The 113,107-nt window shown below is 66.1% G+C and carries 108 protein-coding genes and 2 tRNA genes (2 of these 110 running past the window's edge); 73 read left to right on the forward strand and 37 right to left on the reverse strand.

Going from position 1 to position 113,107, the window contains the following annotated elements:
* From IEY43_RS01300 to hisF, 6 genes are all read left to right on the forward strand, one after another.
* A protein-coding gene (locus IEY43_RS01300) for a riboflavin synthase (RefSeq protein WP_188946766.1) crosses the window boundary here: on the forward strand, positions 1-96 show its final stretch. 531 nt of this gene lie to the left of the window's left edge; 96 of the gene's 627 nt are visible here — the last part of the coding sequence; its start codon lies off the left edge, out of view; it ends in the stop codon at positions 94-96.
* The gene (gene ribB / locus IEY43_RS01305; protein ID WP_188946767.1) at positions 96-1,349 is read left to right on the forward strand and encodes a 3,4-dihydroxy-2-butanone-4-phosphate synthase; all 1,254 of its coding nucleotides are present in this window, start codon (positions 96-98) and stop codon (positions 1,347-1,349) included. The genes IEY43_RS01300 and ribB overlap by 1 nt, the downstream gene beginning before the upstream one ends.
* A 35-nt stretch (positions 1,350-1,384) precedes the next feature.
* The gene (gene ribH, locus IEY43_RS01310) at positions 1,385-1,876 is read left to right on the forward strand and encodes a 6,7-dimethyl-8-ribityllumazine synthase (RefSeq protein ID WP_188946768.1); all 492 of its coding nucleotides are present in this window, start codon (positions 1,385-1,387) and stop codon (positions 1,874-1,876) included.
* Between the two features lie 109 nt (positions 1,877-1,985).
* Positions 1,986-2,249, forward strand: coding sequence for a phosphoribosyl-ATP diphosphatase (locus IEY43_RS01315; RefSeq protein WP_188946769.1), 264 nt, complete (start codon positions 1,986-1,988; stop codon positions 2,247-2,249).
* A 147-nt stretch (positions 2,250-2,396) separates the two neighbouring features.
* Positions 2,397-3,245: an ATP phosphoribosyltransferase gene (gene hisG / locus IEY43_RS01320; protein WP_188946770.1), complete on the forward strand. Its 849-nt coding sequence runs from the start codon at positions 2,397-2,399 to the stop codon at positions 3,243-3,245.
* 27 nt (positions 3,246-3,272) lie between these two features.
* Positions 3,273-4,043: an imidazole glycerol phosphate synthase subunit HisF gene (gene hisF / locus IEY43_RS01325; protein WP_188946771.1), complete on the forward strand. Its 771-nt coding sequence runs from the start codon at positions 3,273-3,275 to the stop codon at positions 4,041-4,043.
* A 91-nt stretch (positions 4,044-4,134) separates the two neighbouring features.
* Here hisF and IEY43_RS01330 read toward each other — a convergent pair whose 3' ends face one another.
* Entirely contained in the window at positions 4,135-4,776 is a 642-nt protein-coding gene (locus tag IEY43_RS01330; RefSeq protein WP_239464210.1) for a TIGR03085 family metal-binding protein, read from the reverse strand.
* 133 nt (positions 4,777-4,909) lie between these two features.
* Between IEY43_RS01330 and hisI the strand changes: the two genes are divergently transcribed.
* The 11 genes from hisI (at position 4,910) to pyk (ending at position 20,317) form a co-directional block, all read left to right on the forward strand.
* Positions 4,910-5,311 (forward strand): phosphoribosyl-AMP cyclohydrolase, encoded by a 402-nt coding sequence (gene hisI / locus IEY43_RS01335; RefSeq protein ID WP_188946773.1) that lies wholly within the window; start codon positions 4,910-4,912, stop codon positions 5,309-5,311.
* Between the two features lie 102 nt (positions 5,312-5,413).
* On the forward strand, positions 5,414-6,982 hold the full coding sequence (locus IEY43_RS01340) for an anthranilate synthase component I (protein ID WP_188946774.1): 1,569 nt from the start codon (positions 5,414-5,416) through the stop codon (positions 6,980-6,982).
* On the forward strand, positions 6,979-7,569 hold the full coding sequence (locus IEY43_RS01345) for a Trp biosynthesis-associated membrane protein (RefSeq protein ID WP_188946775.1): 591 nt from the start codon (positions 6,979-6,981) through the stop codon (positions 7,567-7,569). Before IEY43_RS01340 ends, IEY43_RS01345 begins: the two co-directional genes overlap by 4 nt.
* A gap of 147 nt (positions 7,570-7,716) precedes the next feature.
* Positions 7,717-7,965: an HGxxPAAW family protein gene (locus IEY43_RS01350; protein ID WP_188946776.1), complete on the forward strand. Its 249-nt coding sequence runs from the start codon at positions 7,717-7,719 to the stop codon at positions 7,963-7,965.
* A gap of 1 nt (position 7,966) precedes the next feature.
* Positions 7,967-8,791, forward strand: coding sequence for an indole-3-glycerol phosphate synthase TrpC (trpC, locus tag IEY43_RS01355; RefSeq protein WP_188946777.1), 825 nt, complete (start codon positions 7,967-7,969; stop codon positions 8,789-8,791).
* A 114-nt stretch (positions 8,792-8,905) separates the two neighbouring features.
* The gene (trpB, locus tag IEY43_RS01360; RefSeq protein ID WP_188946778.1) at positions 8,906-10,240 is read left to right on the forward strand and encodes a tryptophan synthase subunit beta; all 1,335 of its coding nucleotides are present in this window, start codon (positions 8,906-8,908) and stop codon (positions 10,238-10,240) included.
* Positions 10,241-11,038 carry a tryptophan synthase subunit alpha gene (gene trpA / locus IEY43_RS01365; protein WP_188946779.1) on the forward strand — a complete coding sequence of 266 codons (798 nt, stop codon included), beginning with the start codon at positions 10,241-10,243 and terminating at the stop codon, positions 11,036-11,038.
* 1 nt (position 11,039) lies between these two features.
* On the forward strand, positions 11,040-12,083 hold the full coding sequence (gene lgt, locus IEY43_RS01370) for a prolipoprotein diacylglyceryl transferase (protein WP_188946780.1): 1,044 nt from the start codon (positions 11,040-11,042) through the stop codon (positions 12,081-12,083).
* Positions 12,084-12,646: 563 nt separating this feature from the next.
* Positions 12,647-17,257 (forward strand): glutamate synthase large subunit, encoded by a 4,611-nt coding sequence (gltB, locus tag IEY43_RS01375; RefSeq protein ID WP_188946781.1) that lies wholly within the window; start codon positions 12,647-12,649, stop codon positions 17,255-17,257.
* A complete protein-coding gene (locus IEY43_RS01380; RefSeq protein WP_188946782.1) occupies positions 17,250-18,719 on the forward strand; it encodes a glutamate synthase subunit beta in 1,470 nt (489 codons plus the stop codon). The genes gltB and IEY43_RS01380 overlap by 8 nt, the downstream gene beginning before the upstream one ends.
* Positions 18,720-18,805: 86 nt before the next feature.
* On the forward strand, positions 18,806-20,317 hold the full coding sequence (pyk, locus tag IEY43_RS01385) for a pyruvate kinase (RefSeq protein WP_188946783.1): 1,512 nt from the start codon (positions 18,806-18,808) through the stop codon (positions 20,315-20,317).
* A 166-nt stretch (positions 20,318-20,483) separates the two neighbouring features.
* Here pyk and IEY43_RS01390 read toward each other — a convergent pair.
* Positions 20,484-20,568: transfer RNA gene (locus IEY43_RS01390), tRNA-Leu, on the reverse strand.
* A 190-nt stretch (positions 20,569-20,758) separates the two neighbouring features.
* Here IEY43_RS01390 and IEY43_RS01395 point away from each other — a divergent pair.
* The 4 genes from IEY43_RS01395 (at position 20,759) to IEY43_RS01410 (ending at position 23,796) form a co-directional block, all read left to right on the forward strand.
* Positions 20,759-21,376, forward strand: a complete 618-nt coding sequence (locus IEY43_RS01395; protein ID WP_188946784.1) for an ANTAR domain-containing response regulator — start codon at positions 20,759-20,761, stop codon at positions 21,374-21,376.
* 301 nt (positions 21,377-21,677) lie between these two features.
* A complete protein-coding gene (locus IEY43_RS01400; protein WP_188946785.1) occupies positions 21,678-22,937 on the forward strand; it encodes an inorganic phosphate transporter in 1,260 nt (419 codons plus the stop codon).
* Positions 22,934-23,173 (forward strand): hypothetical protein, encoded by a 240-nt coding sequence (locus IEY43_RS01405; protein ID WP_188946786.1) that lies wholly within the window; start codon positions 22,934-22,936, stop codon positions 23,171-23,173. Before IEY43_RS01400 ends, IEY43_RS01405 begins: the two co-directional genes overlap by 4 nt.
* A gap of 77 nt (positions 23,174-23,250) precedes the next feature.
* Complete coding sequence (locus tag IEY43_RS01410; protein WP_188946787.1) at positions 23,251-23,796, forward strand: dihydrofolate reductase family protein; 546 nt, start codon at positions 23,251-23,253, stop codon at positions 23,794-23,796.
* Positions 23,797-23,888: 92 nt separating this feature from the next.
* Here IEY43_RS01410 and IEY43_RS01415 read toward each other — a convergent pair whose 3' ends face one another.
* The gene (locus IEY43_RS01415; protein WP_188946788.1) at positions 23,889-24,374 is read right to left on the reverse strand and encodes a hotdog fold thioesterase; all 486 of its coding nucleotides are present in this window, start codon (positions 24,372-24,374) and stop codon (positions 23,889-23,891) included.
* 85 nt (positions 24,375-24,459) lie between these two features.
* Here IEY43_RS01415 and polA point away from each other — a divergent pair, with 85 nt between their 5' ends.
* The 6 genes from polA (at position 24,460) to IEY43_RS01445 (ending at position 33,506) form a co-directional block, all read left to right on the forward strand.
* A complete protein-coding gene (polA, locus tag IEY43_RS01420) occupies positions 24,460-27,072 on the forward strand; it encodes a DNA polymerase I (protein WP_229777230.1) in 2,613 nt (870 codons plus the stop codon).
* An 84-nt stretch (positions 27,073-27,156) separates the two neighbouring features.
* A complete protein-coding gene (locus tag IEY43_RS01425) occupies positions 27,157-28,455 on the forward strand; it encodes a GNAT family N-acetyltransferase (protein WP_188946790.1) in 1,299 nt (432 codons plus the stop codon).
* Between the two features lie 5 nt (positions 28,456-28,460).
* Positions 28,461-29,387, forward strand: a complete 927-nt coding sequence (locus IEY43_RS01430) for a polysaccharide deacetylase family protein (protein ID WP_229777214.1) — start codon at positions 28,461-28,463, stop codon at positions 29,385-29,387.
* A gap of 222 nt (positions 29,388-29,609) precedes the next feature.
* Positions 29,610-31,079 (forward strand): 30S ribosomal protein S1, encoded by a 1,470-nt coding sequence (gene rpsA, locus IEY43_RS01435; protein ID WP_188946791.1) that lies wholly within the window; start codon positions 29,610-29,612, stop codon positions 31,077-31,079.
* 270 nt (positions 31,080-31,349) lie between these two features.
* Complete coding sequence (locus IEY43_RS01440; RefSeq protein ID WP_188946792.1) at positions 31,350-32,684, forward strand: hypothetical protein; 1,335 nt, start codon at positions 31,350-31,352, stop codon at positions 32,682-32,684.
* 33 nt (positions 32,685-32,717) lie between these two features.
* Positions 32,718-33,506 carry a PIG-L deacetylase family protein gene (locus tag IEY43_RS01445; protein ID WP_188946793.1) on the forward strand — a complete coding sequence of 263 codons (789 nt, stop codon included), beginning with the start codon at positions 32,718-32,720 and terminating at the stop codon, positions 33,504-33,506.
* A gap of 31 nt (positions 33,507-33,537) precedes the next feature.
* On the opposite strand, the gene IEY43_RS01450 is transcribed toward IEY43_RS01445, so the two are convergent.
* From IEY43_RS01450 to IEY43_RS01460, 3 genes are all read right to left on the reverse strand, one after another.
* Complete coding sequence (locus IEY43_RS01450; protein ID WP_188946794.1) at positions 33,538-35,178, reverse strand: HNH endonuclease signature motif containing protein; 1,641 nt, start codon at positions 35,176-35,178, stop codon at positions 33,538-33,540.
* Between the two features lie 70 nt (positions 35,179-35,248).
* On the reverse strand, positions 35,249-36,454 hold the full coding sequence (locus tag IEY43_RS01455; RefSeq protein WP_229777215.1) for a class I SAM-dependent methyltransferase: 1,206 nt from the start codon (positions 36,452-36,454) through the stop codon (positions 35,249-35,251).
* On the reverse strand, positions 36,451-37,125 hold the full coding sequence (locus tag IEY43_RS01460; RefSeq protein WP_188946795.1) for an IMPACT family protein: 675 nt from the start codon (positions 37,123-37,125) through the stop codon (positions 36,451-36,453). The genes IEY43_RS01455 and IEY43_RS01460 overlap by 4 nt, the downstream gene beginning before the upstream one ends.
* 217 nt (positions 37,126-37,342) lie before the next feature.
* Here IEY43_RS01460 and IEY43_RS01465 point away from each other — a divergent pair, with 217 nt between their 5' ends.
* From IEY43_RS01465 to IEY43_RS01475, 3 genes are all read left to right on the forward strand, one after another.
* Positions 37,343-38,041 carry an AfsR/SARP family transcriptional regulator gene (locus IEY43_RS01465; RefSeq protein WP_188946796.1) on the forward strand — a complete coding sequence of 233 codons (699 nt, stop codon included), beginning with the start codon at positions 37,343-37,345 and terminating at the stop codon, positions 38,039-38,041.
* A gap of 99 nt (positions 38,042-38,140) precedes the next feature.
* Positions 38,141-38,731 carry a dephospho-CoA kinase gene (coaE, locus tag IEY43_RS01470; protein WP_188946797.1) on the forward strand — a complete coding sequence of 197 codons (591 nt, stop codon included), beginning with the start codon at positions 38,141-38,143 and terminating at the stop codon, positions 38,729-38,731.
* Positions 38,731-38,982: a hypothetical protein gene (locus tag IEY43_RS01475; protein WP_188946798.1), complete on the forward strand. Its 252-nt coding sequence runs from the start codon at positions 38,731-38,733 to the stop codon at positions 38,980-38,982. Before coaE ends, IEY43_RS01475 begins: the two co-directional genes overlap by 1 nt.
* Before the next feature lie 85 nt (positions 38,983-39,067).
* On the opposite strand, the gene IEY43_RS01480 is transcribed toward IEY43_RS01475, so the two are convergent.
* The 3 genes from IEY43_RS01480 to IEY43_RS01490 are packed head-to-tail and all read right to left on the reverse strand — an operon-like array spanning position 39,068 to position 41,312.
* Positions 39,068-39,310, reverse strand: a complete 243-nt coding sequence (locus IEY43_RS01480; RefSeq protein WP_188946799.1) for a hypothetical protein — start codon at positions 39,308-39,310, stop codon at positions 39,068-39,070.
* Between the two features lie 32 nt (positions 39,311-39,342).
* Positions 39,343-39,555 carry a hypothetical protein gene (locus IEY43_RS01485; protein WP_188946800.1) on the reverse strand — a complete coding sequence of 71 codons (213 nt, stop codon included), beginning with the start codon at positions 39,553-39,555 and terminating at the stop codon, positions 39,343-39,345.
* Between the two features lie 35 nt (positions 39,556-39,590).
* A complete protein-coding gene (locus IEY43_RS01490; protein ID WP_188946801.1) occupies positions 39,591-41,312 on the reverse strand; it encodes a M6 family metalloprotease domain-containing protein in 1,722 nt (573 codons plus the stop codon).
* Between the two features lie 233 nt (positions 41,313-41,545).
* Between IEY43_RS01490 and IEY43_RS01495 the strand changes: the two genes are divergently transcribed.
* The 5 genes from IEY43_RS01495 to IEY43_RS01515 all read left to right on the forward strand — a co-directional run bounded on the left by IEY43_RS01495 (position 41,546) and on the right by IEY43_RS01515 (position 47,290).
* Positions 41,546-42,706 carry a hypothetical protein gene (locus IEY43_RS01495; protein ID WP_188946802.1) on the forward strand — a complete coding sequence of 387 codons (1,161 nt, stop codon included), beginning with the start codon at positions 41,546-41,548 and terminating at the stop codon, positions 42,704-42,706.
* On the forward strand, positions 42,703-43,281 hold the full coding sequence (locus tag IEY43_RS01500; RefSeq protein ID WP_188946803.1) for a hypothetical protein: 579 nt from the start codon (positions 42,703-42,705) through the stop codon (positions 43,279-43,281). The genes IEY43_RS01495 and IEY43_RS01500 overlap by 4 nt, the downstream gene beginning before the upstream one ends.
* Positions 43,282-43,290: 9 nt before the next feature.
* The gene (gene uvrB / locus IEY43_RS01505) at positions 43,291-45,378 is read left to right on the forward strand and encodes an excinuclease ABC subunit UvrB (protein WP_188946804.1); all 2,088 of its coding nucleotides are present in this window, start codon (positions 43,291-43,293) and stop codon (positions 45,376-45,378) included.
* 282 nt (positions 45,379-45,660) lie between these two features.
* The gene (locus IEY43_RS01510) at positions 45,661-46,731 is read left to right on the forward strand and encodes a TerC/Alx family metal homeostasis membrane protein (protein ID WP_188946805.1); all 1,071 of its coding nucleotides are present in this window, start codon (positions 45,661-45,663) and stop codon (positions 46,729-46,731) included.
* Between the two features lie 106 nt (positions 46,732-46,837).
* Complete coding sequence (locus IEY43_RS01515; protein ID WP_188946806.1) at positions 46,838-47,290, forward strand: MarR family winged helix-turn-helix transcriptional regulator; 453 nt, start codon at positions 46,838-46,840, stop codon at positions 47,288-47,290.
* A 24-nt stretch (positions 47,291-47,314) separates the two neighbouring features.
* On the opposite strand, the gene IEY43_RS01520 is transcribed toward IEY43_RS01515, so the two are convergent.
* Positions 47,315-48,610: an alpha/beta fold hydrolase gene (locus tag IEY43_RS01520; RefSeq protein WP_188946807.1), complete on the reverse strand. Its 1,296-nt coding sequence runs from the start codon at positions 48,608-48,610 to the stop codon at positions 47,315-47,317.
* Positions 48,607-49,098 carry a GNAT family N-acetyltransferase gene (locus IEY43_RS01525; RefSeq protein ID WP_188946808.1) on the reverse strand — a complete coding sequence of 164 codons (492 nt, stop codon included), beginning with the start codon at positions 49,096-49,098 and terminating at the stop codon, positions 48,607-48,609. The genes IEY43_RS01520 and IEY43_RS01525 overlap by 4 nt, the downstream gene beginning before the upstream one ends.
* Positions 49,099-49,136: 38 nt before the next feature.
* Between IEY43_RS01525 and IEY43_RS01530 the strand changes: the two genes are divergently transcribed.
* The 3 genes from IEY43_RS01530 (at position 49,137) to IEY43_RS01540 (ending at position 51,994) form a co-directional block, all read left to right on the forward strand.
* Entirely contained in the window at positions 49,137-49,913 is a 777-nt protein-coding gene (locus IEY43_RS01530; RefSeq protein ID WP_229777216.1) for a metal-dependent hydrolase, read from the forward strand.
* 241 nt (positions 49,914-50,154) lie between these two features.
* Positions 50,155-51,309, forward strand: coding sequence for a hypothetical protein (locus IEY43_RS01535; RefSeq protein ID WP_188946809.1), 1,155 nt, complete (start codon positions 50,155-50,157; stop codon positions 51,307-51,309).
* Between the two features lie 25 nt (positions 51,310-51,334).
* Positions 51,335-51,994, forward strand: coding sequence for a DUF2278 family protein (locus tag IEY43_RS01540; RefSeq protein WP_188946810.1), 660 nt, complete (start codon positions 51,335-51,337; stop codon positions 51,992-51,994).
* A gap of 61 nt (positions 51,995-52,055) precedes the next feature.
* Here the strand turns inward: IEY43_RS01540 and IEY43_RS01545 are convergent, their stop codons facing one another.
* The 5 genes from IEY43_RS01545 to IEY43_RS01565 form a co-directional block, all read right to left on the reverse strand.
* Positions 52,056-53,081, reverse strand: a complete 1,026-nt coding sequence (locus tag IEY43_RS01545; protein WP_188946811.1) for a M12 family metallopeptidase — start codon at positions 53,079-53,081, stop codon at positions 52,056-52,058.
* A gap of 78 nt (positions 53,082-53,159) precedes the next feature.
* The gene (locus tag IEY43_RS01550) at positions 53,160-54,032 is read right to left on the reverse strand and encodes a hypothetical protein (protein ID WP_188946812.1); all 873 of its coding nucleotides are present in this window, start codon (positions 54,030-54,032) and stop codon (positions 53,160-53,162) included.
* A 149-nt stretch (positions 54,033-54,181) separates the two neighbouring features.
* Positions 54,182-55,264 carry a hypothetical protein gene (locus IEY43_RS01555; RefSeq protein ID WP_188946813.1) on the reverse strand — a complete coding sequence of 361 codons (1,083 nt, stop codon included), beginning with the start codon at positions 55,262-55,264 and terminating at the stop codon, positions 54,182-54,184.
* 85 nt (positions 55,265-55,349) lie between these two features.
* Positions 55,350-55,541 (reverse strand): hypothetical protein, encoded by a 192-nt coding sequence (locus IEY43_RS01560; RefSeq protein WP_188946814.1) that lies wholly within the window; start codon positions 55,539-55,541, stop codon positions 55,350-55,352.
* An 84-nt stretch (positions 55,542-55,625) separates the two neighbouring features.
* The gene (locus IEY43_RS01565; protein ID WP_188946815.1) at positions 55,626-58,160 is read right to left on the reverse strand and encodes a DEAD/DEAH box helicase; all 2,535 of its coding nucleotides are present in this window, start codon (positions 58,158-58,160) and stop codon (positions 55,626-55,628) included.
* A gap of 76 nt (positions 58,161-58,236) precedes the next feature.
* On the opposite strand from IEY43_RS01565, the gene IEY43_RS01570 reads away from it, so the two are divergent.
* Together IEY43_RS01570 and IEY43_RS01575 are read left to right on the forward strand one after the other, a co-directional pair.
* Complete coding sequence (locus IEY43_RS01570; RefSeq protein WP_188946816.1) at positions 58,237-59,028, forward strand: trans-aconitate 2-methyltransferase; 792 nt, start codon at positions 58,237-58,239, stop codon at positions 59,026-59,028.
* Between the two features lie 70 nt (positions 59,029-59,098).
* Entirely contained in the window at positions 59,099-59,578 is a 480-nt protein-coding gene (locus tag IEY43_RS01575; RefSeq protein WP_188946817.1) for a GNAT family N-acetyltransferase, read from the forward strand.
* A gap of 18 nt (positions 59,579-59,596) precedes the next feature.
* Here IEY43_RS01575 and IEY43_RS01580 read toward each other — a convergent pair whose 3' ends face one another.
* The gene (locus IEY43_RS01580) at positions 59,597-60,250 is read right to left on the reverse strand and encodes an MBL fold metallo-hydrolase (protein ID WP_188946818.1); all 654 of its coding nucleotides are present in this window, start codon (positions 60,248-60,250) and stop codon (positions 59,597-59,599) included.
* Positions 60,251-60,328: 78 nt separating this feature from the next.
* Between IEY43_RS01580 and IEY43_RS01585 the strand changes: the two genes are divergently transcribed.
* The 17 genes from IEY43_RS01585 to IEY43_RS01665 all read left to right on the forward strand — a co-directional run bounded on the left by IEY43_RS01585 (position 60,329) and on the right by IEY43_RS01665 (position 77,432).
* Positions 60,329-60,706: a GntR family transcriptional regulator gene (locus IEY43_RS01585; RefSeq protein WP_188946819.1), complete on the forward strand. Its 378-nt coding sequence runs from the start codon at positions 60,329-60,331 to the stop codon at positions 60,704-60,706.
* Positions 60,707-60,817: 111 nt separating this feature from the next.
* Positions 60,818-62,326 carry a PQQ-binding-like beta-propeller repeat protein gene (locus tag IEY43_RS01590; protein ID WP_188946820.1) on the forward strand — a complete coding sequence of 503 codons (1,509 nt, stop codon included), beginning with the start codon at positions 60,818-60,820 and terminating at the stop codon, positions 62,324-62,326.
* 60 nt (positions 62,327-62,386) lie between these two features.
* The gene (locus tag IEY43_RS01595) at positions 62,387-63,085 is read left to right on the forward strand and encodes a phosphatase PAP2 family protein (protein WP_188946821.1); all 699 of its coding nucleotides are present in this window, start codon (positions 62,387-62,389) and stop codon (positions 63,083-63,085) included.
* A 123-nt stretch (positions 63,086-63,208) separates the two neighbouring features.
* Entirely contained in the window at positions 63,209-66,079 is a 2,871-nt protein-coding gene (gene uvrA, locus IEY43_RS01600; protein ID WP_188946822.1) for an excinuclease ABC subunit UvrA, read from the forward strand.
* 108 nt (positions 66,080-66,187) lie between these two features.
* Entirely contained in the window at positions 66,188-66,889 is a 702-nt protein-coding gene (locus IEY43_RS01605) for an HAD hydrolase-like protein (protein ID WP_229777231.1), read from the forward strand.
* A complete protein-coding gene (locus tag IEY43_RS01610; RefSeq protein ID WP_188946823.1) occupies positions 66,890-67,561 on the forward strand; it encodes a lysophospholipid acyltransferase family protein in 672 nt (223 codons plus the stop codon).
* 3 nt (positions 67,562-67,564) lie between these two features.
* Positions 67,565-69,502, forward strand: a complete 1,938-nt coding sequence (uvrC, locus tag IEY43_RS01615; protein WP_188946824.1) for an excinuclease ABC subunit UvrC — start codon at positions 67,565-67,567, stop codon at positions 69,500-69,502.
* 9 nt (positions 69,503-69,511) lie between these two features.
* On the forward strand, positions 69,512-70,405 hold the full coding sequence (rapZ, locus tag IEY43_RS01620) for an RNase adapter RapZ (RefSeq protein ID WP_188946825.1): 894 nt from the start codon (positions 69,512-69,514) through the stop codon (positions 70,403-70,405).
* Positions 70,406-70,410: 5 nt separating this feature from the next.
* Entirely contained in the window at positions 70,411-71,436 is a 1,026-nt protein-coding gene (locus IEY43_RS01625; RefSeq protein ID WP_188946826.1) for a gluconeogenesis factor YvcK family protein, read from the forward strand.
* 28 nt (positions 71,437-71,464) lie between these two features.
* A complete protein-coding gene (gene whiA, locus IEY43_RS01630) occupies positions 71,465-72,445 on the forward strand; it encodes a DNA-binding protein WhiA (RefSeq protein ID WP_047119348.1) in 981 nt (326 codons plus the stop codon).
* A 61-nt stretch (positions 72,446-72,506) separates the two neighbouring features.
* Positions 72,507-73,136, forward strand: coding sequence for a superoxide dismutase (locus IEY43_RS01635; RefSeq protein ID WP_188946827.1), 630 nt, complete (start codon positions 72,507-72,509; stop codon positions 73,134-73,136).
* A gap of 186 nt (positions 73,137-73,322) precedes the next feature.
* Positions 73,323-74,330: a type I glyceraldehyde-3-phosphate dehydrogenase gene (gene gap / locus IEY43_RS01640; RefSeq protein WP_188946828.1), complete on the forward strand. Its 1,008-nt coding sequence runs from the start codon at positions 73,323-73,325 to the stop codon at positions 74,328-74,330.
* A gap of 16 nt (positions 74,331-74,346) precedes the next feature.
* On the forward strand, positions 74,347-75,576 hold the full coding sequence (locus IEY43_RS01645) for a phosphoglycerate kinase (protein WP_188946829.1): 1,230 nt from the start codon (positions 74,347-74,349) through the stop codon (positions 75,574-75,576).
* Between the two features lie 3 nt (positions 75,577-75,579).
* Positions 75,580-76,395 carry a triose-phosphate isomerase gene (gene tpiA / locus IEY43_RS01650; protein ID WP_188946830.1) on the forward strand — a complete coding sequence of 272 codons (816 nt, stop codon included), beginning with the start codon at positions 75,580-75,582 and terminating at the stop codon, positions 76,393-76,395.
* 22 nt (positions 76,396-76,417) lie between these two features.
* Positions 76,418-76,669, forward strand: a complete 252-nt coding sequence (gene secG, locus IEY43_RS01655; protein WP_188946831.1) for a preprotein translocase subunit SecG — start codon at positions 76,418-76,420, stop codon at positions 76,667-76,669.
* Between the two features lie 95 nt (positions 76,670-76,764).
* Positions 76,765-77,052 carry a hypothetical protein gene (locus tag IEY43_RS01660; RefSeq protein ID WP_188946832.1) on the forward strand — a complete coding sequence of 96 codons (288 nt, stop codon included), beginning with the start codon at positions 76,765-76,767 and terminating at the stop codon, positions 77,050-77,052.
* A gap of 8 nt (positions 77,053-77,060) precedes the next feature.
* Positions 77,061-77,432 (forward strand): SdpI family protein, encoded by a 372-nt coding sequence (locus tag IEY43_RS01665; RefSeq protein WP_188946833.1) that lies wholly within the window; start codon positions 77,061-77,063, stop codon positions 77,430-77,432.
* Here IEY43_RS01665 and IEY43_RS01670 read toward each other — a convergent pair.
* The 7 genes from IEY43_RS01670 to tkt form a co-directional block, all read right to left on the reverse strand.
* The gene (locus IEY43_RS01670; protein ID WP_188946834.1) at positions 77,429-78,409 is read right to left on the reverse strand and encodes an FAD-dependent oxidoreductase; all 981 of its coding nucleotides are present in this window, start codon (positions 78,407-78,409) and stop codon (positions 77,429-77,431) included. The genes IEY43_RS01665 and IEY43_RS01670 overlap by 4 nt on opposite strands.
* Before the next feature lie 76 nt (positions 78,410-78,485).
* A complete protein-coding gene (gene pgl / locus IEY43_RS01675) occupies positions 78,486-79,226 on the reverse strand; it encodes a 6-phosphogluconolactonase (protein ID WP_188946835.1) in 741 nt (246 codons plus the stop codon).
* Positions 79,216-80,157: a glucose-6-phosphate dehydrogenase assembly protein OpcA gene (locus IEY43_RS01680; protein ID WP_188946836.1), complete on the reverse strand. Its 942-nt coding sequence runs from the start codon at positions 80,155-80,157 to the stop codon at positions 79,216-79,218. The genes pgl and IEY43_RS01680 overlap by 11 nt, the downstream gene beginning before the upstream one ends.
* Entirely contained in the window at positions 80,154-81,674 is a 1,521-nt protein-coding gene (gene zwf, locus IEY43_RS01685; RefSeq protein WP_188946837.1) for a glucose-6-phosphate dehydrogenase, read from the reverse strand. The genes IEY43_RS01680 and zwf overlap by 4 nt, the downstream gene beginning before the upstream one ends.
* 6 nt (positions 81,675-81,680) lie before the next feature.
* A complete protein-coding gene (locus IEY43_RS01690) occupies positions 81,681-83,255 on the reverse strand; it encodes a phosphoglucose isomerase-related protein (protein WP_188946838.1) in 1,575 nt (524 codons plus the stop codon).
* A complete protein-coding gene (gene tal / locus IEY43_RS01695) occupies positions 83,256-84,359 on the reverse strand; it encodes a transaldolase (RefSeq protein WP_188946839.1) in 1,104 nt (367 codons plus the stop codon).
* 18 nt (positions 84,360-84,377) lie between these two features.
* Entirely contained in the window at positions 84,378-86,492 is a 2,115-nt protein-coding gene (gene tkt / locus IEY43_RS01700) for a transketolase (protein ID WP_188946840.1), read from the reverse strand.
* Between the two features lie 839 nt (positions 86,493-87,331).
* On the opposite strand from tkt, the gene IEY43_RS01705 reads away from it, so the two are divergent.
* From IEY43_RS01705 to IEY43_RS01715, 3 genes are all read left to right on the forward strand, one after another.
* Positions 87,332-88,285: a heme o synthase gene (locus tag IEY43_RS01705; protein ID WP_374189838.1), complete on the forward strand. Its 954-nt coding sequence runs from the start codon at positions 87,332-87,334 to the stop codon at positions 88,283-88,285.
* A 133-nt stretch (positions 88,286-88,418) separates the two neighbouring features.
* Positions 88,419-88,766, forward strand: coding sequence for a PadR family transcriptional regulator (locus IEY43_RS01710; protein ID WP_188946841.1), 348 nt, complete (start codon positions 88,419-88,421; stop codon positions 88,764-88,766).
* Complete coding sequence (locus tag IEY43_RS01715) at positions 88,753-89,691, forward strand: DUF1700 domain-containing protein (RefSeq protein ID WP_188946842.1); 939 nt, start codon at positions 88,753-88,755, stop codon at positions 89,689-89,691. Before IEY43_RS01710 ends, IEY43_RS01715 begins: the two co-directional genes overlap by 14 nt.
* Positions 89,692-89,765: 74 nt before the next feature.
* On the opposite strand, the gene IEY43_RS01720 is transcribed toward IEY43_RS01715, so the two are convergent.
* From IEY43_RS01720 to IEY43_RS01730, 3 genes are read right to left on the reverse strand one after another with little or no spacing between them, the layout of a single operon-like run.
* Positions 89,766-90,707, reverse strand: a complete 942-nt coding sequence (locus IEY43_RS01720; RefSeq protein WP_188946843.1) for a COX15/CtaA family protein — start codon at positions 90,705-90,707, stop codon at positions 89,766-89,768.
* Between the two features lie 31 nt (positions 90,708-90,738).
* Positions 90,739-91,500, reverse strand: coding sequence for an ABC transporter permease (locus IEY43_RS01725; RefSeq protein WP_188946844.1), 762 nt, complete (start codon positions 91,498-91,500; stop codon positions 90,739-90,741).
* Positions 91,497-92,372 (reverse strand): ABC transporter ATP-binding protein, encoded by an 876-nt coding sequence (locus tag IEY43_RS01730; protein ID WP_245353570.1) that lies wholly within the window; start codon positions 92,370-92,372, stop codon positions 91,497-91,499. The genes IEY43_RS01725 and IEY43_RS01730 overlap by 4 nt, the downstream gene beginning before the upstream one ends.
* 297 nt (positions 92,373-92,669) lie before the next feature.
* Between IEY43_RS01730 and IEY43_RS01735 the strand changes: the two genes are divergently transcribed.
* The 6 genes from IEY43_RS01735 to IEY43_RS01760 all read left to right on the forward strand — a co-directional run bounded on the left by IEY43_RS01735 (position 92,670) and on the right by IEY43_RS01760 (position 97,896).
* On the forward strand, positions 92,670-93,431 hold the full coding sequence (locus IEY43_RS01735) for a helix-turn-helix transcriptional regulator (protein ID WP_229777217.1): 762 nt from the start codon (positions 92,670-92,672) through the stop codon (positions 93,429-93,431).
* The gene (sufB, locus tag IEY43_RS01740; protein WP_188946847.1) at positions 93,428-94,888 is read left to right on the forward strand and encodes a Fe-S cluster assembly protein SufB; all 1,461 of its coding nucleotides are present in this window, start codon (positions 93,428-93,430) and stop codon (positions 94,886-94,888) included. The genes IEY43_RS01735 and sufB overlap by 4 nt, the downstream gene beginning before the upstream one ends.
* Positions 94,889-94,890: 2 nt before the next feature.
* Positions 94,891-96,171, forward strand: coding sequence for a Fe-S cluster assembly protein SufD (gene sufD, locus IEY43_RS01745; RefSeq protein ID WP_188946848.1), 1,281 nt, complete (start codon positions 94,891-94,893; stop codon positions 96,169-96,171).
* A 46-nt stretch (positions 96,172-96,217) separates the two neighbouring features.
* Positions 96,218-96,976, forward strand: a complete 759-nt coding sequence (gene sufC, locus IEY43_RS01750; protein WP_188946849.1) for a Fe-S cluster assembly ATPase SufC — start codon at positions 96,218-96,220, stop codon at positions 96,974-96,976.
* A 14-nt stretch (positions 96,977-96,990) separates the two neighbouring features.
* Positions 96,991-97,335 carry a metal-sulfur cluster assembly factor gene (locus tag IEY43_RS01755; protein WP_188946850.1) on the forward strand — a complete coding sequence of 115 codons (345 nt, stop codon included), beginning with the start codon at positions 96,991-96,993 and terminating at the stop codon, positions 97,333-97,335.
* Positions 97,336-97,551: 216 nt separating this feature from the next.
* Positions 97,552-97,896 (forward strand): metal-sulfur cluster assembly factor, encoded by a 345-nt coding sequence (locus IEY43_RS01760; RefSeq protein ID WP_188946851.1) that lies wholly within the window; start codon positions 97,552-97,554, stop codon positions 97,894-97,896.
* Here IEY43_RS01760 and IEY43_RS01765 read toward each other — a convergent pair.
* The 6 genes from IEY43_RS01765 to IEY43_RS01790 form a co-directional block, all read right to left on the reverse strand.
* Positions 97,893-99,065 carry a thiolase family protein gene (locus IEY43_RS01765; protein WP_188946852.1) on the reverse strand — a complete coding sequence of 391 codons (1,173 nt, stop codon included), beginning with the start codon at positions 99,063-99,065 and terminating at the stop codon, positions 97,893-97,895. The genes IEY43_RS01760 and IEY43_RS01765 overlap by 4 nt on opposite strands.
* Positions 99,062-100,501 carry a class I adenylate-forming enzyme family protein gene (locus tag IEY43_RS01770; RefSeq protein WP_188946853.1) on the reverse strand — a complete coding sequence of 480 codons (1,440 nt, stop codon included), beginning with the start codon at positions 100,499-100,501 and terminating at the stop codon, positions 99,062-99,064. The genes IEY43_RS01765 and IEY43_RS01770 overlap by 4 nt, the downstream gene beginning before the upstream one ends.
* Positions 100,502-100,505: 4 nt before the next feature.
* Positions 100,506-101,084 carry a biotin transporter BioY gene (locus IEY43_RS01775; protein WP_188946854.1) on the reverse strand — a complete coding sequence of 193 codons (579 nt, stop codon included), beginning with the start codon at positions 101,082-101,084 and terminating at the stop codon, positions 100,506-100,508.
* A 54-nt stretch (positions 101,085-101,138) separates the two neighbouring features.
* Positions 101,139-101,753 carry an energy-coupling factor transporter transmembrane component T family protein gene (locus IEY43_RS01780; RefSeq protein WP_188946855.1) on the reverse strand — a complete coding sequence of 205 codons (615 nt, stop codon included), beginning with the start codon at positions 101,751-101,753 and terminating at the stop codon, positions 101,139-101,141.
* Positions 101,750-102,439: an energy-coupling factor ABC transporter ATP-binding protein gene (locus IEY43_RS01785; protein ID WP_188946856.1), complete on the reverse strand. Its 690-nt coding sequence runs from the start codon at positions 102,437-102,439 to the stop codon at positions 101,750-101,752. Before IEY43_RS01785 ends, IEY43_RS01780 begins: the two co-directional genes overlap by 4 nt.
* A gap of 149 nt (positions 102,440-102,588) precedes the next feature.
* Positions 102,589-103,311 (reverse strand): LysE family translocator, encoded by a 723-nt coding sequence (locus IEY43_RS01790; protein WP_188946857.1) that lies wholly within the window; start codon positions 103,309-103,311, stop codon positions 102,589-102,591.
* Between the two features lie 155 nt (positions 103,312-103,466).
* On the opposite strand from IEY43_RS01790, the gene IEY43_RS01795 reads away from it, so the two are divergent.
* Positions 103,467-103,913, forward strand: a complete 447-nt coding sequence (locus IEY43_RS01795) for an Lrp/AsnC family transcriptional regulator (RefSeq protein WP_188946858.1) — start codon at positions 103,467-103,469, stop codon at positions 103,911-103,913.
* Here the strand turns inward: IEY43_RS01795 and IEY43_RS01800 are convergent.
* The gene (locus tag IEY43_RS01800; protein WP_188946859.1) at positions 103,910-105,127 is read right to left on the reverse strand and encodes an MFS transporter; all 1,218 of its coding nucleotides are present in this window, start codon (positions 105,125-105,127) and stop codon (positions 103,910-103,912) included. The two genes, IEY43_RS01795 and IEY43_RS01800, sit on opposite strands and share 4 nt — an antisense overlap.
* A 296-nt stretch (positions 105,128-105,423) precedes the next feature.
* Here IEY43_RS01800 and IEY43_RS01805 point away from each other — a divergent pair, with 296 nt between their 5' ends.
* Positions 105,424-107,112 (forward strand): FAD-binding dehydrogenase, encoded by a 1,689-nt coding sequence (locus IEY43_RS01805; protein ID WP_229777218.1) that lies wholly within the window; start codon positions 105,424-105,426, stop codon positions 107,110-107,112.
* 178 nt (positions 107,113-107,290) lie between these two features.
* Here the strand turns inward: IEY43_RS01805 and IEY43_RS01810 are convergent.
* Positions 107,291-107,364 (reverse strand) — tRNA-Arg (locus tag IEY43_RS01810).
* Positions 107,365-107,467: 103 nt separating this feature from the next.
* Here IEY43_RS01810 and IEY43_RS01815 point away from each other — a divergent pair.
* From IEY43_RS01815 to ettA, 3 genes are all read left to right on the forward strand, one after another.
* Entirely contained in the window at positions 107,468-108,379 is a 912-nt protein-coding gene (locus IEY43_RS01815) for a CPBP family intramembrane glutamic endopeptidase (RefSeq protein WP_188946860.1), read from the forward strand.
* Between the two features lie 72 nt (positions 108,380-108,451).
* A complete protein-coding gene (locus IEY43_RS01820) occupies positions 108,452-108,925 on the forward strand; it encodes a single-stranded DNA-binding protein (RefSeq protein WP_188946861.1) in 474 nt (157 codons plus the stop codon).
* Between the two features lie 113 nt (positions 108,926-109,038).
* Positions 109,039-110,721 carry an energy-dependent translational throttle protein EttA gene (gene ettA, locus IEY43_RS01825; protein WP_188946862.1) on the forward strand — a complete coding sequence of 561 codons (1,683 nt, stop codon included), beginning with the start codon at positions 109,039-109,041 and terminating at the stop codon, positions 110,719-110,721.
* Positions 110,722-110,795: 74 nt separating this feature from the next.
* Here the strand turns inward: ettA and IEY43_RS01830 are convergent, their stop codons facing one another.
* A complete protein-coding gene (locus IEY43_RS01830; protein ID WP_188946977.1) occupies positions 110,796-111,299 on the reverse strand; it encodes a flavin reductase family protein in 504 nt (167 codons plus the stop codon).
* Positions 111,300-111,437: 138 nt separating this feature from the next.
* Between IEY43_RS01830 and soxR the strand changes: the two genes are divergently transcribed.
* Entirely contained in the window at positions 111,438-111,941 is a 504-nt protein-coding gene (soxR, locus tag IEY43_RS01835) for a redox-sensitive transcriptional activator SoxR (protein WP_188946863.1), read from the forward strand.
* A gap of 21 nt (positions 111,942-111,962) precedes the next feature.
* On the opposite strand, the gene IEY43_RS01840 is transcribed toward soxR, so the two are convergent.
* Positions 111,963-112,850 (reverse strand): acyl-CoA thioesterase, encoded by an 888-nt coding sequence (locus tag IEY43_RS01840; protein WP_229777219.1) that lies wholly within the window; start codon positions 112,848-112,850, stop codon positions 111,963-111,965.
* Between the two features lie 174 nt (positions 112,851-113,024).
* Between IEY43_RS01840 and IEY43_RS01845 the strand changes: the two genes are divergently transcribed.
* Positions 113,025-113,107, forward strand: the start of a protein-coding gene (locus IEY43_RS01845) for a DUF8185 domain-containing protein (protein WP_188946864.1). 577 nt of this gene lie beyond the right edge of the window; 83 of the gene's 660 nt are visible here — the first part of the coding sequence; it begins with the start codon at positions 113,025-113,027; the stop codon falls past the right edge of the window.

The raw sequence follows: 113,107 nt of genomic DNA on the forward strand, positions 1-113,107 counted from the left end.
ATGGGATCCCGCCGGGTCGGGGACCGCATCAACATCGAGGTCGACGTCCTGGCCAAGTACGTCGCCCGCCTGAACGCCTTTGGAGGTCGAAACTAATGGCTGCCGCATCCTTTGATTCAATTCCCGCCGCCCTGGCCGCGCTGGCCGCCGGCCGCGCCGTGGTGGTCGTCGACGACGAAGACCGCGAGAACGAGGGCGACATCATCTTCGCCGCCGAGCACGCCACCGCGCAGCTCATGGCCTTCACCGTCCGGTACACCTCCGGGGTGATCTGCGTGCCGCTGGACGCCGCCCGCGCCGACGCGCTGCGCCTGGCCCCGATGGTCGGCATCAACCAGGACTCCAAGGGCACTGCCTTCACCGTCAGCTGCGACGCGGCCAGCGGCATCAGCACCGGCATCTCGGCGGCGGACCGCGCGCTGACCAGCCGGCTGCTGGCCGACCCGGAGACCACCGCGGAGCAGCTGGTCCGCCCCGGGCACATTTTCCCGCTGCGCGCCGCCGCGGGGGGAGTGCTCGAACGCCGCGGCCACACCGAAGCCGCGGTGGACCTGTGCCGCGCCGCCGGTCTGTCCCCGGTCGGAGTGATCGGGGAAATCACCCACGACAACGGCGAGATGATGCGGCTTGACGCGCTGCGCGTCTTCGCCGCGGAACACAGCCTGCCGCTGATCACCATCGACGACCTGGCCCGCTGGCGCCGCATCAACGACCGGATCGAGCTGACCGACCCGGTCGCGCTGCCCACGGCCTTCGGCGACTTCACCGCCCGCGCCGCGCTCGTCGAGGGGCACGAGCACCTGGTGCTCAGCCATCGGGGCCCCGAGGGGTCCGACCCCGGCAACCTGGTGCGGATCCACTCCGAATGCCTCACCGGCGACGTGCTGGGTTCCTACCGCTGCGACTGCGGCGAGCAGCTGCACGCCGCCATGGCCCGCATCGCCGCCGAGGGCGGGCACGTGGTCTACATCCGCGGCCACGAGGGCCGCGGCATCGGCCTGGTCAACAAGCTGCGTGCCTACGCGCTGCAGGAGCACGGGCTGGACACGCTGGATGCGAACCTGCACCTGGGCTTCCCGGCCGACGCGCGCGAGTACTTCGCGGTCGCCGCGATCCTGGCCAAGCTGGGCCTGCATTCCATCCGGCTGCTGAGCAACAACCCGGACAAGCGGGACAAGCTCATCGAGGCCGGCATCCAGGTCACCGAGCTGGTGCCCAGCCTGGTGCCGCCGCGCCGCGAGAACGAGGCCTACCTGCGGACCAAACAGGCCCGCTTCGGCCACCAGCTGGGCCTGCCGCAGGACTCTGCGCAGGACGAAGCCCAGGCCCAGGCCTACCACGGCGCCTGAGCGCCGCCACCGACACAAGCAAAGGACACATCACCATGAGCAAACACGGAGCGCCGACCAACGTCGCCGAGGAACTGAAGACGCTGGCCGCCGGCGACGCCTTCTCCCAGCTGAAGGTCGCCATTGTCGCGGCCAGCTGGCACGAGGTCATCATGAAAGGGCTGATCGACGGCGCCCAGCGCGCCGCCAAGGACGCCGGGCTGGCAGAGGCCACCACGCTGATCCGCGTCCCGGGCACCTTCGAGCTGCCGGTCGCCGCCGCCACACTGGCCCGGGACTACGACGCGGTGATCGCGCTGGGCGTGGTCATCCGCGGCGGCACCCCGCACTTCGACTACGTCTGCCTTGCCGCGACCAACGGCTTAACCAATGTGAGCGTGGACACCAAGACGCCGATCGGGTTCGGCGTGTTGACCTGCGACACCGAGCAGCAGGGGCTGGACCGCGCGGGACTGGAGAACTCCAGCGAAGACAAGGGCTACGAGGCCTACAGCGCGGCGGTCATGACCGTCGCCGCGCTGGCCTGAGCAGGCCTCCAGCGCACCGCCGCGCTGCCGGCACCGGACCCGGTCCCATGCCGTCACAAAGCATGCCCCGAGTTCGGCCCGGCAGGCGGGAAACGCTAGACTGGTGGATGTGAAAACTTTTGACGAGCTCTTCAGCGAACTGTCGCTCAAGGCCCAAACCCGCCCGGAAGGCTCTCGTACCGTCACCGAACTCGACTCCGGTGTCCACGGCATCGGCAAGAAAATCGTCGAGGAGGCCGCCGAAGTCTGGATGGCCGCAGAGTACGAATCGGACCAGGAAACCGCCGAGGAAATTTCGCAGCTGCTCTACCATGTGCAGGTTCTCATGATCGCCAAGGGACTGTCCCTGGCCGACGTTTACAAGCATCTCTAGCCGTCGCGCGGCCGCGGCGCGGATCCTTTTTCAGCGATCCGCGCCGCGCCAACGCACGGCGGCAGTAACAACGGCCAACGAAACCACTCCTTGGCGCTTGTTTTTGGCACCACGCCGCAGCGCCACACTCCCGAAAAGAGTCACTCCATGCTCCGCGTAGCCCTGCCCAACAAGGGTGCCCTGTCCGACATCGCCTCCACCATGTTCAAGGAGGCCGGCTACCTCCAGCGCCGCGATTCCCGCGAACTGGTCATGGTCGACGAGGACAACAACGTTGAATTCTTCTACCTGCGTCCCCGCGACATCGCCGTCTACGTCGGCCGCGGCATCCTGGACGTGGGCATCACCGGCCGCGACCTGTACCTGGACGCGGATGTCGACGACGACGTCGAAGAGCTGATCCCGCTGGGCATCGGCAAATCGGCCTTCCGCTTCGCCGCCCCGGTCGGCGCCTATACCGAGGCCAGCCAGCTGAACGGCAAGCGCATCGCCACCAGCTACGACGTGCTGCTGCGCCACTATCTGGAAAAGTCGGGCATCCAGGCCTCCGTCGTCCGCCTGGACGGCGCCGTGGAATCCTCGGTCCGCCTGGGCGTGGCCGACGCGATCGCCGATGTCGTGGAAACCGGCAACACCATCAAGGCCGCCGGCATGGAGATCTTCGGCGAGACCCTGCTGGCCTCCGAGGCCGTGCTGATCGGCCGCATCGGCCACCAGCCCGCCGGGCTGGACGTGCTCACCCGCCGCCTGAGCGGCGTGCTCGTCGCCCGCCAGTACGTGATGCTGGACTACGACGTGCGTCGCGACCTGGTGGAACAGGCCTGCGCGCTGACCCCCGGCCTGGAATCGCCGACCGTTTCCGACCTGGCGAACTCCGACTGGTGCGCGGTGCGCGCTATGGTCAAGAAGTCGCAGACCAACAACATCATGGACGAGCTGTACGACGTGGGCGCCCGCGCCATCCTGGTCAGCCAGATCCACGCCTGCCGCATCTAGCCGGCCCCACCCAAGGAGCACAACGCGATGAGTGTTGCAATTCGAGTGATTCCCTGCCTCGACGTCGATGCCGGGCGCGTGGTCAAGGGCGTGAACTTCGAAGGCCTGCGCGACGCCGGGGACCCGGTGGAGCTCGCCCGCCGCTACAACCTGGCCGGCGCCGACGAACTGACCTTCCTGGACGTCACCGCCTCCAGCTCGGACCGCGAGACCACCTACGAGGTGGTCCGCCAGACCGCCGAGGAGGTCTTCATCCCGCTGACCGTCGGCGGCGGAGTGCGCGCCGTGGAAGACGTCGACCGGCTGCTGCGCAACGGCGCGGACAAGGCGTCGATCAACACCGCCGCGGTTTCCCGGCCCGAGGTCATCAACGAGATCACCGAGCGCTTCGGCTCGCAGGTGCTGGTGCTGTCGCTGGATGCGCGCCGCACCACCGACCCGGCGATCGCCTCCGGGTTCGAGGTGACCACCCACGGCGGCCGCCAGGGCACCGGGATGTGCGCGGTGGCCTGGGCCAAGGAAGCCGCCGAGCGCGGCGTGGGGGAGATCCTGCTGAACTCCATCGACGCCGACGGCACCAAGGACGGGTTCGACCTGGAGATGATCCGCGCCGTGCGCAAGGAGGTCAGCGTCCCGCTGATCGCCTCCGGCGGCGCCGGGCGCCCGGAGGACTTCCCGCCGGCCATCGAGGCCGGGGCCGACGCGGTGCTCGCGGCCTCGATCTTCCACTTCGGCCCGACCGACATGATCGCCCGCGTCAAACAGCAGATCCGCGAGGCCGGCTACCCGGTCCGCTAGCGGCGCCCACGCAAAAGGTGCCGGCCCCCTCGAAGGGGCCGGCACCTTTTGCGTTGGCCTCAGGTCTGCGGGATCGCGTCGGCCCCGGAAGCTAGAGCGATGGCCTGTAGCTCTTGATGATGTCCAGCGCGGTGTCCCCGCCCTCGAAGGTCACCAGGCAGTGGTCGGTGCGCCCGAAGGCGTAGAGCATGAGCTCGGCGACCGGGCCGCTGATCGACACCGCGTTGCGGGCCTTCTTGGCCACGTGGCGCTGGCCGTCCGGGCGGGTGAGGATGATGCCGACCGGGGCCTTGCGGAACAGCAGCCGGGACATCCGGGTCAGCGACTGCCAGAGCAGCTCGGTGTACTCCTTGTCCAGCACGCGCGGCGCCCACTGCCCGCGGGCGCGGCGCACGTCCTCGGTATGGACGAAGTATTCGCTCAGGTTCGCGGCCTGGTCCACCTTGTCGATGGAGAACGGCGAGTACTTCGCCGGTCCCGAGCGGAAGCGGCGCACCAGCGCGGCGTAGCGTTCGGGGGACTGCGCCTCGTCGGCGGTCTGCCGCAGCTTCTCCTCCAGTTTCCCGGACAGCGGCTTGAAGAGCGTGCCGGCGGAGAGCAGCGAATTCTCGCGCAGGACGAGGTGCGCGGCCAGGTGGCGGGTCTGCCAGCCGGCGCACAGGGTTTCGGCGGTGGGACCTGCTGCCAGCAGCGTCTCGGCCAATGCCAATCGGGAAGCGTGAACTAAGTGCATCACCTCTGAAACTAGCACGCTTCGCCGCGCCGTGCGCGCAACACGACTCGGGTGTCGGGACCTGGGGCCAGGAGGCCGTCGGCCGCAGGTCACGGGGCGCGCAATCGGGCGTGCACCCAGTATGCTGTAGGGGATGGCTACTTCTCATGGGGGTCCGCGGCCGGACCCCGAATTCCCGGAACTCGACCCTGCGATTGCGCGGCGTCTCAAGCGCGATGACAACGGCCTGTTCGCCGCGATCGTGCAGCAGCACGACACCGGCAGGGTGCTCATGCTCGGCTGGATGGACGACGAGGCCCTGCGCCGCACGCTGTCCACCGGCCGGGTGACCTTCTTCTCCCGCTCCCGCCAGGAGTACTGGCGCAAGGGCGATACCTCCGGACACTTCCAGTTCCTGAAGTCCGCGGCGCTGGACTGCGACGGCGATGCGCTGCTGCTGCAGGTCGACCAGGTGGGCGCGGCCTGCCACACCGGCACCGAATCCTGCTTCACGGGACGCGAGCTGCCGGCAGTCGTCGGCCACCGCCCGGCCTAGGCCGCCCCGGAACCGTCCGCACTGACCAGGCATCGCCCGCACCAAGGCCCGCGCACGGGCCGGACGACCAGAGCATCGACCAGCGCCTAGAAGAAGAAACAGATGAAAACCCTCGGCACCATTTCACCCACCCGCGAGGCATTCCTCGCCATGGCGGCCACCCGCCGCGTCATCCCGGTCACCCTGTCGGTGCTGGCCGACTCGCTGACCCCGATCGGCCTGTACCGCACCCTGGCCGGCGGCCGCCCGGGCACGTTCCTGATGGAGTCGGCCGCCGCCGGCGGCGTCTGGAGCCGCTACTCCTTCATCGGCGTGAACTCGCCGGCCACCCTGAGCACCCGCAGCGGCGAGGCCTACTGGCAGGGCACCGCCCCGGCCGGCCTGCCCTCCGGCGGCGTCGGCGTCGAGGTGCTGCGCGACACCGTGCGCGCCCTGCACACCGCGCCGATCCCCGGCATGCCTCCGCTGACCGGCGGCATGGTCGGCTTCATCGGCTGGGACTGCGTGCGCCACTGGGAGAAGCTGCCCAACCCGCCGGCGGACGACCTGGACCTGCCCGAGCTGAGCATGAACCTGGTCGGGGACATGGCGGTGCACGACGCCACCGAGGGCACCGTGACGCTGATCGCCAACGCCATCAACTTCGATGACAGCGATGAGCGCGCCGAGGCGGCCTACGACGCCGCCGTCGCGCGCCTGCAGGCCATGCTCGACCAGCTGGCCGTCCCGGTGCAGGGCGCGGCCGCCGTGCTGACCGGCACCGACGTGCCCCGCGAGCAGCTGATGGATTCGGTCACGCATTCCTGGGCTGAAAACGAGTACCTGCAGGCGCTGGCCAAGTCCAAGACGGCCATCGTGGACGGGGAGGTCTTCCAGATCGTGGTCTCCCGCCGCTTCGAGCTGGAGACCCGGGTCGACGCGCTGGATGTCTACCGGGTGCTGCGCGCCACCAACCCCAGCCCCTACATGTACCTGTTCAACTTCGTCAACGAGCACGGCGAGCCGTTCCAGATCGTCGGCTCCTCCCCGGAAGCGCTGGTCACCGTCAACGACGGCCACGTCGTCACCCACCCGATCGCCGGCTCCCGGCCGCGCGGGGCGAACTACGAGGAAGACCAGCTGCATGAGAAGTCGCTGGTCAACGACCAGAAGGAACGCGCCGAGCACCTGATGCTGGTGGACCTCTCGCGCAACGACCTTTCGCGGGTCTGCCAGGCCGGCAGCGTGGAGGTCACCCAGTTCATGGAGGTCGAGCGCTTCAGCCACATCATGCACCTGGTCTCCAACGTCGTGGGCAAGGCGCGCGAGGACGTGGACGCGTACGACGTGCTCGCCGCGACCTTCCCCGCCGGCACCCTTTCCGGGGCGCCGAAGCCGCGCGCCCTGCAGCTGCTCGACCAGTACGAGCCCTACCGCCGCGGCATCTACGGCGGCGTGGTGGGCTACCTGGACTTCGCCGGGGACATGGACATGGCCATCGCCATCCGCTCCGCGCTGCTCAAGAACGGCCGCGCCTACGTGCAGGCCGGCGGCGGCATCGTGAACGACTCCAAGTTCGCCGACGAGGCCCTGGAAACCGTGAACAAGGCGGCCGCGCCACTGCGAGCCGTGTGGGCCGCGCAGTCCATGCGCGCCGCGCACACCACCACCGAATCGGATGAGAGCAAGTGAAGCAGAAACTGACCGCCCGCAACCTGGCCTTCCTCGGCGCGCTGGGCGCCGTGATCGTGCTGTGGTCCGCCACCCGCACCTGGATCACCGTCGACGTGGCCTCCGGGACCGTGCAGATCCCGCAGATCGTGGTCGACGGCGCCTCCGCGGCGGCCGCCACCACCGCGCTGTCCATCGCGGTGCTGGCCGGATCGCTGGCGCTGCTGATCGCCGGCAAGATCTCCCGCTACATCATCGCGGCCATCTGCCTGCTGGCCGGCATCGCGATCATCGCCGCCGGCGCGGCCACGCTGGCCGACCCGCAGGCCGCGGCCTCCACCGCGGTGTCCACCGCGACCGGGCTGGCGCAGAACGCCGCGCAGTATTCGGTGAGCGCCTGGCCGGCAGTGGCCGTCGCCGGCGGCGCGCTGATCGCCGTGCAGTCGGTGCTCGTGCTGGTCTTCGCCCGCAGCTGGGCGGTCAAGGCGGACAAGTACTCCCGTTCGGCCGGGAAAACCGCGCTCGAACCCAAGGACGCTTCCTCGTGGAACATCTCCAGCTGGGAACAGCTTTCGGACGGCGAGGACCCCACCGCGGATCGCCGCTGAGCGTGATTCCGGCCACCCGCCCGACACGTTCGCCGCAGGAATAGGCCTGAAGCGAATTCAGATGGCAGAATGGAACCAGCAGATCACCGTGCGGGTCCCGGAACCGGGCGCGCACACGCACCACAACTACCAAGGAGACATCGAGCAATGTCGCAGAAAACCGACATCGATCCGGTATACACCGAGCAGATCGGCCACGGCAACTCCGTCGCTGCCTGGGCTTGCGTCCTGACCATGATGGTCGGCGCCATTGCCGGCGGCATCGCCTTCGCGAACCTGAACTGGACCTTCTTCTGGGTTTCCATGGGCGTCGTCGTCCTGGGCCTGGTCCTCGGCGGCGTGCTGAAGGCCGCCGGCTTCGGAGTGGGCGGTTCGCGCAGCGGAGCAGCTCACTAAATTGACTGTTCTTGATGACATCATCGCGGGCGTCCAGGAAGACCTGGGCGCCCGTCGCGCGCTTCAGAGCCTTGAGGCTGTCAAGCGCCGCGCGGCGCAGGCGCCTGCCGCGCTCGACGCCTACGCCGCGCTGGGCGGCCATGCCGACCCCGCGCAGCGCGACACCACGCTGCGGGTGATCGCCGAGGTCAAGCGCAAGTCCCCGTCCAAGGGCGCGCTGGCCGAGATCCCGGAGCCGGCAGTGCTGGCCGCCGAGTACGAGGCCGGCGGCGCCTCGGTGATCTCCGTGCTGACCGAAGCCCGGCGCTTCGGCGGCTCGTTGGAGGACCTGGACGCCGTGCGCTCCGCGGTGCGCATCCCGGTGCTGCGCAAGGACTTCACGGTCGACGAGTACCAGATCTACGAGGCCCGCGCCCACGGCGCCGACCTCGTGTTGCTCATTGTTGCGGCGCTGGATGACCAGACGCTGCGAACTTTTCTAGAATTGACCCATGACTTGGGAATGAACGCTCTGGTGGAGACCCACACCGAGGAGGAGATCGCACGTGCGGTCGCCGTCGGCGCGAAGATCATCGGCGTGAACGTGCGCAACCTGAAGACGCTGGATGTGGATCCGGCGAACTTCGGCAAGCTCGCCCACCTGCTGCCGGCCGGCGCGGTCATCGTCGCCGAATCCGGCGTGGAGTCCACCGTGCAGGTGCGCCAATACGCCGCGGACGGCGCCGACGCGATCCTGGTCGGCGAGGCGCTGGTCAAGCACGCCGACCCGCGCACCTCGGTGCGGGAGTTCATCCAGGCAGGAACCGCGGCCAAGCCGCAGCGCTGAGGCGGTTGACCCGCCCAGGTGCAGCCCACCAAACTGATCGTGCCCCGCAGGAAGCTTCCGGCGGGGCACGAAATCTACCACGATTGACGTTTCGTTGAAGGAAAGAGGGAATCGATGAGCACACCGGAGCACTCCGAGCACGCCGACTCGATCGACCAGCAGTCGCTAAAGCATGCCAGCGGCCCGTACTTCGGTGCCTACGGCGGACGATGGATGCCAGAATCCCTCATGGCCGCGATGGACGAGCTGAACGAGACCTTCGAAGCGGCCAAGAACGACCCCGAGTTCGTCGCCCAGGTGCGCGACCTGAACACCAACTACTCCGGACGCCCCTCGCTGCTGACCGAGGCCAAGCGCTTCTCGGAGCAGTTCTGCGGCGGGGTGCGCATCTTCCTCAAGCGCGAGGACTTGAACCACACCGGAAGCCACAAGATCAACAACGTGCTGGGCCAGGCGCTGCTGGCCAAGCGCATGGGCAAGACCCGCATCATCGCGGAGACCGGGGCTGGCCAGCACGGCGTCGCCTCGGCGACCGCCGCCGCCCTGATGGGCCTGGAATGCGTGGTCTACATGGGCGCCGAGGACTGCCGCCGGCAGGCGCTGAACGTCGCCCGGATGCGCCTGCTGGGCGCCACCGTCATCCCGGTGACCGTCGGCTCCCAGACGCTGAAGGACGCGATCAACGAAGCGCTGCGCGACTGGGTCGCCAACGTGGAAACCACGCACTACCTGCTGGGCACCGCCGCCGGCGGGGCGCCGTTCCCGGCGATGGTCCGCTATTTCCACGAGGTCATCGGCGAGGAGGCCCGCGAGCAGATCCTCGCGCAGGCCGGACGCCTGCCCGACGCGGTCACCGCGTGCATCGGCGGCGGCTCGAACGCCATCGGCATCTTCCACGGTTTCCTGGATGACAAGGACGTGGCGTTGTACGGCTTCGAGGCCGGGGGCGACGGCGTGGACACCGACCGCCACGCCGCGACCATCACCCTGGGCCGCCCCGGCGTGCTGCACGGCGCGAAGAGCTACCTGATGCAGGACGACGACGGGCAGACCATCGAGTCGCACTCGATCTCCGCCGGCCTGGACTACCCGGGCGTCGGCCCCGAGCACGCGTTCCTGGCCGACATCGGCCGCGTGAACTACGAACCGGTCACCGACACCGAGGCGATGGACGCGTTCAAGGCGCTGTGCCGCACCGAGGGCATCCTGCCGGCGATCGAGTCCTCCCACGCGCTGGCCGGCACCATCCGGCTGGCGCAGAGGATGATCGCCGACGGCGCCGCCCCGGAAGAGACCATCATCATCGTGAACCTCTCCGGCCGCGGGGACAAGGACGTGGGCACCGCCGCCGCCTGGTTCAACATGATCGACGAAAAAGACGCAGACGCGGAGATCAGCGGCGCCGCGGCGGCCGCCGAGCGCTCCGCAGCGGACAGCGAGGAGAAGTAGATGACCCGGGCAACCAGCGCCCAGAAGATCGCCGCGGCCCGCGCCGAGGGCCGCCCGGCACTGATCGGCTACCTGCCTGCAGGCTTCCCGGACGTGCCCACCAGCATCGAGGCGGCCGTCGCGCTGGCCGAGAACGGCGTGGACATCATCGAGATCGGCATTCCGTACTCCGACCCCGTGATGGACGGCGAGGTCATCCAGGCCGCCACCGTGCAGGCCCTGGCGAACGGCTTCCGTGTGGCCGACGTGTTCGAGATCGTGCGTGGCATCACCTCGCGCACCGACGCCGCCGTGATGGTCATGACCTACTGGAACCCGGTGCTGCGCATGGGCGTGGACGAGTTCGCCCGCCGCTTCGCGCAGGCCGGCGGCTCCGGGCTGATCACCCCCGACCTGGTGCCGGAGGAAGCCGGCGAGTGGATCGAGGCCAGCGAGAAGCACGACCTGGAACGCGTGTTCCTGATCGCCCCGTCCTCCACCGAACAGCGTGTGCAGCGCACCGTCGACGCCTCCTCGGGCTTCATCTACTGCGTTTCGCTGATGGGCGTGACCGGGGCCCGCTCGGAGGTGTCCTCCGCCGCGCAGGCGGTGGTGGACGCCGCCCATGAAGCCGGAGCGGAAAACGCCTGCGTGGGACTGGGTGTCTCCAAGCGCGAGCACGTGCAGGAGATCGGCGCCTACGCGGACGGGGTCATCGTGGGCACCGCCCTGGTCGCCGCGCTGCGCGACGGGGGAGTGGCCGCGGTGGGAGCCCTGGCCGCCGAGCTGAGCGGCGCCGCCGCCAAGGAGCACGCCTAGGATGAACCTGCCCGCACAGCTTGCCCTGGCCCTGCCGGCCTCCATCCCGTCGCCGCCGGCGGAGTTCTCCAAGTTCTCCATCGGCCCGCTGACCATCCACGCCTACGCGCTGTGCATCCTGGCGGGCATCCTGCTGGCCCTGTGGGTGACCAACCGCCGGCTGACCGCGCGCGGCGGCAACTCGGACATGCTCTGGGACATCGTCATCTGGGCGATCCCCTTCGGCATCGTCGGCGGGCGGCTCTACCACGTGTTGATCACCGACCCGGGGTACTACTTCGGCCTAGGCGGGCAGCAAGCCCACTGGGCTGAAATACCCCAGCTGTGGCTGGGCGGGCTGGGCATCATGGGAGCGATCTCGCTCGGCGCGGTCGGCGCGCTGATCGGCTGCCGGCGGGCCGGGGTCAGGCTCTCTGCCTTCGCCGACGCCGCCGCCCCGGGCGTGCTGCTCGCGCAGATGGCCGGACGCTGGGGCAACTGGTTCAACCAGGAGCTCTTCGGCGCCCCGACCACCCTTCCCTGGGGCCTGGAGATCGACCCGGGCAACCACAACTTCCCGGCCGGGCTGCCGGCGGACACGCTGTTCCACCCGACGTTCCTGTATGAATCGGTCTGGAACCTGCTGGGCTTCTTCGTGCTGATCGGGCTGGACCGCAAGTTCCAGCTGCGCCGCGGCGCACTGTTCTGGTGCTACGTGATCTGGTACGGCATCGGCCGCACCTTCACCGAGTCGCTGCGCCTGGATCCGGCTGAAATCATCACCATCGGCCCGCTGTCCCTGCGCATCCACCAGTGGCTGGCCATCGGCTTGATTGTGCTGGGCACCGTCGCGCTGGTCTACGTGCTGGCCAAACTGCGCCCGCAGCACCAGGACTCGATCTTCCTTCCGGGCCGCGAACCCGAGCTTGCTCCAACGGGGCGCGAGGCGAAGGCCGACGGGGCCGAGGGCCCCGCGAAGCCTTCCGGCACCGAAGCTTCCGGCACGGAAGCTTCCGGCACGGAGCCATCGGGCACGGCCAGCTCCGAGGGCGGGTCGGAGGACTAGCCGCACGACGCCGCACAGGGGACCATCCACCAGGATGGTCCCCTGTTCCGTCCCCGCCCGGCCGTGCCGCAGGGGCACGTCAAAAAACCGATTCCGAGCGACACATTTGCCGCGCCGGAGATCACTGCCGGGTCTCGCCCGCAACATGCCTGAAACATTCCGGCCCCCTGGAACCGGCGCAATCAGCGGTGCGGGCTGCGCGCCCGCCTGCCGGTGCCCTCCGGCATTGCGGAAAGTCCTAGGCGCTTTTAACATTTCGGAAACACAACCGTGCGCTCGAAAGAAACAAACGGTGCGTAGTCTGAATTCCACGCGCCGCACCGGAAGCCTCCCCACCCCGCGGAGACCCGGCGGTGCGTGAACCACAACGAGGTGGGAACCGTTCGTCCCTCGAAACCTCGACCGTAGAGCCCACCGGCGCTACCAGTTCGATGTGTTTGGGCACGATGACGAAACACAGGTGGCCGGCAGCCGATGGAGCACAGCACCGAGCATTGATGCCGCGCAGCGAATTGTCGCCAGCCGGACCGCCTTTCCTGCTTGAACCATAGAAAGGCACGCTCATGAGCATGACCGGAGTCCAGTTGAACGCCTCGCCAGATTTTGGCGGGGGACGCCCCTCGCCCTACACCCGATTCTCCGCCGTGCCCCCCGCGCAAGGCCTGTACGACCCCGCCGCAGAGAAGGACGCCTGCGGCCTGGCGATGATCGCATCGCTGAAGAACTCCGCGTCCCACGAAATCGTCTCCCACGCGCTGACCGCCCTGCGCCGCCTGGAGCACCGCGGCGCGATCGGCGCCGACGAAGGCACCGGCGACGGCGCCGGCATCCTGCTCCACCTGCCCGACGCCTTCCTGCGCAGCGTCGCCGACTTCGCCCTCCCGGCCCCCGGGTCCTACGCCGTCGGCATGGGCTTCCTGCCTGCCGAGGCCGCCGAGCTGCAGCTGGCCCGCGAGGAGCTCGAAGCCCTCGCCGAAGAGGAAAACCTCACCGTGCTCGGCTGGCGCGACGTGCCGGTGGACGCCTCCGTGCTGGGCGCCTCGGCCCGCGCCGTGATGCCGCACATCACCCAATTCTTCGTCGCCGCCCGCAGCGGCGCCGCCGCGCGCGAGCTCGACGCCGCCGCCTGGCGCATCCGCCGCCGCGCGCACAACAAGTCAGGCGTCTACTTCGCCTCGTTCTCCTCGCAGAGCATCGTCTACAAGGGCATGGTCTCCACCGCTCAGCTGGAGCCGTTCTACCCGGACCTGTCCGATCCCGGGTTCGCCAGCCGCTGCGCGATCGTGCATTCGCGCTTCTCCACCAACACCTTCCCCTCCTGGCCGCTGGCCCAGCCCTTCCGCACCATCGCGCACAACGGCGAGATCAACACGGTCAAGGGCAACCGCAACTGGATGCGCGCCCGCCAGGCCACGCTGTCCTCCGAGCTGCTCGGCGAAGTGCCCGAGGAACTGTTCCCGATCTGCACCGCCGGCGCCTCGGACTCCGCCTCCTTCGACGAGGTCGCCGAGATGCTCATGCTCTCCGGGCGCAACGTCGCCGAGGCGATCATGATGATGATCCCGCAGCCGTGGGAGAACGACGCCGCCATGGACGCGGACCTGCGCGCCTTCTACCAGTACCACTCGATGCTGATCGAGCCGTGGGACGGCCCGGCCGCCGTGTGCTTCACCGACGGCACGATGGCCGGCGCGGTGCTCGACCGCAACGGGCTGCGCCCGGCCCGCTGGTGGGTCACCGACGACGACCTGGTGGTGCTGGCCAGCGAGGTCGGCGTGATCGACGTCGCCGAGGAGCACATCCTGGCCAAGGGCCGCGTCGCCCCGGGCAAGATGTTCGCGATCGACCTGGACGCCGGGCGCATCGTGCAGGACGCCGAGATCAAGGCGCAGGTCGCCGCCGCCAAGCCGTGGCGCGAGTGGGTGGCGCAGAACCTGAAGTCGCTGGACGACTTCCCGGACCTGGAGCACGTGCGCCACAATTCGGCCTCCGTGCTGCTGCGCCAGCTGACCTTCGGCTACACCACCGAGGAACTGCGCGTCATCCTGGCCCCGATGGCCGCCAACGGCGCCGAGCCGCTGGCCGCCATGGGCACCGACACCCCGATCGCCGCGCTGGCGGACCGCCCGCGCCTGCTGTTCGACTACTTCACCCAGTCCTTCGCGCAGGTCACCAACCCGCCGCTGGACGCCATCCGCGAGGAGCTGGTCACCTCCCTGGGCACCTCGATCGGGCCCGACGGCAACCTGCTGGCGCTGGACCGAGTCCCGCAGACCCACCTGGCGCTGGACTACCCGGTGCTCTCCAACGACCAGCTGGCCAAGATCGTGAACCTGCGCGATGAAGCCGGTGCCAAGTACTCGCTGAAGGTGCGCGGGCTCTACCGCCCCACCGGCGGCGAATCCGAGCTGCGCGTCCGGCTGCAGGAAATCTGCGAGAAGGTTTCGGCCGCGGTGAACCGCGGGGTGCGCTACATCGTGCTCTCGGACCGCGACTCCTCGGCCGCCTGGGCGCCGATCCCGTCGCTGCTGCTCACTTCCGCGGTGCACCACCACCTGCTCAAGAGCTCGATGCGCACCCGCGTGTCGCTGATCATCGAGTCCGGCGACGCCCGCGAGGTGCACCACATCGCGGCGCTGGTCGGCTACGGCGCCAGCGCCATCAACCCCTACCTGGCCCTGGAGTCAGTGGAGCAGATGGCCGACAACGGCGAACTGCCCGGCGTGGGCCCGGCCAAGGCCGGCGCCAACCTGATCAAGGCGCTGGGCAAGGGGCTGCTGAAGATCATGAGCAAGATGGGCATCTCCACGGTCTCCTCCTATTGCGGGGCGCAGACCTTCGAGGCCCTCGGCCTGTCCCAGCGCGTGGTGGACCAGTACTTCACCGGCACCGCCACCAAGCTCTCGGGCATCGAGCTGGACGTGGTGGCCGCCGAGGCCGCCGCCCGGCACGCCCGCGCCTACCCGCAGATCGCCGGCGGCGCGCAGCCGGCCGAGCTGGAAACCGGGGGCGAATACCAGTGGCGCCGCGAAGGCCCGCCGCACCTGTTCAACCCGGAAACCGTCTTCCGGCTGCAGCACTCCACCCGGACCCGCCGCTACGACGTGTTCAAGGAGTACACCAAGGCCGTCGACGACCAGGCCGCGGAGCTGAAGACCCTGCGCGGGCTGCTTCAATTCGACACCGCCGGCATCACCCCGATCGACATCGACGAGGTCGAGCCGGTCTCCGAGATCGTCAAGCGGTTCGCCACCGGCGCGATGAGCTACGGCTCGATCTCCGCCGAGGCGCACGAGACCCTGGCCATCGCGATGAACCGGCTGGGCGCGAAGTCCAACACCGGCGAGGGCGGCGAGGACCCCGAGCGGCTGCTGGACCCGCAGCGCCGCAGCGCGGTCAAGCAGATCGCCTCCGGACGCTTCGGCGTGACCAGCCTGTACCTGACCAACGCGGACGACATCCAGATCAAGATGGCCCAGGGCGCCAAGCCCGGCGAGGGCGGCCAGCTGATGAGCCAGAAGCTGTACCCGTGGATCGCCAAGACCCGGCATTCCACCCCGGGCGTCGGGCTGATCTCCCCGCCGCCGCACCACGACATCTACTCGATCGAGGACCTGGCCCAGCTGATCCACGACGCCAAGTGCGCCAACCCCTCCGCGCGCGTGCACGTGAAGCTGGTCTCCGAGTCCGGCATCGGCACCGTCGCGGCCGGCGTGGCCAAGGCCAAGGCCGACGTGGTGCTGGTCTCCGGGCACGACGGCGGCACCGGCGCCTCGCCGATCAACTCGCTCAAGCACGCCGGCACCCCGTGGGAGCTGGGCCTGGCCGAGGCGCAGCAGACGCTGATCCTCAACGGGCTGCGCGACCGCGTGACAGTGCAGGTCGACGGCCAGCTGAAGACCGGGCGCGACGTGCTCGTCGGCGCCCTGCTGGGGGCCGAGGAGTTCGGTTTCGCCACCGCCCCGCTGGTGGTCTCGGGCTGCATCATGATGCGCTTGTGCCACCTGGACACCTGCCCGGTGGGCGTGGCCACGCAGAACCCGGTGCTGCGCGAGCGCTTCTCCGGCAAGGCCGAGTTCGTGGTGAACTTCTTCGAGTTCCTGGCCCAGGAGGTGCGCGAACTGCTCGCCAGCCTCGGGGCCCGCACACTGGCCGAGGTCGTCGGCCGCGTCGAGCTGCTGAAGGTCGACCGGGACCAGCTGGACGCGCACCGGAAGGTCGCCGGCCTGGCGCTGCAGGCCATCACCCACGTGCCCGACGTGCCGCTGGCTGCCCGCAGCCGCCGGACCGTCCAGGACCACGGGCTCCAGTCGCACCTGGACCAGCAGCTGCTGGCCGCCGCCCAGCCGGCGCTGGCGGACCGGCTGCCGGTGGCCATCGAGGCGCAGATCGCGAACACCGACCGCTCGGTGGGCACCCTGCTGGGCCACCACGTGACCAAGACCTTCGGGCTGGACGAGCTGGATGCGGACACCATCAAGGTGAACCTCGCCGGCCGCGCCGGCCAGTCGCTGGGCGCGTTCCTGCCCGCCGGCATCACCCTGTCCCTCTCCGGCGACGCGAACGACTACGTCGGCAAGGGCCTGTCGGGCGGACGGATCGCGATCCATCCGCCGCAGCGCACCGAATCCGCCCCTGAGGAGCAGGTCATCGCCGGCAACGTGGTGGGCTACGGCGCCACCAGCGGGCAGCTGTTCATCAACGGCTGCGTGGGCGAACGCTTCGCGGTGCGCAACTCCGGGGCCACCCTGGTCGTGGAGGGCATCGGCGAGCACGGCTGCGAGTACATGACCGGCGGCACCGTGCTGGTGCTGGGGGAGACCGGACGCAACTTCGGCGCCGGCTTCTCCGGAGGCACCGCCTGGGTGCTGGACTTCGATGCGGCCACCTTGAATCCGCTGGCCGCCGCCGACGGCGACCTGCTGATCCGGCCGCTGGACGACGCGGAAGCGGAGGCGGTCTACGCGCTGCTCACCGAGCACATCGCGCTGACCGCCTCGCCGCTGGCCCAGCGCCTGGTGCTGGACTGGGAACGCACCCGCACCCGCTTTACCAGCATCATCCCGCGCGGCTTCGCCGCCGTGCAGCAACTGCGAAGCGACGCCCTCGCGGCCGGGGACAACCCGGACTCGCCGGACGTCTGGACCAAAATCCTGGAGGTGACCCGTGGCTGATCCACGCGGATTCTTGACGGTGACCGAACGCGTCACCCAGCCCAAGCGGCCGGTGCCGATCCGGCTCATGGACTACCGGGAGGTGACCGAACGCCAGGCGGCCGGCACCCTGAAGTCCCAGGCCGGGCGCTGCATGGACTGCGGCGTGCCGTTCTGCCACAACGGCTGCCCGCTGGGCAACCTGATCCCGGAGTTCAACGACCTGGTCTTCAAGGACCGGATGGACGACGCCGCCGCCCGGCTGCTGAGCACCAACAACTTCCCGGAGCTCACCGGGAAGCTGTGCCCGGCCCCCTGCGAGGCTTCCTGCGTGCTGGGCATCAACCAGCCGGCGGTGACCATCAAGCAGGTCGAGGCCGAGCTGGCCGAGCACCTGATGGACGCGGGGGAGTTCACCCCGGCCCCGCCGGCGCGCCACACCGAGTTCCGCGTGGCGATCGTCGGCTCCGGCCCGGCCGGCCTGGCCGCCGCCCAGCAGCTGACCCGCGCCGGGCACACCGTGGCGGTCTACGAGCGCGACGAGGCGATCGGCGGGCTGCTGCGCTTCGGCATCCCGGACTTCAAGCTGGAGAAGCACGTCGTCGACCGCCGCCTGGAGCAGATGCGCGCGGAAGGCACGATCTTCCGCACCGGCATCGAGATTGGCAGGGACATCACCTGGCAGCAGCTGCGCCGCGACTACGACGCCGTCATCGTCGCCACCGGTGCCACCGTTCCGCGCGAACTGCCCGTGCCCGGCCGCGAGCTGGACGGGGTGCACCACGCGATGGAATTCCTCGTCGAGAACAACCGCGTGGTGGCAGGCCTGAAGCCCGAGCGCAGCATCGATGCCAAGGGCAAGCACGTGGTCGTGCTGGGCGGCGGAGACACCGGGTCGGACTGCATCGGCACCGCGCTGCGCCAGGGGGCGGCCAGCGTCACCACGCTGGCGATCGGTAAGCAGCCGGGCACCGAACGCAGCGAGAACCACCCGTGGCCCATGATGCCGGTGCTCTTCGAGGTGCAGTCCTCGCATGAGGAAGGCGGGACGCGCAGCTACCTGGCCTCGACCGTGGACTTCGTGGCCGGCGAGGGCAGCAAGCAGAACGCCGTGATCGGTGTTACAGTGGCAGAGACAGAATTTGTTGCTGGCAAGCGCCTCCCGAAGCCCGGAACCGAACGCGTCATCAAGGCGGATCTGGTTTTGCTTGCCCTCGGGTTCACCGGTCCGGAAGATTCCGGATTGGTCGAACAGGTCAGTACCGAATTCGACAACCGGGGCAACGTCGCCCGAGATGGCTACTACATGACGAACACCGATGGGGTGTTCGCCGCCGGGGACTCCGGACGGGGACAGTCGCTGATCGTGTGGGCAATCGCCGAGGGGCGCGCCTGCGCAGCCTCGGTGGACAAGTACCTCATGGGCTCGACCACGCTTCCCGCGCCCGTAGCTCCAACCGATAGGGCCATCAGCATCATTTGAGAGTCACAGGCTTGAATGCGGCACACCCCACCCGGGGTGGGCCGCATTTTGCCTACGGTTTACATGAAAGGCATATGGCTGACGGAATGAGACGCGCAAAGATTGTTGCTACCTGGGGCCCTTCCCTGGCGAGCTATGAAAACACCGTAGCGGTACTGAAGGCGGGCGTCGACGTGGCCCGCTTGAACATGAGCCACGGGGACCACTCCATGCACGCGCAGTCCCTGGCGAACGTGCGCAATGCGGCCGCCGAGGTCGGCCGAGCGGTCGGCGTCTTCGCCGACCTGCAGGGCCCTAAGATCCGGCTGGGCCGCTTCAAGGACAACGCGAAGTACATCCTGGAAACGGGTGAGGAATTCACCATCACCATCGAGGAGGTCGAAGGCACCCGCAACCTGTGCGGAACCACCTTCAAGGGCCTGCCCACCGATGTCCAGGTGGGCGATTTCCTGCTGGTCAACGACGGCAAGGTCAAGCTCAAGGCCATCGAGGTCACCGACACCGAGGTGCGCTCCGAGGTGGTTGTCGGCGGCGAGGTGTCCAACAACAAGGGCATCAACCTGCCAGGCGTGGCGGTCAACGTGCCTGCGCTGAGCGAGAAGGACGAGGAGGACCTGCGTTGGGCGCTGCGCGCCGGCATCGACATGGTCGCGTTGTCCTTCGTGCGCAACGCCAGCGACATCGAGCGCGTGCACGAGATCATGGACGAAGAAGGCCGCCGCGTGCCGGTCATCGCCAAGATCGAGAAGCCGCAGGCCGTTGCCGCGCTGGAGGAGATCGTCAATTCCTTCGACGCCATCATGGTCGCCCGCGGCGATCTGGGCGTGGAACTGCCGCTGGAGGACGTGCCGGTGGTGCAGAAGCGCGCCGTGGAGCTGGCCCGCCGCTGGGCGAAGCCGGTCATCGTCGCCACCCAGGTGCTCGAATCCATGATCGAGTCGCCTACCCCGACGCGCGCCGAGGCCTCGGACTGCGCCAACGCGGTGCTCGACGGCGCCGACGCGGTCATGCTCTCGGGGGAGACCTCGGTGGGCGCCTACCCGGTGGAGACCGTGGAGACCATGTCCCGCATCATCGCCTCCACCGAGGAGCACGGCCTGGACCGCATCCCGCGCCTGGGCTCCAAGCCCAAGACCCGTGGAGGGGCGATCACCCGCGCTGCGGTGGAGATCGCCGACCAGCTCGATGCGAAGTACATCGTGGCGTTCACCCAGTCCGGCGACTCGGCCCGGCGCCTGTCGCGCCTGCGCCCGAAGAAGCCGGTGCTGGCGTTCACCCCGCTGCAGCAGACCTACAACATCATGACCCTGATGTGGGGTATCCAGGCGCGACTGGTCGCCTACGCGGACCACACCGACAAGATGACCGCGCAGGTCGACGAGGCACTGCTCTCCGAGGGACTGGCCGAGCCGAACGACATCGTCTGCATCGCCGCCGGTTCCCCTCCGGGACAGGCCGGATCGACCAACTCGCTGCGCGTGCACAAGGTCGGTGACCTGGCCGACGCAGGCCAGCTGGTCAACGGCAAGCCGATGCCCGCCCGCGAAACGGTCGGCCCGTGGGATCCGGAAAACGTTTCCGTGCCCAAGTCGCTGTAACCAGGCGGACGCCGGCCGGCAGGACCCGTTTGCGCCACGTTTATCGTGGTGCGGGCGGGTCCTTTGCCGTGCTCGGCCGGGTGCCGCCTGGGAGGTCGTGCGGGGCGGCGCGAAACGTGAAAAAACCGCTGGCCGCAGTTGGATAACTGCGGCCAGCGGTTTGTATTGGTGCCCAAGGTGGGACTCGAACCCACACATCTTTCGATACCGCATTTTGAGTGCGGCGCGTCTACCGATTCCGCCACTTGGGCGAGCACAAAGAATATCCTACTTGAGGGTTCAGTGATTTCCTAATTGAGTTCATGGGCGATTTCCGCCGTGATTTCAGTGCAAGCCAGTAGGCTTGGAAGTGACACTGAGGCAACGGGGCTTCAAGTACTGGAACCACCGAAATCTGCCGATCATGATGGCAGGAATTCTTAAGACGAAGGACGGCGCCGAATGAGCGAGCTACCAGAAATTACCCGAATCCCCTCCGAGCCGAGCAGCTCGCCGCGCCGCGTGATCGTGGCCGAAGACGAGACGCTGATTCGCCTGGATATCGTCGAAATTCTGCGTTCCGAAGGCTACGACGTCGTCGCCGAGGTCGACAACGGCCAAAGCGCACTGGAGCAGGCCCGCGAGCTGAAGCCGGATCTGGTGTTGATGGATGTGAAGATGCCGGTCATGGACGGCATTACCGCTGCCGAAGCCATTGTGAAGGAACGTATCGCCCCGGTGGTCCTGCTGACCGCATTCAGCCAGAAAGAGCTCGTGGAGCGTGCCCGCGAAGCCGGCGCCATGGCGTACGTGGTCAAGCCGTTCACCCCGGCCGACCTGACCCCGGCGATTGAAATCGCGATCTCCCGCAACGACGAACTGCGTGCGCTGGAGGACGAAGTCTCCAGCTTGGCCGAGCAGTTCGAGACCCGCAAGCTGGTGGACCGGGCCAAGAGCTTGCTGATCACCAAGATGGGCTTGAGCGAGCCCGAGGCCTTCCGCTGGATCCAGAAGACCTCGATGGACCGTCGTTTGAGCATGCGACAGGTCGCCGAAACCGTCATCGATCAGGTGAAGTAACCGGCGTAGTGCCGCTATTGCGCTGAAATGTGCGTCAGACCACCTGTGGTTTGACGCACATTTTTTATTTCAGTCGCGGTGCGCGGAATCTGCGTTGCCGGTGTTTGCGCAGGAAGTTGCAGGTTGTTCACCTTCCGTTAACCTTGTGTTGCCATGGTGGACATGTTGACGAACCATTTCATGGGCATAAGATTGAAATTACGCGCTGACCCTTGGTTTGGCGCGCCCTCCAACTCGCAACACGGATCGTCCGCGGTCCACGTAATTTTCCTTGCCGTTCGACCCCTCAGGCTGGTATTCAATGGATTTGACGCTTATCGTCGTCCTGGTCATTGCCTTGGCGTTGTTTTTCGACTTCACCAATGGTTTCCATGACACGGCCAATGCGATGGCCACCCCAATCGCAACCGGGGCAATCTCGCCCAAAAAAGCAGTTGCCCTCGCCGCAGTTTTGAACCTCGTCGGCGCGTTCCTTTCCACGGAAGTCGCCAAGACGATCTCCGGCGGCATCATCAACGAGGACCCCACCACGGGCGTCGCCATCGGCCCGGCCATGATTTTCGCCGGCCTGATGGGTGCGGTGATCTGGAACCTGCTGACGTGGCTGCTGGGACTGCCATCCAGCTCCTCCCACGCGTTGTTCGGCGGCCTGGTGGGCGCGGCGATCGTCGGTGCCGGATTCGGCGCCGTGAACTACGGCGTGCTGCTCTCCAAGGTGCTGCTGCCGGCCATCGTGGCCCCGCTGATCGCCGGTATCTCCGCATACCTGTGCACCAAGCTGGCCTACGCGATCACCAAGCGCCAGTCGGGGACCTCGCCCAAGCGCGGAGGTTTCCGCTACGGACAGCTCTTCTCCTCCTCGCTGGTGGCACTGTCGCACGGTACCAACGATGCGCAGAAGACCATGGGTGTTATCACCCTGACCCTGGTCGCCTCGGGCCTGCAGGACGCCGGCTCGCCGGTGCATTTCTGGGTTGTCGCGGCCTGTGCGTTTGCGATCGCGCTGGGTACCTACACCGGCGGCTGGCGCATCATCCAGACCATGGGTTCCGGCCTGACCGACGTGAAGCCTGCACAGGGCTTCGCCGCCGAGATGTCCACCGCATCGGCGATCCTGACCTCCTCGCACCTGGGCTTCGCGCTGTCGACCACCCAGGTCGCCTCCGGATCGGTGATCGGTTCGGGTCTGGGCCGCAAGGGTGCGGAAGTCCGCTGGGGCACCGCCGGGCGCATCGCCCTGGGCTGGCTGTTCACCCTGCCGGCCGCCGCCATCGTCGGCGGTCTGGCGGCGTGGATCACGCATGCGGGGACCATCGGCGTGGTTATCGTCGCAGCAGCCGGGCTGGCCGCAATGCTGGCCATCTGGGTGCTGTCCCGCAAGAACCCGCACACCCATGAAACCGCGCTGTCGGATATCGACAACTCCGGTGCAGCGGTGAACATCCTGAGCAAGAAGGAACGCCGCGCGAAGGCCAAGGCGGAAGCCAAAGCCAAGCAGCAGGCCCTGCGCGCCAAGGCCGAACGCGAGGAAGCCGAAGAAGAAAAGGTTGACAACGCATGATCGACTGGACAGCATTTCTGATCGTTGCCGTCGTTACGTGGGCTGCGGCCCTGCTGATCGTGGGCGCGTATTCCCTGGGCGTGCGCCTGCTGGCCGTGGCCAAGGACGAGGGCGCCAAGTCGGGCCTGCATAAGTCCGGTGCCTACGCCTGCTTCACGCTGTGCGGGCTGATCGTCGCTTTCGGCGTTGTGCTGATCGTGCCGCAGCTGAGCGAGGCAATCCTGGGGGTCTCCTAGGCCCACCGGCCTGACCTGCCGGGAACCGGCGGACAACTGAATATTGCCTTCGATGGAGGCACCCATAGACTAGAGCCATGACAAGCTTCAAGTACTACGTGGGTGCCTCCATCGACGGTTTCATCGCAGATCGCGCCGGGGATGCGCATTGGCTCCAACCGTTCACCAAGCTGGCCGGGGTCCGGGAGCACTTCGACGAATTCTTCGCGGGCGTCGGCGCGGTGGTGATCGGCGGCAAAACCTACGAGAACATCGCCCGCGACGTGGCCGAGGGCAAGCTGGAATGGATCTACGGGGACAAGCCGGTGTGGGTCTTCACGCACCACGAGCTGCCGACCGTGCCCGGGGCCGATTTAACCTTCATCCGCGGCGAGCTCGGCTTCTGGAGCCGCGATATTGCGCGCAGCGCCTCGGTGGGCGACGTCTGGGTGGTCGGAGGCGCGGATCTGGCCGGCGGCTTCGTGGAGGCCGGCATGCTCGACGAGCTGCTGCTGATCACCGTGCCGGTGCTGCTGGGGGACGGAGCGAACATCTTCGGCCGCGGCGTGAGCATGGAACTGGATGGGCTGGAGCTCAAGGAGCTGGGCGGCAACGTCTTCGCCTCGCGCTACGCGATCGGCTGATTGACCGCCCGCCAGCCGACGGCTCACTGCAAGAAAGCGCCCGTCCCGGCTCCAGCCGGGACGGGCGCTTCGACTTCATGCAGGGGCGGGAGCTAGGGCTCGACTGGCAGCAGCATGTTGGTGATGCGGGCGGTAGCCACGCGCTTGCCGTCTTCGTCGCTGATCACGATTTCGTGGGTGGTGCTGCGCCGGCCCAGGTGCAGCGGCGTGCAGACGGCGCTGACCAGTCCGGCGCGCCCGGCGCGGTGGTGCGTGATGTTCAAGTCCACGCCCACCGGGTTGGCCTTGCCGGCCCCGTGCAGCGCGGCGGCGAAGGAACCCAGGGTTTCGGCCAGCGCGGCCGAGGCGCCGCCGTGCAGGATGCCCCTCACCTGGGTATTGCCCTGCACCGGCATGGTGGCGCAGAGCCGGTCGACCGCGAAGTCGGTGAAGACGATGCCCAGCTTCTGGACCAAGGTGCCCACCCCGTGGTCCGACAGGAAGGGCCACATGCCCTCGGGGACGCCGTGGGAGGAAAGCTGCTCCGCAAATGGGTGTGCTGAAGATTGCGCGGGTTGGGAAGTGAAATTGTCGCTCATGCCAACTAGGCTTTCAGGTGTGAGCGAAACTACCAAACCGACGCCCACGTCGGACAACAGACTGCTGATCATCGACGGACACTCCATGGCATTCCGCGCGTTCTATGCGCTGCCGGCGGAGAACTTCGCCACGAGCACCGGTCAGCACACCAACGCCGTGCACGGCTTCGTCTCGATGCTGCTGACAATGATCCGCCAGCAGAAGCCGACCCACGTCGCGGTGGCCTTCGACCTGGACACCCCGACCTTCCGCATGCAGGAATACAGCGAGTACAAGGGCGGACGCAACAAGACGCCGGAAGAGTTCTACGGGCAGATCGAGCTGATCCAGCAGGTCATGCAGGCGATGAACATTCCGAGCATCAGCCTGGACCCGTTCGAGGCCGACGACATCCTGGCCACCCTGTCCACCCGCGGCGAGGAGGCCGGCTTCAGGGTGCTGGTGGTTTCCGGCGACCGCGACGCCTTCCAGCTGATCACCGACAAGACCTTGGTCTTGTACCCGAAAAAGGGCATCAGCGATATTCCGCCGATGGATGCCGATGCTGTCGAGGCCAAGTACTTCGTGCGCCCCGAACGCTACTCCGATCTGGCGGCACTGGTCGGCGAATCGGCCGACAACCTTCCCGGGGTGCCCGGCGTGGGCCCGAAGACCGCTGCCAAGTGGATCAACCAGTACGGCGACCTGGCAGGCATTCTCGAACACGCCGAAGAGATCAAGGGCAAGGTCGGCGAGTCGCTGCGCGCCCACGTGGACAACGTGACCCGCAACCGCCGCCTGAACCAGCTGCGCCACGACCTGGACCTGCCGGTGACCCTGGACGAGATGGAGCTGGTGGCGCCGAACCGCGAAGAGATCGAGAACCTGTTCGACGCGCTGGAATTCAACACCCTGCGCAAGCGCCTGTTCGACCTGTTCGCGGCGCAGGAGGAGGAGACCGCCCCGGAGGTCGCCGAATTCGCCCGCGTCATCACCGACGACGAGCAGTCCCTGGCGGCCTTCCTGGCCGCCGGCGACGGCGCCCCGATCGCCATCCAGCCCGGCGTCGCGAACGGCGAGGCCGTCGGCCTGGGGCTGTTCCGCGGCAACGAGGCCGCCTGGGTGGAGCTTTCGGCGCTGGACCAGGCGACCGAAGCAGTGCTGGCGGACTTCTTGGCGGACGCCGATGCTCCGAAGATTTTCCACGATGCCAAGGCCGCCATGCATCTGCTGGCCGATCGCGGGCTGGAAGTCGCGGGGATCGCCGACGACACCCTGATCAGCGCGTACCTGATCCAGCCGGACCGGCGCAGCCACGAACTGGTCGACCTGGTGCAGTACCACATGAAATACCAGGTGCCGGTTTACCAGGCGAAGAAGGGCGAACTCGATCTGGGGCTGGCCGGGGAGCTGGCCGAACCGACCCTGGCCCAGGCGCAGGCAATCTTCGATTTGTCCGCCTTCCTGGACGCCAAGCTGGTGGAGAAGCACGCGGACAAGCTGGCCCGTGACATGGAGCTGCCGCTGATTCCGGTGCTCTTCGCCATGGAGCGCGCCGGCGTCGCAGTGAACCGCGAACGCCTCGATGAGCTGCGCGCGCATTTCACCGCCCAGGTGGACCAGTCGACCAACGAGGCGTTCGCCGCTATCGGCCACGAGGTCAACCTCTCCAGCCCCAAGCAGCTGCAGGTGGTGCTGTTCGAGGAGTTGGACCTGCCGCGCACCAAGAAGATCAAGACCGGCTACACCACCGACGCCGAGTCGCTGTCGGACCTGCTGGTCAAGACCGGGCATCCGTTCCTCATCGCGCTGATGGCCTACCGCGACGCGATCAAGCTGCGCCAGACCGTGGACGGGCTGCTCAAGGCGGTGCACCCTGACGGGCGCATCCACACCACCTACGCGCAGACCGTTGCGGCCACCGGCCGCCTGTCCAGCCTGAACCCGAACCTGCAGAACATCCCGGTGCGTTCGGAGGAGGGCCGGCGGATCCGCGACGTGTTCGTGGTCGGAAAGGGCTACGAAACCCTGCTGACCGTGGACTACTCGCAGATCGAAATGCGTATCATGGCGCACCTGTCGGGCGACGAGGGCCTGATCGAGGCCTATCGCAACGGCGAGGACCTGCACCGCTATGTCGGCTCGCGCGTGTTCAACGTGGAGCCGGCCGAGGTCACCTCCGAGATGCGCTCCAAGGTGAAGGCGATGAGCTACGGCCTGGCCTACGGGCTGAGCAGCTTCGGGCTGTCCAAGCAGCTGAAGATCGGCGTGGACGAGGCGCGCAAGCTCATGAAGGACTACTTCGACCGCTTCGGCGCCGTGCGCACCTACCTGCGCTCGGTCGTCGAGCAGGCCCGAAAGGACGGCTACACCGAGACGATCTTCGGCCGCCGCCGCTACCTGCCGGAGCTGAACAGCTCCGACCGGCGCCTGCGCGACATCGCCGAGCGCGCCGCGCTGAACGCCCCGATCCAGGGCTCGGCCGCGGACCTGGTCAAGGTCGCGATGCTCAAGATCGCCGACGGGCTGGCCGCCGGCGGATACGCTTCGCGGATGCTGCTGCAGGTGCACGATGAACTCGTGCTGGAGATCGCCCCCGGCGAGCTGGACGCGGTGCGCGAGCTGGTGACCCTGGAAATGGGCCGCGCCGCGGACCTGCTCGTTCCGCTGGACGTCCAGCCGGGCGTCGGCGCCACCTGGCACGAGGCGGCGCACTAGCCGCCCCGCCGGGCCGTACCCTCGCCGGTGCGGCCCGGCGGCGCAGCACTTCCTCCCACCGCCCATCGATGAAAGGCCCGACCCATGAACTCGCCCACCCCGCAGGGGATCAGACTTGAATTCATCGCGCCGGGACTCGTTGACGGGCAGCCCACGGAATCCTGGCTGAGGCTGGAACGCGCCATCGCCCGCGGCTTCCACGAGGCCAGCGCGGATGCCGAGGGGCGCAAGATCCTGGCGGAGCTCGATGTACAGGACGGGCTGCACTCGATCGTCGCGTTCGACGCAACCTCCACGGCGCCGAGCCTGCACGCAACGGACCCCGTGGGCACCTACTCGTATTTCGCCGGCACGCTGAACGTCGGCGGCCCGGAACCTGTGGACGTGCACGAGATCACCTCGGTCACCGTCAGCCCGACCCACCGCCGCCGCGGCATCCTGCGTTCCATGATCACCACGCATCTGGACCGCGCCGCGGCCGAAGGCATCCCGGTGGCGGTGCTGACCGCCTCCGAGGCCACCATCTACGGCCGCTTCGGCTTCGGGGTGGCCGCCGAACGCTGCCGCTTCGAGCTGGCCGCCGGGCAGGGCGCGCAGTTCCGCGCCCCCGCGGCCGGCACCGTGCAGGCAGTGGACCCGGCCGCCATCGCCGAACAGGTGGAACAGCTCTACCGCGCGCACCACCTCGCCACCCTCGGCTCGGTGAGCCACAGCGCCTTCGACCTGGGCCGGGCCACCGGCCGCTGGGAAAGCTACAACAACCTCAAGCCCCCGGAGAACCTGCGCGGCGCACTGCACTACGACGCCGACGGCACACTGGACGGATTCCTCACCTACACCTTCGAGGGATGGAAGCAGGCCCCGGCCACGATGTCCATCGGAACACTGTGCACCGCAAACGATGCCGCGCGCCGCGAGCTGCTCGCGTACTTATGCGACCACGACCTGATTGAACGCGTCACCGGGCGCGCCCCGGTGGACGACGTGCTGCCCACCGCCCTGAACAATGCGCGGGACTACAAGCTCACCGACCGCGGCGACCACCTGTGGGTCCGCATCCTCGACGTGCGCGCCGCGTTGCGAGCGCGGCGCTACCTGCACGATACGCGTGTTGTCCTGCGGGTGGGCGACGAGCTGGGCTACGCCGCAGGCACCTGGGCGCTGGAAACCGCCGACGGGGGGATGACGGTGCGCCGCGCGGATTCGGCCGAGGCCGAGGCTTCCCTCGACGCCCGGGATCTTGCCACCCTCTATCTGGGCACCCGCAGCGCCACGCACTTGGCGGGTGCAGGGCTGCTCGCCGAGCACCGGACCGGAGCACTTGGCGAACTGGACCGGCTGTTCACCGGCCCGCGGACCCCCTACTGCCAAGCGGATTTCTAGACCCGATGCCGCCATCCACACGACCTGCCGCGCAAGCCGAGCCGACCCGGCGCGGGCTGCTTCGCGGCGCGCTGGGACTGGGAGCACTTGGCTTCGCCGCGCTCACCGGGTGCGCGACGCCTCCCGAAGCCCCGCCCGGTCCCCAGGCGAGCCCGATGCCTGCCGCCCCGCCGCCGCCGAATCCCGCGGCCAGCCCGTCCGCCACGCCGCCGCCGGCTGCCGCGGCGGTCATGACGCGCGCCGAGGCGGTCGCGAAGTACCGAGGCCGGAAGCCGGGCCAGTTCGGCCTGGACGTCCCGGGGATCCAGCTCGGGCTGCCCCGCGGGTGCAGGGCCGCGGCGCTGTCCTTCGACGCGTGCGGGGGACCGGGAGGAACATCGTTCGACCGGGCTCTGATCAAGGCCCTGCGCGACGCCGACGCCCCGGCCACGCTCTTCGTCAACCAGCGCTGGGCTCGGTCCAACCGGAGCCTGCTCGCGGACCTCTCCGCTGATCCGTTGTTCGAGATCGCCAACCACGGAACCAGCCATGCCCCGTTGGGCGTGGCCGGCCAGGAGGCCTACGGGATCCCCGGGACCGCATCGGTGGGCCAGGCCTATGACGAGGTCATGGGCAACCAGCGCTATCTGGCGGGGGAATTCGGCCTCGACGCGCGCTTCTTCCGCTCCGGCACCGCCCACATGGACCAGATCGGCGCCGAGTTGTGCCACGACCTGGGGCTGGTGCCGATGAACTTCACTGTCAACGTGGACGCCGGGGCCACCTTCGCCTCCTCTGTCGTCGCCGCACAGGTCGGCGGCCTGCGCGCCGGGGACGTGGGAATCGGCCATTTCAACCGCCCGGATTCCGGCACCGCCGCCGGAGTTCGCAAGGGGCTGGAGACGCTGCAGGACGCTGGAGTCGAGCTTGTGCGGCTGTCCCAAGCTTGGTGATCGGCCTCCGACCGCGTGGTTCAGGACCGTAAATGTAGCGAACCTCACAAAGCGGCGCCGTCGATGTTGGGGCGATCTGCTTTGCCTCGGCTCAGCGCAGAGCGTAGACTTGAACAGCGCACCGTGGCCATGCCATGTCCGCAAATTGTTTTACCCGTTCGAAATTCCGGGACTTCCGGGGTTTCGACTGATCAAATCTATCCACATCGGAGTCCCTACTACATGACCATCACCTCGAACGAGAACAACAGCGCACCAGTTGTCGCCATCAACGACATTGGATCTGCTGAGGACTTCTTGGCCGCAGTCGACGCCACCATCAAGTACTTCAACGATGGTGACCTCGTCGAAGGCACCGTCGTCAAGGTTGACCACGACGAAGTTCTGCTCGACATCGGTTACAAGACCGAAGGTGTCATTCCTTCCCGCGAGCTTTCCATTAAGCACGACGTTGACCCGGGTGACGTTGTCACCGTTGGCGATAACGTCGAGGCCTTGGTTCTGACCAAGGAAGACAAGGAAGGCCGCCTGATCCTGTCCAAGAAGCGTGCGCAGTACGAGCGCGCTTGGGGCGACATCGAAAAGATCAAGGAAGAGGACGGCGTCGTTACCGGTACCGTCATCGAGGTTGTCAAGGGTGGCCTCATCCTGGACATCGGCCTGCGCGGCTTCCTGCCTGCGTCGCTGGTCGAGATGCGTCGCGTTCGCGACCTGGCTCCATACATCGGCCAGGAAATCGAAGCCAAGATCATCGAGCTGGACAAGAACCGCAACAACGTTGTGCTGTCCCGCCGTGCATGGCTCGAGCAGACCCAGTCCGAGGTCCGCTCGACCTTCCTCAACAAGCTGGAAAAGGGCCAGGTTCGTCCGGGCGTTGTTTCCTCCATCGTCAACTTCGGTGCATTCGTGGACCTGGGCGGCGTAGACGGCCTGGTGCACGTTTCCGAGCTGTCCTGGAAGCACATCGACCACCCATCCGAGGTTGTCGAGGTTGGCCAGGAAGTCACCGTCGAGGTTCTGGAAGTCGATCTGGACCGCGAGCGCGTCTCCCTGTCGCTGAAGGCTACCCAGGAAGATCCATGGCAGACCTTCGCCCGCACCCACGCACTGGGTCAGGTTGTACCGGGCAAGGTCACCAAGCTGGTTCCATTCGGTGCGTTCGTTCGCGTCGAAGACGGCATCGAAGGCCTGGTTCACATCTCCGAGCTGGCAGTACGCCACGTTGAGCTGGCCGAGCAGGTTGTCTCCGTGGGCGACGAGCTGTTCGTCAAGGTCATCGACATCGACCTGGAGCGTCGCCGCATCTCGCTGTCGCTCAAGCAGGCCAACGAAGGCGTGGACCCAGAGGGCACCGAGTTCGACCCAGCACTCTACGGCATGGCTGCAGAGTACGACGAGGCCGGCAACTACAAGTACCCAGAGGGCTTCGACCCAGAGTCGAACGAATGGCTCGAAGGCTTCGAGACCCAGCGCGCTGCATGGGAAGCACAGTACGCTGCTGCCCAGGAGCGTTGGGAAGCTCACAAGAAGCAGGTTGTTGCCGCAATCACCGCCGACGCAGAAGCAGAGCCTGCTGCTGCCGGCGAGGCTGCCCCGGCATCGTACTCGTCGGAGGCTCCAGCCACCGATGCAGGCACCCTGGCTTCCGACGAAGCACTGGCTGCTCTGCGCGAGAAGCTGACCGGCAACTAATTTCGCTTCTCCCGCTGCCGCGGGATGAACGAGAGCGTTTGTCGAGCGCCGCAAGGCCCAACCCACCTCGGGTTGGGCCTTGCGCCTTTTAACCGGCGGCCTTTCTCCGGCGCGCGGGTGCCGCGTCATCATTAGTGCTGATCCGGGGGATAACAGATCGCTCCCGCGGTGGACTCACTCCAATAGATCAGTTCGGTAGTCTAAACCCAGAAGACGTTTCCGGCTTCGGCATCAGCCGATTCGCTGGTCCCGAGGAGTACTGGAGTGCAGATGGAGAATCAGTCCGCGCCCGCGTCGCCGGCGCAGAAGGAAATCCCCTTCCGTTCGCTGCACGAGGATCAATGGGCGCAGGTGCCACGCGGCATCCCGGACCTCTGGCTGAGCGTGGGGGCCTGGGTCCCGCTGGGAACACTGCTGTTCTACCTCATCCGCTTCGCGCCGCAGCCCCTGGTCTTCGGCAGCTGGGCCCCGGTCCTGCTGACCTACTCATTTTTCATCGGCGTGATCGTGCTGCTTGGCGGCGCCGGCCGGCATGCTGCGTGGATCGGACTGGCGGCCGCCATCTGGTTCGATGCGCTGCTGGAACCGACGGGAACCGAGCAGCAGGTGCTGCAGGCGGCCATGGGCTACTTCGGGCTGCTGGCGATCGCCGGCCTGATCGGCCAGCTGAGATTTGCGGCGCTGCTCAATAGCTGGCGTCGGCAGGCGCAGGAGAGAGTGAAGGTACCAGTGGAAGCGCTCCAGCCGCTGCGCTACACCCAGCTACTTCCATCATGGATGTGGGGCCTGACTAGTGCCATAGTGGCGTGGCCGCTGCTCAAGGCGGGCTGGCAATTCTTCACCGGCGCCGACATGGACTTCGCCGCGATCGACGCAGAACTCTACTACGAGCTGGGCGTCGGGCTCGGGGTGACGGCCCTGGTCCAGCTGGTCGGGCTCTTCAAGTGGCTCGAATCCCGCAGCGTTCCGCTGATGGCGCTGGAGATCCCTGTGGCGCCCGCCGTCGGACCGCTGGGCTTCATCGGCCTGGGCAATGCGCTGCCGGCGGCACAGCTGCAGCCCGTTCAGTGCAGCTGCGCGGCAGCGGAAGCCAACAGCAAAGCCGAGGATTTCAAATACCCCGGCTGGATCCTGGCCTCCGAGCAGTGCGCGGTCCACGGTATCCGCGCCGTCAACCAGCTCGCTCCAGAGCAGTTCCTGAAAATCGCCCGGGAACCATGGGCGTACGGCGCGAACGCCGCGGCGCTGCAATCCGCGGCCACCGGTCGCATGGTGATCGCCGGCCTCTACGGCTGGGGCGCCAAGCCGGTGCGGCTGGGAGTTCGCGGCTTCTTCAGCGGGGGACTCCAGACCGGGGCGCAGCTGCTTCCCGCCACGGCACGCGAACCGCTGCGCCGTGCCGATCGCAGCATCAGGTGGGTGGATCCCCAGGGCAACGCCCTGCTCCCGGAAGCGGCCGATGCCGGATCGGACCGGGTCATCGACCGGCTGAATCTGGCGTCCGTGGGCCTGCGCGGGCATGCGGTACGCGTGGCGGGGCAACGGGTGCGTTTCGAGGACTCCGTGGCCCGGGTGCCGGCTGCACGGGATGCCGCAAGGTCCTAGCGGTCAGATCCCGCGCGGATTTACCATGCTTGCATGAACGAACCGCATTCGATCGCAGTGATCGTCGCCCACCCGGACGACGACGCCTATGCGTGCGCAGGATCGATCGCCCTGCACGAAGCTGATCCAGGATTCAGGTTCATCCTGGTGATCGCGACCGACGGGGGCGCGGGGATGATCGCCGACGGCATCCCGGCCACGGCGGCCACCCTGGGCGCCTGGCGGCGCGGCGAGAGCGTGCGCGCTTGGCAGGCCCACGGCCGGGTGCCGGACCGCCACGAATGGCTGGACTATGCCGATGGCCGGCTGCACCTGGTTGATGCCGGGGAACTGGAGCAGCGGGTGCGCCGGATCCTGCTGGAGGAAAGGCCGCAGGTCGTAGCGACTTTCGGCCCCGACGGCATCACCGGGCACCGCGACCACATCGCTATCGGGCGCGCGGTCGACGCGGCGTTCCACCAGGCCAGGGCGGTGCCCGGGCCGGGGCTGCGCCGGCTGGTCCACGGGGCGCTGCGGGAATCGACCTTCCACCGCTGGAACGCTTCGCGGATGCGCCGCGGGCTGCCGCGTTTCAATCCGGTGGTCGAATACCACCTGCGGCCGGTGCCGGATGAGAAGATCGACATCGAGGTGGATACCACGCAGGTGGCCGAGCGGATCCTCGCCGGGCTGCGTGAACACCGCAGCCAGCGCCCGGTGCTGACCTATCCCGGCGGGGACGCCGGCTGGCAGCGGATCGTGGGGCGGGAACCCGCGGTGCTCGCCTGGCCGCCGCGCCCGGACGGCGCACCGCTGCTGACCGACCTGTTCGAAGGACTGTGAGACCGGCGGTGCGCCGGCTCCGGCACCGCGGTTAAGCGGCGCGGTGCTGGTTGACGGTGTTGCGCACCGGACGCTGCGCGGGATCCATGAAACGCGGCATGATGACCTTGGGCACCCCGCCGTCGGCAATGACCTTGATCAGTCCCGCGTGCACGTCGTGGTGGTGCTTCTCGCACAGCATGGCGCCCCAGTACACGGAGGTCACGCCTCCTTCGGACCAGAGCCAGATGTGGTGGATGTTGCAGGACTCGGGGTCCCGGGTGCAGCCGGGCACGATGCAGCCGCCATCGCGCACCGTGATCGCCAGGCGCATCGGTGCGGTGTGGAAGCGGACGGCCCGGCCCATGTCCAGGACCTGGCTCTTGCCGCCGAGCACCAGCGGGATGATTTTTGCCTCGGCCAGGGTCCGGCGCAGCTGCGCGGCGGACAGCTCGTGCCCGTGCAGGGTGATCCCGTGGGTTGCGGCGCGTTCTTCCAGTTCGGCCAGCGTCAGGGTGACGACGACCTGCGGCGCCACGGTGGCCACACCGGATGCCGCGTCGGCGGCCTGCGCCTCGGGCGGCGGGAGTTGCCCCTCGGCACCGGCCAGCTTGCGCAGCCGTTGCGAATTGATGCGCAGGAACCCGAGCAGGGCATTGAGCCGGCGCAGCGCCACGGACGGCTCGGGGGCCGGGTCGGGCTCGGTGTGGGCTGCGGCTTCCTCGTCGGTGACGAAATCAGGGTGGTCGGGGATGGGGGAGGCGGATTCCTGGCGCCCGAAGCTGCCGAAGACGACGTTCGCCTGCCCTTCGCGCGCGCATTGGCCGGCTTGGGTGCGCGGATTGTCCGCCTGCGCGACGATCGAGTCGAACAGCTCGGCTCCCAGCGGGTCCAGCAGCAGCTCGATGCGGGTCAGCCCGCGGCGGGTGCCGCGGCGGAACAGGCCCGCCAGCGCGGCCGGGTCTTCCTCTTCGGTCTGGGTGCGGGCCTGCTTGAAGATCTTGTTCACCCGCCGCTGGCGCGTGGTCGATTGCGGCTCGTCCAGCGCGTCGTCAACCAGCTGCTCCAGCAGCGCCCCGGAGGGGTCCTGGGCGCTGCAGGCCGCGGGGGCGGCGAATTCGGGGACAGGTTCCTCGAACTTTTCCAGCCGTCGCGCGGCGGAGAGCACCTCGCGCGGATGCTGGCCGGGATCCGCGAACCGTGCGGCCAATCGGGTGAATTGCGGCGGGTACTGCTGGTGCTGGTAGTCGAACTGCGCGATGACGTGGTGGGCATCGGCCAGCCGGCGCCGCGCCTCGAAGAAGTCCAGGTCCAGCCAGGCGGCGGTGAGCTCCTCCGGGGAGTTGAAGCTGGGGCGGCCTTGGCACAGCTGCGGCGGCAGCGCCAGATCGGGGTCGGTCTCACGCAGGGCGTCGAGCTCCAGCACCGACAGGCCGTGGGCGGCGCTCGCTTCGATCAGGTGGGCGGCGTGGACCTGGGCGCGCACTGACTCGTCGGCGGTTTCTTCCGCGGAGGCGGCCAGGGCCAGCGCGAAGCGCGGATCGGCAAAGGAGGACTGCCCGCCCGCGGTGCGCAGCCGCCGCAGGAGCGTGGGGATGAGCGCGGCGACGGCCAGCGCGTCGCCGGCGTCCAGGCCCGGCTGGTCCATCCTGCTGGACAGGTCCTCGAGGACCTGCGTCAGTGGTGTGCTCATGGGTCCAGCATGCCCGCGTGCCGCCGGAGGTGGTGCAGCGCCGGCGAAAATGTGGATAACTTTTTCGGGATCAGCCCCGTCGGCGCGTCGAGGCGGTGACGGTGAAGGTCTTGTCGCGGGCCAGCTGGCGGGTGGGGCCGATGCGCCGGGCCAGTTCGCTGCGGTAGCGCAGATGCGAGTTGAACACGCAGACCAGCTCGCCGCCGTCGGCCAGCACGCGGGCGGCGTCGTCGATCAGCTTGTACGCGATGTCCGCGGTGACGGTGTTGCCGATGTGGAACGGCGGGTTCAGCGTGATCAGCGTGGCGCTGGCCTCGGGCAGGCGGGACAGGGCGTCGTCCTGCACCGCGTCGATCCGGTCCTCGACGTGGTTGGCCCGGGCGGCTGCCAGCGTGGAGGCGACGGCGGAGGCGGAATGGTCGCAGGCGGCGATGCGCAGCTGCGGGTGGGTGAGCGCAGCGTAGATGCCGATCGAGCCGTTGCCGCAGGCCAGGTCCACCAGGGTGCGGTGGCCGGAGAGATCGGGCAGGTGCTCCAGCAGCAGCCGGGTGCCCGGATCCAGCCGGGCGGCGCCGAAGGTCGCGGCCCCCGCGGCGAGCGTGAAGGAGGTGCCGTTGACCCGGTGGGAGGCGCGCTGCGGATAGCGGCTGGCGGGCCGGTTTTCCAGCACCCCGGAGGCGGTGAGCACGCGCGATTTCTGCCGGGCCAGGGAGACGTCGAGCTGGGCGAAGCGTTCGGCGAGCACCTGGTTCATCGAGCGGTTCATGTGCTTGATGCGTCCGCCGGCGAACACCTGCACCGCGGGGTCGGCCGCGGCGGCGATCGCGTCGGCCTGCTCCGCCAGCACATCCAGCCCGCGCGGCAGGTTCATCAGCACGTGGCCCGCGCCCCGGGCGGCTTCGGCCAGCGCGGCGAACTCGACCCGGCCCGACCAGTGCGGGGCCAGGGCGGCCAGGTTGTTCTCGATGGCGCGGCGGGAGGTCAGCGCATCGGTGAACACGCGCACCCGCCCGGCTCCGCGCGCCAGCGCGCCGAGGGCCAGGGCGCCGTAGTGGTCGCCGATCACGGCGACGGATTCGGGCCAGGGTGCGCCGTATTCGGCCAGGGCGCCGGCGCAGGTGTCCAGCACCAGCCGGTCGGCGGCGTCGACGGCGAACAGGTTCTGCGCCTGCACGTCGGGCCAGCGGCTCAGCTGCGCCAGCAGTGCCTCGGCTGGATCGGCGGCGGCGTTTTCGGCGCCGGCTCCTGCGCCGGCCGGTTCGCTCATGGTGCTCATGGAAGGTCCACCCATTTGGTGTCGTAGGGAAGCAGCCGGCCCTCACCGGAAGTCAGGGCGGCGGTGAAGGCGGCCAGCTGCTCCGCGTCCTGCGCGGTGTCGTCGATCCCGATGTGCAGCACCGCGTTGTCCGCTTCCCAGGCGCTGGGTTCGAGCTGGTAGCCGGCGGCGCGCAGCTCGTTCTCCCAGCGGGCGGCCAGCGCGTGCGGGGCGGGGAGCGTGAAGATGCGCAGGCGCTGGCGCACGTGCAGGGTCGAATGCTCCAGGGCCTGGGAGACGGAATCCGAGTAGGCGCGGACCAGGCCGCCGGCGCCGAGCTTGATGCCGCCGAAGTAGCGCACGCACACGGCCAGCACGTCGGACAGGTCGGTGCCGCGTCCGGTGTCGCGCTTGGCCAGGGCTTCGAGCATCGGGATGCCGGCGGTGCCCGAGGGCTCGCCGTCGTCGTTCGAGCGTTGGACCATCCTGTCCGGGCCAAGGATGAAGGCGCTGCAGTGGTGGCGGGCGTCGAAGTGCGTCTTGCGCAGCGCGGCGATGTGGTCGCGGGCTGCCGCCTCGGAGTCGACCCTGAAGAGGTAGGTGATGAAGCGGGAACGCTTGATCTCGACCTCGTGGACGCTGTCGCGGCTCAGGGTGGTGTAGGCCGACGCCCGGGAATCGGTGGAGTTCATTGCCACCAGTTTATCGCGACGCGCGTGAAGGCATCCGGAGGGGCGGCCGCCGCAATAGTCCGCACTGCACGATTTAACCCGATGTTTGCACCTCGCTACGGTCTTTCAGGTTGATTTATCCATGGTCCGGGCATTGACTCCGGTGCCGGGGGAGTGGGAAAATTCTCCTCATGGGGCATCTACTGGGGCTGGTTGTGCTTTGCTGGGAGAGTTGCCGATGGCTGCATCATATGAAATTGAACTGCTTGACCGCTGGCGTCTGATCGCCGACGGCCAACCGGTCAAATTGCGTTTGCGCGAGCAGCGGGTGCTGACCCTGTTGGCGGTCCAGGGGCCGGTCTCGCGGCGCCGGATGGCCGGGATGCTCTGGCCGGAGACCACCGAGATGCGCGCGGCCGACAGCCTGCGCGTGAGCCTGTGCCACATCCACCACCAGTGCCCCGGGGTGATCCGCTGCGACGACGGCTGGGTGGAAATCGCCCCTGCGGTGTCCGTGGATCTGCACACCCTGCGCCATCGGCTGCAGCGCTCGCTGCTGGCCGCCGACGCCGAAAGCCTGCAGGAGGACAGCTTCCTGAACACCCGCGCGCTGCTGCCGGACTGGGACGAGCCCTGGCTGTTCGAGGAGCAGGAGGCGCTGCGCCAGCTGCAGCTGCGCGCGTTGGAGGCCGCATCGGCGCAGCTGCTGAATTCGGGGCTGCAGCATCGGGCTTGGCAGCTGGCCCAGAGCGCGTTGCGGATCGACCCGATGCGCGAATCGGCCGCGAGCCTCAGTGCCCGCGCCGAATCAGGGCAGGGCAACAACGCCTCGGCCACCGCGGGGCTGCTGCAGTTCATCGGGCGGCTAAAGACCGAGCTCGGGGTGGAGCCGAGTCCCGAGCTGCTGCACACGCTCACCCAGCTGCGCGGAGCCTAGCTGTACCGCACCCAGCCACCCGGCCCGGGTGCGGCTGCGCGGCATGTTGCGGTGCGCCGGAAACCTGCTCCGGCCCGGGGCCATACTAGGCTGTTACCCATGATGCATGTGGGCCTGACCGGTGGGGTGGCATCCGGTAAATCAGTAGTGGCGGCGAAATTGGCGCAGCTCGGGGCGGTGCTGATCGACGCCGACGCGCTGGCGCGGGTGGTCGTCGAACCGGGCACCCCCGGGCTGGCGGCGATCCGCGAAACCTTCGGCGAACGGATGCTGCAGGAGGACGGGACGCTGGACCGCGCCGCGCTGGGCGCCCTGGTGTTCTCCGACGAGGCAGCCCGCGAAAAGCTCAACGCGATCGTGCACCCGCTGATCCGCGAGGAATCCGCGCGCCTGCGCCAAGCCGCGCCCTCCGGTGCGCTGGTGGTCGAGGACGTGCCGCTGCTGGCCGAATCCGGGCAGGCCCCGGCCTACGACGTGGTCATCGTCGTGCAGGCGCCCCGCGAGGAGCGCATCCGCCGGATGGTGGAGGACCGCGGCTGGACCCGGCAGGACGCCGAGGCGCGCATGGCCGCGCAGGCCACCGACGAGCAGCGCGCAGAAATCGCCGACTACCTGCTCGTCAACGACGGCAGCCGCGAGCAGCTGCTGGCCCGGGTCGAAGAGCTCTACCGCCAGGAGCTGGGCCGCTGATGCTGAAAACCGCCAAGTGGACGATGCTTGCCTGCTTTGCCGCCGCGCTGGTGCTGTGGCTGGGCTTCGGCGGGCGCAGCGAATTCGTCGCCTCCGACGGGCCCTACCCGCCGGTGGTGCACATCAGCGGCTGGCTGGCCCTGGCAGGGCTGGCGGCCGCGACCTGGCTGACCGTCGGCGTGTTCGGCGGGATGATCCGCCGCACCGTGGCGCGCAACTCGATCCGCTTTGGCATGAAGCGCGGGCGCTAGCGGAACCGGGCGCAGCACTGCGCGGCCGACCGCTGGGATCGGCCGCGCACCACGCGAGGCTGCGCCTCGGCAGGGCGGCGCCGGGTCAGGAGCCGCCTGGATCGGGCAATTCATCCAGCGCTATGGGTTCGGGCGCCGCGTCCGGTCCTCCGGCGGCCATCTGGCCCATGGCCATCGGCTCGGGAGCCGCCCCCGTTGTTCCCGCTCCGGCAGCGCCTGCCAGCTGCTCCAGCGCCATCGGCGACGGAGCCGAGGAGTCCGCGGCGTCCTGGGACCCCGCTTCGCCGGTACCCGCAACGCTGATCTTGATCTTGTAGTCCTTGCTCATGTGCGACTGCACCCCTTTCTCTGTCCGTCGGGCTAGAGGTAGACCTGCGTGATGTTCTTCGCCGCGTCCAGGACGACATAGACCTGCTTGCCGGTGGCCTTGGCCACGGAGAGCAGCAGATGGACGTTGGTCACGCCGTCGGCTGCTCCGGTCAGCACCTTGTGCCAGGCGTTGTCCGAGGCCAAATGGGCCCAGGCGTTCTGCGAATGGTTGGAGGTGAAGATCTGGTTGATGGTGGTCCACATGGTTCTTCCTTCTTTCGTGTCGCTCGTGGACGGATTCACAGGTAGCACTGCGAGATGGTCGAGGCGTCGGCGACGACGGTGACCAGCAGGCCCTTGGCCCGGGCCAGCGCGAGCAGGGCCAGCATGTTGGTAATGCCGTCCGGGGCGCCGGTGGTGATCTTGCGCCAGCCCAGGGTTCCCACATGCGCCCACGCGTTCTGCGCATTGACGGTGGCGAAGACCTGGTTGACCGCGATGTTGTAGTGGGTGGCCGGGCCGGTGTTCCTGGTGGCCACCGTCATCGAATGGGCGACGGCGGAGACGGACTCGATGTCCAGTCCCGAGCCGCTGCCGTCCCACCAGTTGCTGTTCGGCGCCGAGGAAGGGCCGAAGCTGGAGCCCGAACCCCCGTAGAGGTCGGTGGCATCGCCGTAGTTCACCCGCCGTTCCAGGTCGAAGCGGTTGTCCGCCTGCTCCAGGGACAGCTCGTAGTGCTTGGCCGGGGTCATCTCCTGGTTGCTGTTGTTGCCGGTGGTGTCCACGTGCCAGATCGCGACGCCGGAATCAGGCAGCGAGGCGTCCCGTCCGGCCTGCTCGCGGTTTTCCACGATGAAGTATTCCGTGGCGCTGCGCGGATGCAGCAGGAACTCGTTGCGTCCGGCCGCGATGGTGTAGCTCTGCCCGGATGCCATGGTGGTGGCCGCCGAGGACCAGCCCGCCGCATGCTTCAGGTAGGCGTCGACCTGGGTCGGATTCTTGTCGTTGCCGCCGTAGCACATCAGCGAATAGTGCCCGACGCCCAGGCCGACCCCGACGCTGTCGTAGTCGTACAGGTCCGGGAAGTCGCACACCATGTGACCGTTCTCGTGGCAGAACGTGCGCAGCGTGAGCTGGTTGCCCAAATCCGTGATCTGGTAGTCGGAGAAGCGGCGCGTCGCGCTGAGCACGTACGGGGTGGCCAGCGCCCAGCTGTGCGGCCACAGCCCTTCGCTCCACGCGTTCGAGCGGACCCCGGCGTAGAAGACGCTCAGCGCCTTGATGTAGCCGCCGGCATCTGCGGTCAGCGACGAGAAGTCGAAGCCCGACGCCACCAGGGAGTTCAGCGCCTCGCGGATCAGTTCCTGGGCCCGGGTGCCGTAGCTGATGGCCGGATCCGTGTAGTAGGTGCGCGGATGGGCCGCCCGGTAGTAGGCGGCCACGAGGTTCTTGTAGCTCAACTTGCCGTCCGAGACGTCGCGGAAGTAGTCGAACGCCGATCCGTTGTTGCCGAAGCCGGTGTAGCCCGCCTTGTTGCAGAAGTCGTCGACCTCCTGCCGGCTGATCGTGGCCGGGAAGTCGCTGAAATCAATGAGCAGCACCAGCCCCCGGAAATTTCCGGTGGTCGGATTCGACGGCGGCGCGGCCTCCGGGGATGCCGACTGGGCCTTGGCCTGGGCCTGGGCTTCCATGCGGCGTTGCATCCAGCGCGGCACCGGCCCCAGGGATTCGCGCACATCGCGGGCCTGCATGGCGCTGGATTCGCGGGTGACCCGCAGGTGCTGCGGCAGGGCCAGGGTTTGCGGATCGGCGGTGTCGACGCGCTCGCCGGTGGGCTGCAGCGATTCTCCGTTCTCGGCGAGCTGCGCGTATTCGTAGTAGCCGTCCTCGCCCTTGACGACGGTGTAGCCGTCCAGGGTTTCGAAGACCGCATGGAACTGGTTTCCCCAGCCCTTGAGTGTCAACTCGGAGCCGTCGGGGTTCTGAAAGGTGAATAATTCGCCTTGGAATGGGACTGGCATTCGGGTGCCTTCCTCCCTTGGGTGGCGTGATGTGGGATTGATTCCGCGTCGTCCGCCGCGTAGCGGCGGCAGGCGGGATTCGCCAAGGCACATCGGGAGGCAGCATCGAAAAGCCAGCGCCCGGTATGCGCAACGTTGTCCGGGGGAGCGGCCGGCAAGAACTGCGCCGGTTCGCCCCGTGGCGCGCCGCCGCCGGAAATTCCGGCGGCGGACGTGCTGTCACTACTATGCCGTTGGGTGATTACCGCTGTGTTACCGCGGCATTACCGCGACGGCAGTCCGCTGGCTACGGCGATCGTTTCAAGCTTGAAAAAGGCGGCGAGCCGCAACGGGACGCCCAGCGCGGACCATTCGATCAGGGAGCCGGCGCGCTGGGGGAGCTGCGGTTTCAGGAAAGCGAGGTGGAGAGCCCCGGCGGTAACGGCCAAGACTCCTTTCACGCAAATACGAGGAAACTTGACGCTGCCAAGCAACACCTACCCGCCCAGGGCGGCGCCCGGGAAACCGGCAGTCCCCGGGACGGCCCGGCGCGTTGTTCGGCCCGGCAACCGATGGGAGAATTCCTAGGGGACGCTGGTAGTCAAGAGAAAAGACATGCCATGATGAAACTGAATTTGCTGGGTGGACAAAAGCTCACGACGCGGGGCGTCGACCGTGTTTCCGGCGGGCCCATAGTCGCGCAGCCGTTGGACCTCCGGCTCCTGCGCCCCGGTAGCCGCGTGCCGCGACCAGTAGCGGCCGGGAGTTTTTGGCCTGAAACGGTCGAGGACCCAGCGCTGAACAGTTTCCGCACCGAACACGCCGCATTGTGCGAGGACGTTGTCGCCGCCTGGCGGACGCTGGCCGAACCACTTGCCACAACCAACCTGGCGGGAATTTCCGGGCCGAGCACCAAGCGCGCCTCGCCTGGCTCGATCGTTGAACGTGATGCCCGGGCCAAACAACACAGCAAACGAAAGTCGTCAATGAACGTCTCTCAGGCCGCCGAATCAATCATGCCCAACACCCCGAAGTCCGGCGCCGGTGAACACCTCGTCTCGATCCAACGGGGTCCCGATTGCGCCGCTGTGCCGCAGCGACAAGGGGGAAGTACCCGGCAGCGCTACCCCTGGCCGTGTTTGATCCCCGTTGAGGTGATTGACGAGGTGCAGGGGACCCGGCGCGCCGGGATCCAGGTGCTCGAATCATCCTTGGCCGCCGAGGCAACCAAGGCGATCACCGACAACAAGCCATTGGCCAAGTTCACCGTCGGCACAGTCGGCCGCATCATTGAATTCGATGGACTCACCGATGGAATTCTTGGTGGTGCCACCGAGCCTGTACCCGTGGAGCGCGCAGACCACGCGGCGGATGCGGCACGGGCTGGAGCATGCCGCGTTGGTGACCGGGCATGAGCACGCACGACGCTGCGCATGAACCTGGGTGTGAAGCTGAGTCCTTTCTGCTGCTCCCGCATACGGTGACCAACCTCGCGGAATTCACGGCATCCCCCCGCAGGTACCTGGTCTCCGTCGAGGAGGAACCCGACCGGGCAACGCAGCTCTGGTTCAAGCGGGCGGCGCAAAACCCCTACGGCGGCGACGGGATTGTGCAAATACGTTATTTCGGCGAACAACTGATTCCGCCCGGATTGTGGGACGACACGCTGGCGATCTGGTTTGCGCTGCTTGACGCGATTGAAGGATTCCTGTCGGCGGGCGCCGGTCACGGCTCATTCAGCGCTGAGATCATTCTCTCGGGGAACCGGCATGCCGCGGGTTTTTCGATTGGCGGGGTATCGAATCGCATCGAGCCGTTGGCGTTCATCCCCGCCGTGCTTGGTGGGGCAAAGCGCTACTTCGACTGGCTTGAAAACAGGGTCGGCCGCACCCATCCCGGGATCCCCGAGCGTATCGAGGTGATGACCCGATTGCTGGATTCTTTCAGCCAACCGCGAGCAGTTCCCCAAGAGTCGGGACCTAGGGCGTAGCCTAGATGCATGAGTCTTGCACAGCCCATCAAACGAGTTGTCGCCCCCTTCGAGGTCATCAGCGAATACGAGCCGGCCGGCGACCAGCCGCAGGCCATCGCGGAGCTGACGCAGCGGATCCAGGCCGGTGAGAAGGACATCGTGCTGCTCGGCGCGACCGGCACCGGCAAGTCCGCGACGACCGCCTGGCTGGTCGAGCAGGTGCAGCGCCCCACACTGGTGCTGGTGCAGAACAAGACCCTGGCCGCCCAGCTGGCCAACGAGTTCCGCGAGCTGATGCCGAACAACGCGGTCGAGTACTTCGTGTCCTACTACGACTACTACCAGCCCGAGGCCTACGTGCCGCAGACCGATACCTTCATCGAGAAGGACTCCTCGATCAACGAGGAGGTCGAGCGGCTGCGCCACTCGGCCACCAACTCGCTGCTCACCCGCCGCGACACGATCGTGGTCGCCACGGTGTCCTGCATCTACGGCCTGGGCACCCCGGAGGAATATGTCGCCGGGATGGTGACCGTGCGCCAGGGCGAGGAACTGAACCGCGACGCGATGCTGCGCCAGTTCGTCGCCATGCAGTACACCCGCAACGACATGGACTTCCACCGCGGCACCTTCCGGGTGCGCGGAGACACCGTGGAGATCATCCCGATGTATGAGGAGCAGGCGGTGCGCATCGAGTTCTTCGGCGACGAGGTGGAGGCGATCTACACGCTGCACCCGGTCACCGGCGAGGTGATCCGCGAGGAAACCGAGATGTACATCTTCCCGGCCAGCCACTATGTGGCCGGCGCCGAGCGGATGCACAAGGCGATCAAGACCATCGAGGACGAGCTGGCGGCGCGGCTGAAGGAGCTGGAGAGCCAGAACAAGCTCGTCGAGGCCCAGCGGCTGCGCATGCGCACGACCTACGACCTGGAAATGATGGAGCAGATGGGCTTCTGCAACGGCATCGAGAACTACTCGCGGCACATCGACGGCCGCGAGGCCGGCTCCGCCCCGCACTGCCTGCTGGACTACTTCCCGGACGACTTCCTGCTGGTCATCGACGAGTCCCACGTCACCGTGCCGCAGATCGGTGCCATGTACGAGGGCGACATGTCACGCAAGCGCACCTTGGTGGAGCACGGCTTCCGCCTGCCCAGCGCCATGGACAACCGCCCGCTGAAGTGGGACGAGTTCCTGGAGCGCATCGGCCAGACGGTGTACCTGTCCGCGACCCCGGGCAAGTACGAGCTGGGCAAGTCCGACGGCTTCGTGGAGCAGATCATCCGCCCGACCGGCCTGATCGACCCGGAGATCATCATCAAGCCCACCAAGGGGCAGATCGACGACCTGCTGGACGAGATCCGCACCCGCGTGGACCGCGACGAACGCGTGCTGGTCACCACCCTGACCAAGCGCATGGCCGAAGACCTCACCGACTACCTCACCGAGCACCAGGTGCGGGTGCAGTACCTGCACTCTGACGTGGACACCATCCGCCGCGTCGAGCTGCTGCGCGAATTGCGCATGGGATCCTTCGACGTGCTGGTGGGCATCAACCTGCTGCGCGAGGGCCTGGACCTGCCCGAGGTGTCGCTGGTGACGATCCTGGATGCCGACAAGCAGGGCTTCCTGCGTTCGGCGACCTCGCTGATCCAGACCATCGGCCGCGCAGCCCGCAACGTGTCGGGCCAGGTCATCATGTACGCGGACAAGATCACCGACGCGATGGGCCAGGCGATCGAGGAGACCAACCGCCGCCGAGAGATCCAGCGGGCGCACAACGAGAAGCACGGCATCGACCCGACGCCGCTGCGCAAGAAGATCGCCGACATCACCGACCAGCTGGCCCGCGAGGATGCGGACACCCAGGAGCTGCTGAACAACAACCGCCTGGCCAAGGGCGGCAAGCGCACCTCCGCATCGTCGACCGTGCGCAAGGACGGGCTGGCCGCTGCGCCGGCCGAGGACCTGCTGGGCCAGATCGAGGAGATGACCGGGCAGATGCATGCCGCCGCCGCGGAGCTGCAGTTCGAGCTGGCCGCGAGGCTGCGCGATGAAGTGTCCGAGCTGAAGAAGGAATTGCGCCAGATGAAGGCCGCCGGGCACGCCTGACCGGCACGGCGTACGCGGAAATGCCACCCCGTCCCCGCGGCAATCCCCGCCGGGACGGGGTTTCACGCGCCCGGCCATCGGACCGGGTGCAGGATGCTCCGCCTGGGGCTGTGATTTTGCTGTGGGCTACAATGGTTGATTGGACGTAGGGGAGTATCCCAAATGCTGTGAACGTCAGCACGCGAATCAAAGGGGATTCGCCGGGCGCAGCAGCCGAATTTCGCACCGCCATCATGCGGTGGGGCCGGCGGAGAGACTTGCGATTATCAGCCATACCCTGCAATGAAAGGTCGCTCTTCCGTGGGCATTTCCGGGTTAACACTTCAATTTGAAATCATCGCACTGATCGTGCTGTGCGCGGTGCTCGTCGCCGATCTACTTTATGTGACCAAGCGCCCCCACATTCCTTCCATGAAGGAAGCGGGCATTTTCGTCGGCATCTACGTCGCCCTCGCCCTGGTCTTCGGCGGCGTGCTCTGGTGGCAGGCCGGCCCGCAGCTCGGCCAGGAATTCTACGCCGGCTGGGTCACCGAATACGCGTTGTCCATTGACAACCTGTTTGTGTTCATCATCATCATGGCCCGCTTCTCGGTACCGCGAAAGTACCAGCAGGAAGTGCTGATGTTCGGCATCATCATCGCGCTGATCCTGCGCGCGATCTTCATCGTGGCCGGCGCGGCCATCATCGAGCAGTGGTCGTGGGTCTTCTACATCTTCGGCGCCTTCCTGCTGTGGACCGCATGGAACCAGCTCAAGGACGAGGGCGACGAGGACGAGGAAAGCGGCCTGGTCAAGAAGCTGACCAGCAAGTTGCCGATCTCCGAGAACTTCGACGGCAACAAGATGCGCACCGTGGTCGACGGCAAGAAGCTGTTCACCCCGATGGTGCTGGTGTTCATCACCATCGGCATGACCGACCTGCTGTTCGCCTTCGACTCGATTCCCGCGATCTTCGGCCTGACCCAGTCAGCGTTCATCGTGTTCACCGCCAACATCTTCGCCCTGATGGGCTTGCGCCAGCTGTACTTCCTGCTCGGCGGCTTGATGAACCGACTGGTCTTCCTGAAGCACGCACTGAGCTTCATCCTGGCCTTCATCGGCGTCAAGCTGGTCTTCCACGCGCTGTATGAGAACCAGGTGCCTTTCATCAACGGCGGCGAGCCCCTGCACCAGTTCGCTTGGCTGGATATTCCGGTGGGCATCTCCCTGCTGGTGATCCTCGGTGCCATTGTCGTGGCCACCGTGCTCTCGCTGTGGACCCCGATGGGCCGCCGCGCCGCCGAGAAGGCCGAGGAAGCCGAGGCCATCGCCGCGGCGGCCAAGGCCGCGGCCGAGGCCAACGGCAGCAAGTAGCCTCATCACGTGAACTGCCCGCCGCCGGCGGCCTGCCAAGGGCCGTGGCGGCGGGCTTTTCGCTGTCCGAAATCCACCATTAACGCATTCTGCTAGGGTACACATCATGAGCACCACACCCTCCTCCGCCACCGAAACCGCCTCGTGGATCGCGGTGTCCTCCGGGACGCTCTCCCGCCTGCTGGGGCATGCCGCAGGGCAGGGGCGATCGGTCACCGCCTGGAGAGTGCTTTCCGGCTTGGACCGCGACGGGGCGCAACGCGTGGGGGACCTTGCGCTCCAGCAGCGTGTCGCGCAGCCGACGATGACCGGACTGGTCATCCGGCTGGAGCAGGACCACATGGTGTCCCGCCGGCCCGACCCCAACGACGGGCGTGCGAGCCTGGTCGAACTGACCGCGCAGGGCAGGGAAGAGGTCGAAGCCTACCGGCTGCGCGCCTACACGGCGCTCGCCGGAGGCATCCAGGCGCTGCCCGATGCCGACCAGCAGGTCCTGGCTACGGCCGCGCCGCTGCTGGCGAAGCTGTGCGAGGAACTGGCCGCCCAGCTGGATCGCTGAGCGGCCCCGGCGCGCCGGCCAGGCCTAGGACCCGGAATCGCCCTTCGCGGCGGCTTCCGGGTCTTCGCCGTTGGTCATGGCCAGCAGCCGGCGGAAGATCGCCGGACCCTCGTCGCCCAGCCCATCGTGGTGGAAGTCCTCGGTCACCCAGGCCTGCAGGTTCGCCACCTGCGAAGCGGTGCGCAGCGACAGCTCGCGATCAACGTAGACGTCGTCGTGGTAGACCGCCGCGGCCACCGGCACGGTATTGGAGGCCAGCGCTTCGACGTCGTAGAGCGGCCCGAAGTGCTCGTGCTCGGCCAGGATCCGGGCCACGTCCTCCAGCGGGCGCAGCGCCGGGTCCTCGGCGAAGTGCCAGCGGAAGATCATCTCCCCGGTTAGCAGCGGGGTCTTGGCGTGCGCGGTGAACTGCGGGAATTCCGGCAGCACGGCCTCGGCCGCGAAGTTCGTGGCCGCGTCCTGGGCGTAGATGCTCTCGTGCATCAGCGCATACAAGGGGTTCGCGGCGAAGGAGGACTGCGTGTACAGCGCATCCAGGAAGGTGTCGGACAGCCGCTGGCCGCCGGGGGTGTCGATGAACGCTTCCTCGAACACGTGGTGCAGCAGGTGCACCCGGCTGTTGCCGCCCAGGTACATGCCCAGCATCTGCACCAGCGGGACGGTGACGCGCTGGCCATTGGGCAGCACTTCGTCGCCGCCGTGGCGCACATGCTCGTAGATCCTGCCCAGGACCTCGAAATCCTGCGGGTACCAGGAGAAATACTCGGCATTGCGCTCTGCCATGCGCTGGTAGGTCGCCCGGTAGACCTCGCGCGGTTCGGCGTCCAGCGAAGCCAGCCCGCCGGTGACCAGGCAACGGTCGAGGGACTGCGGAAACAGCGACAGGTAGGTCAACGTGCAGAACCCGCCGTAGCTCTGTCCCAGGGTGCTCCACTTCTCGATGCCCAGCTGCTCGCGCAGCGCCTCGGCATCGCGCACGATCGAGTCCGCGCGGAAATGCTCAAGGTAGCGGGCCTGGGCGGCGAAGTCGCCGCGCAAGGCCAGGGACTGGCGGTTGGCCGGGGTGGACAGCCCGGTGCCGCGCTGGTCCAGCAGCAGCACGCGGAAGTGCTTGACCGCCTCGGCCAGCCACCCGGAGAGGGACCCGGGCCGCGGGGATTTTCCGCCCGGCCCGCCCTGCAGGAACAGCAGCCACGGCAGCGAGGAATCGGTGCTGATCTCGCGGGCGAACACGCTGATCTTCTCGCCGGCCGGGCGCGTATGGTCCAGCGGGACCTCGACGCGGTGCTCGGTGACGTCCATGCCGCGGTAGTGGCTCATCGTGCTGCTCCTTCGGTGCCCAGGGCGGTTAATTCGGCGCCGTCCAGCCGGCGGGTGGTCCAGCCGTCCATGGAGGAGGCGCCGATGGAATCGTAGAACTTGATGGCCGGCTCGTTCCAGTCCAGCACCGCCCATTCAAGGCGCTTGTAGCCGCGTTGCACGCAAATCTGCGCAAGGGTGCGCAGCAGCGCGGTGCCGGTGCCCGAACCGCGCCGGGCGGAGCGCACATACAGGTCCTCCAGGTGGATGCCGTGGCGGCCCTCCCAGGTGGAATAGGTCAGGTACCAGACGGCCACGCCGATCACGGTGCCGGCGTCGTCCTCGGCCACATGGGCGAAGACCTTGGGGTCCGCGCCGAACAGGTGGTCTTCCAGGTCCTGCACGGTGTTGCGGACCGCGTCCGGCTCCTTCTCGTAAACTGCGAGTTCGTGGATCAGTTCCAGAATCTGCGGGCAGTCGGCAGGGGTTGCTTCGCGCACATTGCTCATGTGCTCAAGCTTACCGCCGTCGTGCCGCCAATTCGTCGGTGACCAGTCTTAAGGTTGAACCCATGATGGGTGGACACCACGCCATGAGCGGCGCAGCCGCATGGCTAGCAATGACGACTCCGGTGAGCATCGGCTCCGTAGACCTCGGCTTCGGGGCCCTGCAGATGGACCGGTGGGAAACGCTGGCCGGGGCGATCGTTTGTGCGGGCGCCGCACTGCTGCCCGACGCGGACCACCACGGGGCCACCATCGCCCGTTCGCTGCCGCCCATCTCCAGCATCTTCACCCGCATCATCGGCAAGGTTTCCGGCGGGCACCGCAACGGCACGCACTCGATCCTCGGCATGGCGTTCTTCATCCTGCTGGCCTGGCTGGCCAACGGCTGGGCGGTGCAGACCGCGGCGCTGGGCACCGTGTACCCGGCCGCGGCGCTGTTCGCGGTGCTGCTGATCTCCTTCGCCGTGAAGTCGGTGAAATTCATGCCCCCGGCCCTGTGCTGGGTCATCGCGCTGGCCGCCGGCGCGTTCGTCGGCATGAACGCGCCGACGGAAAACCAGTGGTTCCTGGTGGCGGTCGCCGTCGGCGTCGTGGTGCACGTGCTGGGGGACATGCTGACCATCGGCGGATGCAACCTGATCTGGCCGATCAAGATCCGTTCCCCGCGCTGGTTCCGGCGCCTGCCGGTCATCGGCGGCGTGTGGAAGGCCAACGGGCGGGTCGCGCTGCCGATCCTTGCCGAAACCGGATCCGCGGCCGAATGGGCCCTGGCCTCCCTGCTCACCGTCTACGTGGGTGTCGCGCTGATCGTCGCCTGACCCATGGCATGGGCTGCGGGCCGGTGATCGATTCCGGTAATGCCCGTGTAATGCGGCCCGGCGGACACTGGGCCTACCCGGGAACCGGCGCATCGCCCCGGCAGTCCGGGCGCCGTGGGCCTGCAGCGATCGTGTCCGGCAGGCTCCTTGTTTCCCGCCGGTGACCCGCTGTTCGGGGCCGCCGGCGGCTCGTACCGCTTCGCCTTCCGTGGAACCACGGGCAGCAATCGAGGGACCGGCCATGCCGAACACCGGCGCGCATCCGCAATTCATCGCCAACATGGCCCAGCGCCGTTTCCCGATCGCCGTGTCGGACCTCACCGCGTGGCAGGACGAGGCGCGGTATCTCGCCCAGCTGCCGGCAACCGCGGCGAACCCCGCGGGGACCCCGCCGGCCGCGGCCGAGCTGGACCAGGCCATCAAGCACCACCTTGACGCGGCGCAGGCGCGGCTGACCCGGCCGAGGTTCAAGATGATGCTGGGCACCACGCTGATCGGCAGCGTCATGGCCCACGTGCACGCCGCCGAATCCCTGATGCTGCGCCGCGGCGACACCGACTACCTGCTGGGCAAGCTGCCCAAGATCCAGTCCGACGTGCGCAACCACCTGCGGCTCAAGGACCCCCAGCGCATCGGCTTCGAACAGCTCATGCGCGACATGGACAAGCTCGGCTCCAATGGGCAGGCCAAACGTGATCTGGTCTCCTCCGGCCACGTGCGCGAGGAGATCATCAACGCCGGCACCGCGGCGAACATGTCCTACCGGCGCGAGTACGCGCGGATGCTCAGCTTCCACCGCGGGCTGACCGCGTGGACAGTGATCCTGCTGGTGCTGGCCGCCGGCCTGGCCGTCTGGGGCGCGGTGCGCCCCACGGACCTGGCGATCTGCTTCACCCCGCAGGGCCAGGGCACCGTGGTCTGCCCCACCAGGGAAAGCCCCTACGCCGCGGGCCAATCCGCGGCGCCGGCCGGCGGCGCGGAGAACACCGAGAGCTCCGCCCAGGTGTCCTCCGGCGAACAGCGGCGCGACGAGGTCATCGCCGGCGCCGTGCGTCCCACCGACATCTCCCTGCTGCTCCTGGTGGGCATGGCCGGGGCGGCGGTGACGGCCGCCGGGTCCTTCCGCAGCGTCGGCGGCACCGCGACACCGTTCAACCTGGCCATCGCCATGGCCCTGCTGAAGCTGCCGCTCGGGGCGCTGATCGCGGTGTTCGGGCTGCTGCTGATCCGCGGCGGATTCTTCCCGGGGCTTTCCGACCTGGACAGCGCCCCGCAGATCCTGGCCTGGGCGGTGATCTTCGGCGCCGCCCAGCAGCTGTTCACCGTGATGGTCGACCAGCAGGCCAAGCGCGTGCAGGACCAGGTCGGCGAAGTGGTGGAAGCGCCGAACGAATGAGCGGCGTCGGGGAAAGGACAAGGACATGCCACTGGCCAACGGGTACGGGGTGCTGATCGGGACCCTGCACGACTACTACCGCGACCCGCCCGATGACTTCGGGCGCTACTACCACGGCAACCTGGTGATCCACGCGCCGGCAGGCAACTACAAGTGCGCCATCGACGTGGATCCGAAGAACATGCCCGACGGCGTCCAGTGGCGCACCGTGTCGCTGCGCACGCTGGACTTCGCGGCGATTTCCTCCCTGCCCGACGGCTGGCACCCGCTGGCCTCCGAACCGTCCACCGGGGCGCTGGACTACATCCGCTCCGCGGTGCTGCACCCGCCGGCCCTCATCCACCTGCTGCGCTACTCGAGCTGCCTGAACCGGCTGCTGGCATGGCTGCGCTGGAATCCTCCGTGGAAGAGCGGCACCGGGTTCCAGGCGCTGACCGAACTGGAAAACGTGATCGATGCCGGCGCCCGGTTCTTCGTGTTCGGCGAACCCTTCTCCAGCGGTCTGGGAGTGCACAATGTGCACCAGAACCAGGGCGACCCGGTAGGCGGCGGGCACGACGCGGAGAACTGGATCTGGCAGGACGGCGGCACTATCGTGCTCAAGCCCGACGGGCGGCTGCTGGGCTTCCTGAACAAGTTCCAGACCCAGTCGTTTAAGACCGATGGGCAGGGCCGCCCGGCCTAGGGCAGGAAGATGCCCCGCACCGTCCGGGATCCGGCGGTCCGGGGCACGCGGCCGCGAGCGGCTACCAGTACATGATGCTGGAGGTGCCGTTGCCCCCGGCCCAGTACAAACGCAGCCGCACCACGTAGCGGCGCCCGGCCAGCAGCCGGGTGGTCAGCTGGGCGTTCAGCCCGGTGCCGCTGTCGTCGTCGCCGCCCAGGTAGCGCAGCGAACCGCCGTCGTCCTCGAAGAGCACCATCACCATGTCCGACGTGCCGAAGGTGGCGATCGTGCAGTCCTGCGAGGCCTCCGGGACGATGGCGAAGTCCGCCTGCTGCCCGGCCGCCAGCTGCAGCACCTTGGATTCGAAGGCCTTCAGCTCGGTGACGGCGGCCGTGGTAGCCGGGTAGAACTTCTTGGCCCATTCCTTGTCCTGGTCCGAGAGCCCTCCGGCCGGTTCCAGGCCGCCGGAGTACTGGGCAGGCTGCACGATCAGGCCCGCGGGGAACCAGTACTCCATGACGGAGTTCGGGTCCCACGGGGAGCCGTCCACCTCCTGCTGGCTGAACTTGTGCAGCACGTTCTGCTCGGTCTGCGCCCGGGTCCAGAAATTCGGGGACCCGGTGAAGAACTTGTAGACCGCGTCCTCGTCCCACACGATGCCGGAGAACGGGTTCTGGTGCTCGTGCGGCAGGCCCAGGCTGTGCCCGATCTCGTGCAGGGCGGTGGTGTGGCCGTAGTCGTCGGTCAGGTCCCAGCCGAAATTCATGGTGGTTTCGGTGGCGGGAATGCCCAGCAGGTCGCGGCCCACATAGGACCACGAGCCGTCGGCCTGGTCGAAGGCGATGCGGATTTCCGAGGAGCCGCGGTCGGTGGTCTCGGTGAACTTCAGTCCCAGCGGCAGGGCTTTCCACTCGGCGAACGCCTTGCGCACGGCTTCGCGCTGCGCCTCGGGCCCGTCGATGAAGAAGTAGTGCAGCTCGGTCTCGTTGACCCAGACCTTGGACAGCACCCGTATGAGGCGCATCCGCAGGTCCGGCAGGCCGGGAGGAAGCTCGCGTTGGACGATCGGCTTGGTCAGGCACAGCGGCCGGTTTTCATTGCTCATATCCTGCTCCCTGGATTCAGGTTTCACGGAGTATCGAGGGGGCGCGCCGCGCCGGAGGCGGTGCGGCGCGCGGTCTGCCTAGCTGACGTAGACGAGCGGAACGCCGAGGTAGTTGGCGTTGCCGTCGGCGAAGTTCAGCTGGGCGTTCGAGCCTCCGCCGCGCGCGTAGACGTAGAGCGCGACGGACAGCAGCAGGTAGGCCTGGTCCGCACCGAGCAGGTCCGAGTAGTACATCGTACGCCAGCCGTCGAAACGGTCGTTGACATTGATGTTGTCATCCCCGGTCGACAGCACGTTCACGCTGCCGGCCGGCTTGTAGTTGTACTGGTAGCCGCGGGCCGTCATCGAGATGTTGACCTTCGCCTCCTTGGAGTCGAACCATCCGTCGTCCGCCCGCACGATGTAGAAGCCGTTGAACGGGACGTAGATGGTCTGCGCGTAATTGCGGTTCTCCGGGGCGCGGAAGCTGAACCACCAGTCCATGTACAGCGTGAACGACCCGGCGCCGGTGCCGAACAGCCCCGAGCCGGCACCGCTGGCCCAGCAGGACGCGTCGATGTTGCCGGGGTTGTAGCCCTGCCAGGAGATGGCCCCGTTGGACCCGTGCAGCGTGCCGTAGTACGGGGTCAGCCAGCCCACCGCCGCAGCGGAAGGCCCGTTGCCCATGACCGCGCAGAGCGCCGTGGATTCGCGCGGCGCCTGCCCGGCCAGCGTTGCCGCGCAGGACTTCATATCCTTCGCCGCCGCCTCCTCCGCGGAGGAATCGCCGCCCAGGTAGGAGGCCAGCGACTCCGGCAGCGAGTCCTGCAGCGCGGCCAGGCTGCGCTGCCCGCGCGTCTCGACGTCGGCCAGCCGGTCGGCCTGCGCCTTCTGCAGGGCGACGACCTCTTCGCGCCGGGCCGCAAGCAGCCGGTCGAAGACCAGATCGGTCCCCTCATTGATGTCCGCCATGATTTCCCCCTCATGCTGAGGCCAACGCCCATGCCGTCGCCGGTGGATACCGGGTCGGCCGCCCGGGTTCGGGCACGTCGGCCGCGTGGAGGCTCCAGCGTAGCCGGGGCGTCGTTACCCGGTTATTACCCCTGCGTTACGCGTCCGGATCATCCGGAGGCGACCCGGTAGACGACGCTGTTCAAGGTGGCGGGGTCCTCGTCGAAGGTGCCGTGGGCGGAGGCCAGGCAGCGGCGCCCGGGGGCGCCGACCTCGGTCTTGGACCAGGTGGCGTCCGCCGCTGGGGCGCCCAGGAAACCGGCCAGGTCCGCGTCCGCGGCGACCGAGCGCTCCAGCCCGAGCAGCCCGATGCCGCGTTCTGGTTCCAGCGCGGCGCTGATCAGGCAGAGCAGCGATCGCGGGTAGAGCCACAGCACGCTGTCATCTTCTTCCAGCTGCCGGTGCAGGCCGAACAGGTGCAGGTGCTCGATGCCCTGCGGGGTGCCGACCAGCGGTCGCAGCAGCCGGTTGAAGTCAGCGATGCTCAGGGCCGCGGCCAGCAGGTTCAGCGAGCTGACGCCGGTGCCCGAGCCGTGCTGCAGGTACAGCGGCAGGAACCTGGAATGGAAGATTGCGCCGGCCGAATGCCCGGCCGCGTGCACCTGCACGGCGCCGGGATTCCGGGCGGTGAATTCGGCCAGCCGCTGCGCCACGTAGGCGGCCCCGCCGTCCACGGCCACCGCCTGGTCGGCGCCGACCTTCATCTGCGCCCAGACCTTCTGGCCCAGCGGGCGCACGGCCCGCTCGACCCCGGCCGCCCAGAGGTCCTCGACGAGGTTGCGGGCCCGGGCCTGCTGTTGCTCCTGCAGCTCGCGGGCGCCGCTGCGCGGCATCAGCGAGCACAGGGCGTCGAGCAGCCCGGTCTCCCAGATGAAGAACAGCGGGTAGATGCCGTGTTCCAGCCAGTGCGGCAGCATGCGGGCGGCGCCGATGATGCCGCGCGCCTCGCTGACCAGCCCGCCGTGGGCCCAGAAGAGCAGCCGTAGCGGGCCCTGGTGCTGGTCCATGTAGCGCGGCAGGTGCTCGGCGAAGATCGCGTCCACGTCCTCGGCGCTGGTGACCAGGGCGCCGTCGTCGGAGAACTGCCCGTTGGAGAGGTTGACCAGGTGCGGGCGCAGGGCCTCCAGGTCGAGGGTGGGAGGCAGCGAATGCAGCGTGGCCGGCTCGGCCGGCTGCAGGCTCAGCAATGCCATGGGGTGCTCCTTTGCGGTGCCGCGCACCGTGCAGGCTCGGCACGGTGCTCAGACAAAGGATGGACGTCGGGGCGTTACCGGAGCATTACCCGCCGGCTGGGGCCGGGGGATTCTCGCCGCGGTACACCAGGGCCAGGCCCGCGGCCAGCAGGGAGAACTGCACGATGGTGGCCACCGCGCCTTCGGCGGAGAAGAGCACCGACCAGCCGCTGAGCAGCAGCACCAGGGTCGGCAACAGGATCAGGGCGCCGCACAGGCGCAGCCGCGGACCGTTCATGGCCACATCCTATGGCACGGCCCGCGGCAAGGCCAGAGCTGCTGGCGCCGCCGCGGGCCGGGAGGGCACGCAGGTGCGAAGGGGTCAGGAGTCCAGGCGCCCCACCGCGGTCACCGTGACCACCGGCTCGCCGGCCTCGTCCGAGTCGTCCAGCGAGATCGTGGCGTTGATGCCCCAGTCGTGGTTCTCCTGCGGGTCCGCGAAGATCTGCCGGACCTCCCAGAGGCGTCCGGGCCGCTCCTTGACGATGAACAGCTTGGAGCTGCGCCCGGTCGGGCCGTCGTCGATGTCCTCGTGTTCCTCGAAGTAGTCGTCCATGGCGTCGGCCCAGGTGTCCGCGTTGAAGCCGTTGTGCTCGTCGAGCTCGCCCAGCGCCTTGTCCTGCTCGTCGGCGAAGAGCTTCACGCGGCGGAACATCTCGTTGCGGACCATCACGCGGAAGGCGCGCACATTGTCGGTGAGCTTTTCCGGGGCCGGCGGGGTGATCTCCTGCGACTCGTCGTGCAGCTCGCCGCGGGAGAGCTCCTCCCACTCGTCCAGCAGCGAGGAGTCGATCTGGCGGATCATCTCGCCCAGCCACTCGATCAGGTCCTCCAGGTCCTCGCGCAGCGCATCCTGCGGCACGCTCTGGCGCAGCGCCTTGTAGGCGTCGGTGAGGTAGCGCAGCAGCACGCCCTCGGAGCGGGCCAGCTGGTAGTACTGCACGAAGTCGGAGAAGCCCATGGCGCGCTCGTACATGTCGCGCACCACGGATTTGGGCTGCAGCTCGAAGTCCGCCAGCCACGGAGCGCCGGCGCGGTACTGCTCGAACGCGGCTTCCAGCTTGTCGGCCAGCGGCATCGGGTAGGTGACGTCCTCCAGCGCGGTCATGCGCGCGTCGTAGTCCATCCCCTCGGCCTTCATCGCGGCGATCGCCTCGCCGCGCGCCTTCTTCTCCTGCCCGGAGAGCACCTGGCGCGGCTTTTCCAGGGTCGCCTCGATGGTGGAGACCACGTCCAGCGCGTAGCTTCCCGAATCCGGGTCCAGCAGCTCCAGGGCGGCCAGCGCGAACGGGGACAGCGGCTGGTTCAGCGCGAAGTTCTGCTGCAGGTGCACGGTCAGCTCGTAGTAGTTGCCGTACTGGTCGGGCTCCTGCCGGCGGACCACCACGCCGGTGGCGATCAGCTCGCGCAGAATGCCGATGGCGCGCAGTTTCAGCTTGCGCTGCGCGGCAGGGGTCTCGTGGTTCTCGGTGAGCAGGCGCACGGCGGCCTCGAACGCGTTGTCCTCGCGCTCCAGCAGGTTCAGCAGCATCGAGTGCGAGACCTGGAAGGAGGACTTCAGCGTCTCCGGGGGCGCGTCCACGATCTTCTCGAAGGTCTTCTCGCCCCAGGTCACGAAGCCCTGCGGCGGCTTCTTCTTGGGGATCTGCTTGAGCTTGGCCGAGCCCTCGCCGTGCTTCTTCATGGCCTTTTCCATGGCCTTGTGGTTCTCGATCGCGTGCTCCGGGGCCTGCACCAGCACGGTGCCGGCGGTGTCGAAGCCCGCACGTCCGGCGCGTCCGGCGATCTGGTGGAACTCGCGGGCATTCAGGGTGCGGGTGCGGGTGCCGTCGAACTTGGACAGCGCGGTGATCACCACGGTGCGGATCGGCACGTTGATGCCCACGCCCAGGGTGTCGGTGCCGCAGATGACCTTCAGCAGCCCGGCCTGCGCCAGCTGCTCGACCAGGCGGCGGTACTTGGGCAGCATGCCGGCGTGGTGCACGCCGATGCCGTGGCGCACCAGCCGGTTCAGCGTCTTGCCGAAGCCGGCCGCGAAGCGGAACCCGGCGATCAGCTCGGAGATGCGGTCCTTTTCCTCGCGGGTGGCCACGTTGATGCTCATCAGCCCGGTGGCCCGGTCGATCGCGTCCAGCTGGGAGAAGTGCACGATGTAGATCGGCACCTGCTGGGTCTTGATCAGTTCCTCCACGGCTTCCTGCACCGGGTCCATGGAGTAGTAGAAGTGCAGCGGGATCGGGCGCTGGGTGTGTGCCACGGTGACGGTGGTCTTGCCGGTGCGCTCTTCCAGCTCCTTCTCGAAGCGGCTCACGTCGCCCAGGGTGGCGCTCATGAGCAGGAACTGCGCCTGCGGCAGCTCGATCAGCGGCACCTGCCAGGCCCAGCCGCGCTGCGGGTCGGCGTAGAAGTGGAATTCGTCCATGATCACGCAGCCCACGTCGGCCCGCGAGCCCTCGCGCAGGGCGATGTTCGCCAGGATTTCCGCGGTGCAGCAGATGATCGGGGCGTCGGCGTTCACCGAGGAGTCGCCGGTGACCATGCCGACGTTCTCCGCGCCGAAGATCTTGCACAAATCGAAGAACTTCTCCGAAACCAGCGCCTTGATCGGCGCGGTGTAGAAGCTGATCTGGTCGCGGGCCATGGCGTAGAAGTGCGCGGCGATCGCCACCAGGGACTTGCCCGATCCCGTCGGGGTGGCCAGGATGACATTGCTGCCGCCGGCCAGGGCCATGGAGGCCTCGTCCTGGGCCGGGTACAAATCGATGCCGCGGGTGGACACCCAGCGGCCGAAGGCCTCGTAGATTTCGTCGTCGGATACGTTATTTGGGTCTGCGGGCAGGTAATCGGTGAGCAACATGATGTTCCAAGCCTATCCTTTGCGAACTGTGACCAGACCCTAGGCGATCACGCGCCGCGCGAATATGCTCTGGATTATGAAGTGGGATCCGAGAAAGTACACCGAATTCGCCGACTACCGCGGCCGCCCCTACACGGACCTGCTCGGCCAGCTGGGCCAGCTGGAGCCTTCGAAGGTGGTGGACCTGGGCTGCGGCCCGGGGAACATGACCCGGCTGCTGGCGCGGCGCTGGCCGCAGGCGCAGGTCACCGGGCTGGACTCCTCTCCCGAAATGATCCGGCAGGCCTCGCGCAGCGAGCACGAGCCGAATCTGGGATTCGAGCTGGCCGATGCGCTGCACTGGCATCCGGAGCCGGACACGGACCTGCTGTTCTCCAACGCCATGCTGCAGTGGCTGCCCGGTCATCGGGAGCTGCTGGCCGGCTGGCTGGATGAGCTGAAGCCCGGGGCCCATGTCGCCATCCAGGTTCCCGGGAACTTCGGCTCGCCGTCCCACGCGGTGATGCGCCAGGTTGCTGACGGCGCCGCGTGGGCGCAGAAGCTGTCCGGGGTGCTGCGCCATGACGACGTGGTCGGGGAGCCCGAGGAGTACCAGCGCCTGCTGCTGCAGGCCGGGTATCAGGCGAACGTCTGGGAAACGACCTACCACCAGGTGATGGTCGGCGAGGATCCGATCCTCGACTGGGTGCGCGGCACCGCGCTGCTGCCGGTGAAAGCCGCCCTGGACGCCGAGGACTACCGGAAGTTCGAGGACGACTACCGCGTGCAGATTTCCGCGCACTATCCCTCGTTCACCGGCCCGGACGGCACCAAGGTCACCAACTTCCCGTTCCGCCGGATCTTCATGATCGGGCGCAAGCTCGGCTGACATGCGCGTCCTTGCCGTCCCGGGGCTTTTGGCTCTGGCCCGGCCGGCCCGGACGGGGCAAACTGCATGCATGGACGAGTACGACGCCTTCGTTGCGGCACCGGAGCACAGCCTGGAGCTGGCCCGGCTGCAGGCCGACTTCAACCGGGAATTCGATGCGCCGTGCCCGCCGGTTCCGGTGCTCGCACGGCGTTTGGAGGCCATGCTGGCCGGAGATCGGTGTTTTGCCGTTGCCGCCGGCGCCGGGCGCGGCCTCGTGGGGCACGCGCTGGTCACCTTGCGGCCCACCATCTATTTCGACGGGCCGCTGGCCGCGCTCGACGAGCTATACGTGCAACCAGCATTGCGCGGGTGCGGCCTCGGCTCGGCCATCATGCGCTGCCTGCTGCTGGAACTGCAACGGCGCGGCAGCCTGGAGCTGCACATCAACGTGGACGAGGACGATACCGGCGCTCGGCGCTTCTACGAACGCTATGGCTTCGCCAACCGCGAGCCGGACAGCGCATGGCGCATGCTGCTGTACTACCAAGAGCTGCCTCCGGCCCGATAGCCGCCCGGCGATGGGCTGCTACCAGCCGCGTGCGCGCCACTCATCAAGGTGCGGACGCTCGGTGCCCAGATCCGTGGTGCCGCCATGGCCGGGGAAGACCTTGGTCTGGTCGGGGAAGCGGCCGAAGATGCGTTCGGCGACATCGGTGATCAGCGAGCTGAAACGCTGCGGATCCTTCCAAGTGTTGCCCACCCCGCCGGGGAACAGGCTGTCGCCGCTGAGGATGACCGGCTGGCCGGAGGAATCGACCAGCGCATAGGCGATGGATCCCGGAGTGTGCCCGCGTAGGTGGATCGCCTCGATCACCACGTCGCCCAGCTGGATCTTGTCGCCGTGGGAGAGCGGATGGCTGATCTTCACCCCCGACTCGTCCGCGATGCCCTGCATGTCGTCGGCACCCGCGTAGGTGGTGACCGGGTACTTCTCGACTGCCGCGGCCAAGGCCCGCACATGGTCCCAATGCTGGTGGGTTGTCGCGATGGCAACAATCTCCGGGTTCGGGCCGTCGTCCGATGCAGCCGAGATCAACTCTTCAATGGCGGGGAAATCATCGGCCGCGTCAACCAGCAGCTGCTTGCCGCTGGCCTTGTCGGTGATCAGGTACACGTTGTTGGCCATCTCGGATACGGAGATCCAGCGGATGCTTACATCGTCGAGAAGAAGTTCATTCATATCCCCAGACTACGGGGAATCCCGGTGCGCGCACGATAGGCTCGGAATAGATATCCAATCTATGAAACGGAGCGTTGCATGACCGACCTGGATTTTGTCAGCCTCGATGCGAAATCGACGGTAGCTCCCTATCAGCAGGTCCGCGAGCAGATATTGACGGCCATCTCCGAAGGCAGGCTCGCCCCGGGAACCAAGCTGCCGTCGGTGCGAGCGCTCGCCGGAACGCTGGGCCTTGCGGTGAACACGGTCGCCAAGGTCTACAAGGAACTTGAGCTCCAGGGCGCGGTGGCGACCCGCGGCCGGCACGGAACGGTGGTCCAGGCGGCGGAGGACCGCGGGGAGCAGGAAGTCAGCGACGCCGCCGCGGATCTGGCGCGGATCGCGCAGATGTGGTCCGTGGACGAAGAGACCGCGGTGAAGTACCTGCGCGCCGCCTTCAGCTCGCTTCCCAAATAATTCCCGGGGCGCGCAAAGAACTGCAGCCAGGCCTGTGGAAAACCGTCCACGGAATTTTCAGCGGCTCATAGGCTGTGCGAATCGACCCAACGGAAGATTCGGGAGCACACCATGAACCACCGAACCGAAAACCGCTTGAAACTGCCAGCCGCCGTCGCGGCCTGCGTGCTGCTCGGCCTGCTGGCCGGATGCACCGCACCGCCGACGCAGCCCGAACAACCGGAGCCCGACCGCGGCACGCAACCGGTCTCCACTGCCTGGACCAGCAAGGAGAACCTGGTCTCGGAAATCCAGGTTGAGGAGCAGCTCGGTTTGGCCATCGCCTATGTGGAACGCGGGGGCGGGCTGACGCTGGTGGCCCGCGAACTCGCGGACGGATCGCTGCGCTGGAAGCGCGAGGCATCAATGGGGCACAACCCCGGAGGCATGAAGATGACGCTGCCGGTCATAGAGCTCAACGGAATCCGAACGGCGGCATTCATCGAAGCAGTGAAGGGAACCACCGAACGTCTGGCGGTCATCGACCTTGCCACCGGGAAGGATGCCTCGGCAAGCGCTGCCATTGACTTCAGAACCACCCGGCCTGGTGAATGCGACGGGTCGTGGTGCGTCGACGGCGATACGAAGTCCGGTGAACCGGTGAATTTGCGCTACGACGCGGCGCAGGGCCGCTGGAACCAGATCGCCGGAGACGACCTTCCCACACCGAAAAAGAATCCGGACGACCGATTCATCGGCGAGGGCCTCTCGTCGACCTCGCAGCGCGGGCCGGGGGAGGAAATGCTCAGCTACGCGCGGGACGGCAAGATCCTGTGGAGCGTGCCCTACGCACAGGTCTTCGACTCGTACTACTCCACGGACAACGGCTGGGAGTGGACCACGTTCGAGGAACCGCAGCAGATCTTCGTCGGCCGTGGTTCCAGGATGGACTACCAGTACCACCCCGAGGGCGATGCCTACGTGCAGGACTGGAACAAGGACGCCATGATGGTCGGGATCGACCCGGCCACCGGACACCGCCGGTGGGCGTTGCCCGGCGCTGATCAGAACTGCTCCGGAATCATCGAGACCCGCCCGGCGCAGACACGCAGCACCTTCGTCACCTGCAGATTCCACCAGGCGTTGGCCACGGTACATCCGTCCACCGGTGTGCGCGGAGCACTCACGGGCCTTGAATGGGACGTTGCCGGAATCGAGGCGGCCACCGGCAGGGAGCTTTGGGCGCATGAGCTGCCCGGCTACGAGAAGGCCCTGGAACTGGCCGAAGCCAACAACACGATCATCGGCGACCGGAAATACGTCATCGCCCCGTTGGCCTCCGGGTACGCCGCCGTGGACAGTTCGACCGGAGAAAAATTCGAACTGTCCCAGGTTCTGGGCGAAACGGTATTGTGCACCAGCTATCGCGAACCGGTGGAAGTCAGGCGCATTGACGGCTACGCTGAGAAGGCCTACCTGAGTGTGCAACAGAGTGTGCAACCGTGTACACGCGACACGCAAAAGGACACGAAGACGTTGCCGCTGTTCGCCGAGTTCCGGCGCACCGGCAAGGACCAGCAGCAGACCACGGTGCTCCCGGGGCGCACCGGCATGGTCGCGTACCGCATGCCCGGCCAGTAGCGCCTCGGGACGCCAAAGCGACAGGAGGTTTTTCTGGGAGCGGGCCGAAAATTTGCTGGCATGCCCTCCCAGAAAGCGGGCCTGGAATCGCGTTTCATGACTCCAGAATCCGTGCGGGCCGCCTCGATGCGGCCTGTTCTCCCGGTACTCATCGCACTGGGTCTCATGACGCTGTCCCTGCCGGCCTTCGTGGTCCGCAAACAGCTGTACACCGCGATCACCGCGGCGGCCGATTCCTCCCCGGCGCTCACCTTGCTGGCGGTCTTCTTCGTCGATACGGCGTTGCTGCTGCTGGTCCTGTTCACGGCCGGGCTGGCCGTGTGGTCCTGGTTCAAGGACCGGGCGGCGTTGACAAGGCTGGCGCTGGGCGGAGTGGGGGTGCTCCTCGCCTACGCGGCAAGCAGCTCGCTCAAGCTGGTCTTCACCGAGGCGCGGCCCTGCCAGAGCATCCACGTGGCGCTCGCCGAAACTTGCCCTCCGCACGGTGACTGGTCCTGGCCCTCGAACCATTCGGTGCTTGCGGCGGCGTTCGCGGCCGCCTGCGCCCTGGCCGTCGTGCGGCTGCGCTGGTACCTGGCCGCCGTGGCCCTGCTCATTGCCGTGGCTCGGGTGGGCGTCGGCGCCCACTACCTGCACGACGTGCTGTTCGGCCTGGGCCTGGGCCTGCTGGTGGTGCTGGCAACGGTCCATCTGCTCCCGCGCCTGCGCCGGGTCCTGCCCTCGTCGGTGCCGTGGATGCGACAGGCAGGCCGGCACTGAGCCCGCCCGGCGGGGGGAGACTGCGCGGTGCCGGCCGGTCGAACTCCGGGTCTTCGGCGAATTGCATGTGAGTTGCGTCAGAGTTCACACTCATTCGAAGCAATTTTCGATTAGTATTGCTTCGTGGCTATTACTGCAGAGAGCAAAAAAACCGATCTGACGCGCCTGGTCGTGAAGGGCGCGCGCGAGCACAACCTGAAGAACGTGGACATCGATCTGCCGCGCGACGCGATGATCGTCTTCACCGGCCTGTCCGGCTCCGGCAAGTCCTCCCTCGCGTTCGACACCATCTTCGCCGAGGGCCAGCGACGCTACGTCGAGTCGCTCTCTGCCTATGCGCGCATGTTCCTGGGCCAGGTCGACAAGCCTGACGTGGACTTCATCGAGGGCCTGTCCCCGGCGGTGTCCATCGACCAGAAGTCCACCAGCCGCAACCCGCGCTCCACCGTCGGCACCATTACCGAGGTCTACGACTACATGCGCCTGCTCTGGGCGCGCGTCGGCCGGCCGCACTGCCCGGAATGCGGCGAGCCGATCTCCAAGCAGACCCCGCAGCAGATCGTGGACCAGCTCATGGAGCTGCCCGAGCGCACCCGATTCCAGATCCTCGCCCCGGTGGTCCGCGCCCGCAAGGGCGAATTCGTGGACCTGTTCGCCGAGCTCTCCTCCAAGGGCTTCTCCCGCGCCCGCGTGGACGGGCAGACCATCCAGCTGACCGATCCGCCGAAGCTGGCCAAGCAGGTCAAGCACACCATCGAGGTGGTCGTCGACCGCCTGGCGATCAAGGAGGAGGTCCGCCAGCGGCTGACCGACTCCATCGAGACCGCACTGGGCATCGCCGACGGCCGCGTGCTGGCCGACTTCGTGGACCTCGACGAGGACGACCCGAAGCGCATCCGCTCCTTCTCCGAGAACCTCGCCTGCCCGAACGAGCACCCGCTGGCCATCGACGAGATCGAGCCGCGCACCTTCTCCTTCAACAACCCCTTCGGCGCCTGCGCCGCCTGTTCCGGCATCGGCACCAAGCTGGAGGTCGACGAGCACCTGATCGTCCCGGACGACGAGGTGACGCTGAGCGACGGAGCGATCGCCCCGTGGTCGCTGGGCAAGGCCACCACCGAATACTGGAACCGGCTGATCGAGGGCCTGGGCAACGACCTGGGCTTCACCATGGACACCCGCTGGAAGGACCTGCCCTCCGCCGCCCGCCAGTCCATCCTGCACGGCAAGGACCACAAGGTCGTGGTGCAGTACAAGAACCGCTTCGGCCGCGAACGCAAGTACTCCACCGGCTTCGAGGGCGTGATCTCCTACGTGCACCGCAAGCACCAGGAGACCGAATCCGACCATGCGCGCGACCGCTACGAGCAGTACATGCGCCAGATCCCGTGCCCGACCTGCGGCGGCGCCCGGCTGAACCCGGCCTCGCTGTCGGTGCTGGTGGGCGGCAAGTCCATCGCCGAGGTCTCCGCCATGGACCTGCGCAGCGCCGCCGAATTCCTGACCACCCTGGAACTGAGCAACCGCGAGGCGAAGATCGCGATGCAGGTGCTGAAGGAAATCGGCGCCCGCATGAAGTTCCTGCTGGACGTGGGCCTGGAATACCTGACGCTTGAACGCGCGGCCGGCACGCTGTCCGGCGGCGAGGCCCAGCGCATCCGCCTGGCCACCCAGATCGGCTCCGGCCTGGTGGGTGTGCTCTACGTGCTCGACGAGCCGTCCATCGGCCTGCACCAGCGCGACAACCGCCGGCTGATCGAGACCCTGCTGCACCTGCGCTCGCTGGGCAACACCCTGATCGTGGTGGAGCACGACGAGGACACCATTGCCGAGGCTGACTGGATCGTTGACATCGGCCCGGGCGCCGGCGAGCACGGCGGCGAAGTGGTGCACTCCGGATCCGTGGAGGGGCTGAAGGAAAACACCCGTTCGCTGACCGGCGACTACCTCTCCGGGCGCCGGCAGATCGAGATCCCTGCCAAGCGCCGCAAGGTGGACAAGGACCGCAAGCTCAAGGTCGTGGGCGCGAGCGAGAACAACCTGCAAAACGTCAGCGTCGAGTTCCCGCTGGGCGTGCTGACCGCGGTGACCGGCGTGTCCGGCTCGGGCAAGTCCACCCTGGTCAACGACATCCTCTACAAGGTGCTGGCGAACAAGCTCAACGGAGCCAAGCAGGTCCCCGGCCGGCACACCCGCGTGCAGGGCCTGGAGCACCTGGACAAGGTGGTCCACGTGGACCAGTCGCCGATCGGCCGCACCCCGCGCTCCAACCCGGCCACCTACACCGGCGTCTTCGACAACATCCGCAAGCTGTTCGCGGAGACCAACGAGGCCAAGCTGCGCGGCTACCAGCCGGGCCGCTTCTCCTTCAACGTCAAGGGCGGACGCTGCGAGGCCTGCTCGGGCGACGGCACGCTGAAGATCGAGATGAACTTCCTGCCGGACGTCTACGTGCCCTGCGAGGTCTGCCACGGGGCGCGCTACAACCGCGAAACCCTGCAGGTGCTGTACAAGGGCAAGAACATCGCCGACGTGCTGGACATGCCGATCGCCGAGGGCGCCGAATTCTTCAGCGCCTTCACCCCGATCGCGCGCCACCTGAAAACCCTGGTGGACGTCGGCCTGGGCTACGTCCGGCTGGGCCAGCCGGCCACCACGCTCTCCGGCGGCGAGGCGCAGCGCGTGAAGCTGGCCGCGGAGCTGCAGAAGCGCTCCAACGGCCGCTCCATCTACGTGCTGGACGAGCCGACCACGGGCCTGCACTTCGAGGACATCCGCAAGCTGCTGCTGGTGCTGCAGGGACTCGTGGACAAGGGCAACACCGTGCTGACCATCGAGCACAACCTGGACGTCATCAAGTCCGCGGACTGGGTCATCGACCTGGGCCCGGAGGGCGGCTCCGGCGGCGGCACCATCATGGCCACCGGCACCCCGGAAAAGGTCGCGAAGGTCGCCGCATCGCACACCGGGCGGTTCCTGGCCGAAATCCTCTAGCCGGATCGCGCCGGGCCCGGCGCACACGGCCGGCGGGAGCGCGTATATTCGATTTCAGTTATGGATTGTTTACCCGCGTCCGCTTCATGGGATGATGTCCTAGTGAATATGTCGGTTGCCAGCGTGCTCTTTGATCTGGACGGGACCCTTGTGGACCCTGCAGGCTCCATAACTTCGGGGATCCGCCATGCCCTCGTGGCCCATGGACTGACGGATCCCGGAGAGGAAAAAATCGAAGCGCTGGTCGGCCCGCCGCTGCAGGTCGGATTGCGCACCCTCGACGGGGTCACCGAGCAGAACATCGACTCGATTATCGCCGCCTACCGGGCCCGCTACGCCGAGGTCGGCATGAGGCAGTCCAAGGTCTATCCGGGTCTGCGGACGCTGCTGGGTGCCTTGCAGGCCGCCGGCATCCACACCGCGGTGGCCACGGCCAAGCCTCTGCCGATCGCCCGCGAACTGATCGCGGCGCAAGACCTGGACGGCAGCCTGGACGCGGTGCACGGGAACACCGGCGAGGGTGGATCCCACGGTTCGAGCAAGGCGCACATCGTGGCCGCCGCGCTGGAGCATGCTGGTCTCGATCCCGCGCGCAGCGTGGTGGTGGGGGACCGGCACTACGACCTGGACGCGGCACGCGCGAATGGTGTCACATCCATCGGCGTGCGCTGGGGCTTTGCCCAGGGCGACGAGCTCGACGCCGCCGACTACCGCGTTGCCACCGCGGCCGAGCTGGCCCAGCTGCTGCTGGGAGAACGCGCCGCGGCCGAATTGAACTTTGAAAAACCGATGCAGGAAGGTGCACAGTAGATGAGCATCTACACCATGACGCGATCCTCGATCCGCGGCATCATCCACGGCATCTGCCGCGCCGAGGTCACCGGCTTGGAGAACGTGCCCAGACAGGGCGGCTTCATCGTCGCCTCCAACCACCTGTCCTTCTTCGACTCGCTGATCATCCAGGCGCTGACGCCGCGCGATGTCGCGTTCTTCGCGAAGGCCGAGTACTTCACCACCCCCGGCGTCAAGGGCAAGCTGATGAAGTCGTTCTTCGAGTCCGTGGGCTCCATCCCGGTGCAGCGCGGCGAGCAGGCCGCCTCCGTGGCGGCCCTGGATTCGCTGGTGGAGATCATCGAGGGCGGCTCCGGCATCGGCATCTACCCCGAAGGCACCCGCTCGCGCGACGGCAAGCTGTACCGCGGCCGCACCGGCGTGGGCTGGCTGGCGCTGACCACCGGCGTGCCGGTGGTCCCGGTCGGGCTGATCGGCACCGAGAAGCTGCAGCCGGCCGGAACCAAGGGCTTCCGCCCGGCCAAGTTCCACATCCACTACGGGCAGCCGCTGTACTTCGACAAGCTCGGACGCAAGCACCCGCTGCCGCAGCGCCGGCTGGCGACCGACCGGATCGTCGACGCGATCGCCGAGCTCTCCGGGCAGGAGCGCGTGGACTCCTACAACCAGCTGCCGCCGGACGCGAAGTAAGCCATGGCCGATCCCGCCAGCTATCGCCCGAAAACCTCGGACATCCCCACCCGGCCCGGCGTCTACCGCTTCCGCGACGAGCACGGCCGGGTCGTCTACGTGGGCAAGGCCAAGGTGCTGCGCAGCCGGCTGCTGTCCTATTTCGCCAAGCCCGAGCGGCTCACCCCCAAGACCCGCGCGATGGTGTTCACCGCCGCGAGCGTCGAATGGACGGTGGTCGGGTCGGAGCTCGAAGCCCTGCAGCTGGAGTACACCTGGATCAAGGAGTACAACCCGCGCTTCAACATCGTCTTCCGCGACGACAAGACCTACCCCTACCTGGCCGTGACCATGGACGAGAAGTACCCGCGCGCCCTGGTCATGCGCGGAGACAAGCGCAAGGGCGTGAAGTACTTCGGCCCGTTCTACCCGGCCAAGGCCATCCGTGAAACCCTTGACACGCTGCTGCGCGTGTTCCCGGTGCGCAGCTGCGCCCCCGGGGTGTTCAAGCGTGCGCAGGCCTCGGGCCGGCCCTGCCTGCTGGGCTACATCGACAAGTGCGCGGCCCCCTGCGTGGGGCGGATCAGCGAGGAGGACCACCGGGCGCTGGCCGAGGACCTGTGCACCTTCATGGGCGGGGAAGCCACCCGCTTCACCAAGGCGCTGACCGTGAAGATGCAGGAGGCGGTCGCCCAGCTCGAATACGAGCAGGCCGCCCGCTACCGCGACGACATCGCGGCGCTGAACAAGGTCTTCGAACGCAACGCCGTGGTGCTGGCGGACAACACCGACGCGGACATCTTCGGCATCCACGGCGACGAGCTGGAAGCCGCGGTGCAGGTGTTCCACGTGCGCGACGGACGCATCCGCTCCCAGCGCGGCTGGGTCGTGGAGAAGGTCGCCGACACCACCGAGGGCGAATTCGTCGAGCAGCTGCTCACCCAGGTCTACGCCGACCACGCCGACCGCATCCCGCGCGAGATCCTGGTCCCGCACCTGCCCGAGGACGCCGAGGAGGTCTCCACCTGGCTTTCGGAGCTGCGCGGTTCCCGGGTCTCGCTGCGCGTGGCCCAGCGCGGGGACAAGGCCGCGCTGGCCGGCACCGTGGTGGAAAACGCCGAGCAGGCGCTGCGCCTGCACAAGTCCAAGCGCGCAGGGGACATCACCACTCGTTCGCTGGCCATGCAGGAGCTGCAGGACGCGCTGGGTGCCGAGCAGGCGCTGCTGCGCATCGAGTGCTACGACGCCTCGCACACCCAGGGCACCAACGTGGTCGCCTCGATGGTGGTCTTCGAGGACGGCCTGCCCAAGAAGAGCGAATACCGCAAGTTCTCCATCACCGGGGAGGCCGCGCGCGACGATACCGCCAGCATGTACGACGTGATCCACCGCCGCTTCAGCCGCTACCTGAAGGAGAAGGTGGACCCGCTGGTGCTTGCCGGCGGCGAGGTCGAACCCGGCGCCGCCGAGGTGAAGAAGTTCGCCTACCCGCCCTCGCTGGTGATCGTCGACGGCGGCCCGCCGCAGGTCGCCGCCGCCCAGAAGGCCCTGGACGACCTGGGCATCGACGACATCCCCGTGGTGGGACTGGCCAAGCGCCTGGAGGAGCTGTGGCTCCCGGACGACCCGTTCCCGCTGATCCTGCCGCGCGCCTCCGCCGCACTGTACCTGGTGCAGCGGCTGCGCGACGAGGCGCACCGCTTCGCGATCACCTTCCACCGGGCCAAGCGCGGCAAGTCGATGCTCGAATCCGAGCTGGACGCCATACCGGGGCTGGGCAAGGCCAAGCAGGATGCGCTGCGCAAGCACTTCGGGTCCATGAAGAAGATCCGCGCCGCCAGCGTGGAAGAGCTGCTCGAAGTGCCGGGCGTCGGCCCGAAGCTGGCGCAGACCATCAGGGATTCGCTTCAAGGCACGTCACCGGGCGCGGTAAACATGACTACCGGAGAAATTCTGGACTAGCCTTGAAGCATGAGCGCTGAGTATGAATCCGTAAAGCCCCCGGAGTCCGAGCTGGTGATCGTGACCGGCATGTCGGGCGCCGGTCGCACGACCGTCGCCCATGCCCTGGAAGACCAGGACTGGTATGTGGTGGAGAACCTGCCGCCTGCCATGCTGGGGCCGTTGACCGAGCTGATGAGCCGTTCCCAGGGCTCCATCCCGAAGATGGCCGTGGTGATGGACGTGCGCTCCAAGGACATGTTCCCGGAGATCCGCGACGCGCTGGCCAACCTGACCTCCAGCGGCGTGAAATACCGCCTGGTGTACCTCGATGCCAGCGACGAGGTGCTGGTGCGCCGCTTCGAGCAGGGCCGGCGCCCGCATCCGCTGCAGGGCGACGGGCGCATCGTCGACGGCATCCAGCGCGAACGCGAAATCACCCGCGAGCTGCGCGAAGCCGCGGAGATCATCCTGGACTCCTCGACCATGTCGGTGCACGACCTGGCCCGCTCGGTCAACGAGCTGTTCAGCGAGTCCGGCCCGATCATCCTGCGCATCAACGTGATGAGCTTCGGCTTCAAGTACGGCCTGCCCACCGACGCCAACTACGTGGCGGACGTGCGCTTCATCCCAAACCCGCACTGGGTGCCGGAGCTGCGCCCGCAAACCGGCCGCGACAAGGAAGTCTCCGACTACGTGCTGTCGCAGACCGGAACGGCGGAGTTCATCGAGAACTACCTCAAGGCGCTGGAACCCGTGTTCGAGGGCTACCGCCGCGAGAACAAGCACTACGCGACGATCGCCGTGGGCTGCACCGGCGGCAAGCACCGCTCGGTGGCCACCAGCATCGAGCTGGGCCGCCGGCTGGCCCAGCTGCCCAACGTCCGCGTCAACGTCAGCCACCGAGACCTGGGACGCGAGTAGGGGTTATGGCATTCGCTACCGGCCCCATACCGATCCAGGGCCTGAACCGCAGCGACGACTACCGCAACCCGTCGGTGGTCGCCCTGGGCGGCGGCCACGGGCTCTCCGCGTCGTTGTCCGCGCTGCGCCGGCTGTCCACCGACCTGACCGCGGTGGTCACCGTCGCGGACGACGGTGGCAGCTCCGGACGCCTGCGCAACTCCTTCGACGTGCTGCCTCCGGGGGACCTGCGCATGGCGCTGGCCGCCCTGTGCGATGACAATGACTGGGGACGCACCTGGCGCGATGTCATGCAGCACCGCTTCGAGTCGCTGGAGAACGCGGAGGAGCCGCTCAACGGCCACGCCGTGGGCAACCTGCTGATCCTGGCGCTCTGGGAGCTGCTGGAGAGCCCGGTGGCCGGACTGCGCTGGGCCGGCGCGCTGCTCGGCGCCCGCGGCCAGGTGCTGCCCATGAGCACGGTTCCGCTGTCCATCCACGGGGAGGTGCTGGAAGCCGACCCGGCCACCGATACGCTGGTGCGCCGCCGCATCGAAGGCCAGGCGAAGATCGCCAAGGCGGGGCATGGGGGATTGGTCACCAACGTGAGCCTTGATCCGCCCGACGCGCCGGCCTGCGCCGAAGCCCTGGAGGCCATCGAGCTGGCCGACTGGGTGGTCCTGGGCCCCGGCTCCTGGTACACCTCGGTGCTGCCGCACCTGCTGCTTCCCGACATGCGCCAAGCCATTGCCAGCACCACGGCCAAGCGGCTGCTGACCATGAATCTGGATCTGGAAACCGCAGAAACTTCCGGCCTGGACGCCGCGGCGCATCTGGAAGTGCTCAGCCGCTACGCGCCCGAGGTGAAATTCGACGCCATTCTGGCCGACGAGTCGCTGGTGAACAACAAGGAACGATTTGAGCTGGCAGCGCAAAAACTCGGTGCCCGGACCTTTTTTAGTAGAGTAGGGGTATCTGACGGTCGTGCGGTGCACGACCCGTTGCGTCTAGCGGCGGCCTATCACGAGGTGTTTACCGCAATCGGGTCCTAGAAAGGATCCATGTAAGGGAGTTTGATTCATGGCATTGACGGCTTCCGTCAAAGACGAGCTGTCGCGGGTGGAAATTCGCAAGCCTTCGGTCCGCAAGGCCGAAGTCTCTACCATGCTGCGCTTCAGCGGAGGATTGCATATCGTCTCCGGGCGAATTGTCATCGAAGCTGAAGTGGACCTGGCTGCGACCGCCCGCCGCTTGAAGATTGCCATTGGCGAGCTGTACGGCCACGATGCCGAGATCGTCATGGTGTCGGGATCGGGGATCCGCAAGGGCAGCCGGTACATCGTTCGCGTCTCCAAGGACGGCGAGGTTCTGGCCCGCCAGACCGGCTTGCTCGACCAGCGCGGCCGCCCGGTGCGCGGGCTGCCGTCGGTGATCGTCAACGGTTCGACCGCCGACGCCGAGGCCGTCTGGCGCGGGGCGTTCCTGTCCCACGGTTCGCTGACCGAACCAGGACGCAGCTCCGCTTTGGAAATCACCTGCCCCGGCCCCGAAGCAGCGCTGGCCCTGGTGGGCGCGGCCCGCCGCCTGGGACTGACCGTCAAGGCCCGCGAGGTGCGCGGCGTGGACCGCGTGGTGATCCGCGACGGCGACGCCATTGCGCAGCTGCTGACCCGCATGGGCGCTCACGACGCGCTGATGGTCTGGGAAGAGCGCCGGATGCGCAAGGAAGTGCGCGCCACGGCCAACCGCCTGGCGAACTTCGACGACGCCAACCTGCGCCGCAGCGCGCAGGCCGCGGTGGCCGCCGGTGCGCGCGTTGAGCGCGCCATCGAGATTCTGGGTGACGAGGTGCCCGAGCACCTGCGTTACGCCGGACTGCTTCGCCTGGAGCACAAGCAGGCGTCGCTGGATGAGCTCGGCCGCATGGCTGAACCACCCATGACCAAGGACGCGATTGCCGGCCGGATCCGCCGCCTCTTGGCGATGGCCGATAAAAAAGCCAGTGATCTGGGAATACCCGGCACCGAGTCCAGCGTTCCAGTAGACGAACTGGAACAGTAAAGTGTCCCCGCGGTAATCCTTTCCGCGGAGATTCATCCAATTGAACAGATTGAGGAGAATCATGGCTGTCTATTCGCTGCCAGAACTGCAGTACGACTACGCTGCCCTTGAGCCGAACATCTCGGCTCGCATCATGGAGCTGCACCACTCGAAGCACCACGCAACCTACGTTGCCGGTGCCAACTCGGCACTGGAGCAGCTGGCTGAGGCTCGCGAAAAGGGCGAGTTCGGCAACATCCCGAAGCTCTCCAAGGATCTGGCCTTCCACCTCGGCGGCCACACCAACCACTCGATCTTCTGGAACAACCTGTCCCCAGAAGGCGGCGACAAGCCTGAGGGCGAGCTGGCTGCGGCGATCGACGACTTCTTCGGCTCCTTCGATGCATTCCGCGGTCACTTCACCGCATCGGCCATGAGCCTGCAGGGCTCCGGCTGGGCAGTCCTGGCATACGATGCAATCGGCGGCCAGCTGGTCATCGAGCAGCTCTACGATCAGCAGGGCAACGTCCCAGTGGCAACCATCCCGCTGCTGATGCTGGACATGTGGGAGCACGCCTTCTACCTGGACTACGTCAACGTCAAGGCCGACTACGTCAAGGCCTTCTGGAACATCGTGAACTGGGCCGACGTCCAGGCTCGCTTCGAGGCTGCCCGCAACGGCGCCGCTGCGCTGATCGTTCCAGGCAAGTAAACTGACTTATTCGGTAAGTTAGCTCACATTCTTCGCTGAAATAGCGTAGGATGTTCAAGTGTGTGGTGGATCCCGGCAGCAGCCGGGATCCGCATGCACGGCACAACGGAGTGTCCTCTTTAAAGTAGGCCACTTCCGTAAGATTGCGGTCGTGGCATCATTTTCCCATTTAGAGGAGATAGTCACGTGACAACCCGTGTTGGAATCAATGGTTTCGGTCGTATCGGACGCAACTTCCTGCGTGCAGTCCTGGCCCACGAGGCGGACATCGATATCGTCGCCGTCAACGACCTTGGTTCAATCGATTCGCTTGCTCACCTGGTGAAGTTCGATTCCGTGCTCGGCCCGCTGGGCGAGCCGGTATCCGTCTACGGCGACGAGATCATCGTCGGAGAACGCCGCATCAAGGTCCTGTCCGAACGCAAGCCGGGCAACCTGCCCTGGCGCGAGCTGGAAGTGGACGTCGTCATCGAGTCCACCGGCCTGTTCACCAAGGCCGACGAAGCACGCCACCACATCGAAGCCGGCGCCAAGAAGGTCATCATTTCGGCCCCCGCCAAGCATGAAGACATCACCATCGTGATGGGCGTCAACCATGACAAGTACGATCCGTCCAGCCACGCCATCATCTCGAACGCTTCGTGCACCACCAACTGCCTGGCCCCGGTGGCCAAGGTGCTCAACGATGAATTCGGCATTGTCGACGGCCTGATGACCACCATCCACGCCTACACCGCCGACCAGCGGCTGCAGGACGCACCGCACCGCGACCCGCGCCGTGCCCGCGCCGCAGCGCTGAACATGATCCCTACCTCCACCGGTGCCGCCAAGGCCATCGGCGTCGTGCTTCCGGAGCTGAAGGGCAAGCTCAACGGCTACGCCATGCGTGTCCCGGTCCCGACCGGCTCGGCCACCGACCTGACCGTCAACCTGGCACGCACCGCCACCGTGGAAGAGGTCAACGCGGCCTTCGAGAAGGCCGCCAGCGAGGGCAAGCTGTCCAAGTACCTCGAGTACTCGACCGATCCGCTGGTGTCCACCGACATTGTGACGAACCCGCATTCGGCGATTTTCGACTCCGGGCTGACCACCGTGATCGGCAACAGCGTCAAGGTTGTGGCATGGTACGACAACGAGTGGGGATACACCTCACGCCTCGTCGACCTTGTCGAATTCGTGGGTTCAAGCCTCTAGTCGATAACCTAGAGACATGACTTCACACACTCTCGACGATTTGCTCGCTGACAACGGTGTCCGCGGACGCTACGTACTGGTCCGCAGCGACCTGAACGTACCGCTCGACGGAGCCACCGTGACCGATGACGGCCGTGTACGCGCTTCGCTGCCGGTCATTTCCAAGCTGGCCGATGCCGGCGCCAAGGTCATCGTGATGGCCCACCTGGGCCGTCCGAAGGGCCAGTTCGACCCGAAGTACTCCATCGCCCCGGCAGCCAACCGCCTGGACGAACTGGCCGACTTCGACGTCACCGTGGCATCCGACGTCGTGGGCCCCTCGGCCCGCGAAGCGGCCGCCGGCCTGGCCGAAGGTTCGGTCCTGGTCCTGGAAAACGTCCGCTTCGACGCCCGCGAGACCTCCAAGGTCGACGCGGAGCGTGTCGAGCTGTCCAAGGAACTGGCCTCGCTGACCGGCGAAAACGGAGCCTACGTCAACGACGCCTTCGGTGCAGTGCACCGCAAGCACGCTTCGGTGTACGACATCGCCGCGCTGCTGCCGAGCTACCAGGGTGACCTGGTCGCCACCGAGGTCCAGGTCCTCAAGACCCTGACCGAAGCACCCAAGCGCCCCTACGTGGTCGTGCTGGGCGGTTCGAAGGTCTCGGACAAGCTGGCGGTCATCGACAACCTGATCGGCAAGGCCGACCAGCTGCTCATCGGCGGCGGCATGGCGTTCACCTTCCTCAAGGCCCAGGGCCACAACATCGGCGGCTCGCTGCTTGAGGAAGACCAGATCGCCGTGTGCCAGGAGTACCTGCAGCGCGCCGAGAAGCTCGTCTGCGACATCATCCTCCCCGTAGACGTCGTGGTAGCCGACAAGTTCGGCGCCGACGCGGCCTACGAGGTGCTGGATGCGGACAAGATCGAGGAAGCAAGCTTCGGCTCCAACGGCCTGGGCCTGGACATCGGTCCGAAGTCCGCGGAGAAGTTCGCCAGCTACATCACCGGCGCCAATACCGTGTTCTGGAACGGCCCGATGGGTGTCTTCGAGATCCCTGCCTTCGCCGAGGGTACCCGTACCGTCGCGCAGGCACTGGCCGGTTCGGAGGCGTTCAGCGTGGTAGGCGGCGGCGACTCGGCCGCGGCCGTGCGCGCGCTGGGCTTCTCCGAGGACGACTTCGGACACATCTCCACCGGCGGCGGCGCCTCCCTGGAGTACCTTGAAGGCAAGACCCTCCCGGGTGTTGCCGCACTGGAAGGCTAATTTATGACCATTTCGCAAAACGGCGCCTTTGTGCGCCAGCCGCTGATCGCCGGCAACTGGAAGATGAACATGGACCACGTCCAGGGCATCACCCTGGTGCAGAAGCTGGCGTGGACGCTGAAGGACCACCAGCACGATTACGATCGCGCCGAGGTGGCGGTTTTCCCGCCCTTCACTGACATCCGCGGCGTGCAGACCCTGACCCTGGGTGACAAGCTGGACGTCGTGTACGGCGCCCAGGACCTGTCCGCCCAGGATTCGGGGGCCTATACCGGTGAGATCTCCGGCCAGTTCCTGAAGAAGCTCGGCTGCAGCTATGTGCTGGTGGGCCACTCCGAGCGCCGCGAATACCACAACGAAACCAACGAGGTCATCGCCTCGAAGCTTGCGGCGGCCTACCGCCATGAGCTGACCCCGGTGTTGTGCGTGGGAGAGGGCTTGGAAGTCCGCAAGGCTGGCGAGCAGGTGGCCTTCACGCTGACGCAGCTGAATGAGTCCCTGGCGGGAGTGAGCGCTGAACAGGCCGAAAACCTGGTCATTGCCTACGAACCGGTCTGGGCCATCGGCACCGGCGAGGTCGCGGGACCGGCCGACGCGCAGGAACTGTGCGCAGCGATCCGCGGGGCACTGGCCGAGCGCTTCGGCGAGGACATCGCCGAGAAGACCCGGTTGCTCTACGGCGGCAGCGTCAAGGCCTCGAATGCGGCGGCAATCATGCGTGAACGCGATGTCGACGGCGTGTTGGTTGGCGGAGCCAGCCTCGACGCCGAAGAATTTGCTAATATTGTACGGTTCGAGCATCATCTCGTTACCGACTGAATCTAACTAAGGAACCGTCGTCTTGGATATTATCAAGATCATTTTGCAGGTACTGCTGGGCATTACCAGTGTCTTGCTTACCCTCCTGATTCTCCTGCACAAGGGGAAGGGTGGCGGTATGTCCGACATGTTCGGCGGCGGCATGACCAGCTCGATGGGGTCTTCGGGGGTCGCTGAGCGAAACCTGAACCGCATCACCATCGTCCTTGGCCTGATCTGGGGTGCAGTCATTATCGGCTTGGCCCTGGTGATGAGATTCAATATCGAGGCCTAGGACTCCTAGCGCCAGACGTGCAAACGGTGGGCATCATCCGCAGACTTGTGGAAGGTGCCCATCGGCCTTTAACACCACCAACCTCGGGGGACATCATGTACTGCACACCAAACTGCGAGGCAACGCAGGCAGGTTCGCGGAGTTTCGGTTGGATGGCCTGCACCGGCACCGCCGCGCTGACGCTCGGCATCGCGTTCGCCATGCTGTTCGTCGACGGCGGGACACCGGCCTCCGGCACCGCGTACGCCGCGGCGGACCGGTCGCAGGCCCAGGCGCTGGGCCAGCTGCTGGCAAATTCGGCTTCCGCCCTGCTGGTTTTCGGCGGAATGGCGATGATCCTGGGCGCCTGGATTCTCGGGCGCAGGAGCCCGCGCGAGTCCTAGGGAGCCCCATGGAGCTAGTCAGCGTGCTCCCGTTCATGTTCGGGCTGCTCATCATGGCGTCGGCTGCGGCGGTGCTTGCACCGGCGATGGCCGACGGACGGCTGCCCCGAAACGGGGCGATTGGCCTGAGGACGCGGCAAACGATGAGCAGCGATGTCGCCTGGTACCGCGGCCACGTGGCCGCCGCGCCCTGGCTGAAGGCCGCCGGCAGGATCGGCTGGGTCGTGTTGCCGGCGGCGGCAGCCCTGTGCATGTTTCAACTGGCCGGGTGGGCCTTTGCCCTCACCGCGGTCGGCTATGCGGCCTTCATCTGCCTGATCCTGGTCTCGACACGCAGGGCCAACGCCGCCAGCCGTGTAGCCGGCGGCCCGGCCCGCTAGCTGGCCGGCTCGCCAGCCAGTTGTGCAGCCAGCTCTGCGACCCGCTGTGCGGTGCCCCAGGACAGCGTGACGCCGGCACCGCCGTGCCCATAGGCGGCGATCACCGGCAGCGGGTGGCCCGTGACGTGCTCCAGCCGGATGGTCTCGCGCGCCGGGCGCAGGCCCACCTTGTGCTCCAGGACCTCCAGTCCTTCCAGCTCCGGCACCAGCGTGGCAGCGCGTTCCAGGATGTCGATGGAGGTCTGCGGTTCGACTTCGCGGTTCCAGTCGTTCGCGGTGTCGGTGCCTCCCACGATGATGTCCTCGCGGCGGGGGATGATGTAGCTGACGCCATCCGGGTAGTTGTCGTCGCACAGCCACTGCGTCAGGTTCTTCGTGTTGGCCAGGCGCACCACCTGCCCGCGGATCGGGTAGACGGTATCGTCGTCGCCCAGCAGCTCGCCGCCGCGCAGGCCCGCTGCCAGCACCACCAGATCCGCGCCGCCCTTAAGCTGCGCCAGATCCGTGACCGTGCCCTTGGCGAAGTCCGCGCCCAGCTCCTCGACCCGGCCGCGCAGCCAGCCCAGGTAGGTGCTCATGGTAATGATCGGCACCGTCGCCCACACGCCCGCGTGGGCGCCGTTCGGCAGATCCTCCCGGGAGGCTTCCTCGGTGCCGGCGACGATGCGGGTCCAGCTGCGGTCCGCGCCCGGCAGGTGGTCCACATTCAAGCCGCGGCGCAGGTCGATGCCGGTCTCGGGGTGCTCGGACAGCTGCTCGAAGCGGGCCAGCGAATCCGCCAGCAGCTTGTCGGCGGCCGGGGAGTTCTCCGAATGGTAGGGGAACCAGATGGCGGCCGCGACCGAGGAGACGCACTCGGCGAGCTCCTGGTCGTAGGCGACGGTGACCTGGTGCCCGGCGGCGGCCAGCTCGTGGGCCGCGGACAGGCCGATGACGCCGGAACCGATCACGGTGATTCTCAACGGTGCTGTGGGCATGGGGGAGTCCTTTCGGGAAAAACAAAGGCCGATGCCTCCAACATCTGGTGTTGGCGGCATCGGCGGGCAGTGCAGCTCAGAGCAGCGTGGCGGCGGCGCGGTCCACGAGCCAGCGGGTGGCCTGCGTTCCCTGCACCGCGCTGGCGGGCACGGAGGCCTCATTGACCTCGTGCTGCGCGGCGGCCAGGGCCGGGGCCTTTTCCGCCCCGGCGACCAGCAGCCAGACCTCGCGGGCCGAGTTGATGGTGCCCATGGTCAGCGACACGCGGTGCGGCGGCGGCTTGGGGGAGTCGTGGATCGCGATGGCCCCCAGTTCATCGGACCGGGTGTGGTTCGGGAACAGGGAGGCAACATGCGAATCCGGGCCCATGCCCAGCATCAGCACGTCGAACGCCGGGTTGGCGGCGCCTTCAGGAGCCTCGTCGGCCAGCAGCCGCGTGTAGGCCGCCGCGGCGTCCTCGGCGCAGTCGAACTGGTCGGTGGAGCCCATGGCGTGCACGGTCTCGCGGTCCAGCCCCAGCGCGTCGAGGGCCGTCAAGAGGACCTCGGCCTGTCCGGCGTTGCGGTCGGCGGAGTCCGCGGCGACGAAGCGCTCGTCGCCCCACCAGAAGTGCACCTTCGACCAGTCCACGCTGGCGCGGGCCGGGTTTTCGGCCACGGCGGCCAGCGCGGCGATGCCCAGCGAGCCGCCGGTCAGCACCACGTGCGCCACGCCGCGGGCGGCCAGCGCGTCGGCGATCGAGGTGATCAGCCGGGCGGCGATGCCGTGCGCGGTCGCCGAAAGGTCCTCATGGATGACGATCTGTCTAGCGATCACTGGAACGGATGCTCCTCAGGTTGGTCAGGGCAAGGCCGCGGGTGATGACCTCGCCGAAGACGTCGTCCGCGTCAAGGCGGCGCATCTCCTCGGCCAGGCATTCGGCCACCGAGCGGCGCGGCAGCGAGATGCGCTGCGGGGCGGAACCCGGCAGGTACAGGTGGGCTACCGGTCCGGAGGGGCGGGACAGCTCCACGTCGCCGGCCTCGCGGGACAGGCGCACCGAGGACAGGCCCGCGGTGGACTTGTCCGCCGCGATGGTCACCGGCACGTCCAGGCACATGGTCAGCCAGGCGGCCAGCAGCGTGGTGGAGGGGGAGTTCTCCGAACCCTTCACCGTGATGCCGGTCAGGCCCTCGGTGCCGACCAGGTCGATGATGCTGGCTAGCTGGGCGCGCCACAGGGTCAGCCGGGTCCAGGCCAGGTCGGTGTCGCCGGCGCGGTAGGTTTCCACGCGGCTGAACAGCGCCGCGGTGGGGTCCTCCATCTCGCCGGAGTCGGTGATGCGGCGGTGCGCGATCTTGCCCAGCGCGGTGGCGGCGGGGTCGACCGGCACGCCGTGCGGCCACCAGGCCACGATCGGCGCGTCGGGCAGCAGCAGCGCGGAGATCAGCGCCTCGTCGGCCACCATGTCCGGGCCGTGCGTGCGCATCACGATGACCTCGGAGGCGCCGGCGTCGCCGCCCACGCGGATCTGCACGTCCAGCCGGTTCTCGCCCTGCGCGGAGCCGCGCACCACCACGATGATGCGGCAGGGGTGCTCGCGGCTGGCCAGGTTGGCGGCCTCGATGGCATTCTCAGCGAAACCCTCGCGGGTGATGACCACCAGGGTCAGCACCCGGGACAGGGCCACCACGCCGTGGGTGCGGCGCGAGGAGAGCAGCTTCTTGGCGACCTTGTTGGTGGTCGTGTTGGGAAGTTCGATCATCATGGGCGTCGCCACGTCCTTCCGTCCTTGGCCATCAGCTCGTCGCTGCTGGCCGGGCCCCAGGATCCCGGGGCGTAGGGGTCGGGCTGCTCGGGCTGCGCGGCCCAGTATTCCTCGAAGGGATCCAGGATGCGCCAGGACTGCTCGACCTCTTCGTGGCGCGGGAACAGCGGCGGCTCGCCCAGCAGCACGTCGAGGATCAACCGCTCGTAGGCCTCCGGGGAGGACTCGGTGAACGCGTTGCCGTAGCCGAAGTCCATGGTGACGTCGCGGATCTCCATCTGGGTGCCGGGCACCTTGGAGGAGAAGCGGATGGTCGCGCCTTCGTCGGGCTGCACCCGGATCACGAACGCGTTCTGCCCGAACTCGTCGTCCTTGTGGTCGGTGAACAGCAGGTTCGGGGCCTTCTTGAACACCACCGCGATCTCGGTGACGCGGCGTCCCAGGCGCTTGCCGGCACGCAGGTAGAACGGCACCCCGTCCCAGCGGCGGGTGTTGATGTTCAGCCGGATCGCCGCGTAGGTCTCGGTTTTAGACTTGGGGTTGAAGCCCTCCTCGTCCAGGAAGCCGACGACCTCTTCGCCGCCCTGCCAGCCGGAGGTGTACTGGCCGCGCGCGGATGCGGCGCCCAGGTCCTGCGGCAGCTTGACCGCGGCGAGCACCTTTTCCTTTTCGCTGCGCAGGTGGTCCGCGTCGAAGCTGATGGGCTCCTCCATGGCGGTCAGCGCCAGCAGCTGCAGCAGGTGGTTCTGGATGACGTCGCGGGCCGCGCCCACCCCGTCGTAGTAGCTCGCGCGGCCGCCGATGCCGATGTCCTCGGCCATGGTGATCTGCACGTGGTCCACGTACTTGTTGTTCCACAGCGGCTCGAACATCTGGTTGCCGAAGCGCAGCGCCAGCAGGTTCTGCACCGTCTCCTTGCCCAGGTAGTGGTCGATGCGGAAGACGGCATCCGGCGGGAAGACCGATTCGACGATCTCGTTCAGCTCGCGCGCGCTGGCCAGGTCGTGGCCGAAGGGCTTCTCGATGACCACGCGTTCCCAGCCCTCGTTGGCGTCATTGGCCAGCTTGTGCTCGGAGAGCTTTTCGCAGACCACGTCGAACCAGCTCGGCGGGATGGAGAGGTAGAAGGCGTGGTTGCGCCCGGTGGAGCGGGTTTCGGCCAGCTCGTCCAGGGTGGCGGAGAGCTGCTCGTAGGCTTCGTCGTCGTCGAAGGCGCCGGAGATGAAGCGCATGCCGGAGGCCAGCTGCGCGAACACCGTCTCGTTGAACGGGGTGCGGGCGCTGGCCAGGATCCATTCGCGGGCCTGGGCCGCGAAGTCCTGCTCGGACCAGTCGCGGCGGCCGAAGCCGACGATGGCGAAGTTCGGGGGCAGCAGGCCGCGGCTGGCCAGGTCGTAGACCGCCGGCATCAGCTTCTTGCGGGCAAGGTCGCCGGTGATTCCGAAGAACACCAGCGCGCCCGGACCGGCGATGCGGTTAAGCCGCCGGTCGCGGGCGTCGCGTAGTGGATTGCTCATTTGCGGTTACTTCGCCGCCTCGAGCAGGGCCGCAATGCCGGCCGCGCGGTCGGTGAGGTTCACGCGCAACACCGGGCGGTGGTGCTTCTCATCGGAGAGCACCCCGGCGTCGCCGCTGGCCTGGGCGGTGATCAGGCCGCCGAAGCTGTAGGGGCGGCCGGGAATTTCCAGGTCCTCGCGGTGGTCGGCGGTGAGCTGCAGGAACACGCCCTGGGCCGGTCCGCCCTTGTGGTACTGGCCGGTGGAGTGCAGGAAGCGCGGCCCCCAGCCGAAGGTCACCGGGCGGCCGGTCTTGGCGGCCAGCGCGTCGCGCAGCCCTTCGAGTTCCGAGTCCCCGATGCGGTCCAGGTAGGCCTGCACCGCCAGGTAGCCGTTGTCCGGCAGCGCGGCGGCCAGCTCGTCCAGCGCTCCGGCCAGGGTGGCGGCGGAGGTGCCGAACAGCTCGACCGGGCCGTCCACCGCATCCGGGGCGGAGGCGGCCGGGGCGTCGAGCAGCGAACGGGCGGCGACCTTGGCGGCCTCCACGTCCGGCTGGTCGAAGGGGCTGATGCCCAGCAGGTAGCCGGCCACGGCGGTGGCGTACTCGAAGATCATGAAGCTGGTGCCCAGCGGGGCGCTGAAATGCACCGCGGTGGCTTCCTCGTCGATCTCCTCGGGCAGCTCGTCGTAGACGTAGAGCGGCAGCACGTCGGCGGCCGGATCACGCAGTTCAGGGGCCCCGGGGTGCGCCACCACCGGCAGCACGCCCTTGGAGTCCTTGCCGGTGGATTCCGCGATGAGCTGTTCGGCCCAGTCCCCGAAGCCCGGCAGGGCGTCGCCCACGCCGGCGATGACCAGCTTGTCGCGCCCGGCGGTGGCCATGGCCGCGCCCAGGTGGAAGGCCAGGTTGTCCTCGTCGTCGGTGGCCAGCACGTCGTGCAGCAGGCCGGCCTCCTCGATCAGCGCCTCGATGTCCGCACCGGCCAGGCCGGTGGGCACCAGGCCGAAGGCGGTCAGCGCGGAGTAGCGTCCGCCCACGTTCGGATCGGCGTTGAAGACCGCGCGCACGCCGTCGGGGTTGTCCATCGGGGAGCCCGGGTCGGTGACCAGCACCAGGCGCGTGGCCGGGTCGATGCCGGCGGCCTGGAAGGCGGCGGTGAAGGCGCGGCGCTGCGAGTCGGTCTCCACGGTGGAGCCGGACTTGGAGGCCACGACCACCACGGTGCGCTCCAGGTCCGTTGCGAGGATTGGGCGCAGCATGGCCGGGTCGGTGGTGTCGCAGATGACCAGGTCGACCTCGTCATGCGCGGCGATGACCTCCGGGGCCAGCGAGGAGCCGCCCATGCCGCACAGCACGATGCGGGTCAGGCCCTCGGCCTGCAGCTGCCCGCGCAATTCCAGGATGGCAGGGACCAGCTGCTGCGCGGCGTCGAAGGGGTTGACCCAGCCCAGGCGGATGGCCGATTCGGCCTCCGCGGCAGGTCCCCAGATGGTGGCATCCTGCGCCGCGATGCGGCTGCCGATGCGGGCCTCGATCAGCTGCGGAAGCAGCTCATCGACCGACTTCAGTGCGTCGCCGGAAGTGACCAGACCCAGTTCCATCTACTTGGCTCCCTTCAGGGCCACCGACATATCCTGGAGCAGTTCGTTCCAGGCGTCCTCGAACTTCTTCACGCCCTCGACCTCCAGCAGGTCAACGACCTCGTTGTAGTCGATGCCCAGGGCCGCGAGCTTGTCCAGCACGCGGTTCGCGGCGTCGTAGTTGCCTGCGATCGCGTTGCCGCGCACCTGCGCTTCGGCCGCGGTGGCGTCCAGGGTCTTCTCCGGCATGGTGTTCACGGTCTGCGGGGCCGCCAGCTCGGTGACGTACAGGGTGGACGGGTAGGCCGGGTCCTTCACGCCGGTGGAGGCCCACAGGGGGCGCTGCACGTTGGCGCCGGCGTTGGCCAGCACCTCGTAGCGGGCCGAGGTGAAGGATTCCTCGAAGACCTGGTAGGCCAGGCGCGCATTGGCCACGCCGGCCTGGCCGCGGACCGCGGCGGCGGCCTCGGTGCCCAGGGCGTCCAGGCGCTTGTCGATCTCGGTGTCCACGCGGGAGACGAAGAAGGAGGCGACGGAATGGATCTTGGACAGGTCCAGCCCCTTGGCGTGGGCCTTCTCCAGTCCGATCAGGTAGGCGTTGATGACCTCGCGGTAGCGTTCCAGCGAGAAGATCAGGGTGACGTTCACGCTGATGCCCTCGGCGATGGTCTCGCTGATGGCTTCCAGGCCTTCCACGGTGGCGGGGATCTTGATCAGCACGTTCTCGCGGTCCACACGCTCGTACAGTGCCTTGGCCTGCGCGATGGTCGGGGCGGTCTCGTGGGCCAGGCGCGGGTCCACCTCGATGGACACGCGGCCGTCGAAGCCGTTGCTGGCCTCGTAGATGCCCTTGAACAGGTCGCAGGCGGAGGCGACGTCGTCGCTGGTGATCTCGGTGATCGCGTCTTCCACGGAGCGGTGGCGCTGCGCGGCGATGGCGTCGCCGTAGACCTCGGCGTTGGACAAGGCGGCGGCGAAGATCGCGGGGTTGGTGGTGACGCCGACGACGTTCTTCTCTTCGATCAGCGCGGCCAGCGATCCGCTGGTGAGCCGTTCGCGGGACAGGTCATCGAGCCAAATGGATACTCCGGCGTCGGTGAGTGCCTGGGTGTTGGGGTTGCTCATGATGTGTTCTTGAGTTCCTTAGTTGGAGGCGTTCTGGACGGAGGTTTCGGCGGCGGCCACCACGGCCGCGGTGGTGATGCCGAACTCCGAGTAGAGCTTCTTGTAGTCGGCGGATGCGCCGAAGTGGCCCAGCGAGACGATTTCGCCGTGGGCGCCGACCAGTTCGCGCCAGCCCTGGGCTACGCCGGCCTCGACCGAGACGCGGGCGGCGACCGCGGCGGGCAGCACCTCTTCGCGGTAGGCGGCGTCCTGCTTGGCGAACCACTCATGGCTCGGCAGCGAGACGACACGCGCGGCAAGGCCCTTGGCAGCGAGTTCCTCGCGGGCCTCGACGGCCAGCTCGACCTCGGAGCCGGTGGCGATCAGGATGACGTCGGGGGTTACCTCTGCGCCGTCGCGCACTGCCTCGGCGAGGATGTAGCCGCCCTTCAGGGCGCCTTCGGCCGGACGGAAGCCGGCAGCCGAACGGTCGTAGATCGGCAGGTTCTGGCGCGAGAGCACGATGCCCGAAGGGGTGCCGGTCAGTTCCAGCATGCCGCGCCAGGCGTAGGCGACCTCGTTGGCGTCCGCCGGGCGGATCACGTCGAAGTTCGGGATGGCGCGCAGGCTGGCGAGCTGCTCCACCGGCTGGTGGGTCGGTCCGTCTTCGCCCAGGCCGATGGAGTCGTGGGTCCACACGAAGATCGACGGCACGCCCATCAGCGCCGCCAGCCGGATGGCCGGGCGCTGGTAGTCGGAGAAGATCAGGAAGGTGCCGGAGAACGCGCGGGTCGGGGACGAGAGCACGATGCCGTTGACGATCGAGGCGGCGGCGTGCTCGCGGATGCCGAAGTGCAGCACGCGTCCGTACGGACTGGCCGACCAGGAATCGGTCGAGCGGCGCTCGGGGGCGAAGGACTTGGCGGTGTCGATGGTGGTGTTGTTCGAGCCGGCCAGGTCGGCCGAGCCGCCCCACAGTTCGGGCAGCTCGTCGGCGATCGCGTTGATGACCTTGCCGGAGGCGGCGCGGGTGGCCATGGTGGAGCCCGGTTCGAAGACCGGCAGCTTCTCGGTCCAGCCCTCGGGCAGCTTGCCCGACTCCAGGCGTTCCAGCAGTGCGGCGCTGTCCGGGTTGGCGGCCTTCCACGCGTCGAAGTCCTTGTTCCAGGCTTCGTGGGCGGCGGCGCCGCGGGACAGGGTCTGGCGCGCGTGGGCCAGCACCTCGTCCTCGATGGCGAAGTTCTTCTCGGTGTCGAAGCCCAGCGCCTTCTTCAGGCCGGCGACTTCTTCGCCGCCGAGCTTGGAACCGTGGATGCCGCCGGTGTTCTGCTTGGTCGGCGATGGCCAGCCGATGATGGTGCGCAGCGAGATGATCGACGGGCGGCCGGTCTCGGCCTTGGCGGCGCGGATGGCCGCATCCAGCGCGGCGACGTCTTCAACATATTCGCCGGTCTTGGTCCAGTCCACGCGCTGGGTGTGCCAGCCGTAGGCGGCGTAGCGGCCCAGGACGTCTTCGGTGAAGGCGATGTCGGTGTCGTCCTCGATGGAGATCTTGTTGTCGTCGTAGATCACCACGAGGTTGCCCAGTTCCTGGTGGCCGGCCAGCGAGGAGGCTTCGGAGGTGACGCCTTCCTGCAGGTCGCCGTCCGAGGCGATGACGTAGATGGTGTGGTCGAACGGGCTGGTTCCGGCTGGTGCTTCCGGATCCAGCAGGCCGCGCATGCGGCGCTGCGAGTAGGCGAAGCCCACGGCGGAGGCCAGTCCCTGGCCCAGCGGACCGGTGGTGATCTCAACGCCGGCGGTGTGGCCGAACTCCGGGTGGCCCGGGGTCTTGGCGCCCCAGGTGCGCAGGGCTGCGATGTCTTCCATTTCCAGGCCGTAGCCGGAGAGGAACAGCTGCAGGTACAGGGTCAGCGAGGTGTGGCCGGGGGAAAGGATGAAGCGGTCGCGGCCGATCCAGTTCGGATCCTTCGGATCGTGGCGCAGGTGCTTCTGGAAGATCAGATATGCAGCCGGGGCCAAGCTGATGGCGGTGCCGGGGTGGCCGTTGCCAACTTTTTCAACAGCATCGGCTGCCAGGACACGGGTGGTGTCAATGGCTTTACGGTCCAACTCGGTGAGGGAGAACTCTTCTACTAAGGATTCAGTCGCCACTGCGGCGTTCCTTCCATTCAGGCTTGGACGGGAGAATAACTCCCGCTGACACGCAATACGCCGTCGGTCCTATGTACCCGGTATTCGAGCTTAAAAGGGGTCATTGGTCGCGACGGCGCAATCAGGTTCAACTCTATCGCGAAACACCCATTTGATGCGCGGGTTAAGCAAGATGACACCCAAAGATTTGCGTCCGCGGGCAACTCACTGCGTTTGCCGGCCCGTTTTGCACCTGTTGCCGATAGTTCGTGAGTGGTTCTCCGGGCCGCGCGGACTGGGTGGATCGCATCCGAGGGGACATGGCCGGAACCCCGGCCAGTGACCAGCAGGAGTGGGCGGTGCAGTGGATGGTGTCTTTTGCGCAAGCAGTGTGAACTCACAATCTACAAAAGTTCGAATTTGTGGCTACGGATCCAACCAATTTTGAGTATTGTTCTCCTGCGATTGGGCTGCTCGGATGTTCGTTGATCTCTAAGTGTTTGTGCCGCGGCCCATGCACCGTGAATAGCACTGGCGCGCGGGTGATTGCCGCCGGTTTCCCGCCGCGCGACGACGGGGTGCCGACGCGGACCGGTTCCATCCGCTGCGTCGCCGGCGCCCGACCTGGGTTGCCGTCATGTGGGCTGTGTGCTCGTCGATCATTACTTGCCGGCTGGCTGCTCGTGTGCGTTGACGGCCTGCGCAAAGGTCTCAAGTTGACTCAAATCACCATGTTTCGGCCGAATCCCTGATAGGGGGGAGTTTCATTCAATTTCTATACGACGTAGAATGGTTGTGTCTGTCCTTGTATCCTTTGAAGAACTGAGTGCGTTTAATTGAAGACTCAAAGTGTCGCCGACTTGTCAGTGCCACGCGCATCGCGCCAGCCTGGTGAATCCGCTGGCGACTTTCTGAAGCGCAAGGCCAGTGCCTATCTCGCACTGACCAAGCCTCGCGTGATCGAGTTGCTGTTGGTGAGCACGCTTCCAACCATGATCTTTGCCCAGCGCGGCTTCCCGCCGGTCTGGCTCATGGTTTCCACCATTGTTGGCGGCGCCATGGCCGCCGGCGCCTCGGGCGCATTCAATTGCTACATCGACCGCGACATGGACAAGCTCATGAAGCGTACCAAGGGCCGTCCGCTGGTCACCGGCGACCTGACGCCCAAGGAAGCGCTGATCTTCTCGTGGACCATGGCCATTGCCTCACTGGTGGTGCTCTGGGTGGGAACCAACCCGCTGACCACCGCTTTGGGACTCGCGGCGATCCTGCTGTACGTAGTTCTCTACACCATGATCCTCAAGCGACGCACCGCCCAGAACATTGTCTGGGGCGGCATTGCGGGCTGCATGCCGGTATTGATTGCGTGGGCCGCAGTCAAGGAAACCATTGAATGGCCAGCGGTCATCCTGTTCCTCGTCATCTTCCTGTGGACCCCGCCGCACTACTGGCCGCTCTCCATGAAGTACGCCGACGACTACAATGCAGCCTCGGTTCCTATGCTGGGCGCCATCGCGAACGCACGCCGCGTTTCCGTCCAGGTGGTGCTCTACGCATGGGCCACTGTGGTCTGCTCGCTGCTGCTCGTGCCACTGGGCGGCGCAGGGATCGTCTATACGGCGATCGCTGGCGGCGCCGGCGCATGGTTCGTCTACGAGTGCCACGTGCTCTACCGCGAGGCTCAGCGCGACCACAAGCCTGCCGAGGTCAACCGCAAGGCCATGAAGGTCTTCCATATCTCCATCACCTACCTTTCGATTGTGTTCCTGGCCTTGGCCATTGATCCGTTCGTCGGAAGCCCGCTTCTGGGCTAGGGCTTCTCCCGCATCTTGGCATCCGGCACTGAATCACTTGATTCGGTGCCGGATGTTTCTTTTAACCCTTGTCGCAGCGGAATACTCCTTATCCTGCTATGCAAGTCTTGTTATGCAAGGTAAAGTTCCATCCATGGAAGATCAAGGCGAGAAGATTGCGACGAACATCCGCAAGGGCGTCCTTGAATACTGTGTGCTGGCTCTGCTGGCACAGGGGGACAAGTACGGTCTTCAACTGGCTGATGAGCTGGTGGATCGCAACCTGACGGCCAGCGAGGGAAGCTTGTATCCCTTGCTGGCGAGGATGAAGTCAGCCGACCTCGTGACCACCCGTTGGGAGGGAAGTAGTACTGGACGGCGGCGGAAGTACTACGCAATCACCGAACGTGGAATGTCGCACCTGCGGCAATTTGATGCGGTTTGGAATGAAATATCAGGGCAAGTAGGCGAACTACTCGGGAGACAACATGAACACGACTGAAAACCAGGATGCGGCAGCCAAGTATCTTCGGGCACTTGACCGGGAGCTGCGAAACGTTCCCCAAGCACGGCGTGAAGCCGTGGTTGCAGATCTTGCGGAGCATATTGACGAAGCCAGAGAACGCGGCCGCAGTGATGCGCAGATCATTGCTTCTCTCGGGCCGGTTGAAGCCATCGCCGCAGATGTCCAGTTGGACTTCGCTGACGGCGCGGCGGAAGTAGAACGCCGCTCGAAGCTCAGGGTTCTGGGTCTTGTAGCGCTTGCTGCCGGAGTGCTGGCCGCAGTTGTCGACACGTGGATCTACCCGTCGTCGAATATCGATGAGTTCTGGCCGGATTGGCTGCTTTCGAGCTCGATCAACTACGACGTAAACACGCGTTGGGGTGCCGGACTGATGCTGGTCTTCCTGCTCCCCGGCATCATGGTGGCGGCGGGATCGCTCGTGAAATCCGGGGCCGCTCGCATTTACTGCACGGCTGCTGCCCTGATCGTGACGGCCTTGCCTTTCGTCATCGGCTTCAACCTCGGCATCTTTTTCCTGCCGCTGATCGTCGCCGCATGGATGATTGCGGGGATATCCCACCGCCGGCAGGAGCCGGCCCAGGGCCGCAAGTTCGTGGCCCAGCGGATCGTGGCCGGGCTGGTTGCGGGCGCCCCTGCCGCCGCGTTGTTCGCTGGTTTGGTGACGGGCACCGTGGGGACCGGGGTGCTGGGCGTGACAGTCATGGTGGTCCTTGGTCTGGCGGCCGCAGGAGCGATGATGGGCCTGCGCGCCGCCTACTGGGTCTTGACGGCCTGCGGTGCGCTGCTGCTGGTTACTGCGGTCTTCGACATGGGCATGCTGGTGCTGGGCCTGTGGGTCGCCGGGACGATCTATTTCTTCGTAGGGCTTGCAGGGCTGCTGCGGCCTGCGCCAAAGGGGTAGGAAATACCTGCCACACAACGATGGGCGGCCCCCAACAAGAAGTTGGGGGCCGCCCATCGTTGTGTGGAGCGGAACTAATCCTGTTCGACGCGCACAGACTTCGGCATGAGGCTCGCACGATCCCACACGTTGGTCGCCGCAACCATGAGCATGCTCGCCCCGAGCATGTGCAGCAGCACTAGGGCGACCGGCAGGCCGTTCAAGTGCTGGATGTATCCAATGGCTCCCTGGATCAGGATGGCAACGACCATCCACCAGCCTGCGGTGCGGAGCTTCGGGTTGCCGGTCGTGCGGTAGGCGAGAACCATGAACGCAATAGTCGCGAGAATCAGCAGGTACACCGGGCCGGTGTGCAACGGGGTGACGATACGTGGATCGAACATGTGGCGAGGTGCATCGGCATCGCCTGCATGAGGCCCGGTGCCGGTGACAATGGTGCCCATGATGATGGCGATGCTCGCCAAGAGCAGCACCAGGGTGCCGACCTGCGCAATGGCCTTGCTGGTGGCCGGTGCCTCGTCGTGCTTGAGTTCGCGGCGGGTGCGGTTGACCAGGATGGTGGCCAAAGCGACCAGCGACGCGGAAAGCAGGAAGTGGAGCGAGACAACCCAGGGGTTCAAGCTGGTGAGGACGGTAATGCCGCCGATGACGCCCTGGCCGGGGATGCCGATCAGCAGCACCAGACCCAGCTTGTACAAGGTGGTGTGGGACTTGCGCATGTTCCAGATCGAAACCAGAAAAGCGATGGCGATGACCAGCAGGACGAAGGTCAGCAGGCGGTTGCCGAATTCGATCAGGCCGTGGATTCCCATCTCGGGAACCGGGGTCATGGAGCCGGGCACGCAGTTCGGCCACTGCGAGCAGCCCAGGCCGGATTTGGTCAGGCGTACTGCGCCACCGGTGACAATGATGCCAATCTGGGAGATCAATGATGCGATCGCCAGACCGTGAACGAGGCGGGTTACCTTCGTTGGCAGCTTGTCGGCCCAGCTCTTGGCGGCTAGGTCTGAAGACATGAAAATCATCCCTTTTGGCTTGGTGTGGTGGTTAGTTCCATTTGAACTTCTTGATGGCCGCGAACGAGCCGGCAACGGCCCAGAGCACCAGGAAGATCAGTCCGGGAAAGTTGAAGTGCCCGTTGATCAGGGCATCGCGCATGGCATCGCCCAGCGCCGCGGATGGCAGTGCACTCAGCGTGGGCTGCAACCATTCCGGTGCCATGCTCAGCGGGTAGAGGACGCCGCCGGCGCCCGCGAGCAGGATCCAGGCGAGGTTGGTGATGGCCAGCGTCGCCTCCGGGCGCACAGTGCCTGCGATCAGCAGGCCCAGAGAGGTGAACGCCGCCGCGCCCAGGAGCAGGAAGAGAATCCCCGGGATGATGCCCCATGGATTCGGTTGCCAGCCAAGCAGCAGCGCTACGGCGCTGATCAACACAACTTGGATGAGCAGCACGGTCAACACGGCGATGACCTTGCCGAAAATCAGCCCTGTCTTGCCCAGCGGGGTGGTGGAGAACATTCTGAGAACACCATAGCGGCGGTCGAATCCGGTGCCGATGCCCTGGCCGGTAAATGCGGTGGAAATGACGCACAGCGCCAGGACTCCGGGGACCGCGGCATCAATGGTGCGCTCTGCAATATCCGAAATCAGATCCGTGAAAGTCAGGACAAAGAGTGCAATCATCGGCATGACCACAGCCAGGATCAGCTGCTCGCCATTGCTGAGCATCTGGATCGCTTCATACTTGCCCTGGACCAGGATGCGCTTGAGCGGGGAAACCGCATTGGATTCGGTGCTGACCTGGGTCATGCCTGTTCCTCCTTCTGCGCAAACTCAAGGAATACATCTTCCAGGCTGCGTGACTGCAAGTTCAATTGGGTTGGCAGGATCGACTCCCTGGCCCACCAGCTGGTCAGCCAATTCAGGTGCTCGGGGGAGTTGACTCCGTCCAAGCGGTACTGGCCGGCAGAGGTCTCCGTGAGGTACAGGCCAAGCGGTGGCTGTGGGAGCGCCAAACCGGCCTCGGCGCTGAAAGAGACAGGCCGGGCATCGTGGCCCTCCTGGGCCCGGGCGATGAGCTCCGAGACGGTGCCCTGGGCAACCGTGCAGCCCTTGTCGATGATGTAGACATAGTCGCTCAGGCGCTGCGCATCATCCATGAGGTGCGTAGTCAGCACAATTGCCTTGCCAGCGTCACGCAGCTCCGAGATCAGGTCGAAGACCACCTGCCGGGACTGGGGATCCAGTCCGGCGCTCGGTTCATCGAGGAACAGCACGTCGGGGTTTCCGGCCAAAGCCAAGGCCAAGGCCACACGCTGTTTCTGGCCTCCCGAGAGGCGGCGAATGGTGCGCGATCCGAAGGAATTCAGATCGAGGCGCTCGACGAGGGCATCGATATCCACCGGATCTCTGTAGAGCGAAGCGACATGACGCAGGAGCGGCACGGGGCGCATCGACGGGGGAAGACCGCCGTCCTGCAGCATCACGCCGACCCGGGCGCGAAGGTCCGGATTGTCCCCGTAGGGGTCCTGTCCCAGAAGCTCGATGGAGCCGCCATCGGGGCGCATCAAGCCCTGCGCGCAGGCCAGGGTCGTGGACTTGCCGGCACCGTTGGAGCCCAGCAGGGTGGTGATTTGTCCCGGGTAGGCCTTGAGTGAGACCGACTCGAGGACTCGCAGCATGCGATTATCCAAGGCCGGAACTGGACCTAAATCTTTGGCCAGCTCATTTATGACGAGGCTGGGGGTAACAGAAGACACCACAGCATTCTACGTCATGTCGAACTCTCGAGCTTGAGTGGTTCGTCACCATCGCTTCAGTTGTCAGCGCCAACGCGAGAGAATTGAAGATGTTAGAAGCAGGTCAAAAACCGCGAATCTACAAGGCGGGAAAGCCCGCCCTTAGTAAGTCCTTCCTTACTAGACTGATCGCGAAAATATACGCATGATTGTGTTGTGTATTCATCTAATTCAAACTCAGTGAGTAGCTCGACCAGTGCCGTCGCCGGTGCTGCGGGTGATACAGAGGAACGCACGCGCGACCGGGTCCTGAACGCAGTTCTCGAAGATGGACCGGTCAGTGCGGCCGAGCTTGGCAGCAAGCTTGGCTTCACGCCCGCGGCGGTCCGCCGTCACCTTGATGCCCTGTCCAAGGCGGGGCTCGTCGAAGTAAAGCTCGTGGCCAACCAGAAAACGGGTGCTGGACGCCCGTCCCGCAGATATGTGCTTTCGCACCGAGGGCAAGCCAAGCTCGGCAACGATTACTTGGAAATCGCCACCGATGCGCTAAAGGTGCTCGGTGAAGCTGCCGGCGAGGACGCGATCCGCAAGTTTGCCCGCGATCGGTTTGCGGCCATGGAGGACCGCTACGCCAAGGCCTTGGCCGGCGTGGAAGGTCTGGAAGCCAGGGCTGACGTTTTGAGCGAACTGCTCAGCACGGACGGCTTTGTCGGGTACACCCGCAAGGTCGACACCAAGGTGGCTACGGCCCTGATGCATAGCGTCCAGCTCTGCCAGGGGCACTGCCCAATACAAGACTTGGCACGGGAGTTTCCGGTGTTTTGCGACATGGAAACCGAAATGTTCGCCCGCTTGATCGGGGTTGATGTGCGTAGGCTCTCAACCCTGGCCGGAGGCGGACACGTGTGCACGACCCACATCCCAGTGGGGCGTGAAAAGGCGCCAATGCGCGCCGAGAAGAGAACTCGAATTCAGTTCACGAAGCAGGAGAGGCCGCGATGACGGATCAGATTGCACAGGAGTCTGCAGACCCAGGTGTAATTTCCGAGATTCTGGAAAAGAACCCTGAACTCCAGGGAATCGGTAATTACGAATACGGCTGGGCCGACAAGAACGACGCCGGAGCCAACGCGCGCCGCGGTGTCGACAAGGATGTAGTAGCTAACATCTCCGCTCTGAAGAACGAGCCGGAATGGATGCTGAACCTTCGCCAGAAGGCACTGAAGTACTTCGACCGCAAGCCGATGCCAACCTGGGGTCCAGACCTCTCGGGCATCGACTTCGACAACATCAAGTACTTCGTGCGTTCCACCGAGAAGCAGGCCACCAGCTGGGAAGACCTGCCCGAGGACATCAAGAACACCTACGACAAGCTGGGTATCCCGGAGGCTGAGAAGCAGCGTCTGGTTTCCGGCGTTGCCGCGCAGTACGAGTCCGAGGTCGTCTACCACCAGCTGCGCGAGGACCTTGAGGCCCAGGGCGTCATCTTCCTGGATACCGACACCGGCCTGAAGGAACACGAAGACATCTTCAAGGAGTACTTCGGTTCGGTCATCCCGGCTGGCGACAACAAGTTCGCTTCGCTGAACACCGCTACCTGGTCCGGCGGTTCCTTCGTGTACGTCCCGAAGGGCGTCCACGTGGAGATCCCGCTGCAGGCCTACTTCCGCATCAACACGGAAAACATGGGCCAGTTCGAGCGCACGCTGATCATCGCCGATGAGGGCTCCTACGTCCACTACATCGAAGGTTGCACCGCGCCGATCTACCAGTCGGACTCGCTGCACTCCGCAGTGGTCGAGATCATCGTGAAGAAGAACGCCCGCGTTCGCTACACCACGATCCAGAACTGGTCGAACAACGTGTACAACCTGGTGACCAAGCGCGCCGTCTGCGAAGAGGGCGCGACCATGGAATGGGTCGATGGCAACATCGGCTCCAAGGTCACCATGAAGTACCCGGCCGTCTACCTGGTCGGCGAGCACGCCAAGGGCGAGACCCTGTCCATCGCCTTTGCCGGCGAGGGCCAGCACCAGGACACCGGTTCGAAGATGGTCCACATCGCCCCGAACACCTCCAGCGCCATCGTGGCCAAGTCGGTGGCCCGCAACGGCGGCCGCTCGGCATACCGCGGCCTGGTCCAGGTGCAGGAAGGCGCCAAGGGCACCAAGAACTCGGTCGTCTGCGACGCGCTGCTGGTTGACCAGATTTCGCGTTCGGATACCTACCCGTACATCGACGTCCGCGAGGACGACGTGACCATGGGCCATGAGGCAACCGTGTCCCGCGTTTCCGAGGAACAGCTGTTCTACCTGCAGTCCCGCGGTCTGGCCGAGGATGAAGCCATGGCAATGATCGTGCGCGGCTTCGTCGAGCCGATCGCGCGCGAACTGCCAATGGAGTACGCGCTGGAACTGAACCGCCTTATTGAACTTCAGATGGAAGGATCGGTCGGCTAAGAATGTCGGAGACCACCACCCATATCCCGGAAGAGAAGTCGCGCATCGGCGCGCCATCGATCCCCGGTTTCACCGAAGAGGGCGAGAACCTCTCGCCGATCAACGACAACGATGGCTCGCCGCTGGGCGGTGCGTCGTCGAAGGCGCACAGCCACGGCGGCGGAGTCGGCGTTCCCGACTCCTCCCGTGCCGGCCGCCTGACCAGCTACAAGGTCGAGGACTTCGCCAAGCTGACCGGCCGCGAAGAAGACTGGCGCTTCACCCCGCTCAAGCGGCTGAAGGGCCTGCACACCGACGAGCTGACCGGCGCCGCGCCGAAGGTCGAGCTGACCGGCAGCGATGCCGTGGTGCTGACCGAGGTGGCCGCCGATGACGTGCTCAACGGCATTGCGCACACCCCGGACGACCGTGTGTCGGCCAATGCCTGGAAGTACGCTTCCAGCACCCAGGTCGTCACCGTGCCGAAGGGCGCCGAAGGCGTGCAGGCTACCCTGCGCATCACCGGCGAATCGATGGATGCCGCGGCGCAGCACATCATCGTGGTTGCCGAGGAGAATACCGAAGCGACCATCATCCTGGACCACGTCGGCTCCGCCGTGCTGGCGCAGAACGTGGAATTCGATGTCCGCGCCGATGCCCGCCTGACCGTGATCTCCCTGCAGGCCTGGGAGAATGACGCCGTTCATGCTTCCTCGCAGCAGGCGCTGGTTGCCCAGGGCGCCTCGTTCAAGCACATCGTCGTCACCTTCGGCGGCGACCTGGTGCGCGTGAACCCGTCGGCACGCTTCACCGGCGAACGCGCCGAGATCGAGCTGTACGGACTGTACTTCGCGGACGCCGGCCAGCACCTGGAGCACCGCCTGTTCGTTGACCACGCCGTGGCCAACTGCAAGTCCAACGTGCTCTACAAGGGTGCCCTGCAGGGCAAGGACGCGCACACCGTATGGGTTGGCGACGTGCTGATCCAGAAGGCAGCCGTGGGCACCGACTCCTACGAGGCCAACCGCAACCTGGTGCTCACCGACGGCGCCCGCGCCGACTCGGTGCCGAACCTGGAAATCGAAACCGGCCTGATCGACGGTGCGGGTCACGCATCGACCACCGGCCGCTTCGATGACGAGCACCTGTTCTACCTGATGGCCCGCGGCATCGATGAGAAGACCGCACGCCGACTGGTGGTTCGCGGCTTCCTGAACGAAATCGTTCAGCAGATCGGTGACGAGGCTCTGCAGGAGCGCTTGACCGAAACCATCGAAATGGAATTGGCTGCGACTGAGAACTAGTCAGTACCTGTCTTCATCAGCTTTTTAGAAAGAAACGGAACGACGTATGTCTACTCTGGAAATCAAGGACCTGCACGTCTCGATCGACACCGAGCAGGGCTCCAAGGAAATCCTCAAGGGTGTAACCCTGACCATCAACACCAATGAGACCCACGCAATCATGGGCCCCAACGGTTCGGGCAAGTCCACCTTGGCTGCCACCATCGCCGGACACCCGCGCTACAACGTCACCAGCGGCACCATCACCCTCGATGGTGAAGACGTGCTGGAGATGAGCGTTGACGAGCGCGCCAAGGCGGGCCTGTTCCTGGCCATGCAGTACCCGGTCGAGGTCCCGGGTGTGACCATGACCAACTTCCTGCGCACCGCCAAGACCGCGATCGACGGCGAAGCCCCGAAGCTGCGTACCTGGACCAAGGACGTCAAGGAAGCCATGGGCAAGCTGAAGATCGACGCCGACTTCGCACAGCGCAACGTGAACGAGGGCTTCTCGGGCGGCGAGAAGAAGCGCGTCGAGATCCTGCAGCTGGAACTGTTCAAGCCGAAGTTCGCCGTGCTGGATGAGACCGACTCCGGCCTGGACGTCGACGCATTGAAGATCGTCTCCGAGGGTGTCAACCGCGCCCAGAACGAGAACCAGATGGGCACCCTGCTGATCACCCACTACACCCGCATCCTGCGCTACATCAAGCCGGACTTCGTGCACGTGTTCGTGGATGGCAAGATCGCTGAACAGGGCGGCCCGGAGCTCGCCGACCGCCTGGAAGAAGAAGGCTACGACCGCTTCCTGAACGTCAACGCCTAGTTAGGAAAGTTCCCATGAGCGAAGCTACGGAACAGAGCAAGGGTTCCACGACTACTCCGCTGGAGGATGTCGAGGAAGCGCTGAAGGACGTCATCGACCCGGAACTCGGCGTCAACATTGTCGACCTGGGGCTGCTGTACGGGCTGAAGTACGCCGAAGACGGTGTGCTGATCCTGGACCTCACCCTGACCACCGCTGCCTGCCCGCTGACCGACATCATCGAGGAGCAGGTGGCCTCGGCACTGGAGAGCGTCGTCGACGAGCACCGGTTGAACTGGGTCTGGATGCCGCCTTGGGGTCCGGAACGCATCACCGATGACGGCCGCGACCAGATGCGGGCCCTCGGGTTCAACATCTAGTCCAAGCCAAGCCTCGAAGGGCGCCGCAGGAATTTCGATTCCTGCGGCGCCCTTTGCCGTTGGCTCCACGGGCTTTGCCGGCGGACGGCGCCGGCAGAGGAACGGCTGATTTCGACTGAGTGGGACTGGAGGTAGCCAGCGGCTCGAAATCGTGCGTATAGTTCCCTGTATTCCAGTTAGGGATACCTCACTCACAGTGCAACAGGGGAGAGAATCGTGACAGAAACGACGCACGCGGCCGCAACGCTGGTTGCCAAGCCCATCGAGGACATCGAAGAAGCCCTGCGGGATGTCATCGACCCGGAACTCGGCGTGAACATCGTCGACCTGGGGCTCGTGTACGGGTTGCGCTTCGCCGAGGACGGCGCCCTGGAGATCGACATCACGCTGACCAGCGCGGCCTGCCCGCTGACCCCGGTCATCGAGGACCAGGTGGAAAACGCCTTGCAGAGCCTCGTCGAGTCCTACCGGCTGAACTGGGTCTGGATGCCGCCATGGAGCCCCGAACACATCACCGAAGACGGCCGCGACCAGATGCGCGCGCTCGGCTTCAACCTCTAATCCTGGTTGCGGGGCATCGATTCGAAGGCGACTGCGCTTCCCGTGCCCCCTGCGGCGGCCATCAACGCGACGGCGCGCTGGCCCGGCATGCGGGCCTGCTGGGCCTGCCAGAATAAGCGAGTGACCAGGACAGCTCCGCTGGCCCCGTAGGGATGCCCGAGGGCCAAGGCTCCGCCTTGGCGGTTCACCCGGTGTTCGCCAATGCCCAATTCGTCCAGGCAGGCCAGCGCCTGCACCGCGAACGCTTCATTGAATTCAATCAGCGCGTCGCTGCGCGCGGGATCCTCGCCGAGCAGGCGGACCAGGTTCCGGTAGGCGGGTGTCGCCGCCATGCCCAGAATTTCAGGATCGCTCGCCCCGGAGACCGCACCGAGATAACGCAAGGCGAAATCCGGTCCCAGCCGTTGGCGCATCCCCTCGCTGGCCAGGACCACCGCGGCGGCACCGTCGTTGATCGGGCAGGCGTTGCCCGCGGTGACGCTTCCGCCCGGAACGAAGGCGGGCTTGAGCGCTGCGAGTTTTCGTGGTGTCAGCCCCGGGCGCGGACAGGTGTCGGCCGTAACCAGGCCGCCAGCGGTGGAAATATCCACCAGCTCGTCGTCGAAGGCTCCGGCTTCCATGGCCTGCAGGGCTTTGTGGTGGCTGCCCAACGCGAACTGGTCCTGCCGTTCGCGGCTGATGCCGTAGCGCACCGCGATGTTTTCCGCCGCGACCCCCATGTCCGGGTCTGGATCGGGCGTCGGCGTGAAACGCGCCCGGGAATAGAGCCGCGGCTGCATCATGGGATCGGTCTGCTTCTCCACCCGCCAGGGGGCGGTGCTCGCGGATTCGACGCCTCCGGCAATGACGAGGTCTGCTTCGCCGCAGCGGATCATGCGTGCCGCCGCTGCGATGGCCTCCAGCCCGCTGGCGCACTGCGCATCCACGCTGGTGGCCGGGACGGTGTGCGGCAATTCCGAGGCGAGGGCCGCAACGCGGGCGATGTTGCCGCCCGGGCCGGCGGCGTTCCCCGCAAAAACATGGTCCACGCTGTGCGGGTCAATCCCTGCGCGCTGCAGCAGTGCATCGATCACGGACCCGAGCAGCCGGTCGGCGGTGATCCGGGTGAACTCCTTGCCGGCCCGGACAATGGGCGTGCGGGCGGCGCCGACTATGTAGGCGTTATTCATCTCAGGAAAACCTTTGCTAGCTGGGGAACACCGGTACCAGGAAGTTCGGAGTCGGCGATTTTTCCGCTGGAAGTCATCGGCCAGCGTTCCAAAAATACCAGTTCGTGCGGGATCTTGTAGCTTGGGAGCAGCTCGCGCAGCCGGCCGCCGAGCTCCCGTCCCTGCAGCGGATCTCCGCAGGTATAGGCCAGCAGCGTCTTGCTCCCGTCGCACTCAACCATGAGGACCCGTACATCTGCCAGCCCGAGCCGTGCGAAGGCCTGCACGATTTCTCCGGGATGCACGTTGTTGCCGTTAAGGTTCAGCATCGCGCCGCCGCGCCCCTGCAGTTCCAGGCGGCCATCGTCGAGCAGTCTGCCGAGGTCTCCGACGCTGGTGGAAGTTCCGCACCGCTCGATGGCTGCGCTTCCGGAAGAATCGTAGCCGCTGGCGTTGAACGGGCTGTCGACGAAGATCAAGCCGTTGGACGAGGACCGCCCCTCACGGTGGAAGTGCAATCGCACTCCGGGGAACGGCGTGCCGATGAAGTTGCCGGCGGGTCCTTCGCCCGGCCCGCGCCGGCGGTAGGCGATCAGGCTGTGTTCCGAGCTGCCGTAGTATTCGGTGCAAGCAGTGGCGGGGGTCTGAACAAAAATTTTGTTCACCGTGGCGGCCGGAAGCGGTTCACCCCCGCTGACCACCGTGGCCAGCGAGGAGAAGGCGCCGTCATCCGCGGTGTCGAGCAGGCGCTGGATGATCGTCGGCACCGAGACGATGCGGGTGCAGGCGTGCCTGGAGAGCATGGCGCGCACGGCATCTGCGTTCCAGCGCCCGCTGGCCAGCAGTGTTCCGCCGGTGTGCAGCGATTCGACCAGCGCGTAGAGTCCGAGCCCATGGGATATCGGACCGGGGCACAAGGTCACCGCCGCGGGAGCCGCGCCGAGGATCTCGGCGCCTGAAGCCAGGGACTCCTGCCACGAGGCCTGGCTGCGAACGATCGCCTTGGGCTCGCCGCTGGATCCTGAGGTGCAGATAACCAGCAGTTCGCGGTCCGGATCGGCTGGCCGGACCGGGCGCAGCCGGCCGGCGGCGTCAGCTGGCACCGGATAGGGGGTGAAGGCCAGTTCCTGCAGCGAACCCGCCTGGTCGGGATGGACGATGACCCCGGCGGCTCCGAGCCGCCGCGCCGTCGCCGTGAGCTGCGCCGGCGGCCATGCCGGGTCGAGGACCACCAGCGGCTTGCCGGCCAGGACTGCTGCATGGAATCCCACTGCCATGGTCAGCGGATCCCGGGCGTAGATTCCCACGCGCTGGCCTGGGTGCTGGCGAAGGGCCTCGGATAGAGTTTGGGCTCGAAGCATCAGCTGGCCGAAGGTCAGTTCCTCCACGGCGGAGGCCACTGCGATCCGGTCCGGCGTGCTTCGAGCCCAATGCTCTACGGCAAGCGAGAGATCCACGAGCTTATTTCAGCAGGCCGCGGTAGCTGCGATGGACGGTCAGGGCGACGAGGGTTGCCACTACCGCCTTGAGCAGGTCGCCGGGCAGGAACGCGAACGAGCCGACCAACGAGGTCTTCAGGTCGAGGCCGGTGACGACCGCGGTCCACGGGACGCCGAACAGGTAGATGACCACGATGCCGCCGAGGATGGTGGAAACCAGGCCGGCGACGAGCTGCAGGGGCTTGGACTGCAGGCGGATGACCCAGTACTTGAAGAGCGCGCCGATCACGAGCGAACCGAAGAACCAGCCGACAAGGTAGCCTCCGGTCGGGCCGAGGAGCACTCCCAGCCCGCCGCGGCCCCCGGCCAGCAGCGGCAGTCCGGCCACCGACAGCACGACGACGATCAGCGACGCCAGGGCGCCGCGCCATGGCCCGAGCATGGCGCCGGCCAGCATGACACCCAGGGTCTGCAGCGTGATCGGCACCGGGATGACACCGAGGGTGATGGGCGGCACCAGGCCCATTGCGGCGATCATCGCTGCGAAAACTGCAACGTACACGGTATTGCGTGTCTGTGATGGTGCGGTCGTGGTGGACATGGATTCTCCTAGAAAGGTGGTGAAAACGTGATGAAGGAAGGTGGGGTGCGGCGGCTAGCGCTGGTTGCGCGGTGCCGGTGCGGAATCATAGCCGCGGGCGTCGAGCGCTTCGGCGGTTTCGTCCGCAATTTTCAACGATCGAATGACCAGCGGGACGCTGACCGCCAGCGGATTGTTGCCCAGCCCGCGAGCGTGCTGCGCTTCGCGGACCTCGAGGTAGACGCGTTTGAGCTCCGGAATGAACCGGATGGCCATGGACAGGGCCAACGCGATCTGCGCAGGATTGGCGCCGAGAACGCGCAGGGGAGAAGCGACGTTCTGGAACAGCTCCAGCATGGCGTCGAAGCTCGTGGTCAGGCTGACCGAATAGGCGAACAGGCACATGGCGAGCAGGCGCAGCACGGAGATGGCCGCGTTGAGCCATCCCGTCTGGACGCCCAACAGGATCAGGACCACACCCAGGATGACCACCAGTGTCAGCAGCGGCATGCGCAGCTGCTTGAAATCCACGCGGGCCGAGGCAAGCGTCGCCGCGCTGAGGATTAGCAGCGCAAGCAGGACTTGCCACGAGGAAATCAGGTACAAGCTGATGCTGACCGCCAGCAGCGTTCCGAATTTCCAGCCGGCCGGGATGCCTGCGAGCCAGGAAGTGTTCTTCGCCGCGATCATGCGTGGCTCCATTGGCGGTAGTGCGCGATGGCCTGGTCCGGTGCGCCGTCGAAACGGATGCCGCCGTCGGTGACCACCAGGACCCGGTCGAAGTCTTCCAGGATCTCCAGATCATGGGTGACCACGATCGCCCGCTGGTCCAGCCGTGCGATTTCGCGTTGGAACGCCAGCCGGTTCTTCAGGTCCAGCATGGTTGTCGGCTCGTCGAAGACTATGGTTCGCGGCTGCATCGCGATCACTGCGGCCAGCGCGACCATTTGCTGCTCCCCGCCGGAAAGGGTATGGCTTTCACGTTCGGCAAGGTGCATGATGTTCAGCTGCGACAGGGTCTCGGCGACGCGGAACTGGCGTTCCTGCTTGCCGAGACCGAGGTTCTTCAACCCGAAGGCAATGTCTTCGGCGACCAGCGGCATGATGATCTGGTTGGCAGGGTTCTGGAAAACGAATCCCACATCGCGCCGGATCTGCTTTGAGTGCTTGGCCGTGGTGAGCTCGCCGACGCGGACGGTGCCCGAGGTGGGCAGGACCAAACCATTCAGCAACCTTGACAGGGTGCTCTTTCCCGCCCCGTTGGCACCGATGATACCGATGCGCTGCTCGTCGAGTGAAAGCGTGAGATTGGTCAGCACGTCACGGTCGTCGTAGCGGACCGTCACGTTCTCAAGTCGAATCTGAGGTAGTTTCACAATGCTCCAGCAGGTCACTCATGCAAGGCCGATGAGTTCTGCTGGTTGCAGTTCGATCAGTCATGCTCTTAGTTCATGGCTTAGTCGGCCACAATTAAGAGGATACTTGATCACCGTTCAATTTTCTTGATCACTGTTCAAGAAAGTCGCTATACGACGAAGAACTGCTCATAGATCAGGCCCAGGGCGAGCCCGATCATGATGATTCCCGAGCAGAAGGTCACCGTGCGCGCGGCCACCGGCCGGGAGCGCAGCAGGACCCGCGCGGCCTTCGCCACCGAAAAGTAAACAGCGATCGAAACCAGGAAATGGCCGATACCCAGCGCGGCCGTCTGCAAGGTCACTGGCATGGGCTGCGCACTATCCAGGAACTGGGGGATGAGCGCCACATAAAGGAGCAGGGCCTTGGGATTGGTGCCGCTCGTGAGCAGCCCCTTGAGGAACGGGGCGCGCCATGGGTTGGCGGTCTTCACCTCGGCTGGCGCCTTCTGCAGTACGGATACAGACATCGACGCGCGTGGTGCTTCCGGCTCAGGTTCGTCGGCGACTTCCTGCAGCCCGGCAGTGCCTGCGCCGTCATAGAATTTGGCCTTCTTCCAGCTGCGCAGCGTCGAGATTCCGAGCCAGAGCAAATAGAGCGAACCGGCCATGGTCAGGCCCATCAAGAGATTGGGGGAGCTTGCCACCAACGCGGCCATGCCGCAGACCAGCAGTGCGGTGTGGAACAGGTAGCCGGAGAGCAGTCCCCAGACGGCTGGACGGTAGCTGGTCTTTCCCAACGCGGAGGAAATAATGTAGGCCCAGTCGGCGCCAGGGGTGCAGGCAAGGGTAATTGAAACCAGCAAAAAACCCGTCAGCTGACTGATTTCCATTGTTCCTCCAGTACGTATCCGATGATCTGGGAACAACGTTAGGAGAAAAAACAGGAAATGTGCTTGCCGAATCTTTGCCCAGATGCAATTTGAGCGCAATATAAATTACCAAAGTCACGAACTAGAGCAAGATCTTTGTGCAGTAGTATCGAGCTATGGATAAATTGGATCGTGCCATTATCGCTGAACTGCAGTTGGACGGGCGAATGAGTGCCACTGCTGTTGCCGCCCGGGTGGGACTGTCGGTAGCGCCATGTCACCGGCGGATGCGGGAGCTGGAGAGGTCCGGGGTGATCACCGGGTATCAAGCCGTGGTCGACCCGCAGCAGGTCGGGCTCGGCTTCGAGGCGCTGGTCTTCGTCACGCTCAGGGACCGGTCGCATCTGAAGGAATTTGAAACTGCCGTAGAAGCGGAGGAACTCATCGTCGAGGCGCAACGCCTGTTTGGAGAACCCGACTTCCTGCTTCGCGTTTTCGCCAAGGATCTGCCGCATTACCAGCGTGTCTATGACGAGGTGCTGGTGAACTTGCCCGCGGTTGAAAAGCTGACCAGCACTATCGTCATGCGAAACATCAAGGGCAGGGCGGTCCTGCCGGTCTAGTCGATGCCCTCGATCTTGGCGGGTGTTCGCGTTACGCGTGGTGACAACAGCAAGGACATCAGCATGACGGCAAAGGCGATCCACAACGCTTGCGGCAGACCGGTGTGATCGACTGCGAACCCGATCAGCGGGGGACCGGATAGCATCGCGCCGTATCCAAAGGCGCTGATAATGCTCACTGCGTTGGGGCCCAGCCTGCTGCCCTGCGATGCAGCGATGGTCATTCCCACCGGGAAGCCCAGTGAACTTCCCAAACCCCACATGACCGAGGCGATTCCCAGGACGATTGGGCCGTGGCCGACGAGGAACATGCAAATACCGACCAGCCCGATCGAACCCATGAGCAGCAGCGTACGCCGCGGTCCAAGGTTGTCCACGATCTTGCCGCCGGCAAACCGGCCCGCTGTCATTGCTGCCACGAAAAGGGTGAACATGAGCGCACCCGTGTGATGGGGCAAGCCATGGCCGCTGACGCTAGCCAATGCAATCCAGTCATTGGCCGCGCCTTCGGCGAAGCTCAGGCCCGCCACCATGAGCCCGAGCAAGAGCAACAGGCCCAACTTTTGGTTCGAGGCGGCCTTGCTCCTGCCCGCCGGCTTGGAACGAGTGCCGTAGTTTTCCTTCTCCCATCCGGCCAGTCCAAGCTGCGCCAGGAAAGCGATGAGTACCAGCAGGGCGGCCACCATCGCGAAATGCCAGATGGTCAACATCTGCAGGGTAATAGTTGCCGTCGCGAGACCCGCGCCGAGCAGCGTTCCGAGGCTGAAGAATCCGTGGAATATCGGCATGAGGCTTCGCCCGCGATGTCTCTCAACGCGAGCGCCGCTGACATTCATCATAATGTCCAGACATCCGAAAAATATGCCGTTAATGAAAAGAATGATAAATGCAGTTACTGGTGATCGCGTAACTGAAATAGATATCCCGAGACCGACGAGACACGCGGCGAGAAGAATTGGGAAATAAAAGAGTAGTTTTCGAGTATCGAATCTACGGCTAATAGTCGGAATGATCGAAATTCCCAATAGGGTTCCCGCGGTCATGCACAGGAGGAAGGAGCCGAACGTCAGGCCTGAAAAATCGAAGACTTCATCGATGACGGACAAGCGGCCAGCCCACGACGCAAAGGAGATGCCAGCAGCGAGAAAAATGAGATTAATACTATCTCGCTCGGTAAGAACTCTCCGAGAAGCTGTGCTGGTGGCCTGTGTCATCTACCCTTTCGCCCTTCGATGTGAAACTGCTTAAAAGTTTATCTCATTCTGTGTTAGTTTCCATGCGTGGCGCCCCGCTCTACTGGCTTTTCAGTGCCGGTGTTGCGCTCGTTCGTATGCCATTCACAGAATCAGATTATGTATCGGTCTTGGCGTGATTCGTCCGGTTGGGATTAGGCGTTCAGGCTCGCCATTTAATGTCCTAGTCAAACTAATGCAAGTCTGGTGCGATCGGCGGATGCCACGTAGGCTCTGAGCAATATCTGAAGATCTTCCAGCGAGGCGGGGATGCGGTAGTGGGCGCCAAGACACTGAAAACCGATGTGGTGATCATCGGCGGGGGACTATCGGGACTAGTTGCGGCGGCCGCAGCCGTAGACGCCGGCCGGCGCGTAACCATCCTGGACCAGGAAAACTCGAATAACCTCGGTGGGCAGGCGTACTGGTCATTTGGCGGGCTCTTTCTTGTCGACTCGCCAGAGCAGCGACGTCTCCGCGTCAAGGATTCCTTTGAGCTTGCGTGGAGCGACTGGCAAGACAGTGCGCAGTTTGACCGCTTGGAAGACCAAGACTCGTGGGCCGTGAAGTGGGCGAAGGCCTATGTCGAATTCGCCGCAGGGGAAAAACGCTCGTGGATTCGTGAACAGGGCATTGAGCTGACTCCAGTTGTGGGCTGGGCTGAACGGGGCAGCGGCGCTTCCGGGCGCCATGGGAACTCCGTTCCACGCTTCCACATTTCATGGGGGACTGGCACCGGAGTCAGCGGTCCGTTCGCGGAGAAAATTCTTCAAGCGCAACGGGATGGCAAGGCAGACCTCCGCTTCAGGCATCGCGTGACCGAACTGTTGGTGGTCGACGGGGTGGTCACCGGTGTTCGCGGTAGCATCCTGGAACCGGATGCAAGTGCCCGCGGAGTCAAGTCATCCCGGTGCGTGGACGGAGAGTTCGAGATCCAATCGCAGGCTGTGGTCGTGGCTACGGGAGGGATCGGCGGCAATCACGAATTGGTCAGGAAATTCTGGCCGAAACGTCTTGGCAGCGCGCCGGCCCACATGATCTCCGGGGTGCCCGCCTACGTTGACGGCAGCGGATTGGAGCTGGGTGAAGCGGCAGGGGCAAGCGTGGTGAATCGCGATCGTATGTGGCATTACACCGAAGGAATCAGGAACTGGGACCCGATTTGGCCAATGCATGGCATCCGGATACTCCCTGGTCCCACCCCAATGTGGTTCGACGCGAATGGCAACCGCCTGCCTGTGCCTGGACTGCCCGGGCACGACACCATCGGTACCCTCCGTCACTTGAGAACCGATGCAAGCGCGTCTGCATTTGATCACTCGTGGTTTGTCCTGAATCAAAGGATCATCGAGAAAGAATTCGCACTCTCAGGCTCCGAGCAGAATCCCGACCTCACCAACCATGACCGCCGGGCTGTGGTGGCGGACCGGATTTTCGGCAAGAGCGCCCCGGCGCCCGTCACAGCGTTCCTTGAGCACGGGGCGGATTTCGTGACATCCGAAACGCTTGAAGGCCTGGTCGCGAAAATGAATGCGATTGCGCCGGAAGCAACGCTGGACGCGGACCGCCTGCGCCAGCAAATAGAATCACGAGATCTCCAAGTGGAAAACGCCTTCAGCAAGGACGCCCAGGTGCAAAGCATCCGGAATGCACGCCGGTATCTGGGTGACAGGCTCATGCGAGTCGTCGCGCCACATCGTATCCTCGACCCGGCCGCCGGGCCGCTGATCGCAGTGAAGCTGCACGTGCTGACCCGCAAGTCACTCGGCGGATTGCAAACTGATCTTTCGGGACGTGTGCTGTCTCCGGAAGGCAATGTTCTGGACGGACTGTACGCCGTTGGGGAAGCCGCGGGTTTCGGTGGCGGCGGCATGCACGGATACAACGCTCTCGAGGGAACTTTTCTCGGCGGGTGCCTTTTCACCGGCCGCCAAGCCGGCCGGGCCATAGGTGCGGAGGTCATTTAGATCCGTAGAAAGCTGCGATCCGCAGGATGCACTCTTGCCCTGCTTCATCCTCATCGACTCGTACTTAGGCCTCTAAAGGATCCGCCCGCAAAGGCCGCCAGCCTTGGTCGGTTGTTTCACAACCTTGAACAGAACCGCCGTTCACTTGGAATCAAGTAAACGGCGGTTCTGCATCTTGCGCCCCCGGCGGGATTCGAACCCACGACCTAGAGATTAGAAGGCTCTTGCTCTATCCAGCTGAGCTACGGAGGCTGAACCCAAAATAGTTTAGCCTATGGTTCGCTTGGAACGCGATTCGAAGCGGATAGGCTGGAGCCAGCGGTGAGATTACAGTTGCTGATTAGGCGAGGTTAACGTGCAACGATGGAAAATCGGCGGGCTACGAGGAACTGTGTTGTTCTGCCTCTTGAGCATGCTTCTCGCGTGGATCGTAGCCATGCCGTTGTGGCTCGGCCCGGGACTGGGCCATCCGTCATTCACATGGATCGCGCTGGCAATGATGATAACTCCGAGTATTGCAGCTGTTGTCGTGGCGGCGCTCGAAGGGACGCTCGGACGATTTTTCGCGGACGTTGGCATGTGGCCAGTGCATCGGCCCTGGCGCTTCATCACAGCAATGCTCCTCGGGATACTGATTCCGGTATTTCTGATTATCCAGGCAGTGTTCGTGGGGTCCTGGATCGGTGTCTTTCCCGGGGATCTGCAGAACTTCACGATCTTGAAAACCGTTTCAGGCGAGGCCGGTGTCGGACGTTACCTTGTTGATCAAGGTGGTTTGATTCTTGTTGCCGGACTTGTAAACCTTCTCCCTGCTCTAGGTGAAGAGGTGGGTTGGCGCGGCTGGTTGTGGCCTCGACTGCAACCGTTGGGCCAGTTGCCTGCCATCCTTATTTCCGGAGTCGTGTGGGGGCTTTGGCATGCGCCACTGATTCTTCTGGGTTACAACTACCCTCTGGCCGACGGGCCGTGGGGCGTGATGTCCATGTGTGGCATGTGCATTGTGGTGGGCGCATTCTTTGCCTGGCTGCGTTCCTTTTCCCAATCGGTCTGGCCCGCGGCCTTCGCCCATGCGATTTTTAATGCCAGCGCGGGTCTCGTGTCGCTGTTCATGGTGATGGGGACGATGCTCGATACTCAAAAAACTTCCATCCTCGGTTGGTCAGGATGGATTCTTCCAGCGGCCCTCATAACGGTCATGCTGTTCGCACGAGTCTTCCGTGAACAGGAAAAACCGGAAGTATCCACAGTTCGTTCGGTGCGTTCTTGAAAGAGTGGAATAGGGCCGACCATGGTGTGGAAGCCGGCATTCGCCGGTACCTCGTTCAAAGGAGAACACGCCATGGCTGATCTGATGACCATCCGGGGGATTGTCGGTACGGAGCCGCAGCTGAGTATTACCCCCAAGGGTCTAGCGGTGCTCAAGTTCCGTGTCGCGACCCATGAACGCAAGCGTGATGGAGAGACCGGGCAGTGGGTTGACGGCGCGACGAGCTGGTTCTCTGTCTCGGCCTTTCGGGCTCTGGCTGAAAACGCGATGGAGTCGATCGCCCAAGGAGACCATTTGGTGATCTTCGGAAAGCTGCAGATTCGGCAATTCGACCGTCCCGATGGCACCCGGGGCATGAGCGCTGACCTTGAGGCCTATTCGCTGGGGCATGACCTCCGGTACGGCATTTCCCAATTTACAAAGGTTCGCAGTGACAACGGCGACGGCGATCGCATCACTCACTCGTCCGCTGTCGACGCCCCTCGCGCTCCGGGTGAAACCGGGAGTGAAAATATGTGGGCCAGCGAGGAGACCGACGCTGCGTGAATCCGGCGAAACCCTCGGTGCCCGGGTGGGCTTTGTGAATCCGGGCACCGTGAGAGGAAGATTCTGCCGAATGGATTGGGTTTTGGAGCCTGCGACAGACTAGCCTTAAGGTTATGGCGGAATTCATTTATACGATGACCAAGGCTCGCAAGGCCGTTGGTGACAAAGTCATTCTTGACGATGTCAGCATGTCGTTCTATCCGGGCGCCAAAATTGGTGTCGTGGGCCCTAACGGTGCTGGTAAGTCAACAATCCTGAAGATCATGGCGGGCATTGATACCCCGTCGAACGGTGAGGCTCGACTCTCACCGGGTTACTCGGTCGGCATCCTCCTGCAGGAGCCACCGCTGAACGAAGAAAAGACCGTCCTGGGCAACGTCCAGGAAGGCGTTGGTGAGATCTACGAAAAGATCCAGCGCTTCAACGAAATCTCCGAAGAAATGGCCCAGGACGGCGCCGACTTCGACTCCTTGCTGGAAGAGATGGGCAAGCTGCAGGAAGCGATTGACGCTGCCGACGCTTGGGACATCGACAACCAGCTCGAGCAGGCTATGGACGCGTTGCGCTGCCCGCCAGGCGATGAAATGGTGACCCACCTCTCCGGTGGTGAGCGTCGTCGCGTTGCACTGTGCAAGTTGCTTCTGCAGAAGCCGGACCTGCTGCTGCTCGATGAGCCTACTAACCACTTGGACGCCGAGTCGGTCCTGTGGCTCGAGCAGCACCTGTCGGCCTACCCGGGCGCCGTCCTGGCCGTGACCCACGATCGTTACTTCCTCGATCACGTCGCCGAGTGGATCTGTGAAGTCGACCGCGGTCGTCTGCACCCATACGAAGGCAACTACTCCACCTACCTGGAGAAGAAGCGCGAACGCATGGAAGTCCAGGGCAAGAAGGACCAGAAGCTGGCAAAGCGCCTGGCGGAGGAACTCGAATGGGTTCGCTCCAACGCCAAGGGACGCCAGACCAAATCCAAGGCCCGTCTTGCACGCTACGAGGAGATGGCAGCAGAAGCCGAGCGCACACGCAAGCTTGACTTCGAAGAAATCCAGATCCCACCAGGCCCGCGCCTGGGCCAGCTGGTTATCGAGGCCAAGAACCTGAAGAAGGGCTTTGGCGACCGCGTCCTCATCGACGGGCTGTCGTTCTCGTTGCCGCGCAACGGCATCGTTGGTGTCATCGGTCCGAACGGTGTCGGTAAGTCGACCTTGTTCAAGACCATCGTCGGCATGGAGCAGCTGGACGACGGCGACCTGAAGATCGGCGATACCGTCAAGATCTCCTACGTTGACCAGAACCGCGAAAACATCGATCCGAACAAGAGCCTGTGGGAAGTCGTTTCGGATGGCCTGGACTACATCCAGGTTGGCCAGGTTGAAATGCCGTCGCGCGCCTATGTTTCAGCCTTCGGTTTCAAGGGTCCAGATCAGCAGAAGAAGGCAGGTGTGCTCTCCGGTGGTGAGCGCAACCGCCTGAACTTGGCACTGACCCTCAAGCAGGGCGGCAACCTGTTGCTGCTTGATGAGCCTACCAACGACCTTGACGTTGAAACGCTGTCCTCGCTGGAAAACGCACTCCTGGAGTTCCCGGGCTGTGCAGTGGTCGTATCCCACGACCGTTGGTTCCTGGACCGCGTGGCTACCCACATCCTGGCCTACGAGGGCACGGAAGAGAACCCATCGAACTGGTACTGGTTCGAGGGCAACTTCGAGTCCTACGAAGCCAACAAGATCGAGCGCTTGGGTGCGGATGCAGCGAAGCCGCACCGCGTTACCCACCGTCGCTTGACTCGCGACTAAGGGTTTCGGGTATGGAAAAAGCCGCCACGAATGTGGCGGCTTTTTCGTTCCCTGGCGAAGTATCTTCTGGCCGCCTAGTTGTTCGGCGAGGGGGCCAGGAGGCCTGACAGCCGGACGTATTGGCGGTCTTGGTGGAGCAGGTGCTGCTGATGGGCGCCGTGCAGGATTTCATGGACTTCGGCGGCGATAAGCCGTGAACCGCCGACGCTAATCGAGGAGTGCAAGCTCGCGCGAAGAGCTACCGGCGCGTGTGGAAAGTATGGTTCGCCAGAGGGCAGGAACTGGAATCCCTGTTCCTGCGTGAAGCGAGGGGCCCCGGGCTGTGCGAAGTTCGTCGCCAATTCGTCATGGTCTTCGCCCAACAAGTGGATCATGAAGCTCGACGCGGACAATACTGCCCCTGCTGCTCCGGATTCCTTGGTCAGGGAGAAGGACACCGCTACCGGCTCAATGGACAGCGATGCCAGCGATGACACCGTCAGGCCATAGGGAATGCCGTCGACCGTTGCGGTGATGAGCGCGACGCCGGCGGGATGATGACGGAAAGCGGTCCGGAAATCATCGGATAAAGTCGACATATTCACTGATCCTTCTGCCGGGCTGACGAGGGCGGCCCGGTGTTGGTCAGGGCCGTTGCCAACCCTGAATCTAAATCATCTCTACGCCCAACACTAAGACTTCAAGTAAACTTGAGGTCAAGCAGGAGTGTGGTGATCATGGACACAAATGGCGGCGACGAGCTGTCGCACAAGATGCCGGGGCAGGAACTGCTGAGCATTGGCACGGTGAGCGAGCGAACCGGGGTTGCCCGCTCGGCCCTGCACTATTACGAAGACGTCGGACTCATTGCGTCGCTTCGATCGGCGGGTAATCAGCGCCGGTATCCGCGGCACATGCTGCGCAGGATCTCGCTGATTACGGTGGGCAGCAAGTTGGGTATTCCGCTGAACGACATCAAGCGCGCGCTGGAGCCGGTGCCAATGAACACCATGCCCTCCGAAGCCGACTGGCTGCGGGCAACGGCCGAATGGAAACGGGTCCTGGAGGCGCGCCGAAGGGCCATCGAGGAACTCGAAGACCGTTTGATGGGCTGCATCGGCTGCGGATGCCTTTCCATGCAGGCCTGTACCTTGCTGAACCCGGAGGACGCGCTGGCCCGCGAAGGCTCGGGTGCACGCCGCCTGGAAGCCGCCGATGACGAAGACTTGCGCGCGACCTGACCCTGCCCGCCGCCGTGCCGGCTACAGGGAGTCTTCCGGCAGCCTGACCATACCTTCCTGCGCCACCGTTGCCACCAGGGTTCCCTCGCGGTCGTAGAACTGTCCGGTCCCCAGACCGCGGGCCGATGAAGCCGAGGGCGAATGCAGCACGTACAGCAGCCATTCATCGGCGCGGAAGTCCCGGTGCCACCACATGGCATGGTCCAGGCTCGCGACGCTCAAACCGGGGTGGACCCAGGTCTTGCCGTGGGCTCGTAGTACCGGTTCCAGCAGCATGTAGTCGCTGGCGTAGGCCAAGGCGGCACGATGCAGCGCCGGGTCGTCGGGAAGCTTGGCCGTGGTGCGCAACCAGACAACGGCCTCGGGGGACTTTTCGAACTTGTGCGGAAGATAGATGGCGTCGGTGACATGCCGGACATCGAATGGTCTTTGATAAGCCCACTCCCGCGCGACGGGGTGGTCGATGTGCCCGATGAGCTCGGCCGTGGTCGGCAGCGTCTCGGGGTCCGGAGCCGAGATCGGCAGCGGATCATGGTGCTCGATGCCCTGCGCCGGTTCCTGGAACGAGGTGATCATCGACAGGATCGGCTCGCCGTTCTGGTAGGCGTGCACGCGCCGGGCCGAAAAGGATCGTCCGTCGCGCAGGCGCTGGACGCCGAAAGTGATGTTCTGGTTGGGATCTCCGGGTCGCAGGAAATAGCCATGGAGGGAATGCACGGCGCGGCTTGGTTCAACCGTGCGCGTTGCCGCGACGACGGACTGGGCGAGCACCTGGCCGCCAAAGACACGCCCGAAGGTGTGCGACGGGGTGTGGCCTACGAAGATATCCTCATCGGTTCGCGCATGGTCATCGCCATCCAAATTGAGCAGATCCAGCAGCATTTGTGTTGTGCCTAGTTCTTCGGACACGTTCTCGACTCCTTCAGGTCCATGATGTGAACGAAGGGCAACGTCGTGTACCCCTAAGTAACATGACGTCTTCTATTCACAGTCTCATCGTCCAACTATACGTTTCAAGGCAGTTCATGACGCCATTAGCGGAAGCAGGGAATGGCAGAACCTGAGTCGTGAGACGATGAATGCATGGCAAGCAGCGCTTTAGTTTTTGACGACAATACCTCCGTCACGGATCTGGCGAACTTCATCAGCCGGGCCAAAACCGTGGA

Source organism: Glutamicibacter protophormiae (assembly GCF_014647495.1).
GTDB classification, from domain to species: domain Bacteria; phylum Actinomycetota; class Actinomycetes; order Actinomycetales; family Micrococcaceae; genus Glutamicibacter; species Glutamicibacter protophormiae.

Excerpts from the sequence above, each read along its gene's own strand:
- ribB (WP_188946767.1), top strand. The coding sequence starts at position 96 with ATGGCTGCCGCATCCTTTGATTCAATTCCCGCCGCCCTGGCCGCGCTG.
- ribH (WP_188946768.1), top strand. The coding sequence starts at position 1,385 with ATGAGCAAACACGGAGCGCCGACCAACGTCGCCGAGGAACTGAAGACG.
- hisG (WP_188946770.1), top strand. The coding sequence starts at position 2,397 with ATGCTCCGCGTAGCCCTGCCCAACAAGGGTGCCCTGTCCGACATCGCC.
- hisF (WP_188946771.1), top strand. The coding sequence starts at position 3,273 with ATGAGTGTTGCAATTCGAGTGATTCCCTGCCTCGACGTCGATGCCGGG.
- IEY43_RS01330 (WP_239464210.1), bottom strand. The coding sequence starts at position 4,776 with ATGCACTTAGTTCACGCTTCCCGATTGGCATTGGCCGAGACGCTGCTG.
- hisI (WP_188946773.1), top strand. The coding sequence starts at position 4,910 with ATGGCTACTTCTCATGGGGGTCCGCGGCCGGACCCCGAATTCCCGGAA.
- IEY43_RS01340 (WP_188946774.1), top strand. The coding sequence starts at position 5,414 with ATGAAAACCCTCGGCACCATTTCACCCACCCGCGAGGCATTCCTCGCC.
- IEY43_RS01350 (WP_188946776.1), top strand. The coding sequence starts at position 7,717 with ATGTCGCAGAAAACCGACATCGATCCGGTATACACCGAGCAGATCGGC.
- trpB (WP_188946778.1), top strand. The coding sequence starts at position 8,906 with ATGAGCACACCGGAGCACTCCGAGCACGCCGACTCGATCGACCAGCAG.
- trpA (WP_188946779.1), top strand. The coding sequence starts at position 10,241 with ATGACCCGGGCAACCAGCGCCCAGAAGATCGCCGCGGCCCGCGCCGAG.
- lgt (WP_188946780.1), top strand. The coding sequence starts at position 11,040 with ATGAACCTGCCCGCACAGCTTGCCCTGGCCCTGCCGGCCTCCATCCCG.
- gltB (WP_188946781.1), top strand. The coding sequence starts at position 12,647 with ATGAGCATGACCGGAGTCCAGTTGAACGCCTCGCCAGATTTTGGCGGG.
- pyk (WP_188946783.1), top strand. The coding sequence starts at position 18,806 with ATGAGACGCGCAAAGATTGTTGCTACCTGGGGCCCTTCCCTGGCGAGC.
- IEY43_RS01395 (WP_188946784.1), top strand. The coding sequence starts at position 20,759 with ATGAGCGAGCTACCAGAAATTACCCGAATCCCCTCCGAGCCGAGCAGC.
- IEY43_RS01400 (WP_188946785.1), top strand. The coding sequence starts at position 21,678 with ATGGATTTGACGCTTATCGTCGTCCTGGTCATTGCCTTGGCGTTGTTT.
- IEY43_RS01405 (WP_188946786.1), top strand. The coding sequence starts at position 22,934 with ATGATCGACTGGACAGCATTTCTGATCGTTGCCGTCGTTACGTGGGCT.
- IEY43_RS01410 (WP_188946787.1), top strand. The coding sequence starts at position 23,251 with ATGACAAGCTTCAAGTACTACGTGGGTGCCTCCATCGACGGTTTCATC.
- IEY43_RS01415 (WP_188946788.1), bottom strand. The coding sequence starts at position 24,374 with ATGAGCGACAATTTCACTTCCCAACCCGCGCAATCTTCAGCACACCCA.
- polA (WP_229777230.1), top strand. The coding sequence starts at position 24,460 with ATGGCATTCCGCGCGTTCTATGCGCTGCCGGCGGAGAACTTCGCCACG.
- IEY43_RS01425 (WP_188946790.1), top strand. The coding sequence starts at position 27,157 with ATGAACTCGCCCACCCCGCAGGGGATCAGACTTGAATTCATCGCGCCG.
- IEY43_RS01430 (WP_229777214.1), top strand. The coding sequence starts at position 28,461 with ATGCCGCCATCCACACGACCTGCCGCGCAAGCCGAGCCGACCCGGCGC.
- rpsA (WP_188946791.1), top strand. The coding sequence starts at position 29,610 with ATGACCATCACCTCGAACGAGAACAACAGCGCACCAGTTGTCGCCATC.
- IEY43_RS01440 (WP_188946792.1), top strand. The coding sequence starts at position 31,350 with ATGGAGAATCAGTCCGCGCCCGCGTCGCCGGCGCAGAAGGAAATCCCC.
- IEY43_RS01445 (WP_188946793.1), top strand. The coding sequence starts at position 32,718 with ATGAACGAACCGCATTCGATCGCAGTGATCGTCGCCCACCCGGACGAC.
- IEY43_RS01450 (WP_188946794.1), bottom strand. The coding sequence starts at position 35,178 with ATGAGCACACCACTGACGCAGGTCCTCGAGGACCTGTCCAGCAGGATG.
- IEY43_RS01455 (WP_229777215.1), bottom strand. The coding sequence starts at position 36,454 with ATGAGCACCATGAGCGAACCGGCCGGCGCAGGAGCCGGCGCCGAAAAC.
- IEY43_RS01460 (WP_188946795.1), bottom strand. The coding sequence starts at position 37,125 with ATGAACTCCACCGATTCCCGGGCGTCGGCCTACACCACCCTGAGCCGC.
- IEY43_RS01465 (WP_188946796.1), top strand. The coding sequence starts at position 37,343 with ATGGCTGCATCATATGAAATTGAACTGCTTGACCGCTGGCGTCTGATC.
- coaE (WP_188946797.1), top strand. The coding sequence starts at position 38,141 with ATGATGCATGTGGGCCTGACCGGTGGGGTGGCATCCGGTAAATCAGTA.
- IEY43_RS01475 (WP_188946798.1), top strand. The coding sequence starts at position 38,731 with ATGCTGAAAACCGCCAAGTGGACGATGCTTGCCTGCTTTGCCGCCGCG.
- IEY43_RS01480 (WP_188946799.1), bottom strand. The coding sequence starts at position 39,310 with ATGAGCAAGGACTACAAGATCAAGATCAGCGTTGCGGGTACCGGCGAA.
- IEY43_RS01485 (WP_188946800.1), bottom strand. The coding sequence starts at position 39,555 with ATGTGGACCACCATCAACCAGATCTTCACCTCCAACCATTCGCAGAAC.
- IEY43_RS01490 (WP_188946801.1), bottom strand. The coding sequence starts at position 41,312 with ATGCCAGTCCCATTCCAAGGCGAATTATTCACCTTTCAGAACCCCGAC.
- IEY43_RS01500 (WP_188946803.1), top strand. The coding sequence starts at position 42,703 with ATGAGCACGCACGACGCTGCGCATGAACCTGGGTGTGAAGCTGAGTCC.
- uvrB (WP_188946804.1), top strand. The coding sequence starts at position 43,291 with ATGAGTCTTGCACAGCCCATCAAACGAGTTGTCGCCCCCTTCGAGGTC.
- IEY43_RS01510 (WP_188946805.1), top strand. The coding sequence starts at position 45,661 with ATGAAAGGTCGCTCTTCCGTGGGCATTTCCGGGTTAACACTTCAATTT.
- IEY43_RS01515 (WP_188946806.1), top strand. The coding sequence starts at position 46,838 with ATGAGCACCACACCCTCCTCCGCCACCGAAACCGCCTCGTGGATCGCG.
- IEY43_RS01520 (WP_188946807.1), bottom strand. The coding sequence starts at position 48,610 with ATGAGCCACTACCGCGGCATGGACGTCACCGAGCACCGCGTCGAGGTC.
- IEY43_RS01525 (WP_188946808.1), bottom strand. The coding sequence starts at position 49,098 with ATGAGCAATGTGCGCGAAGCAACCCCTGCCGACTGCCCGCAGATTCTG.
- IEY43_RS01535 (WP_188946809.1), top strand. The coding sequence starts at position 50,155 with ATGCCGAACACCGGCGCGCATCCGCAATTCATCGCCAACATGGCCCAG.
- IEY43_RS01540 (WP_188946810.1), top strand. The coding sequence starts at position 51,335 with ATGCCACTGGCCAACGGGTACGGGGTGCTGATCGGGACCCTGCACGAC.
- IEY43_RS01545 (WP_188946811.1), bottom strand. The coding sequence starts at position 53,081 with ATGAGCAATGAAAACCGGCCGCTGTGCCTGACCAAGCCGATCGTCCAA.
- IEY43_RS01550 (WP_188946812.1), bottom strand. The coding sequence starts at position 54,032 with ATGGCGGACATCAATGAGGGGACCGATCTGGTCTTCGACCGGCTGCTT.
- IEY43_RS01555 (WP_188946813.1), bottom strand. The coding sequence starts at position 55,264 with ATGGCATTGCTGAGCCTGCAGCCGGCCGAGCCGGCCACGCTGCATTCG.
- IEY43_RS01560 (WP_188946814.1), bottom strand. The coding sequence starts at position 55,541 with ATGAACGGTCCGCGGCTGCGCCTGTGCGGCGCCCTGATCCTGTTGCCG.
- IEY43_RS01565 (WP_188946815.1), bottom strand. The coding sequence starts at position 58,160 with ATGTTGCTCACCGATTACCTGCCCGCAGACCCAAATAACGTATCCGAC.
- IEY43_RS01570 (WP_188946816.1), top strand. The coding sequence starts at position 58,237 with ATGAAGTGGGATCCGAGAAAGTACACCGAATTCGCCGACTACCGCGGC.
- IEY43_RS01575 (WP_188946817.1), top strand. The coding sequence starts at position 59,099 with ATGGACGAGTACGACGCCTTCGTTGCGGCACCGGAGCACAGCCTGGAG.
- IEY43_RS01580 (WP_188946818.1), bottom strand. The coding sequence starts at position 60,250 with ATGAATGAACTTCTTCTCGACGATGTAAGCATCCGCTGGATCTCCGTA.
- IEY43_RS01585 (WP_188946819.1), top strand. The coding sequence starts at position 60,329 with ATGACCGACCTGGATTTTGTCAGCCTCGATGCGAAATCGACGGTAGCT.
- IEY43_RS01590 (WP_188946820.1), top strand. The coding sequence starts at position 60,818 with ATGAACCACCGAACCGAAAACCGCTTGAAACTGCCAGCCGCCGTCGCG.
- IEY43_RS01595 (WP_188946821.1), top strand. The coding sequence starts at position 62,387 with ATGCCCTCCCAGAAAGCGGGCCTGGAATCGCGTTTCATGACTCCAGAA.
- IEY43_RS01605 (WP_229777231.1), top strand. The coding sequence starts at position 66,188 with ATGTCGGTTGCCAGCGTGCTCTTTGATCTGGACGGGACCCTTGTGGAC.
- IEY43_RS01610 (WP_188946823.1), top strand. The coding sequence starts at position 66,890 with ATGAGCATCTACACCATGACGCGATCCTCGATCCGCGGCATCATCCAC.
- uvrC (WP_188946824.1), top strand. The coding sequence starts at position 67,565 with ATGGCCGATCCCGCCAGCTATCGCCCGAAAACCTCGGACATCCCCACC.
- rapZ (WP_188946825.1), top strand. The coding sequence starts at position 69,512 with ATGAGCGCTGAGTATGAATCCGTAAAGCCCCCGGAGTCCGAGCTGGTG.
- IEY43_RS01625 (WP_188946826.1), top strand. The coding sequence starts at position 70,411 with ATGGCATTCGCTACCGGCCCCATACCGATCCAGGGCCTGAACCGCAGC.
- whiA (WP_047119348.1), top strand. The coding sequence starts at position 71,465 with ATGGCATTGACGGCTTCCGTCAAAGACGAGCTGTCGCGGGTGGAAATT.
- IEY43_RS01635 (WP_188946827.1), top strand. The coding sequence starts at position 72,507 with ATGGCTGTCTATTCGCTGCCAGAACTGCAGTACGACTACGCTGCCCTT.
- IEY43_RS01645 (WP_188946829.1), top strand. The coding sequence starts at position 74,347 with ATGACTTCACACACTCTCGACGATTTGCTCGCTGACAACGGTGTCCGC.
- tpiA (WP_188946830.1), top strand. The coding sequence starts at position 75,580 with ATGACCATTTCGCAAAACGGCGCCTTTGTGCGCCAGCCGCTGATCGCC.
- IEY43_RS01660 (WP_188946832.1), top strand. The coding sequence starts at position 76,765 with ATGTACTGCACACCAAACTGCGAGGCAACGCAGGCAGGTTCGCGGAGT.
- IEY43_RS01665 (WP_188946833.1), top strand. The coding sequence starts at position 77,061 with ATGGAGCTAGTCAGCGTGCTCCCGTTCATGTTCGGGCTGCTCATCATG.
- IEY43_RS01670 (WP_188946834.1), bottom strand. The coding sequence starts at position 78,409 with ATGCCCACAGCACCGTTGAGAATCACCGTGATCGGTTCCGGCGTCATC.
- IEY43_RS01680 (WP_188946836.1), bottom strand. The coding sequence starts at position 80,157 with ATGATGATCGAACTTCCCAACACGACCACCAACAAGGTCGCCAAGAAG.
- zwf (WP_188946837.1), bottom strand. The coding sequence starts at position 81,674 with ATGAGCAATCCACTACGCGACGCCCGCGACCGGCGGCTTAACCGCATC.
- IEY43_RS01690 (WP_188946838.1), bottom strand. The coding sequence starts at position 83,255 with ATGGAACTGGGTCTGGTCACTTCCGGCGACGCACTGAAGTCGGTCGAT.
- tal (WP_188946839.1), bottom strand. The coding sequence starts at position 84,359 with ATGAGCAACCCCAACACCCAGGCACTCACCGACGCCGGAGTATCCATT.
- IEY43_RS01710 (WP_188946841.1), top strand. The coding sequence starts at position 88,419 with ATGGAAGATCAAGGCGAGAAGATTGCGACGAACATCCGCAAGGGCGTC.
- IEY43_RS01715 (WP_188946842.1), top strand. The coding sequence starts at position 88,753 with ATGAACACGACTGAAAACCAGGATGCGGCAGCCAAGTATCTTCGGGCA.
- IEY43_RS01720 (WP_188946843.1), bottom strand. The coding sequence starts at position 90,707 with ATGTCTTCAGACCTAGCCGCCAAGAGCTGGGCCGACAAGCTGCCAACG.
- IEY43_RS01725 (WP_188946844.1), bottom strand. The coding sequence starts at position 91,500 with ATGACCCAGGTCAGCACCGAATCCAATGCGGTTTCCCCGCTCAAGCGC.
- IEY43_RS01730 (WP_245353570.1), bottom strand. The coding sequence starts at position 92,372 with ATGCTGCGAGTCCTCGAGTCGGTCTCACTCAAGGCCTACCCGGGACAA.
- sufB (WP_188946847.1), top strand. The coding sequence starts at position 93,428 with ATGACGGATCAGATTGCACAGGAGTCTGCAGACCCAGGTGTAATTTCC.
- sufD (WP_188946848.1), top strand. The coding sequence starts at position 94,891 with ATGTCGGAGACCACCACCCATATCCCGGAAGAGAAGTCGCGCATCGGC.
- sufC (WP_188946849.1), top strand. The coding sequence starts at position 96,218 with ATGTCTACTCTGGAAATCAAGGACCTGCACGTCTCGATCGACACCGAG.
- IEY43_RS01755 (WP_188946850.1), top strand. The coding sequence starts at position 96,991 with ATGAGCGAAGCTACGGAACAGAGCAAGGGTTCCACGACTACTCCGCTG.
- IEY43_RS01765 (WP_188946852.1), bottom strand. The coding sequence starts at position 99,065 with ATGAATAACGCCTACATAGTCGGCGCCGCCCGCACGCCCATTGTCCGG.
- IEY43_RS01775 (WP_188946854.1), bottom strand. The coding sequence starts at position 101,084 with ATGTCCACCACGACCGCACCATCACAGACACGCAATACCGTGTACGTT.
- IEY43_RS01780 (WP_188946855.1), bottom strand. The coding sequence starts at position 101,753 with ATGATCGCGGCGAAGAACACTTCCTGGCTCGCAGGCATCCCGGCCGGC.
- IEY43_RS01790 (WP_188946857.1), bottom strand. The coding sequence starts at position 103,311 with ATGGAAATCAGTCAGCTGACGGGTTTTTTGCTGGTTTCAATTACCCTT.
- IEY43_RS01795 (WP_188946858.1), top strand. The coding sequence starts at position 103,467 with ATGGATAAATTGGATCGTGCCATTATCGCTGAACTGCAGTTGGACGGG.
- IEY43_RS01800 (WP_188946859.1), bottom strand. The coding sequence starts at position 105,127 with ATGACACAGGCCACCAGCACAGCTTCTCGGAGAGTTCTTACCGAGCGA.
- IEY43_RS01820 (WP_188946861.1), top strand. The coding sequence starts at position 108,452 with ATGGCTGATCTGATGACCATCCGGGGGATTGTCGGTACGGAGCCGCAG.
- ettA (WP_188946862.1), top strand. The coding sequence starts at position 109,039 with ATGGCGGAATTCATTTATACGATGACCAAGGCTCGCAAGGCCGTTGGT.
- IEY43_RS01830 (WP_188946977.1), bottom strand. The coding sequence starts at position 111,299 with ATGTCGACTTTATCCGATGATTTCCGGACCGCTTTCCGTCATCATCCC.
- soxR (WP_188946863.1), top strand. The coding sequence starts at position 111,438 with ATGGACACAAATGGCGGCGACGAGCTGTCGCACAAGATGCCGGGGCAG.